At 71.9% G+C, this 112,648-nt stretch carries 106 protein-coding genes and 1 tRNA gene (2 of these 107 running past the window's edge); 50 read left to right on the top strand and 57 right to left on the bottom strand.

Features of this window, described 5'->3' with window-relative positions; all coding sequences use genetic code 11:
* The 4 genes from ACIBST_RS13720 to ACIBST_RS13705 all read left to right on the top strand — a co-directional run.
* Positions 1-1,618, top strand: the 3' portion of a protein-coding gene (locus ACIBST_RS13720) for a SpoIIE family protein phosphatase (RefSeq protein WP_397171582.1). It extends 215 nt beyond the left edge of the window; only the last 1,618 of its 1,833 coding nucleotides appear in the window; its start codon lies off the left edge, out of view; the stop codon is at positions 1,616-1,618.
* 106 nt (positions 1,619-1,724) lie between these two features.
* The gene (locus tag ACIBST_RS13715) at positions 1,725-2,828 is read left to right on the top strand and encodes a glycosyltransferase (RefSeq protein ID WP_397171580.1); all 1,104 of its coding nucleotides are present in this window, start codon (positions 1,725-1,727) and stop codon (positions 2,826-2,828) included.
* Positions 2,829-2,910: 82 nt separating this feature from the next.
* Positions 2,911-4,326 carry an AAA family ATPase gene (locus ACIBST_RS13710; protein ID WP_397171578.1) on the top strand — a complete coding sequence of 472 codons (1,416 nt, stop codon included), beginning with the start codon at positions 2,911-2,913 and terminating at the stop codon, positions 4,324-4,326.
* A 22-nt stretch (positions 4,327-4,348) separates the two neighbouring features.
* The gene (locus tag ACIBST_RS13705; RefSeq protein WP_397171576.1) at positions 4,349-5,071 is read left to right on the top strand and encodes a glycoside hydrolase family 16 protein; all 723 of its coding nucleotides are present in this window, start codon (positions 4,349-4,351) and stop codon (positions 5,069-5,071) included.
* Here the strand turns inward: ACIBST_RS13705 and ACIBST_RS13700 are convergent.
* Entirely contained in the window at positions 5,056-6,123 is a 1,068-nt protein-coding gene (locus tag ACIBST_RS13700; RefSeq protein ID WP_352358124.1) for a helix-turn-helix domain-containing protein, read from the bottom strand. The genes ACIBST_RS13705 and ACIBST_RS13700 overlap by 16 nt on opposite strands.
* A 76-nt stretch (positions 6,124-6,199) precedes the next feature.
* On the opposite strand from ACIBST_RS13700, the gene ACIBST_RS13695 reads away from it, so the two are divergent.
* Entirely contained in the window at positions 6,200-7,117 is a 918-nt protein-coding gene (locus ACIBST_RS13695) for a proline dehydrogenase family protein (protein WP_352329158.1), read from the top strand.
* Positions 7,118-8,743: an L-glutamate gamma-semialdehyde dehydrogenase gene (gene pruA / locus ACIBST_RS13690; RefSeq protein ID WP_397171574.1), complete on the top strand. Its 1,626-nt coding sequence runs from the start codon at positions 7,118-7,120 to the stop codon at positions 8,741-8,743.
* Positions 8,744-8,800: 57 nt separating this feature from the next.
* Here the strand turns inward: pruA and ACIBST_RS13685 are convergent, their stop codons facing one another.
* Positions 8,801-9,379, bottom strand: coding sequence for a PIN domain-containing protein (locus tag ACIBST_RS13685; protein ID WP_397171572.1), 579 nt, complete (start codon positions 9,377-9,379; stop codon positions 8,801-8,803).
* A gap of 21 nt (positions 9,380-9,400) precedes the next feature.
* Complete coding sequence (locus ACIBST_RS13680) at positions 9,401-9,853, bottom strand: helix-turn-helix domain-containing protein (RefSeq protein WP_397171570.1); 453 nt, start codon at positions 9,851-9,853, stop codon at positions 9,401-9,403.
* Between the two features lie 127 nt (positions 9,854-9,980).
* Between ACIBST_RS13680 and ACIBST_RS13675 the strand changes: the two genes are divergently transcribed.
* Entirely contained in the window at positions 9,981-10,943 is a 963-nt protein-coding gene (locus ACIBST_RS13675; protein WP_397171568.1) for a GlxA family transcriptional regulator, read from the top strand.
* A 4-nt stretch (positions 10,944-10,947) separates the two neighbouring features.
* Positions 10,948-11,571 carry a DJ-1/PfpI family protein gene (locus ACIBST_RS13670; RefSeq protein ID WP_397171566.1) on the top strand — a complete coding sequence of 208 codons (624 nt, stop codon included), beginning with the start codon at positions 10,948-10,950 and terminating at the stop codon, positions 11,569-11,571.
* A gap of 61 nt (positions 11,572-11,632) precedes the next feature.
* Here ACIBST_RS13670 and ACIBST_RS13665 read toward each other — a convergent pair whose 3' ends face one another.
* Positions 11,633-12,241, bottom strand: a complete 609-nt coding sequence (locus ACIBST_RS13665) for an ArsR/SmtB family transcription factor (RefSeq protein ID WP_397171564.1) — start codon at positions 12,239-12,241, stop codon at positions 11,633-11,635.
* A gap of 65 nt (positions 12,242-12,306) precedes the next feature.
* Between ACIBST_RS13665 and ACIBST_RS13660 the strand changes: the two genes are divergently transcribed.
* A complete protein-coding gene (locus ACIBST_RS13660; protein ID WP_397171563.1) occupies positions 12,307-13,569 on the top strand; it encodes an MFS transporter in 1,263 nt (420 codons plus the stop codon).
* Positions 13,570-13,625: 56 nt separating this feature from the next.
* Positions 13,626-14,432 (top strand): serine/threonine-protein kinase, encoded by an 807-nt coding sequence (locus ACIBST_RS13655; protein ID WP_352358144.1) that lies wholly within the window; start codon positions 13,626-13,628, stop codon positions 14,430-14,432.
* A gap of 30 nt (positions 14,433-14,462) precedes the next feature.
* Here ACIBST_RS13655 and ACIBST_RS13650 read toward each other — a convergent pair whose 3' ends face one another.
* Positions 14,463-15,209, bottom strand: a complete 747-nt coding sequence (locus ACIBST_RS13650; RefSeq protein WP_397171561.1) for a lysophospholipid acyltransferase family protein — start codon at positions 15,207-15,209, stop codon at positions 14,463-14,465.
* 155 nt (positions 15,210-15,364) lie between these two features.
* Between ACIBST_RS13650 and dhaK the strand changes: the two genes are divergently transcribed.
* From dhaK to dhaM, 3 genes are read left to right on the top strand one after another with little or no spacing between them, the layout of a single operon-like run.
* The gene (dhaK, locus tag ACIBST_RS13645) at positions 15,365-16,345 is read left to right on the top strand and encodes a dihydroxyacetone kinase subunit DhaK (RefSeq protein WP_397171559.1); all 981 of its coding nucleotides are present in this window, start codon (positions 15,365-15,367) and stop codon (positions 16,343-16,345) included.
* On the top strand, positions 16,345-17,049 hold the full coding sequence (gene dhaL, locus ACIBST_RS13640; protein ID WP_397171557.1) for a dihydroxyacetone kinase subunit DhaL: 705 nt from the start codon (positions 16,345-16,347) through the stop codon (positions 17,047-17,049). The genes dhaK and dhaL overlap by 1 nt, the downstream gene beginning before the upstream one ends.
* The gene (gene dhaM, locus ACIBST_RS13635; RefSeq protein ID WP_352358152.1) at positions 17,049-17,423 is read left to right on the top strand and encodes a dihydroxyacetone kinase phosphoryl donor subunit DhaM; all 375 of its coding nucleotides are present in this window, start codon (positions 17,049-17,051) and stop codon (positions 17,421-17,423) included. The genes dhaL and dhaM overlap by 1 nt, the downstream gene beginning before the upstream one ends.
* Positions 17,424-17,523: 100 nt before the next feature.
* Here dhaM and ACIBST_RS13630 read toward each other — a convergent pair whose 3' ends face one another.
* The 5 genes from ACIBST_RS13630 to ACIBST_RS13610 all read right to left on the bottom strand — a co-directional run bounded on the left by ACIBST_RS13630 (position 17,524) and on the right by ACIBST_RS13610 (position 22,031).
* On the bottom strand, positions 17,524-19,185 hold the full coding sequence (locus ACIBST_RS13630) for a thiamine pyrophosphate-binding protein (protein WP_397171555.1): 1,662 nt from the start codon (positions 19,183-19,185) through the stop codon (positions 17,524-17,526).
* Positions 19,182-19,955, bottom strand: coding sequence for a cyclase family protein (locus tag ACIBST_RS13625; protein WP_397171553.1), 774 nt, complete (start codon positions 19,953-19,955; stop codon positions 19,182-19,184). Before ACIBST_RS13625 ends, ACIBST_RS13630 begins: the two co-directional genes overlap by 4 nt.
* Before the next feature lie 66 nt (positions 19,956-20,021).
* On the bottom strand, positions 20,022-20,936 hold the full coding sequence (locus ACIBST_RS13620) for a carbohydrate kinase family protein (RefSeq protein WP_397171551.1): 915 nt from the start codon (positions 20,934-20,936) through the stop codon (positions 20,022-20,024).
* Entirely contained in the window at positions 20,933-21,556 is a 624-nt protein-coding gene (locus ACIBST_RS13615; RefSeq protein ID WP_397171550.1) for a hypothetical protein, read from the bottom strand. Before ACIBST_RS13615 ends, ACIBST_RS13620 begins: the two co-directional genes overlap by 4 nt.
* A gap of 46 nt (positions 21,557-21,602) precedes the next feature.
* Positions 21,603-22,031 (bottom strand): CBS domain-containing protein, encoded by a 429-nt coding sequence (locus tag ACIBST_RS13610; RefSeq protein WP_364331049.1) that lies wholly within the window; start codon positions 22,029-22,031, stop codon positions 21,603-21,605.
* 139 nt (positions 22,032-22,170) lie between these two features.
* Between ACIBST_RS13610 and ACIBST_RS13605 the strand changes: the two genes are divergently transcribed.
* From ACIBST_RS13605 to ACIBST_RS13590, 4 genes are all read left to right on the top strand, one after another.
* Positions 22,171-23,565 (top strand): aminopeptidase P family protein, encoded by a 1,395-nt coding sequence (locus tag ACIBST_RS13605; RefSeq protein ID WP_397171549.1) that lies wholly within the window; start codon positions 22,171-22,173, stop codon positions 23,563-23,565.
* A 19-nt stretch (positions 23,566-23,584) separates the two neighbouring features.
* Positions 23,585-23,737, top strand: coding sequence for a hypothetical protein (locus tag ACIBST_RS13600; protein ID WP_397171548.1), 153 nt, complete (start codon positions 23,585-23,587; stop codon positions 23,735-23,737).
* A gap of 164 nt (positions 23,738-23,901) precedes the next feature.
* A complete protein-coding gene (locus ACIBST_RS13595; RefSeq protein WP_397171546.1) occupies positions 23,902-24,492 on the top strand; it encodes a hypothetical protein in 591 nt (196 codons plus the stop codon).
* Positions 24,493-24,509: 17 nt separating this feature from the next.
* Positions 24,510-25,106 carry a 4'-phosphopantetheinyl transferase family protein gene (locus tag ACIBST_RS13590; RefSeq protein WP_397171544.1) on the top strand — a complete coding sequence of 199 codons (597 nt, stop codon included), beginning with the start codon at positions 24,510-24,512 and terminating at the stop codon, positions 25,104-25,106.
* Here the strand turns inward: ACIBST_RS13590 and ACIBST_RS13585 are convergent.
* Entirely contained in the window at positions 25,103-26,029 is a 927-nt protein-coding gene (locus ACIBST_RS13585; protein WP_397171542.1) for a cation diffusion facilitator family transporter, read from the bottom strand. The genes ACIBST_RS13590 and ACIBST_RS13585 overlap by 4 nt on opposite strands.
* 80 nt (positions 26,030-26,109) lie before the next feature.
* Here ACIBST_RS13585 and ACIBST_RS13580 point away from each other — a divergent pair, with 80 nt between their 5' ends.
* The 3 genes from ACIBST_RS13580 to ACIBST_RS13570 are packed head-to-tail and all read left to right on the top strand — an operon-like array spanning position 26,110 to position 28,850.
* Positions 26,110-26,568 (top strand): MarR family transcriptional regulator, encoded by a 459-nt coding sequence (locus ACIBST_RS13580; protein WP_358293728.1) that lies wholly within the window; start codon positions 26,110-26,112, stop codon positions 26,566-26,568.
* A 60-nt stretch (positions 26,569-26,628) separates the two neighbouring features.
* Positions 26,629-27,282: an LppX_LprAFG lipoprotein gene (locus tag ACIBST_RS13575; protein WP_397171540.1), complete on the top strand. Its 654-nt coding sequence runs from the start codon at positions 26,629-26,631 to the stop codon at positions 27,280-27,282.
* 5 nt (positions 27,283-27,287) lie between these two features.
* Positions 27,288-28,850, top strand: a complete 1,563-nt coding sequence (locus ACIBST_RS13570; protein ID WP_397171538.1) for an MFS transporter — start codon at positions 27,288-27,290, stop codon at positions 28,848-28,850.
* 18 nt (positions 28,851-28,868) lie between these two features.
* On the opposite strand, the gene aspS is transcribed toward ACIBST_RS13570, so the two are convergent.
* The 5 genes from aspS to ACIBST_RS13545 all read right to left on the bottom strand — a co-directional run bounded on the left by aspS (position 28,869) and on the right by ACIBST_RS13545 (position 34,515).
* Entirely contained in the window at positions 28,869-30,125 is a 1,257-nt protein-coding gene (gene aspS, locus ACIBST_RS13565) for an aspartate--tRNA(Asn) ligase (protein ID WP_397171536.1), read from the bottom strand.
* A gap of 273 nt (positions 30,126-30,398) precedes the next feature.
* Positions 30,399-31,790: a ribosome biogenesis GTPase Der gene (gene der, locus ACIBST_RS13560; protein WP_397171534.1), complete on the bottom strand. Its 1,392-nt coding sequence runs from the start codon at positions 31,788-31,790 to the stop codon at positions 30,399-30,401.
* Positions 31,791-31,826: 36 nt separating this feature from the next.
* Positions 31,827-32,483: a (d)CMP kinase gene (gene cmk / locus ACIBST_RS13555; RefSeq protein WP_397171533.1), complete on the bottom strand. Its 657-nt coding sequence runs from the start codon at positions 32,481-32,483 to the stop codon at positions 31,827-31,829.
* Positions 32,484-32,537: 54 nt separating this feature from the next.
* Entirely contained in the window at positions 32,538-33,896 is a 1,359-nt protein-coding gene (locus ACIBST_RS13550; RefSeq protein ID WP_397171532.1) for a carotenoid oxygenase family protein, read from the bottom strand.
* A gap of 13 nt (positions 33,897-33,909) precedes the next feature.
* A complete protein-coding gene (locus ACIBST_RS13545; RefSeq protein WP_397171530.1) occupies positions 33,910-34,515 on the bottom strand; it encodes a TetR/AcrR family transcriptional regulator in 606 nt (201 codons plus the stop codon).
* Between the two features lie 118 nt (positions 34,516-34,633).
* On the opposite strand from ACIBST_RS13545, the gene ACIBST_RS13540 reads away from it, so the two are divergent.
* The gene (locus ACIBST_RS13540; RefSeq protein ID WP_397171528.1) at positions 34,634-35,488 is read left to right on the top strand and encodes a glycosyltransferase family 2 protein; all 855 of its coding nucleotides are present in this window, start codon (positions 34,634-34,636) and stop codon (positions 35,486-35,488) included.
* A 38-nt stretch (positions 35,489-35,526) separates the two neighbouring features.
* Here ACIBST_RS13540 and ACIBST_RS13535 read toward each other — a convergent pair whose 3' ends face one another.
* The 9 genes from ACIBST_RS13535 to ACIBST_RS13495 all read right to left on the bottom strand — a co-directional run bounded on the left by ACIBST_RS13535 (position 35,527) and on the right by ACIBST_RS13495 (position 44,970).
* Positions 35,527-36,621 carry a prephenate dehydrogenase gene (locus ACIBST_RS13535; protein ID WP_397171526.1) on the bottom strand — a complete coding sequence of 365 codons (1,095 nt, stop codon included), beginning with the start codon at positions 36,619-36,621 and terminating at the stop codon, positions 35,527-35,529.
* Positions 36,622-36,712: 91 nt separating this feature from the next.
* Positions 36,713-37,072, bottom strand: a complete 360-nt coding sequence (gene aroH, locus ACIBST_RS13530) for a chorismate mutase (protein WP_397171525.1) — start codon at positions 37,070-37,072, stop codon at positions 36,713-36,715.
* Positions 37,073-37,142: 70 nt separating this feature from the next.
* Positions 37,143-39,041: a pseudouridine synthase gene (locus tag ACIBST_RS13525; RefSeq protein WP_397171523.1), complete on the bottom strand. Its 1,899-nt coding sequence runs from the start codon at positions 39,039-39,041 to the stop codon at positions 37,143-37,145.
* Positions 39,038-39,559 (bottom strand): SMC-Scp complex subunit ScpB, encoded by a 522-nt coding sequence (gene scpB / locus ACIBST_RS13520; protein ID WP_397171655.1) that lies wholly within the window; start codon positions 39,557-39,559, stop codon positions 39,038-39,040. Before scpB ends, ACIBST_RS13525 begins: the two co-directional genes overlap by 4 nt.
* A 340-nt stretch (positions 39,560-39,899) precedes the next feature.
* Positions 39,900-40,721 carry a segregation/condensation protein A gene (locus ACIBST_RS13515; RefSeq protein ID WP_352321918.1) on the bottom strand — a complete coding sequence of 274 codons (822 nt, stop codon included), beginning with the start codon at positions 40,719-40,721 and terminating at the stop codon, positions 39,900-39,902.
* Positions 40,718-41,653, bottom strand: coding sequence for a ParA family protein (locus ACIBST_RS13510; RefSeq protein ID WP_387645452.1), 936 nt, complete (start codon positions 41,651-41,653; stop codon positions 40,718-40,720). Before ACIBST_RS13510 ends, ACIBST_RS13515 begins: the two co-directional genes overlap by 4 nt.
* A gap of 123 nt (positions 41,654-41,776) precedes the next feature.
* Positions 41,777-42,682: a site-specific tyrosine recombinase XerD gene (locus ACIBST_RS13505; protein WP_352321922.1), complete on the bottom strand. Its 906-nt coding sequence runs from the start codon at positions 42,680-42,682 to the stop codon at positions 41,777-41,779.
* A 15-nt stretch (positions 42,683-42,697) separates the two neighbouring features.
* Positions 42,698-43,309, bottom strand: a complete 612-nt coding sequence (locus ACIBST_RS13500; RefSeq protein ID WP_397171521.1) for an NUDIX domain-containing protein — start codon at positions 43,307-43,309, stop codon at positions 42,698-42,700.
* Positions 43,306-44,970: a CTP synthase gene (locus tag ACIBST_RS13495; protein ID WP_397171519.1), complete on the bottom strand. Its 1,665-nt coding sequence runs from the start codon at positions 44,968-44,970 to the stop codon at positions 43,306-43,308. The genes ACIBST_RS13500 and ACIBST_RS13495 overlap by 4 nt, the downstream gene beginning before the upstream one ends.
* A gap of 131 nt (positions 44,971-45,101) precedes the next feature.
* Between ACIBST_RS13495 and ACIBST_RS13490 the strand changes: the two genes are divergently transcribed.
* The 3 genes from ACIBST_RS13490 (at position 45,102) to ACIBST_RS13480 (ending at position 47,777) form a co-directional block, all read left to right on the top strand.
* Complete coding sequence (locus ACIBST_RS13490; RefSeq protein WP_387666688.1) at positions 45,102-45,764, top strand: DapH/DapD/GlmU-related protein; 663 nt, start codon at positions 45,102-45,104, stop codon at positions 45,762-45,764.
* Between the two features lie 62 nt (positions 45,765-45,826).
* Positions 45,827-46,945: an NAD(P)H-dependent flavin oxidoreductase gene (locus ACIBST_RS13485; protein ID WP_397171518.1), complete on the top strand. Its 1,119-nt coding sequence runs from the start codon at positions 45,827-45,829 to the stop codon at positions 46,943-46,945.
* A gap of 52 nt (positions 46,946-46,997) precedes the next feature.
* Complete coding sequence (locus ACIBST_RS13480; protein ID WP_397171516.1) at positions 46,998-47,777, top strand: GntR family transcriptional regulator; 780 nt, start codon at positions 46,998-47,000, stop codon at positions 47,775-47,777.
* On the opposite strand, the gene ACIBST_RS13475 is transcribed toward ACIBST_RS13480, so the two are convergent.
* Positions 47,734-50,124, bottom strand: a complete 2,391-nt coding sequence (locus tag ACIBST_RS13475; protein WP_397171515.1) for an FAD-dependent oxidoreductase — start codon at positions 50,122-50,124, stop codon at positions 47,734-47,736. The two genes, ACIBST_RS13480 and ACIBST_RS13475, sit on opposite strands and share 44 nt — an antisense overlap.
* A gap of 68 nt (positions 50,125-50,192) precedes the next feature.
* Here ACIBST_RS13475 and ACIBST_RS13470 point away from each other — a divergent pair, with 68 nt between their 5' ends.
* Genes ACIBST_RS13470 through ACIBST_RS13460 form a run of 3 tightly spaced genes read left to right on the top strand, consistent with a single transcriptional unit; the run spans position 50,193 to position 52,905 of the window.
* Complete coding sequence (locus ACIBST_RS13470; protein ID WP_397171513.1) at positions 50,193-51,098, top strand: phosphotransferase; 906 nt, start codon at positions 50,193-50,195, stop codon at positions 51,096-51,098.
* Positions 51,099-51,102: 4 nt separating this feature from the next.
* Entirely contained in the window at positions 51,103-51,708 is a 606-nt protein-coding gene (locus ACIBST_RS13465) for a DUF4126 domain-containing protein (protein WP_397171511.1), read from the top strand.
* Between the two features lie 60 nt (positions 51,709-51,768).
* Positions 51,769-52,905, top strand: a complete 1,137-nt coding sequence (locus ACIBST_RS13460) for a ScyD/ScyE family protein (protein ID WP_397171509.1) — start codon at positions 51,769-51,771, stop codon at positions 52,903-52,905.
* Positions 52,906-53,006: 101 nt separating this feature from the next.
* Here the strand turns inward: ACIBST_RS13460 and ACIBST_RS13455 are convergent, their stop codons facing one another.
* Genes ACIBST_RS13455 through ACIBST_RS13445 form a run of 3 tightly spaced genes read right to left on the bottom strand, consistent with a single transcriptional unit; the run spans position 53,007 to position 55,565 of the window.
* The gene (locus ACIBST_RS13455) at positions 53,007-53,849 is read right to left on the bottom strand and encodes an alpha/beta fold hydrolase (protein WP_397171508.1); all 843 of its coding nucleotides are present in this window, start codon (positions 53,847-53,849) and stop codon (positions 53,007-53,009) included.
* An 11-nt stretch (positions 53,850-53,860) separates the two neighbouring features.
* Positions 53,861-54,778, bottom strand: a complete 918-nt coding sequence (locus tag ACIBST_RS13450; protein ID WP_397171507.1) for an alpha/beta hydrolase — start codon at positions 54,776-54,778, stop codon at positions 53,861-53,863.
* Positions 54,768-55,565 (bottom strand): glucose 1-dehydrogenase, encoded by a 798-nt coding sequence (locus ACIBST_RS13445; RefSeq protein WP_397171505.1) that lies wholly within the window; start codon positions 55,563-55,565, stop codon positions 54,768-54,770. Before ACIBST_RS13445 ends, ACIBST_RS13450 begins: the two co-directional genes overlap by 11 nt.
* Before the next feature lie 143 nt (positions 55,566-55,708).
* Between ACIBST_RS13445 and ACIBST_RS13440 the strand changes: the two genes are divergently transcribed.
* Both ACIBST_RS13440 and ACIBST_RS13435 read left to right on the top strand, forming a co-directional pair.
* A complete protein-coding gene (locus ACIBST_RS13440; RefSeq protein WP_397171504.1) occupies positions 55,709-56,332 on the top strand; it encodes a hypothetical protein in 624 nt (207 codons plus the stop codon).
* A gap of 53 nt (positions 56,333-56,385) precedes the next feature.
* Positions 56,386-56,961 carry a Uma2 family endonuclease gene (locus tag ACIBST_RS13435; RefSeq protein ID WP_397171502.1) on the top strand — a complete coding sequence of 192 codons (576 nt, stop codon included), beginning with the start codon at positions 56,386-56,388 and terminating at the stop codon, positions 56,959-56,961.
* 68 nt (positions 56,962-57,029) lie between these two features.
* Here the strand turns inward: ACIBST_RS13435 and ACIBST_RS13430 are convergent, their stop codons facing one another.
* Positions 57,030-57,593: a dihydrofolate reductase family protein gene (locus ACIBST_RS13430; RefSeq protein ID WP_397171501.1), complete on the bottom strand. Its 564-nt coding sequence runs from the start codon at positions 57,591-57,593 to the stop codon at positions 57,030-57,032.
* Positions 57,594-57,680: 87 nt separating this feature from the next.
* Positions 57,681-59,198, bottom strand: a complete 1,518-nt coding sequence (locus ACIBST_RS13425) for a hypothetical protein (protein ID WP_397171500.1) — start codon at positions 59,196-59,198, stop codon at positions 57,681-57,683.
* Positions 59,199-59,370: 172 nt separating this feature from the next.
* Here ACIBST_RS13425 and ACIBST_RS13420 point away from each other — a divergent pair, with 172 nt between their 5' ends.
* Positions 59,371-59,844, top strand: a complete 474-nt coding sequence (locus ACIBST_RS13420) for a hypothetical protein (protein ID WP_397171499.1) — start codon at positions 59,371-59,373, stop codon at positions 59,842-59,844.
* Positions 59,844-60,167, top strand: a complete 324-nt coding sequence (locus tag ACIBST_RS13415) for a winged helix-turn-helix domain-containing protein (RefSeq protein WP_397171498.1) — start codon at positions 59,844-59,846, stop codon at positions 60,165-60,167. The genes ACIBST_RS13420 and ACIBST_RS13415 overlap by 1 nt, the downstream gene beginning before the upstream one ends.
* A gap of 30 nt (positions 60,168-60,197) precedes the next feature.
* On the opposite strand, the gene ACIBST_RS13410 is transcribed toward ACIBST_RS13415, so the two are convergent.
* Positions 60,198-60,755: a hypothetical protein gene (locus ACIBST_RS13410; RefSeq protein ID WP_397171497.1), complete on the bottom strand. Its 558-nt coding sequence runs from the start codon at positions 60,753-60,755 to the stop codon at positions 60,198-60,200.
* Between the two features lie 250 nt (positions 60,756-61,005).
* Here ACIBST_RS13410 and ACIBST_RS13405 point away from each other — a divergent pair, with 250 nt between their 5' ends.
* Positions 61,006-61,878 carry a serine protein kinase RIO gene (locus tag ACIBST_RS13405; RefSeq protein WP_397171496.1) on the top strand — a complete coding sequence of 291 codons (873 nt, stop codon included), beginning with the start codon at positions 61,006-61,008 and terminating at the stop codon, positions 61,876-61,878.
* Positions 61,879-61,934: 56 nt separating this feature from the next.
* Here ACIBST_RS13405 and ACIBST_RS13400 read toward each other — a convergent pair whose 3' ends face one another.
* The 4 genes from ACIBST_RS13400 to ACIBST_RS13385 all read right to left on the bottom strand — a co-directional run bounded on the left by ACIBST_RS13400 (position 61,935) and on the right by ACIBST_RS13385 (position 66,211).
* Positions 61,935-62,873 carry a heme A synthase gene (locus ACIBST_RS13400; RefSeq protein ID WP_397171495.1) on the bottom strand — a complete coding sequence of 313 codons (939 nt, stop codon included), beginning with the start codon at positions 62,871-62,873 and terminating at the stop codon, positions 61,935-61,937.
* A gap of 188 nt (positions 62,874-63,061) precedes the next feature.
* Positions 63,062-63,685 (bottom strand): PepSY domain-containing protein, encoded by a 624-nt coding sequence (locus tag ACIBST_RS13395; RefSeq protein ID WP_397171494.1) that lies wholly within the window; start codon positions 63,683-63,685, stop codon positions 63,062-63,064.
* Between the two features lie 148 nt (positions 63,686-63,833).
* On the bottom strand, positions 63,834-65,942 hold the full coding sequence (gene uvrB, locus ACIBST_RS13390) for an excinuclease ABC subunit UvrB (protein WP_352358255.1): 2,109 nt from the start codon (positions 65,940-65,942) through the stop codon (positions 63,834-63,836).
* 35 nt (positions 65,943-65,977) lie between these two features.
* Positions 65,978-66,211 carry a helix-turn-helix transcriptional regulator gene (locus ACIBST_RS13385; protein WP_352323468.1) on the bottom strand — a complete coding sequence of 78 codons (234 nt, stop codon included), beginning with the start codon at positions 66,209-66,211 and terminating at the stop codon, positions 65,978-65,980.
* A gap of 140 nt (positions 66,212-66,351) precedes the next feature.
* Between ACIBST_RS13385 and ACIBST_RS13380 the strand changes: the two genes are divergently transcribed.
* The 3 genes from ACIBST_RS13380 to ACIBST_RS13370 are packed head-to-tail and all read left to right on the top strand — an operon-like array spanning position 66,352 to position 69,990.
* Entirely contained in the window at positions 66,352-67,968 is a 1,617-nt protein-coding gene (locus tag ACIBST_RS13380; RefSeq protein ID WP_397171493.1) for an SPFH domain-containing protein, read from the top strand.
* The gene (locus tag ACIBST_RS13375) at positions 67,965-69,206 is read left to right on the top strand and encodes an SPFH domain-containing protein (protein WP_397171492.1); all 1,242 of its coding nucleotides are present in this window, start codon (positions 67,965-67,967) and stop codon (positions 69,204-69,206) included. Before ACIBST_RS13380 ends, ACIBST_RS13375 begins: the two co-directional genes overlap by 4 nt.
* 10 nt (positions 69,207-69,216) lie before the next feature.
* The gene (locus tag ACIBST_RS13370) at positions 69,217-69,990 is read left to right on the top strand and encodes a sporulation protein (RefSeq protein ID WP_397171490.1); all 774 of its coding nucleotides are present in this window, start codon (positions 69,217-69,219) and stop codon (positions 69,988-69,990) included.
* 33 nt (positions 69,991-70,023) lie between these two features.
* Here the strand turns inward: ACIBST_RS13370 and ACIBST_RS13365 are convergent, their stop codons facing one another.
* A complete protein-coding gene (locus ACIBST_RS13365; protein WP_397171489.1) occupies positions 70,024-70,908 on the bottom strand; it encodes a PIG-L family deacetylase in 885 nt (294 codons plus the stop codon).
* Positions 70,909-71,100: 192 nt separating this feature from the next.
* Here ACIBST_RS13365 and ACIBST_RS13360 point away from each other — a divergent pair, with 192 nt between their 5' ends.
* Genes ACIBST_RS13360 through ACIBST_RS13350 form a run of 3 tightly spaced genes read left to right on the top strand, consistent with a single transcriptional unit; the run spans position 71,101 to position 73,597 of the window.
* Complete coding sequence (locus ACIBST_RS13360; protein ID WP_397171487.1) at positions 71,101-72,153, top strand: hypothetical protein; 1,053 nt, start codon at positions 71,101-71,103, stop codon at positions 72,151-72,153.
* Positions 72,154-72,162: 9 nt separating this feature from the next.
* Positions 72,163-72,783 (top strand): hypothetical protein, encoded by a 621-nt coding sequence (locus ACIBST_RS13355; RefSeq protein ID WP_358293794.1) that lies wholly within the window; start codon positions 72,163-72,165, stop codon positions 72,781-72,783.
* Between the two features lie 34 nt (positions 72,784-72,817).
* Positions 72,818-73,597: an inositol monophosphatase family protein gene (locus ACIBST_RS13350; RefSeq protein WP_397171485.1), complete on the top strand. Its 780-nt coding sequence runs from the start codon at positions 72,818-72,820 to the stop codon at positions 73,595-73,597.
* 13 nt (positions 73,598-73,610) lie between these two features.
* On the opposite strand, the gene ACIBST_RS13345 is transcribed toward ACIBST_RS13350, so the two are convergent.
* Entirely contained in the window at positions 73,611-74,765 is a 1,155-nt protein-coding gene (locus tag ACIBST_RS13345; RefSeq protein WP_397171483.1) for an SLC13 family permease, read from the bottom strand.
* A gap of 75 nt (positions 74,766-74,840) precedes the next feature.
* Here ACIBST_RS13345 and ACIBST_RS13340 point away from each other — a divergent pair, with 75 nt between their 5' ends.
* Positions 74,841-80,432, top strand: a complete 5,592-nt coding sequence (locus ACIBST_RS13340; protein WP_397171482.1) for a TIR domain-containing protein — start codon at positions 74,841-74,843, stop codon at positions 80,430-80,432.
* A gap of 14 nt (positions 80,433-80,446) precedes the next feature.
* Here the strand turns inward: ACIBST_RS13340 and coaE are convergent, their stop codons facing one another.
* Genes coaE through ACIBST_RS13325 form a run of 3 tightly spaced genes read right to left on the bottom strand, consistent with a single transcriptional unit; the run spans position 80,447 to position 81,866 of the window.
* The gene (gene coaE, locus ACIBST_RS13335; protein WP_397171480.1) at positions 80,447-81,049 is read right to left on the bottom strand and encodes a dephospho-CoA kinase; all 603 of its coding nucleotides are present in this window, start codon (positions 81,047-81,049) and stop codon (positions 80,447-80,449) included.
* Positions 81,050-81,097: 48 nt separating this feature from the next.
* Complete coding sequence (locus ACIBST_RS13330) at positions 81,098-81,268, bottom strand: hypothetical protein (protein WP_397171479.1); 171 nt, start codon at positions 81,266-81,268, stop codon at positions 81,098-81,100.
* Positions 81,269-81,293: 25 nt separating this feature from the next.
* Positions 81,294-81,866 carry a dihydrofolate reductase family protein gene (locus ACIBST_RS13325; protein ID WP_397171478.1) on the bottom strand — a complete coding sequence of 191 codons (573 nt, stop codon included), beginning with the start codon at positions 81,864-81,866 and terminating at the stop codon, positions 81,294-81,296.
* Between the two features lie 72 nt (positions 81,867-81,938).
* Here ACIBST_RS13325 and ACIBST_RS13320 point away from each other — a divergent pair, with 72 nt between their 5' ends.
* The gene (locus ACIBST_RS13320) at positions 81,939-82,511 is read left to right on the top strand and encodes a TetR/AcrR family transcriptional regulator (RefSeq protein WP_397171476.1); all 573 of its coding nucleotides are present in this window, start codon (positions 81,939-81,941) and stop codon (positions 82,509-82,511) included.
* A 312-nt stretch (positions 82,512-82,823) separates the two neighbouring features.
* On the opposite strand, the gene ACIBST_RS13315 is transcribed toward ACIBST_RS13320, so the two are convergent.
* The 5 genes from ACIBST_RS13315 to polA form a co-directional block, all read right to left on the bottom strand.
* Positions 82,824-83,279, bottom strand: a complete 456-nt coding sequence (locus ACIBST_RS13315) for a GNAT family N-acetyltransferase (RefSeq protein WP_397171474.1) — start codon at positions 83,277-83,279, stop codon at positions 82,824-82,826.
* Between the two features lie 99 nt (positions 83,280-83,378).
* A complete protein-coding gene (locus ACIBST_RS13310) occupies positions 83,379-85,661 on the bottom strand; it encodes an alpha/beta hydrolase (protein WP_397171653.1) in 2,283 nt (760 codons plus the stop codon).
* 796 nt (positions 85,662-86,457) lie between these two features.
* On the bottom strand, positions 86,458-87,939 hold the full coding sequence (rpsA, locus tag ACIBST_RS13305) for a 30S ribosomal protein S1 (protein WP_352358288.1): 1,482 nt from the start codon (positions 87,937-87,939) through the stop codon (positions 86,458-86,460).
* 189 nt (positions 87,940-88,128) lie between these two features.
* Positions 88,129-89,184 carry a polysaccharide deacetylase family protein gene (locus tag ACIBST_RS13300; RefSeq protein ID WP_397171473.1) on the bottom strand — a complete coding sequence of 352 codons (1,056 nt, stop codon included), beginning with the start codon at positions 89,182-89,184 and terminating at the stop codon, positions 88,129-88,131.
* Between the two features lie 162 nt (positions 89,185-89,346).
* Positions 89,347-92,037, bottom strand: coding sequence for a DNA polymerase I (gene polA / locus ACIBST_RS13295; protein WP_397171471.1), 2,691 nt, complete (start codon positions 92,035-92,037; stop codon positions 89,347-89,349).
* Positions 92,038-92,168: 131 nt separating this feature from the next.
* Between polA and ACIBST_RS13290 the strand changes: the two genes are divergently transcribed.
* From ACIBST_RS13290 to ACIBST_RS13265, 6 genes are all read left to right on the top strand, one after another.
* The gene (locus ACIBST_RS13290) at positions 92,169-92,519 is read left to right on the top strand and encodes a PaaI family thioesterase (RefSeq protein ID WP_387645449.1); all 351 of its coding nucleotides are present in this window, start codon (positions 92,169-92,171) and stop codon (positions 92,517-92,519) included.
* A gap of 518 nt (positions 92,520-93,037) precedes the next feature.
* Positions 93,038-94,198, top strand: a complete 1,161-nt coding sequence (locus tag ACIBST_RS13285) for a branched-chain amino acid ABC transporter permease (RefSeq protein WP_397171469.1) — start codon at positions 93,038-93,040, stop codon at positions 94,196-94,198.
* A gap of 16 nt (positions 94,199-94,214) precedes the next feature.
* Positions 94,215-95,213, top strand: coding sequence for a branched-chain amino acid ABC transporter permease (locus ACIBST_RS13280; RefSeq protein WP_352358296.1), 999 nt, complete (start codon positions 94,215-94,217; stop codon positions 95,211-95,213).
* Positions 95,203-96,141, top strand: coding sequence for an ABC transporter ATP-binding protein (locus ACIBST_RS13275; protein ID WP_397171467.1), 939 nt, complete (start codon positions 95,203-95,205; stop codon positions 96,139-96,141). Before ACIBST_RS13280 ends, ACIBST_RS13275 begins: the two co-directional genes overlap by 11 nt.
* Positions 96,138-96,935: an ABC transporter ATP-binding protein gene (locus ACIBST_RS13270; RefSeq protein WP_358293829.1), complete on the top strand. Its 798-nt coding sequence runs from the start codon at positions 96,138-96,140 to the stop codon at positions 96,933-96,935. Before ACIBST_RS13275 ends, ACIBST_RS13270 begins: the two co-directional genes overlap by 4 nt.
* 59 nt (positions 96,936-96,994) lie before the next feature.
* Positions 96,995-97,396, top strand: a complete 402-nt coding sequence (locus tag ACIBST_RS13265) for a hypothetical protein (RefSeq protein WP_397171466.1) — start codon at positions 96,995-96,997, stop codon at positions 97,394-97,396.
* A 57-nt stretch (positions 97,397-97,453) separates the two neighbouring features.
* On the opposite strand, the gene ACIBST_RS13260 is transcribed toward ACIBST_RS13265, so the two are convergent.
* Positions 97,454-98,749: an ABC transporter substrate-binding protein gene (locus ACIBST_RS13260; protein WP_397171464.1), complete on the bottom strand. Its 1,296-nt coding sequence runs from the start codon at positions 98,747-98,749 to the stop codon at positions 97,454-97,456.
* Between the two features lie 340 nt (positions 98,750-99,089).
* Here ACIBST_RS13260 and ACIBST_RS13255 point away from each other — a divergent pair, with 340 nt between their 5' ends.
* Positions 99,090-99,788 (top strand): hypothetical protein, encoded by a 699-nt coding sequence (locus tag ACIBST_RS13255; protein WP_397171463.1) that lies wholly within the window; start codon positions 99,090-99,092, stop codon positions 99,786-99,788.
* A 3-nt stretch (positions 99,789-99,791) separates the two neighbouring features.
* On the opposite strand, the gene ACIBST_RS13250 is transcribed toward ACIBST_RS13255, so the two are convergent.
* The 3 genes from ACIBST_RS13250 to ACIBST_RS13240 all read right to left on the bottom strand — a co-directional run bounded on the left by ACIBST_RS13250 (position 99,792) and on the right by ACIBST_RS13240 (position 103,381).
* Positions 99,792-101,099 (bottom strand): ABC transporter substrate-binding protein, encoded by a 1,308-nt coding sequence (locus tag ACIBST_RS13250; protein ID WP_387666576.1) that lies wholly within the window; start codon positions 101,097-101,099, stop codon positions 99,792-99,794.
* Positions 101,100-101,352: 253 nt separating this feature from the next.
* The gene (locus ACIBST_RS13245; protein WP_397171461.1) at positions 101,353-102,645 is read right to left on the bottom strand and encodes an ABC transporter substrate-binding protein; all 1,293 of its coding nucleotides are present in this window, start codon (positions 102,643-102,645) and stop codon (positions 101,353-101,355) included.
* Between the two features lie 151 nt (positions 102,646-102,796).
* Positions 102,797-103,381, bottom strand: coding sequence for a response regulator (locus ACIBST_RS13240; protein WP_352327599.1), 585 nt, complete (start codon positions 103,379-103,381; stop codon positions 102,797-102,799).
* An 89-nt stretch (positions 103,382-103,470) separates the two neighbouring features.
* Between ACIBST_RS13240 and ACIBST_RS13235 the strand changes: the two genes are divergently transcribed.
* Positions 103,471-103,543 (top strand) — tRNA-Leu (locus ACIBST_RS13235).
* A gap of 92 nt (positions 103,544-103,635) precedes the next feature.
* Here ACIBST_RS13235 and ACIBST_RS13230 read toward each other — a convergent pair.
* Positions 103,636-104,229, bottom strand: a complete 594-nt coding sequence (locus ACIBST_RS13230; RefSeq protein WP_397171460.1) for a TIGR03086 family metal-binding protein — start codon at positions 104,227-104,229, stop codon at positions 103,636-103,638.
* Between the two features lie 222 nt (positions 104,230-104,451).
* Here ACIBST_RS13230 and ACIBST_RS13225 point away from each other — a divergent pair, with 222 nt between their 5' ends.
* Both ACIBST_RS13225 and dapD read left to right on the top strand, forming a co-directional pair.
* Entirely contained in the window at positions 104,452-104,874 is a 423-nt protein-coding gene (locus tag ACIBST_RS13225) for a pyridoxamine 5'-phosphate oxidase family protein (RefSeq protein ID WP_397171458.1), read from the top strand.
* A gap of 24 nt (positions 104,875-104,898) precedes the next feature.
* Positions 104,899-105,861: a 2,3,4,5-tetrahydropyridine-2,6-dicarboxylate N-succinyltransferase gene (gene dapD / locus ACIBST_RS13220; protein ID WP_358293842.1), complete on the top strand. Its 963-nt coding sequence runs from the start codon at positions 104,899-104,901 to the stop codon at positions 105,859-105,861.
* A gap of 225 nt (positions 105,862-106,086) precedes the next feature.
* Here the strand turns inward: dapD and pyk are convergent, their stop codons facing one another.
* The 6 genes from pyk to ACIBST_RS13190 form a co-directional block, all read right to left on the bottom strand.
* Positions 106,087-107,517 carry a pyruvate kinase gene (pyk, locus tag ACIBST_RS13215; protein ID WP_352327603.1) on the bottom strand — a complete coding sequence of 477 codons (1,431 nt, stop codon included), beginning with the start codon at positions 107,515-107,517 and terminating at the stop codon, positions 106,087-106,089.
* A 35-nt stretch (positions 107,518-107,552) separates the two neighbouring features.
* On the bottom strand, positions 107,553-107,903 hold the full coding sequence (locus ACIBST_RS13210; protein WP_397171456.1) for a DUF2784 domain-containing protein: 351 nt from the start codon (positions 107,901-107,903) through the stop codon (positions 107,553-107,555).
* Positions 107,900-109,615, bottom strand: a complete 1,716-nt coding sequence (locus tag ACIBST_RS13205) for a S8 family peptidase (RefSeq protein WP_397171455.1) — start codon at positions 109,613-109,615, stop codon at positions 107,900-107,902. The genes ACIBST_RS13210 and ACIBST_RS13205 overlap by 4 nt, the downstream gene beginning before the upstream one ends.
* A 141-nt stretch (positions 109,616-109,756) precedes the next feature.
* The gene (locus ACIBST_RS13200; protein WP_397171453.1) at positions 109,757-111,202 is read right to left on the bottom strand and encodes an MDR family MFS transporter; all 1,446 of its coding nucleotides are present in this window, start codon (positions 111,200-111,202) and stop codon (positions 109,757-109,759) included.
* A gap of 90 nt (positions 111,203-111,292) precedes the next feature.
* Positions 111,293-111,874: a TetR/AcrR family transcriptional regulator gene (locus ACIBST_RS13195; protein WP_397171451.1), complete on the bottom strand. Its 582-nt coding sequence runs from the start codon at positions 111,872-111,874 to the stop codon at positions 111,293-111,295.
* Positions 111,875-111,976: 102 nt separating this feature from the next.
* Positions 111,977-112,648, bottom strand: the final stretch of a protein-coding gene (locus tag ACIBST_RS13190) for a glutamate synthase subunit beta (RefSeq protein WP_397171450.1). 807 nt of this gene lie beyond the right edge of the window; only the last 672 of its 1,479 coding nucleotides appear in the window; the start codon falls outside the window, past its right edge; the stop codon is at positions 111,977-111,979.

The raw sequence follows: 112,648 nt of genomic DNA, 5'->3' as shown, positions 1-112,648 counted from the left end.
GGAGCTGAAGCTGCTGCGCCAGGTGTTCCGGGCCTTCCCGGTCCCGGTGATCGTGCTCGACGGCGGCGGGGTGGTCCGGCGGATCAACCCGGAGACCTCGCGGGTGCTCGGCAGCCCCGACGGCTACCTGGTCGGGCGGTCGTTCCCGCTGCTGGTCGACGTCTCCAGGCGGGCGGCGTTCCGCTCGCACCTGAACTCGGTGCTGCAGACCGGGCAGCCGTCGGCGTTCGAGACGCGGCTGGCGCACCAGGGGCGGACGCACACCGTGCAGCTCGCGCTGACGCGGGTGACGATGCCGGGCGAGCCGCAGCAGATGGTGGCGGCCGTGGCGCTGCCCACCGAGGTGCAGCTCCCCGAGCCGGGGGCGCGGCGGCCCGAGCAGTCCGACGGGGCGCTGCTGCTGGCCGCGTCCAAACGGCAGGACCTGCTGGCCAGGGTCGGCGGGCTGCTGCTGGACGAGGAGGCGCTGCTGCGCCCGGTGGCGATGCCGCGGACCACGCGCCTGCTGGCGGCCGAGTGGGCCGACTGGGTGATCGCCGACCTGGTGCGCGACGGGCTGCCGCGGCGTTCGGTGGTGGTGGCGCCGAAGAACCATCCGCTGGGCGACCTGGTGCGGCTGGTGGAGTCGGCCGACCCGGCCGGCAGCCAGGTGGTGATGCAGGTGCTGGAGCGCGGCTCGGGCGTGGTGCACGAGATGGTCGACGACGAGTCGCTGCTCGGCTTCACCGCCGACGGGCCGCTGCTGACCGCGATGGGCGCCGGCTCGCTGCTGTCGGTGCCGATCGGGCAGTCCGACGGGGTGCTGACGCTGGTGCGCACGCACGACCGGCCGCCGTTCTCGCTGGCCGACCTCGGGGTGCTCCAGGACGTGGGGATGCAGCTCGGCCTGGCCGTACGCGCCCAGTCGAGCTTCCAGAGCCGTTCGCGGGCCGCCGACGCGCTGTCGGCCAGCGTGGCCCCGCGCAACCTGCCCGACGTGCCCGGCTACGAGGCGTCGGCGGTCTACCACCCGGGCGCCTCGGTGGGCGCGGAGTTCTACGACGTGTTCCCGGTCGCGGGCGGCTGGGGGTTCGCCCTGGGCGGCGCGGCGGGCAAGGGCGAGGAGGCGGCCTCGGTCAGCGCCATGGTGCGCGGCGGGCTGCGGGTGCTCAGCACCTGGGAGTCCCATCCCGACCTGGTGATGCGCAAGGTCAACGAGGCTCTGGTGGCGCAGGGCACGGGCATGTTCGTGATGGCCGTGGCGGGGTTCGTCAAGGGCCGGACGATCCAGCTCTCCTCGGCCGGTCACCACCCGGCGGCGCTGTTGCAGCCCGACGGCAACGTGCGCTTCGCGGCGGGCGGCGGCGTGCCGCTGGGCATCTCCCGCGAGGCCGAGACGGACGTGCAGGAGCTGACCGTCTCCGTCGGGGAGACGCTGGTGCTCTACTCCGAGGGCCTGATCTCCTCCAGGAACGACGCCGGCGAGCCGTACGGCGAGGAGCGGCTGGCCGACGTGCTGGGCCGTTGCGCGGGCCAGTCACCGGCCACCGTGGTCAAGGCGGTGGAGGCCGACCGGCACGCCTTCTCCGGCGGCCAGGTTTGGGACGAGATCGTGGTACTGGCCCTGAAAGGTGTCTGATCTGCGGGGGTTTGCGATCCGGCTAAACATGGGTATTGTCTTGCCGTAGAACAACGTGCCTAAGACGCAGGCACACCTTGAAGGCTTTTCCACGCTGAGGTGTGCCATGAATATTGCGATCGTCGCGTCCGCCAAGGGAAACCAGCGCCACCGTATCCTCTCCGTAGCGCGCGAGCTGGGCCGCGAACACCACGTCACCATCTACTCCCGTCGTGACGACGCCGAGGGCAAGCCCAAGACGCGGGTGGCCCCGGGGGTCACTCTGGAGCAGATCGACGTGGGCCCGGCCAAGAACCTGTCGCCCGACGACGTCGTGCCGTACCTGAACGACGTGGGCGAGCACCTGATGAAGCGGTGGAACCAGGAGCGCCCGGACGTGATCCACGCCCACTCCTGGACCGGGGGCCTCGCCGCCGTGGCGGGCGCCAAGGGGTTGGACGTGCCGGTCATGCAGACCTTCCACGCCGTGGACGCCGCGCACCAGAAGCTGGAGCGGGCGCTCGGACGCCGGGCCAAGGCGGTCATCGCCGGCTCGGGCGACGAGGAGTCGGCGTTGATCAGGCTGGGCGTGCCGCGCGGGAACATCGCGATCGTGCCGCACGGCGTGGACACCGAGCGGTTCCAGCGGCGCGGGGCGGTCGCCACCAAGGGCGCCCGCAAGCGGCTGCTGCACGTCGGCCCGCTGTCCCCCGAGCGCGGGGCGTACACGGCGGTACGGGCGTTGCAGGGGCTGACGGACGTCGAGCTGGTCATCGCCGGCGGCCCCGAGCCCGAGGACCTGGACGACGACAGGGACGCGCGCCGGCTGCGCGCCCTGGCCGAGCAGCTCGGCGTCGCCGACCGGGTGACGCTGCTGGGGCAGGTCAAGCGGGCCTCGGTGCCGAAGCTGATGCGCAGCGCGGACGCCGTGGTGTCGGTGCCGCGCGAGGCCGCGACGGGCGTCGTCGCGCTGGAGGCCATGGCCTGCGGCGTGCCGGTGATCGCCTCGGCCGTGGGCGCCCACCTCGACTCCGTGATCGACGGCGTGACCGGCCTGCTGGTCCCGCCGGACCGGCCGGCGCGCACCGCGCGGCTGGCCCGCGAGATCCTGTGCGACCCGACGCTGCGCACCGCGCTCGGGTACGCCGGCGCCGACCGGGCGCGCTCGCGCTACTCCTGGGAGCGCGTGAGCCAGGAACTGGTCCGCGTCTACGAGTCGGCCTGCGCCTGAGGCGAACGGCGAGAGGCGGGCGGCGCAAGCCGTCCGCCTCTCGCCGTTCCCAGGCGTGGCCCGCTGTGCCAGGGTGACGCCCATGGAGATCAGTGAGGCACGTTCGCTGGCACACGCGCTGCGACAGCTCCTGGACGACGCGCACACCCTGATCGACGAGTCGCGGTCCCTCCCCGAGCTGGTACGCCGGGTGACCGCGCATCTCGGCTGCGGGCTCACAGACCTGACCTGCGTCACGCGCAGCTTCAAGAACTGGGAGCACGCGAGCCTCCAGAAGGGCGTCGACGCGTACCTGGAGGCGCGGGGCGGGGCCGAGTGGTTCGGGGTGTCCGGGACCGGGCGGGAGCACCACGACACCATCGACATCATCGCCATGTCCGCCCGCGGCCCGGAGGCGGGCGGCATCGGCGCCGTCGACTACGTCACGACGGCCGTCGGCCCGGAGGAGACGATGGAGGTCGTCTCGTTCGGGCTGGTCCTGACGCACGCGCCGGGCGGCGAGCCGATCGTGCTCGGCGTGCGCGGCGCGGTCGAGCGGTTCGGCAGGGAGGACTGCAGGGTGGAGGTGATCGCGGCCTCCCGCCCGCCCGCGACCGCCGCCGGCCAGGAGGTCGAACGGCTGATGCGCGAGAACGACGTGCTGCGCGGCCAGATCCTCACCTTCGGCGCCTCCGAGCACCGGGGCAACCAGCTGGTGACGTTCCTGCCCCGGCCGTCGATCGACCCCGAGCAGGTGATCCTGCCCGACGGGGTGCTGGAGACGATCGAGCGGCACGTGGTGGGCGTCGCCAGGCACGCCGACGTGCTGCGCGCCCGCGGCCAGCACCTCAAGCGCGGCCTGCTGCTGCACGGCCCGCCCGGCACCGGCAAGACGCACACCGTCCGCTACCTGATGGGCCGCATGCCGGGGGTGACGGTCGTGGTCATGGCCGGTACGGCGCTGCGCTTCGTCCAGGAGGCCGCCGCCCTGGCCAGGCGGCTCCAGCCGGCCATCGTGGTCGTCGAGGACGTCGACCTCGTCGCGCACGACCGCCGCTTCTCCGAGGAGGGCAGCCCGCTGCTGTTCACCCTGTTCGACGCCATGGACGGCGTCGGCGCGGACGCCGACGTCACGTTCGTGCTCACCACGAACCGCGTCGAGACCCTGGAGCAGGCGCTGGCCAACCGGCCCGGCCGGGTGGACCTGGCCGTCGAGGCGCCGCGCCCCGACGCCCGCCTGCGCGCCGCGCTGCTGCGCCTGTACGGCGGCGACCTGCTGGCCGGGATCGAGCTGGAACCGCTGGTGACCAGGACGGACGGGATGACCGCCTCGTTCTTCAAGGAGCTGCTGCGCAGGGCCGTGCTGGAGGCGCTGCGCTCCGGCGGGCAGGCCGAGACCCTGAGCCGGGAGCACCTGTCGGCGGCGCTGGAGGAGATGATGCGCAGTCAGGGAGAGCTGACCCGGTCGATGCTGGGCGGCCCGGAATCCGACCGTAAGGGGCCCTTGTTACCGGAGTGAGATCTTTGCTTCGATGGTCCGCATGTCTACTCGCGGTTCGAAGCGGGCGGCGGTGGCGGCGCTGATCACGGCCCTCGCCCTCCCCCAGAGCGCACAGGCGGAGACGTCGGGGTGGGGCGAGCCCGTCCTCGTCGAGAACTTCGACGGCTCCACGGTCGACACGAGCAGGTGGATGGTCTACCACTCGCCGGACGCGGCCCGTAACCCCCGTACGGGCCGGGCCGCCACGGTCACGGACGGGATGCTGCGCCTCAAGGGCGGCCGGTACGGCGGCAAGGACCTGTCCGGCGGCGTGGCCACCCGGCTAGCCCAGCGGTACGGCAGGTGGGAGGTGCGGTTCAGGGCCGAGGCGGGCAACGGCTACACGCCGGTCGCGCTGCTGTGGCCCACCTCCCAGGGCGAGGGCGACGGTTACGCCGAGGTCGACTTCGCCGAGATCGTCGACCCGCGAAGGCAGGGCGGCGGCATCTTCGTGCACGGCGGTCGCGGCCGGGCGCAACGGCAGCTGCGGGCCGACTTCACCCGCTGGCACACCGCCGCTGTGGACTGGCTGCCCGGCCGGCTGACGTTCTGGCTGGACGGCAGGAAGGTGTGGGACTACCGCGGCCCGTACGTGCCGGACGGCGACCGCATGGGCCTGGCGCTGCAGAACGACGTGGTCTGCGAGCCGCGCTGCCGCGACTCCTCCACCCCCGCGACGGTGTCGATGTACGTGGACTGGGTGAAGGTCTACCGGCCGTCCTGAGGCAGCAGCCTGGCCGCCTTCAGCCCGAGGTGCACGGTCAGCCGGTCGTCGCCGTCGGACAGGTCCCGGTGCAGGAGGCGTTCGGCCTTGCCCAGGCGGTAGTAGAGGGTCTGGCGGTGGACGCCCAGCTCGGCGGCCGTCTTCTGGGCATGGCCGCCGAGGTCGAGGTAGACCTCCAGCGTCTGGGCCAGCTCGGCGTCGAGGGCGGCGGTCTCGGCGGCCAGCTCGCGCAGGTCGGCGCGGCCGAGCCGGGCCAGCAGGCGGTGCACGCCCAGGTCCTGCCAGCGGGCGATGGGGGCGTGCCGGGGGAAGTGCTCGGCGATGCGCAGCGCCTGGCGGGCCTCGCGCCAGCTCTGCCACGCCTCGGCCGGGTCGTTCCTGGGGGCGCCGATGCCGGCGGCGGTGCCGTACGCGCTCTGCAGGGTCTGGGCGACCTCTCCGGCCAGGTGGGCGGGGGCCAGCAGGGCGACGGGCGAGCCGGTGCGGGCCAGCACGCCGCGCGGGAGCGTCCAGAGGGCGGCCACGCGCTCGCTGGACTCGCGCACGGCGACCGCGGTGACCGGGCCGGGGACCTCGATGGAGGCCGCGGCGCGTTCCTCGGGGTCGGCCGAGAGCAGCGCGAGCAGGCCGCGGCCGAGGTCCTGGCGGCTCCTGGCCTCCTGGGCGAGCGCCGCGGCGGCCCTGGCGACCAGCGGCGCGACGCGGCGCAGCGCCTCGTCGGCGAGGCTGCCGGAGTCCAGCAGCCACAGGTAGCCGTAGGTGACCTCGCCGTGCCGCAGCGGCCAGCAGACCCGGGCCAGCACCTTGAGCTCGGCGTCGGCGGGGATCCTGACCGGGCCGCCGGCCCTGGCGATGCCGTAGCGTTCGAAGTAGTCGCGCACCTCGCCGGTGGCGCGCCGGCGCAGGATCGACTCCTGGCGGACCGTGTCGATGTCGCCGTGCTGGGCGCCGTAGGCGAGCAGGCGGAACGAGCGGTCCTCCAGCGTCGCGGACGCCCCGAGCGTGGCGGCGATCTCGTCGACGATTTCCTGAAGGTCGGACGTGTTGTGCATTTGTATGACAGCCTGCCACATCGATCGTTACGCGCGTTCATGGCCCCCTCTGACCTGGGGTTTCTAGACTTGAGGCATGTTGGGTCAACTGCTCCTTGCCGCCTCCGGGAGCGGCGTCGTGCGCCGTTCCGTGTCAGGCTTTCCGCTCACCCGCAAGGTGGTGGACCGGTTCGTCGCGGGCGAGAGCGTCCAGGAGGCCCGGAACGCCATCGAACGGCTGCGTGACGCCAACCTGGCCGTGACCGTCGACCACCTCGGCGAGGAGACGCGCGACGCGCGCGCCGCCGAGACCGTGGCGCAGGCGTACGTGACGCTGCTGGAGGCGCTGAAGCCGCTGCAGCTCGGCGCCCGGGGCGAGGTGTCGGTCAAGTTGTCGGCGGTCGGGCAGCGGCTCGACGACGGCATGGCCCTGGAGCACGCCCGCGAGATCTGCGCCGCCGCCGCGGCCAACGGCTCGACCGTGACGCTCGACATGGAGGACCACACCACCGTCGACTCGACGCTGGGCATCCTGCGCAAGCTGCGCGAGGACTACCCGTCGACCGGCGTGGCGATCCAGGCCTACCTGTTCCGCAGCGAGGACGACTGCCGCGACCTGGCCCACGAGGGATCGCGCGTCCGGCTGGTCAAGGGCGCCTACCGCGAGCCCGCCTCGGTCGCGCACCAGGACAAGCAGGCCGTGGACAAGGCGTACGTGCGATGCCTGCGCATCCTCATGGCGGGGAAGGGTTACCCCATGGTGGCCACGCACGACGACCGGCTGATCTCCATCACCGAGCTGCTCGCCGACCGCTTCGGCCGCACGCTCGGCGACCACGAGTTCCAGATGCTCTACGGGATCCGGACCGACCGGCAGGAGGCCCTGGCCGGAGCCGGTCACACGGTCCGCGTGTACGTCCCCTACGGCGACGACTGGTACGGCTACTTCATGCGCCGGCTGGCCGAGCGCCCCGCCAACGTCGCCTTCTTCCTTCGTGCCCTTGGGGGTAAGTAAATGGATGCCATCAGCAACGTCCCCGTCCCCGTGAACGAGCCCGTGCTCGGCTACGCGCCGGGCAGCGCCGAGCGTACGGCACTGGAGGACCGCATCAAGGAGCTGGCCGGCTCCCCCGTCGACCTGACCATGACCATCGACGGCGAGCAGCGGCTCGGCGGCGGCGCGCCCATCGACGTGGTGCAGCCGCACAACCATGCCTCCGTCCTGGGCCGTACCAACGACGCTACGGCTCAGGACGTGCAGGACGCCATCGACAGCGCCCTGCGGGCGGCGCCCGCCTGGCGGGCGCTGTCCTTCGACGAGCGGGCCGCGGTCTTCCTCAAGGCCGCCGACCTGCTGGCCGGTCCGTGGCGCCAGACGCTGAACGCGGCCACCGTGCTGGGCCAGTCGAAGTCGGCGCAGCAGGCGGAGATCGACTCGGCCTGCGAGCTGATCGACTTCCTGCGCTTCAACGTGGCCTACGCCCGTCAGCTCTACTCCGACCAGCCGATCTCGTCGCCGGGCGTGTGGAACCGGATGGAGTACCGGCCCCTTGAGGGGTTCGTGCTGGCGATCACGCCGTTCAACTTCACCGCCATCGCCGGAAATTTGCCGACTTCTGCCGCTTTGATGGGGAATGTCGTCGTCTGGAAGCCGTCGCCGACGCAGCAGCTCGCCGCGCACCACACGATGCGCCTGCTGGAGGCGGCCGGGCTGCCGCCGGGCGTGATCAACATGGTCACCGGCAACGGGCAGGCCGTCTCCGAGGTCGCGATGACGCACCCGGCCCTGGCCGGCGTGCACTTCACCGGCTCGACCCCCACCTTCCAGCACCTGTGGGGCACGATCGGCGCCAACATCGCCTCCTACCACGGCTACCCGCGCCTGGTGGGCGAGACCGGCGGCAAGGACTTCGTGCTGGCCCACCCCTCGGCCGACCCCGCGGTGCTCTCGACCGCGCTGGTCAGGGGCGCCTTCGAGTACCAGGGCCAGAAGTGCTCGGCGGCCTCGCGGGCGTACGTGCCGCGTTCGGTGTGGAACCGCATGCGTGACGACTTCGTGGGCGTGGCCGAGTCGCTGACCGTGGGCGACGTGGCGGCCGACCTGTCGACGTTCATGGGCGCGGTCATCGACGAGCGGGCCTTCGCCAAGCACAAGGACGCCATCGACCGGGCGCGGGCCGCCTCGAACATCGACGTGCTCACCGGCTCCTACGACTCCGGCGTCGGCTACTTCGTCAAGCCGACCATCCTGGAGTGCGCCGACCCGACGGACGAGATCTTCGTCAAGGAGTACTTCGGGCCGATCCTCGGCGTGCACGTCTACGAGGACCGCGACTTCGACACGGTGCTCGACCAGATGGAGGGCATCGCCCCGTACGCGCTGACCGGCTCGATCATCGCCCAGGACCGGTACGCCATCGCCGCGGCCTCGGAGCGGCTGCGCTTCGCGGCGGGCAACTTCTACGTCAACGACAAGCCGACGGGCGCGGTCGTGGGCCAGCAGCCGTTCGGCGGCGCGCGCGCCTCGGGCACCAACGACAAGGCCGGCTCGATCTTCAACCTGATCCGCTGGGTGAACGCCCGCACGATCAAGGAGACGTTCGTCCCGCCGACCGACCACCGCTACCCGCACATGGGCTGACGCCCCCAAGAGCCACGGCCGGCACCCCCACAGGGGTGCCGGCCGTCTCCATTTCCGTCAGAAGCCGCCCTTGACGATCGTCAGCGCATTCTCCGCACCTCTGGCGAAGCCGGGAACCCCCGCCTTGTCCAGCGCGGCGAGGACGTCACGGATGGTCATCGGTGGACGGCGTTTCCCCGCCGCCATCCGGGCGAGCACGCCCAGCACCTCACGCGGACTGCGGTTCAGCAGCGAGCGCAGGTACGCATCGGGAGTGCTGACGCTCACCCCGTGGCGGCCGAGGAACGACGCCGGGAAGTCCGTGACGTTCCAGGTGACCAGGATCCGGGCGCGACCCGCCATCGCGGCGGCCATGTGATGGCGGTCGTCGAGGTCGGGGCCCTCCATCTGATCGATCAGGTGCTTGTAGTCGTCCTCTGAGACCCGGCTGTCGGCGAAGAACTCGCGAATCACCGCCCCGATGCGCGCCGCAGAATGGGCGGAGCGGTGCTGCTCGCGCACGATGACACGTTCCCATTCCGACAGCAGGTGATCGCTCCAGACCCAGGTGCGCACGGCGTCCTCGGTCATCGCGAGCATGAGATCCATCAGCGAGAACGGGAACAGCACGTTGGTGTCGACGAAGACCCGCGCCATCAGCCAATGTCCCTCGGGAGATCAATAGGGTAGTTCCGCCTCTTCGGCGACCTCCATGATCCTGCGACGGGCTTCGGCGCGACGCTCGCGGCGATCCTGGAACTCCAGGACGTCTTCCAGGCGGACGACACGATGGCGACTGCCCGGAAGGCGTTGTGCGGGGATCTCGCCCTCGTCCAGCAGCCGCACGACGAAGGGACGCGACAGGCCGAGCAGCTCTGCGACCTCGTTGGGGCTCAACAGGACCTCGGCAGGCAGGGCCCAGACGGCGTGCCCCTTGCCGAGATCGTGCGCCGCGGCGGCCAGGAGCGTGACCAACGAGCGTGGCAGCACGAGGTCGGTGCCGTCCGGCCCGCGCAGCACCAGCGACGCGTTCCCTGCGGCAGCCGTCGCCTCCAGGTGTTCGAGCAGCTCGCGGTCACCGCTGTCGGCTTCGACGCGCGTCGCGCCGGCCAGGACGCCGCTGCGGGGCATGACCACCTCCAACTCCTGATATCTGCAATAAGTGTAACCCGCCCCCACTGAGGGGCGGGAGCGCGTGGCGTAATGTGCAAGGTTTGTGTCATTGACGCCAATGCAGGGCCGCGACCAGCATGAAGGCATGCAGCGACGGATCGTGATCGTCGTCTTCCCGGGCTTCCAGTTGCTGGACATGGCCGGGCCGGCGGACGTGTTCGCGACCGCCGACCTGATCGCCCGGGGACGCGGATACCGGGTCGAGGTGGCCGGCGTGGAGGCGGGGGCGGTGAGCGCGTCGAACGGGGTCACCGTCATGGCGGGGGCGCTCGGCGAGGTGTCGGGGCCGATCGACACGCTCATGGTGGCCGGCGGGCTGTCGGTGCCCGGTCAGCTGGAGGACCGCGCGCTGATCGGGGCGGTCGCCGGCCTGGCGGCGCGGGCCGGGCGGGTGGCCTCGGTCTGCAACGGGGCCTTCGTGCTGGCCGAGGCCGGGCTGCTCGGCCGGCGCCGGGCCACCACCCACTGGCTGGCCGCCGACGACCTGCGCCACCGCTACGCCGACGTCGAGGTGGACCCCGATCCCCTCTACATCGAGGACGGCAACGTGTGGACCTCGGCGGGCGTGCTGTCCGGCGTGGACCTCGCGCTCGCGCTGGTGGCCAGGGACCACGGCCACGAGCTGGCCCGCGACGTCGCCCGCGGGCTCGTCGTCTACCTGCACCGGCCGGGCGGGCAGAGCCAGTTCAGCGCGCCGATGCGGGCCATGACGCCGCGCAGCCTCCCCCTGCGGGAGCTGCAGGGCTACATCGACGCCAACCCGGCCGCCGACCTGAGCGTGCCCGCGCTCGCCCGGCGCGTCGGGATGAGCGAACGGCACTTCTCCCGCGTCTTCACCGAGCAGACCGGCCTGCCGCCCGGCCGGTACGTCGAACGCAGCCGCGCCGACGCCGCCAGACGCCTCCTGGAGGTCACCGGGCATCCTCTGGAGACCGTGGCCAGGGAGGCGGGCCTGGGCACGCCGGAGACCCTCTATCGCGTCTTCCGCCGCCATTGGCGGGTGTCGCCGGGCGAGCACCGCCGCAGATTCCAGTCGAAGGAGAAATGACACCATGCATGTGGCAATCCCGCTTTATCCCCGTTTCACCGCTCTGGACGCGGTCGGCCCCTACACCGTGCTGGCGTTCGCGCCCGGCGTCACGGTGACGTTCGTGGCCGGGGAGGTGGGGCCGGTGACCGACGACCAGGGCACCCTGTCGATCACCGCCACCGCCTCCTACGCCGACGTGCCGCGCCCCGACGTGGTGCTCGTGCCCGGCGGGCCCGGCACCGCGGAGGCGATGTCGGACGAGGCGCTGCTCGGCTGGCTGCGCGAGGCCCACGAGCACACGCAGTGGACGACGTCGGTGTGCAGCGGCTCGTACGTGCTGGGCGCGGCGGGGCTGCTCAAGGGCGTGCGCGCGACCACCCACTGGGCGGTGCTGGACGGCCTGACGGGCGTCGGCGCCGAGCCGGTGAGCGAGCGCGTCGTCACCGAGGGCAAGATCGTGACGGCCGCCGGGGTGTCGGCCGGGATCGACATGGCCCTGACCCTGCTGGCCAAGGCCGACGGCGTCCAGACGGCCGAGGCCGTGCAGCTCGCGATCGAGTACGACCCGTGCCCGCCGTTCGACGCGGGCTCGCCCGCCAAGGCGCCCGAGGGCACCGTCGAGCGGGCCATGAGCCTGATCTCCTGACCGTCCGGCCGCGGCGCCCCCGTCCCCTTCCCGGGACGGGGGCGCCGCGCGTTCCAGCAGGTCAGGACCGGCCGTCCGCGGGCGGGTCGCCCGTGGCGCCGAGCGGCAGGACGTCGAAGTGCACGACGACGTGGGCGCCGTCGGAAGGGGCCTCCCTGCCGTCCGACAGTCCGCGGAAGCGGTCCAGCACCTCCAGCACCTGGTCGCGCAGGTCGGCCGTCTCCTCCGGGGTGAGCCGCAGCGAGCGGCGGGCGAACACGCCGGCCTGCGTCCATTCCTCGGGAGCCCGCATCGCCCCCTCCCGCCAGCGGGTCAGCTCCGCGCCGCGCTGCCGGACCATGTCGTCCAGAAGGAACCTCAGCGCGGCGTCGACCTCCTCGGGGTTGCCCTTCGCGGGCCCGAAGCTGAAGCCGCCCGGGGTGATCCGCCAGTACTTCTCCTTGCCCCGGCCCAGCTCGGACGCGATCTCGATCATGCCGTGGCGGGCCAGCTCGCGCAGGTGGTAGCTGGTGGCCCCGGTGTTCTGCCCGAGCAGGCCGGCCAGGCCGGTGGCCGTGGCCGGGCCGTGCTCGTCGAGCAGCTCGTAGATGCGCAGCCGCAGCGGGTGCGCGAACGACTTCAGCGCCTTCGCGTCGAGGGTGCGGGCGGAGAAGCTCTTGCCTTCTGTCACTGTGCAAGCCTATCTTTGCAAAGAAATCTATGCACACTTTTCTTTACATACTATCGGGGTGAGCCGTGAACCGTCTGGGCCGGGCCTTCTGGTTCCTTTGGTCGTCCACCGCGCTGTCGAACCTGGCCGACGGTGTCCTGCGGGTCGGCGCGCCGCTGCTGGCCGTGTCCATGACCCGCTCCCCCACGCTGGTGTCGCTGGCCGGGGCCGCCGCGACCGCGCCCTGGCTGCTGCTCGCGCTGCACGCGGGGGCGGTGGCCGACCGGGCCGACCGCCGCCGGATCATGACGCTGGCCAACGCCGCGCGTACGGCGGTGCTGGCGGTGGGGGCGCTGCTGGCCGCGGCGGGGTTGCTGAACCTGTGGACGCTGCTCGCGGTGATCTTCGCGGCCGGGGTGAGCGAGGTCTTCGCCGACACCTCGGCGCAGGCCGTCCTGCCCATGACCGTCGCCAAGGACGACCTCACCAGGGCCAACGCCCGGATCGTCGGCGTCCAGACCGTCGGCAACGACTTCGTCGGCGCGCCGGTGGCCGGGCTGCTCGCCGGCCTGCTGCCCGCCGCCCTCTTCGGCGCCCCCGCCCTCCTGTACGCCGCCGCCGCCCTGCTGCTGACCGGCATGGCCGGCTCCTTCCGGGCCGCTCCGGCCGCTCCGCCGGCGTCCGGGCCGCGCCGCCCGCTGCGCGCCGACATCGCCGAGGCGCTGCGCTACCTGTGGGCCCACCGGCTGCTGCGCAGGCTGGCGATCTCGGCGGGCATGCTGAACCTGGCCAACGCCGGATACTTCGCCGTCTTCGTCCTGTGGGCCGTCGGCGACGGCTCGCGCATCGGCCTCGACCCGACCGGCTACGGCCTGATGATGACGGCGTTCGCGGCCGGCGCGGTGCTCGGCTCGCCGCTGACCGGGCCGGTCACGCGGCTGATCGGCGAGGCAGGCACGCTGGTGGGGGCGTGGCTGATCAGCAGCCTGCTGCTGCTCGTCCCCATGCTCGTGCCGTCGCCGTGGGCGCTGTACCCGGTCGCGGTGGCGTGGGGCGTGACGGGGGCGGCGGCCAACGTGCTGGTCGTCTCGGTCCGCCAGCGGCTGATCCCCGGCGAGCTGCTCGGACGGGTGAACTCCGCCTACCGGCTGGTCGGCATGGGCGGCATGCCCGTGGGCGCGGCGCTCGGCGGCCTGGCGGGCGACCTGTTCGGGCTGGCCGCCGTCCTGGCCGGGGCCGCGGGGCTGTGCCTGGTGGCGGTGGGGCTCGTGTGGCGCGCCCTGCCTGGGCGAATTTCTGCGGCGCTGACCAGCGAACCTACACTTCCCGACATATCCAGATCACGTTAGGCACACTATGCCGCGTGCGGAGATGACATGATTATCCCCGAGCTTGAGGGGATGGTATGCGGGAGATCGGCGGACGGTACCTCCTGAACGAGGAGGCCGGTCGTGGGGGTATGGGAGTCGTCTGGCGGGCGTTCGATCGGCTCCTCCACCGAGAGGTGGCGTTGAAGGAGCTGACTCTGGCCGGTGAGGCCGAGATGGTTCGCCGCCGGGTGCTGCGTGAGGCCCGGATGGCGGCCGGCCTGACGCACCCCAACATCGTCACGGTCCACGACCTGATGGAAGTGGGCGGCAAGCTCTGGATCGTGATGGAGTACCTGCACGGGCTCTCACTCCACCAACTGCTCTCGCAGGTGGGCACGTTGCCTGCGCAGTCGGTGGTGGCGATCGGCCAGCACCTGCTGGCCGCGCTGCGCACCGCGCACAAGGCCGGCGTGCTCCATCGCGACGTCAAGCCCGCGAACGTGATGCTGACCGGCGACCGGGTGGTGCTGACCGACTTCGGCATCGCCACGGCCGAGGGCGACATCCGCATGACGACCTCGCGGCGGCTGCGCGGCACCCCCGCGTTCATGGCCCCGGAGCGGCTGCACGGCGGGCCGGCCAGCAAGGAGGCCGACATGTGGTCCTTCGGCGCGACGCTCTACAGCGCCGTCGAGGGCCAGCCGCCCTACCCCGGGCAGGACGCGGCCACGGTGCTCGGCATGGCCCGCAGCGGCCCGTACCCGCCGCCGCGGCGGGCCGGGGTGATGCGCCCCCTCATCGAGGGGCTGCTCCACCACGACCCGGTGCGCCGCTACACGCCGGAGCAGACGGCGGGCCTGCTGGCCGGCATGCGCGCCAGCGCCTACCAGGCCGCCATCTGACCGGCTCCCTCCGGCGGACCGGAGGCGGCCTCAGTCCCGCTGGGCGCGGGCCTCGGCCTCGGCGGCGTCCATGGCGGCCGCCTCCTCGGGGGTGGGCGCGGTGCCGCCCAGGTGCGCGGGCTGCCACCACACGCCCGGCGGCACCTCGGGATAGGTGCGCTGCGCCCGGTCGACCAGCTCCGACAGGCGCGCGTGCAGGTCGACGGTGTGCTGGTTGACGTCCTCGCCGCGCTTGGGGTGGAACGGCTCGCCCACCAGGATGGTGATCGGCACGTGCCGCTGGGTGAGCTGCTTGGGCCGGCCCTTGGTCCACAGCCGCTGGCTGCCCCACAGGGCGACCGGGATGACCGGCACGTTGGTGGCCTGGGCCATGCGGATGGCGCCGTTCTTGATCTCCTTGACGGTGAAGGAGCGGCTGATCGTGGCCTCGGCGAAGACGCCCACCACCTCGCCGGCCTTCAGCTTGCGCAGCGCGGTGGCGTACGAGCCCGCCCCGGCCCCGCGGTCGACCGGGATGTGGTGCATGCCGCGCATCAGCGGCCCGGAGATCCGGTGGTCGAAGACGTCCTGCTTGGCCATGAAGCGCACCAGCCGCTTGGACGGCAGCGCGGCGAACCCCGCGAAGATGAAGTCGAGATAGCTGATGTGATTGCTCACCAGCACCGCTCCCCCGGTCCTGGGCACGTGCTCGGTGCCCTCCATGTGGAAGCGGTAGTCGAGCACGCGAAAGAGGGTCCGCGCGGCGGTGATCACCGGCGGGTACACAATCTCAGCCATGAGCAGAAGGTAGCCTACTCACGCCGGTCGGCAGGCCACCCGGCGTATCCGTCCCGGCCCGGAAAAGATCGGCCCGGGTCACGAGATCGTAGGACATCCCCCCTGTTCACGCGGCGGCGCTTGCCCTCCCGTGAGAACGGGCAGATGTTTTGACCATGAAGAAGCTCATCAACACCGCCGACTCCGTGGTGGAGGACGCGCTGAACGGCATGGCCGCGGCCCATCCCGCGCTGAGGGTCCAGGACCGCGTGGTCTACCGGGCCGCGGGGCCGCGCCCCGGCAAGGTGGGGCTGGTGTCGGGCGGCGGCTCCGGCCACGAGCCGCTGCACGCCGGGTTCGTCGGCCACGGCATGCTGGACGCCGCCTGCCCCGGCGAGATCTTCACCTCGCCCGTGCCCGACCAGATCATCGAGGCCACCAAAGCCGTCGACGGCGGCGCCGGGGTGCTGCACATCGTCAAGAACTACACCGGCGACGTGCTCAACTTCGAGATGGCCGCCGAGCTGGCCGAGGACAACGACGTGGCCTCCGTGCTGGTCGACGACGACGTGGCCGTCCAGAACTCGCTCTACACGGCCGGGCGGCGCGGCACGGGCGCGACGCTGTTCGTGGAGAAGATCGCGGGCGCGCTGGCCGAGGAGGGCGCGCCGCTGACCGAGGTGGCCAGGGTGGCCGCCGAGGTGAACGAGCGCAGCCGCTCGTTCGGCATCGCGCTGACCTCGTGCACGACGCCGTCGGCGGGCAAGCCGACGTTCGACCTGCCCGAGACGGACGTGGAGCTGGGCATCGGCATCCACGGCGAGCCCGGCCGCACGCGGGTGCCGATGGCCTCGGCCCGCGAGCTGGCCGCCGTCGCGATGGAGGCCCTGCACAGCGACCTGCCGCTCCGCGGCGACCTGCTGGTCATGGTCAACGGCATGGGCGGCACCCCGCTCATGGAGCTGTACGTGCTGTTCGCCGAGGTCGCGGGGTTCGTGAAGGGCAAGGACGCGCGGGTGGCCCGCTCGCTCGTCGGCAACTACGTGACGAGCCTGGACATGCAGGGCTTCTCGGTCACCGTGTGCCGGGTCGACGACACGCTCATCCGGCTCTGGGACGCGCCCGTCGAGACGCCGGCGCTGCGCTGGGGGCGTTGATGGACACCCGCTTCTTCGCGGACTGGCTCGACGAGGCGGCCCGGCTGGTCCGCCGCGACCGCGAACGGCTGACGGAGCTCGACGCGGCCATCGGCGACGCCGACCACGGCGCGAACCTCGACCGCGGCTTCACCGAGGTCGCCAAGGCGCTGGCCGCCCGCCCGCCGGGCTCGCCCGGACAGGTGCTGGCCGACGCGGGCACGGCCCTCATCCGCCGCGTCGGCGGCGCCTCCGGCCCGCTGTACGGGTCGATGTTCCGCCAGATGGGCCGGACGCTGGAGTCCCCGGTGACGCTGGCCCGCTTCGAGGCGGCGTTCGAGGAGGGCGTGGTCGCGCTGGAACGGCTCGGCAAGGCGGCCCTGGGCGACAAGACCATGGTGGACGCGCTGGTCCCGGCCTCCCGGTCGCTGGCCCTGGCCGTACGGGACGGCATCGGGGCGCTGGAGGCGTTCGAACGGGCGGCGGACGCGGCGGCCGAGGGCGCGCGCGAGACGATCCCCCTCCAGGCCCGCAAGGGCCGGGCCAGCTACCTGGGCGAACGCAGCGTGGGACACGAGGACCCGGGAGCCGCCTCGGCGGCCCTGATCATGCGCGCCCTGGCCACCGCGGCCCGCAACCGCGCGGAGGGCCAGGACCGGGCGGAGGGCCGGGACGAGGCAGCGGGCCGGGACGAGGCAGCGGGCCAGGGGCGGGCGGAGGGCTGATGGTCGGGGTGGTGCTGGTCTCGCACAGTGCCGGGCTGGCGGCCGAGACGGCGGCGCTGGCCCTGGGGATCGCCGCGGAGCCCGTGCCGGTGGCGGCGGCCGGCGGCACCGCGGACGGCGGCCTGGGCACCAGCTTCGACCTCGTCGAGCAGGCGGTGCGCAGCGTGGACCGGGGCGACGGCGTGCTGATCATCCCCGACCTCGGCAGCTCGGTGCTGACCGCCCGGCTGCTGGAGGAGGACGGGCGGGTGGTGATCGCGGACGTGCCGTTCGTGGAGGGGGCGGTGGCGGCGTGCGTGGCGGCGTGCACGGGCGGGTCGCTGGCGGAGGTGCTGGCCGCCGCCGAAGAGGCCCGCACCTACCGCAAACTCTGACCAGCCCCGGCACCCGGTTCTCGGCGCCCGGTTCTCGGCACCCGGTTCTCGGCGCCCGATGTCCGGCCCCGGCCGCTCGGCGGGACTCCGCCGTCCTCTCTCAGTGGCCCTTGAAGGCCTCCTCCAGCCACCAGGAGCCGCGTTCGCCGGTGATCTTGGCGTGCACCAGCAGCGGGCGGTCCCTGGGCCCCTTGAGCCATTCGGCCACGCCCGCCAGCCCGGCGGCGTCCGTGACGGTCACCGCCGCGAACCCGTGACCCCGGGCGATCGAGGCCAGGTCGGCGGGCGGGAAGCGGACCGTGCCGAGCGGATGCCCGTGCGGCCCGAAGTGGTGCACCTCCGCCCCGTACGCCTCGTCGTCGTAGACCACGACCACCATGGGCAGCCCCAGCCGGACGACGGTCTCCAGCTCGGCGATGCCCATGAACGCGCCGCCGTCGCCCAGGGCGGCCACGGGGAGCCGGTCCGGACGGGCCAGGGCGGCCCCGATCGCGGTCGCCAGGCCGAGCCCGACCGACTGGAACGCCTGGGTGAAGCAGAACCCGCCCGCGTCCGGCACGTCGAGGAACATCGAGGGGTATCCCATGAAGTTGCCCGAGTCGACGGACACGACGCGCTCGCTCGGGAGCAGGTCGTCCAGGGCGATGGTGAGCGTCCTGGGGTCGATGCGGCCGGCGCCGCTCTCGTCCCGGTACGGCACCGCGCGCCAGCGGCCCTCGTCCCTGATCCGCCGGGCCAGCTCGGCCGACCGGTAGCCCGGCGCGGCGCCGCCCGGCCCGGTGAGGGCCGCCGCCACGGCACGGACGTCCCCGGCCACCCCCAGATCGGCCCGGACGTGCGCGCCGACGGCCGCCGGATCCAGGTCGACCTGGGCCACCTTCGCCTCCGGCCCGATCAGCGAGCCGTGGCGGGTCGTCCACATGTTCAGGGCGCAGCCCCAGCCGACGATCAGGTCCGCGCCGCGGATCAGCTCGGCGGCCAGCGGGGTGGCGAAGCCGCCGCTCACGTCGAGGTCCCAGGGGCTGCCGCGGAACAGGCCCTTGGCGACGGCGGAGGTGGCCAGCAGGGCGCCGGTGCGGTCGGCCAGCGCCTCCAGCTCGCGGCGGGCGTGCCGGGCGCCGCGGCCCGCGACGAACACCGGCCGCCGCGCCCCGGCCAGCAACCGCCCCAGCTCGGCCGCCGTGTCACGCACCGTGTCCCCCACCGTGTCTTCCGCCGCGTCCGCCGCGGCTGACCGGCCGGGCGCGGCCGCACCGGTGAGAACAGGGGCGGGGGCGGACTGCACGTCGAGCGGCAGGTTCAGCAGGACCGTGCGGCGTTCCCGCGCGGCCACGCGGACGGCTTCGAGCGCCTGCTCCTCGGCCCGCGCGGCGTCCGTGAGGCGCATGGGGACCGCGCCCACCGCCGCTGCCAGGGCGTCCTGGTCGATGTGGAAGTTGGAGCGCGCGTCCGTCGCCTCACCGGCCAGGACGATCATCGGCGTACGGCTCTTGGCCGCCTCGGCGATCCCCGTCATCGCGTTGGTCAGCCCCGGCCCCTGATGGACCGTGACGACGCCGACCTCGCCGCTCATCCGGGCGTAGGCGTCGGCCATGGTCGCCGCCCCGCCCTCGTGCCGCGCGGCGACGAACCGCACGCCGTGCTCGACCAGCGCGTTCGTGACGTGGAAGTTGCCGCTGCCGACCACCCCGAACGCCGTCCGGACGCCGCGGGCGGCCAGCGTCCGGCCGACCGCCGCGGCCGCCGTCTCCGGGACGGTCAACGTTCCACCAGGGCCAGGACGCGGACGGGGCTGCCGGAGCCGCCCACGATGGGCAGCGGCGGCGCGACCACGGCGGCCCCGGTCACCGGCAGGCGGTCGAGGTTGCGGAGCTGGGTCAGGCCGTACTTGCCCGCGCCGAGCAGGAAGGAGTGACAGGGGAAGGGCGGGTCGAAGGAGTGGGCGGCCCCTGCGTCGGTGCCGACGGTCTCCACGCCCAGCCCGAGGATCGGGGTCTCGGCCGCCAGCCATGACGCGCACTCGACCGAGATGCCCGGCGAGTGCGGCCCGGTCTCGTCGGCGTTGAGGAAGGCGGCCTGGTCGGCGGAGCGGGCGTCCCAGCCGGTGCGGTAGAGCAGCCAGCCGCCGTCGGGCAGCGGGCCGTTGGCGCGTTCCCATTCCTTGACGTGGTCGATCTGCAGGAGGAAGTCGGGGTCCTTGGCCGCCTCGGCGGCGAAGTCGAGCACGACCGCGGGCGCGATCAGGCTGCGTACGGGCACCTGGGAGACGTCCTGGCCGTCGCGGGCGGTGACCCAGTGGATCGGGGCGTCGAAGTGGGTGCCGGAGTGCTCGCCGGTGTGGATGTCGTTCCAGTACCAGGCGGGGCCGCGGTCGTCGTAACGGCTGATCTCCTCCAGCCGGAACGGGATGGTGTTGCCGAACGGCTCGGGCAACTGGAGGATCGGCGTCTCGGAGGACAGGGGCGCGGTGAGGTCGACCACCTCGATCGCACCGCCGCGCACGCTGTCCAGGAAGCTCTGCAACACCGACATGTCATCCTCCTCGTTGGGCTGAGCGCATCCTCCTCCAGCGGAACTCACCCGCGCAACGACCCCCGGTCATCGCAGGTCGTCCCAGGTCGGCTGGGCGGCGGTGCCGCCGGCCGCGCGGGTGGACAACGATCCGCAGGCCACGGCCACGTCGAGGCATTCGCGCGGGCCCATCCCGCGCAGCCTGGCGGCGAGGTAGCCCGCGTCGAAGCCGTCGCCCGCGCCGACGGTGTCCACGGGTTCGACGGGCCTGGCCGGGGCCCGCGTCACCAGGCCGGACTCCCAGGCCAGCGCGCCGTCCGCGCCGTCCTTGACGACGACGGCCGGCCCGAGGGCGCCCAGCCGCGCCGCGACGTCCTCCAGCGGCCCGTCGCGGACGCCGGACAGGCGGGCCGCGATCGCCCTGGCCTCGGCGGCGTTGGGCAGGAACACGTCGGTTTCGGCGAGCACGTCCGCGAGGCCGTCCCAGCGGCCGGCCGGGTCGTCGTTGGTGTCCAGCGAGGTCGTGGCGCCCGCCGCGCGCAGCTCGGCCAGCAGCGCGGGCAGCCCGGCCGCCAGTCCCGGCTGCAGGAAGTACGACGACACGTGCACGTGCCGGGCCAGGCCGCGCGGCACGTCCGCGGCGGTCAGGTACGGCAGGCAGCCGGGCGAGGTGAGGATGGCCCGGTCCGTCCCGTCGGCGAGCACGACGGTCATGGCCGTGGGCCGGGGGTCGGTCACGCAGTGGGAGACGTCCACGCCGCGCTCGGCCAGCGCGCCGAGCACGAAACGCCCCGCCGCGTCGTCGCCCACCCGGCCGGCGAAGGCGGTGCGCAGGCCGAGCCTGGCGGCCCCGCACGCGGTGATCGCGCCGGACCCGCCGAGGACCAGGTCGCCGCCCGCGACGAGCTGTTCGCGCTGGCCGTACGCCGGCTCGCGCGGCGCGCCCGACAGCACGACGTCGGGGTTGGCGTCGCCGACGACCAGGAGGTCGACGGCCGTCATGCCTTGGTCCACTGTGCGCATCCGGCGGTCTGGAACGCCTTGTCGCCCGGCTCGATGGTGACGCTCGCCGGGCCGGTCGGCGCGCCCGCGGTGATCACCGAGCCGAGGTCGGGGGACGTGCTGTTCAGCCGGGCCCAGAAGCAGTTCGTGGAGCCCGCGACGGGACCGGTCGTGCGGTAGGTGCCGGGCTGCATGTCCACCCCCACGACGAACGTCCGCATCCCGGCCATCGGCCCGGTCTGCGCCGGTCCGGGCTGCGTAGGGCCGTTCTGGGTGGGACCGTTCTGGGTGGGACCGTTCTGGGTGGGACCGGTTTGGGGTGGACCGGTCTGCGCCGGGCCGGTTTGAGCGGGACCGCTCTGGAGGGGGTCCGTCTGGAGGGGGTCGGTCTGCGGGGCGTCCGTCCGGGCGGGCTGGGTGGCGGGGACGGAGGCCGAGGGCGGGCCGGTGCCCTCGACCGTCACCGTGACCCTGGGGGCCGGCGAGGCCGACGAGCCCTCCGCGCCGTACCCGACGAAGACGCCCAGGATGAAGGCCACCACGGCGGCCAGCCCGGACACGAGCAGGATGATCGGCGGACTGCTCGTCGCCCGAGGGGGCTCAGGGGGGCCGTACGTCACGGACCCAAGGGTGCCATCTCCATCGACGCCCCTGTCAACGCCCCTGTCAGCGGTGGAGGTAGTCGACGAGCGACGCCTTCTCCGTCTCCAGCTCCTCGATCGCGCTCTTGACCACGTCGCCGATGCTGACGATGCCCACCAGGCGGCCGTTCTCGACCACGGGCATGTGGCGGAACCGGTGGGTGGTCATCGTGCGGCGCAGCTCGTCGACGTTGTCGCCGGGCCCGGCCGTGCGGACCTCGGTCGTCATGATCGAGGAGACCGGCGCGTCGAGGATCTCGGGGCCCCGGTCGTGCAGCCGCCGCACCACGTCGCGCTCGGAGACGATCCCCTGGATCGTCGTGCCGTCGGTGGAGACGACGACCGCGCCGATGTTGTGGTCGGCGAGCTTGCCGAGCAGTTCCCGCACCGTCGCCGCCGGCGCCACCGTGGTAACAGCGCTTCCCTTGTTACGCAGGATCGTCCCGATGAGCATGTGCACCACCTCTGCTCCCAATGTCCCCGGCCGAGGGCCGGCTTATGCCCGGTCCTCACAGGCAAACAACCGAGTGGGGACCCCGTCAAGCGGTCACGTAGGCTGGCTTGCCGCATCTCCGACGACGTGGAAGGCACCGATGACCGAGCAGCTCAACACCGGAAGCCACGACCTGCCCATCACCCCGGAGCTGGCCGCGTTCATGCGCACCGGCTGGGCCGACACCCGGCGCACCGGCGTGACCGCGCTGCCGATCGCTCCCTGGGCGGCCCGGCGCAGGGCGGCGCTGGCCGCGCGCTTCCCCGGTGAGCGGCTGGTCGTCCCGTCGGGCACGCTCAAGGTGCGCAGCAACGACAGCGACTACCGGTTCCGTCCGCACAGCGCCTACTCCTACCTGACGGGCGCGGGCGAGCCCGGCGACGTGCTGGTCATCGAGCCGTCCGGGCAGGCCGTGCTGTACGTGCGCCCGCGCTCGCCGCGCGAGGAGGGCGAGGAGTTCTACCGCGACCGCCGCTACGGCGAGTTCTGGGTGGGCCGCAGGCCCGACCTGGCCGAGGCGTCGGAGCTGTACCAGATCGAGTGCGCGCACATCCGCGACCTGCGCTCCGAGGGCCCGGCCCGCGTGCTGCGCGGCGTCGACGCCTCCGTCGACGCGCTGGTGCCGGCCGGCGGCCGCGACGCCGAGCTGGAGGTGTTCCTGTCGGAGATGCGGCTGGTCAAGGACGAGTGGGAGGTCGGCGAGCTGCAGTCGGCCGTGGACGCCACCGTGCGCGGCTTCGAGGACGTCGTGCGCGCCCTGCCCGCGGCCCTCGGCCACCCGCGCGGCGAGCGTTACCTGGAGGGCGTCTTCGGGCTGCGCTCGCGCCTGGAGGGCAACGCGGTCGGCTACGACAGCATCGTGGCCTCCGGCGCCCACGCCTGCGTGCTCCACTGGATCCGCAACGACGGCGCGCTGGCCGAGGGCGACCTGCTCCTGCTGGACGCCGGCGTCGAGACCGACACCCTCTACACCGCCGACGTGACCCGGACGTTCCCGCTGTCGGGCCGGTTCACCGGGGCGCAGCGGCAGGCGTACGAGCTGGTGCTGGCCGCCCAGGACGCCGGCATCGCGGCGCTGAAGCCCGGCGCGAGCTTCCGCGACTTCCACCTGGCGGCCATGCGCGTCATCTGCGAGGGCCTGCACGACTGGGGCCTGCTGAAGGACTCCCCCGACGCCCTCATGGAGTCGGGCCTGTACCGGCGCTACACGCTGTGCAGCAGCGGCCACATGCTCGGCCTCGACGTGCACGACTGCGCCAGGTCACGGGCGGAGGTCTACCTCGACGGCGTGCTGGAGGAGGGCAACGTCCTGACCGTCGAGCCGGGCCTGTACTTCCAGCCCGACGACCTGACGCTGCCCGCCGAGCTGCGCGGCATGGGCATCCGCATCGAGGACGACCTGGTGGTCACCGCCGAGGGCGCCACCCTGATGTCCAAGGCCCTCCCCCGCCACCCCGACGAGATCGAGTCCTGGATGAACGTCGTCCGCTCGTGACGCCCCGGCCACAGGTCTCATGGCCGCGTCCAGCAGGGCGCGGGACGGCGGCGGGCCGGACACCGGCGGCCCGCTGATTGTCGCGATCATCCTCGCCGTCGTGGTGAGTGGTGGCATCGTGGGCTGGGTCGCGGCGGGCCGGGCAGCCCGCCGCCGTGAGGAGTCACCATGACCACCGGCCACCACCTCACCGCCCCCGCCACCCCGGAACCCACCCCGGACGCCGAGGCCCCCACCGCGGCTTCCGAGGCCGCGGGCCCCGGAGAGGCGGAAGGTGGCCCAGAGGCGGAGGGCAGTAGGCCCATGGTGATAGGCAGTGGGCCAATGGCGAGGGCGGTGGCGGGTCGGCGGTTCGCGCGGGCGCGGGTGTTCGGTGCGCTGGCGGCGGTGCTGGTGGCGGCCGTCGCGGCCGTGGCGGTGCTGCAGTGGATCGGCGCGTCCCGGGCCCGGGACGCGCTGGCCCGCCTGGAGAGCGAACGCGCCCTGCGCCTACAGGTCTCCGACGCCGCGAGCGCCTTCGGCCAGGCCCTGCTCAGCTACGACTACAAGGACCTCCAGAGCACCCGCTCGACCCTGTCCGCCCAGGCCACGGGCGACTTCCAGGCCACCTACGACGCGGCGTTCGGCGGCGCGATGTCCCAGGCGATCGTCCAGCTCAAGGCCGTCTCGCGGGCCAAGGTCCGCGAGGTCTACCTGACCGACGCCGACGCCGACGCCGACGCCGACGCGGCCACCGCGCACGCCATCGTCGTCGTGGACCAGCAGGTGAACACCGCGCAGGCGATTCGCACGGTGCACGATTCGCACCTTAAGATCACGCTTGTGAAGCAGAAGGGCGCCTGGAAGGTCCAGGACGTGACCGTGCTCGGCGCGGCCTCGGAGGACCGGTACAAGCCCGACGACCCCGCGGCGAACAAGAAGGACTGACGATCGTCCCCCTGGCGATGGGCGGCCGCCCCGAAGAGGTGCGCGCCCCCGAGACGTGGCTGACCGAGGCCGAGCGCGAGCGCGCCGACCGGTTCGTCTTCCCCGCCGACCGCGCCTGTTTCGTCGCGGCCCACCTGCTCGTACGCCTGTGCGCCGCCGCCGTGCTCGACATGCCGCCGGACGGGCTGACCCTGCTGCAGCACTGCGAGGTGCACGGCCCCGGCCACGGCAGGCCGTACCTGCGCGAGGCCCCCGGCCTGGGCGTGAGCTTCAGCCACACCCGCGGCTACGTGTGCGCCGCGGCCGGCCCCGGCCGGGTGGGCGTGGACGCCGAGCACGTGCCGCCGGGCCCGCTGAACGAGGGCCTGGCCGACCACGCGCTCACCCCCGCCGAACGCGCCCTGGTGACCGGCAACGACGACCTGATCCGCCACTGGACCCGCAAGGAGGCCCTGGTAAAACGCGGCGAGCTCACCCTCGACGAGCTGCGCACGACCGGCGTCGACCCGCTGCCGGCCGGTCACCTGCTGGAGTGGCGGGCCGATCCGGACATCAGGGTCGCCGTCATCACCGACACGCCGGCCCAGCGGATTCCCGTCCCGCCGGCAGGCTAGCGGCGGCGGGTGGGGGTGGGGTCGAGGAAGACCAGGGTGACGCCGGAGAAGCGGTCGCGCAGCCGCCGGTCGATCTCGTCGCAGGCGATCTCCACGCCCGCCGCGCTCGCCTCGTCCCGGAAGTCGATCTTGGCGGCGATCATGATGGAGCCCGGCCCGATCATCATCGTCAGCAGCTCGACCACGTCGTCCACCTCGGGCTGGGCCAGCAGCACCGCGCGGATGCCGACCTCGACCTGCCGGGGGGCGGCCTGGCCGATCAGCAGCGACAGGTTCGACTGGATCAGGATGAGCGCGACCACCAGCAGGAGCAGGCCGATGGCGACCGAGGCCGCGCCGTCCCACAGGGCCGAGCCGGACCACTGCGAGCCGAGCAGCCCGAGCGCCGCGATCACCAGGCCCACCAGCGCGGCGGCGTCCTCGAACAGCACGGCCTTGAGCGCGGTGTCGGACGTGATCCGCACCAGCCGCGCCGGATGCACCTTGTACCGGCCGGCCTCGGCGCGCAACTGCGAGTACGCCTTCGTGAACGAGATGCCCTCGATCACGAACGAGACGGCCAGCACGACGTAGGACGGCGTGAGGTTGCCCAGCTTCTCGCCGTGGCTGATCTCGTGCAGCCCGTGGGTGACGGAGAAGCCCGCCCCGCCGACCAGCGTCGCGACCGCCGCCATCATCGCCCAGAAGAACCCCGCCTTGCCGTAGCCGAACGGGTGGCGCGCGTCGGGCGGCTTGCCCGCCCGGCGTACGGAGACCAGCAGCAGCAGCTCGGTCATCGTGTCGGCGGCCGAGTGGGCCGCCTCGGACAACATCGCGGCCGAGCCGCCGATCAGCCCCGCGACGAGCTTGGCCAGGGCGATGGTCAGGTTCGCGGCGCCCGCGACCAGCACGGTCGCCAGGCTCTCCCCCGACTTCTCCTCCATCAGATCACTGTACGGCGGCCCTGCGCGGCGGCCCCCCGCAGGTAGCCGCGTCGTCGCGGGCGTGCGATAGATTGGGGATCATGAGCGCGCCCCGCTGGCTTTCCCCCGCCGAACAGCGTGCCTGGCGTACGCATCTCGCGCTGCACAAGCTGCTCATGCACCGCCTCGACCGCGAGCTGCAGGAGCACCAGCTCTCGCTGAACGACTACGAGATCCTGGTCAACCTCTCCGAGAGCCCCGAGCGGCGCATGCGGATGAGCGACCTGGCCGACGCCACGATCCAGTCGCGCAGCAGGCTGTCGCACCAGATCTCCCGCATGGAGGCCAAGGGGCTGGTCACCAGGGAAGACTGCCGCGACGACCGGCGCGGCACGTTCGCCGTCCTGACCGACGAGGGCTGGGCGACGATCCAGCGGGTGGCGCCCGACCACGTCGCGAGCGTGCGCGAGCATTTCGTCGACCGGCTCACCGACGACCAGCTCGAGGCGCTGGAGCAGGCGTTCGGGCCCATCGTCGAGCACCTGAAGAAGCTGCGCTGAGGCCCAACCGATATCGGCGACGGCTCACCGGCGTTCCCGGGCGGTCGCTACGATCCGCTCATGCTCCGAAAGCTGCTGATCGTTGTCGTGCTCGCGCTGATGCCGGCCTGCTCCGCGGGTGGCGGCGGGGGTGACGAGCTCCCCGCCGGGCCGGAGGTGATGAAGAAGTCCGCCGAGGCCATGAAGGCCGTCAGGTCGGCCGGTTTCTCGATCGCCACGGAGGGCAAGCCCAACGTGCCGCTCAAGAAGGCCGACGGCAGGCTCACCTCGGCGGGCGACGCCGACGGCACGATCACGCTGGAGGTGCTGGGCACCCTGCAGGAGATCACCTTCGCGCTGATCGGCGACACCGTGCACTTCAAGGGGCCGACCGGCGGCTTCCAGACGATGACCAGGCAGCAGCTCGCCCAGTTCTACGACCCGTCGGTGATCCTCGATCCGGCCAAGGGCATCGCGCAGCTGCTCTCCTCGGCGACCGACCCCAGGGTGGAGGCGGTCGAGGACGGCTCGTACCGGGTGGCCACGACGTTCTCCGGGCAGGTCGTCGGGCAGATCGTGCCGGGCGTCACGCAGGGCGTCAACGGCAAGGTCTGGGTCGACAAGGCCACGAGCAGGCTCACCAAGGCGAGCCTGCCGCTGCAGAACGGCACGGTGACGGTGACGTTCAGCGACTACGACGCGCCGGTCACGATCACGCCGCCCCCGTCCGGATGAGCCCGGTGAGCCGGAACGTCCCGGCCGAGCGGGCCCGCCGGGTCGCGCTCGGCGCGGGCGGCGCGGTGGTGCTGCTGGCCGCGCTCGACGCCTACGTGGTCGTGACGGTCCTGATGGACATCGCCCACGACGTCGGCGTGCCGCAGAACCACCTGGAGCGGGTCACGCCGGTCGTCACCGGGTTCCTGCTCGGCTATGTCGCCGCGATGCCGCTGCTCGGCCAGCTCTCCGACCGTTACGGCCGGCGGCCGCTGATCCACGCCTGCCTGGCGGCGTTCGCGCTCGGCTCGGTGCTGACCGCGCTGGCCTCCGGTGAGGCGATGGTGGTGTCGGGCCGTACGGTGCAGGGCGTGGCGGGCGGGGCGCTGCTGCCGATCACGATGGCGCTGATCGGCGACCTGTGGGAGGCGCGCGACCGGCCGCTCGCGCTGGGCGCGGTGGGCGCGGCGCAGGAGCTGGGCAGCGCCCTCGGCCCCCTGTACGGCGGCGTGCTGGCGCTGGTCCCGCCGGTCGCCGTGGCGGGCGTGGAGCTGGGCGGCTGGCACGCCATCTTCTGGGTCAACGTGCCCCTCGCCGCCCTGGCCGCGGTAGCCGTGCAGCGTACGGTCCCGGCCCGGCCGCCCGCCGGCACGGCCCGCGTCGACGTCGTCGGCGGCGCCCTGCTGGCGCTGGCGCTGGCCCTCCTGGTCGTCGGCCTGTACAACCCCGACCCGGCCACGACCGTGCTGCCGCCGTGGGGTCCGCCGGTGATCGCGGCCGGTGCGGTGGCCGGCGGCGTCTTCGTCTGGTGGGAGATCCGCTCCCCCGTCCGGCTGCTCGACCTGTCGGCCGCCCGCAAGTCGCCGCTGCTGGCGACGCTGGGCGTGAGCTTCCTGGCGGGCGCGGCGCTGCTGGTGACGATGGTGTTCGTGCAGTTCGCCGCCCAGACGCTGCTGGACAAGGACGCCCTGGGCGCGGCGCTGGTCCTGGCCCGCTTCCTCGGCGCGCTGGCCGTGGGCGCGCTGCTCGGCGGCGTGCTGGCCCGGCGGGCCGGCGAGCGCGCGGTGGCGGTGCCCGGCCTGCTGATCGCCGCGGCCGGGTACTGGCTGATGAGCCGCTGGCCGCTCGACCTGGCCGGCGCGGGCCTGGCCGTGGACGCCGACCTGGTCGTGGCGGGGCTCGGCCTCGGCCTGGTGATCGCGCCGGTCTCGTCGGCGGTCCTGCGGGTGAGCCCGGCCGTCCAGCACGGCGTCGCCTCGGCGGCGGTCGTGGTGGCCAGGATGATGGGCATGCTCGTCGGCGTGGCGGGCGTGTCGGCGTGGGGGTTCCACCGGTTCCAGTCGCTGACCGCCCATCTCGACACGCCGCTGCCGTTCGGCGTGGACGCGCAGACCTACCAGCGGCGGCTGGCCGACTACCTGGCCCGGATCGACGCCGCCCTGCACATCGAGTACACCGAGATGTTCCTGCTCACGGCGTTCGTCTGCCTGCTGGGGGCGGCGGTGGCGCTGCTCATGCCGCGCCGCGCCCTGCCGGGGGCGGCGCCCGCCCTCGCGGACGCCGCCCCCGACCCCGGACTTCGACCGTGACTCAGCCGGCGCCGCCGGTCAGGGCGACAGGCGGTGCAGGTCGCGGGGGAAGGCGGTGGTCTGGCGGATGTTGGCGGCGCCGGTCAGCCGGGCCGTCCAGCGTTCCAGGCCGAGCGCGAACCCGCCGTGCGGCGGCATCCCGTACCGGAACGCCTGGAGGTAGCCCTCGTACGGCTCGACGTCGCCGTCCAGGGCCCGGACGTAGTCGTCGTACCGGTGCAGGCGCTGGCCGCCGGTCACCAGCTCCAAACCCCTGAACAGCAGGTCGAAGCCGTTGGAGTAGCCCGGTCTGGCCGGGTCGGGATGGGTGTAGAACGGCCGCTTGGACATCGGGTAGCCGGTGACGAACAGGAACTCCGACCCGTGCTCGCGCAGCGCCCACTCCGACAGGCATCGTTCCTGGGCCGGTGACAGGTCGGGCTCGTCCTCGCCGGTCAGCCGCTGGGCCTCGGTGAAGTGCACGGCCGGGATCTCGGCGGGCACGTCCGGCAGCGCGGCCCCGGCCACCTCGACGGCGGACGCGGCCCGGCGGCGCACCGACTCCACCATGCCCGCGACGACCTCCCGCAGCACGGCCATCACGTCCCGGTGGTCGGCCACGAAGCCCAGCTCGGCGTCGAGGCTGGTGTACTGCGCCAGGTGGCGGACGGTGTCGTGCGGCTCGGCGCGGAAGACCGGCCCGACCTCGTAGACCCGCTCGAACACCCCGACCATCGTCTGCTTGTAGAACTGCGGCGACTGCGCGAGGTAGGCGCGGCGGCCGAAGTAGTCGATGCCGAAGACGTTCGCGCCGGACTCGGTGGCCGAGGCCACGATCTTGGGCGTGTGGATCTCGGTGAACCCGAGGCCGTCCAGCGTCTCGCGGAACCCGGCCACGCTCGCCGCCGAGATCTCCAGCGGCGCCCGCAGCAGCGGATGCCGCAGCGCGACGGGCGCGTGGTCGAGGACCGTCGGCAGCGTCGCGCCCACGACCGGCCGGTAGAGGTCGAACGGCGGCGCCTGGGCGGGCTCGGCCAGGACCTCGATCTCCGGCCCGGTCAGCTCGAACCCGCCCGGCGCCTGCCCGGACGGGGTCACGGTGCCGGTGACCCGGACGACGCTCTCCTCCGGCGGCAGCTCCCGGGCCGCGCCGACCACCTGGGCCAGCCCGGCGCGGTCGCGGACGACCAGGAAGGAGACGGATTTCAGGTGCCGGCGGCGATGGACCCAGCCGGCGATCGTCACTCGTCGGCCGGCGTGCTCAGCGAGCGACGCCGACAGGACACGAGAGATCATTACAGCTCCTCTGCAGGAAATGCATGACCCCTTGGGAGTGCGGGGGAGAAGGGAGCTCCCGGTGCCACCGCACTTTCGCCGCCCGCGAGGGGCGGCCTCCACGACCCGATGACGGGGGTCAGGCCGGCGGGGCATTTCCTCCCCGCACTCGGGAGTGTCTTCACCAGCGGACACGGGACCGCCTTCACAGCTGCCGGCGGCTCTCTGGGCCCGTGCGGCCCGCTGGCTACTCGTCTCCGTCCACGTGTTGCCGTAGATGATACGGCAACCCCGTTACTTGTCCTTCTTGGGGCGCTTCTCCCGGATCTTCATCGTGACGTCGATCGGCGAGCCGGCGAACCCGAACTCCTCGCGGATGCGCCGCTCGATGAAGCGCCGGTAGGTGTCCTCCAGCCAGCCGGAGGTGAACAGCACGAACTTGGGCGGCTCGACGGACGCCTGCGTGGCGAACAGGATCTTCGGCTGCTTGCCACCCCGGACGGGCGGCGGCGTCGCGTGCACCAGCTCGGTGAGGAACGCGTTGAGCCGCGCCGTCGGCACCCGGGTGGACCAGGAGTCGAGCGCCTTCTCCAGCGCCGGCACCAGCCGGTCCATGTGGCGGCCGGTCTTGGCGGAGATGTTGACCCGCAGCGCCCACGGCGTGCGCACGAGCTGCCGGTCGATCTCCTTCTCCAGGTAGTAGCGGCGGTCTTCGTCGACCAGGTCCCACTTGTTGAAGGCCACCACCATGGCCCGGCCCGACTCGATCACCAGGCCGATGATCCGCAGGTCCTGCTCGGTGAGCGGCTCGCTGGCGTCGATCAGCACGATCGCCACCTCCGAGCGCTCCAGGGCGGCGCGGGTGCGCATGGCCGCGTAGAAGTCGGCGCCCTGCAGCTCGCGGTCGCGCCGCCGGATGCCGGCGGTGTCGACGAAGCGCCAGGTGCGCCCGCCCAGCTCGACCAGCTCGTCGACCGGGTCGCGGGTGGTGCCCGCCATCGGGTCGACCAGCACCCGCTCCTCGCCCGCCAGCTTGTTGAGCAGCGAGGACTTGCCCACGTTGGGCTTGCCGAGCAGCGCCACGCGGGCCGGGCCGCGCTCGCCGCCGAAGGTCAGCTGCGGCGTCTCGGGCAGCGCGTCGAGCACGACGTCGAGCAGGTCGCCGCTGGAGCGGCCGTGCAGCGCCGAGACCGGGTAGGGCTCGCCCAGCCCGAGCGCCCACAGCGCGGCGGCCTCCAGCTCCAGCTGCTGGTTGTCGACCTTGTTGGCGGCCAGGAGCACCGGCTTGCCCGACTGGCGCAGCACCGCGCCCACGATCTCGTCGGCGTCGGTGGCGCCCACGGTGGCGTCGACCACGAACACGATCACGTCGGCCAGCTCGACGGCGACCTGGGCCTGCTCGGCGATGCGCAGGTTCATGCCGGTGGCGTCGGGGTCCCAGCCGCCGGTGTCGACGACGGTGAAGCGGCGGCCGCGCCAGTTGGCGTCGTAGGTGACGCGGTCGCGGGTGACGCCCGGCACGTCCTCCACGACCGCCTCGCGGCGGCCGATGATGCGGTTGACCAGCGTGGACTTGCCCACGTTGGGGCGGCCCACGATGGCCACGACCGGCAGCGGCGTGGTGTCGCCGTGCTCGGTGACTTCCAGCTCGTCGAGGTCAGCCTCGACCCAATCCCCCGTTGACATGCTTGTTCATCCTTAGGTGAGTACCGCACCTGGAGGTCAGGTGCGCTCCTTGACCAGCCTCAGCACCTCCGCGATGACCTCTTCGAGGTTGAGCGCGGTGGTGTCGAGCTCGACGGCGCCATCCGCCATCGAGAGTGGGTCCGTCTTACGTGTCGAGTCCAGGGTGTCACGCCGCTCCATGGCGGCCTGCTGCGCCTCCACCGTGGAGCCGGCCAGCTCGGCGCTCCTGCGGCGGGCACGGGCCTCGGCGCTGGCCGTCAGGTAGACCTTGACGGGCGCGTCGGGGCAGACGACCTTGCCGATGTCGCGGCCCTCGACCACGATGTCACCGGCGGCGGCGATCTCCCGCTGCAGCGCGACCAGCCGCCTGCGCACCTCGGGGACGGCGGCCACGGCGGAGACCGCCCCGGTCACCTCGGCCTCCCGGATGGGCCCGCCCACGTCGACGCCGTCGACCAGGATCGAGGGGCCCTCGGGGTCGGTGCCGGAGACGATGGACGGCTCGCCGCAACGGGCCGCGACGGCCTCGGGATCGGCCAGGTCGACGCCCTGCCGGAGCATCCACCACGTCATCGCCCGGTACATGGCCCCGGTGTCGAGGTAACGCAGGCCCAGCGCACGGGCGACCCCGCGCGACACGCTCGACTTGCCCGACCCCGAAGGACCGTCCATGGCGACGACCAGACCGGACACGGCCTCTCCCTCTTCACGTGTGTTTCCCCAACCTGAAGAGGCTACCGCCTCCGGTCAGTCCGCGATCCAGCTCCCGTGGAAGCCGAGCGGGACCCTGGCGGGCAGGTGCACGATCGCGACCGGCTCGCCGGTGAAGTCCTGGGCCGACAGGATCACCAGGTCGGCCGCTCCCCTGGCCGGGTCGTTGACGTAAGTGAGCAGGTAACCGTCGTCCTCGGCGGCGCCGGAGGGCACGAAGACCGGCTCGCCCACGTACGCGCCGCGCCCGAACCGCCGCGCCTCCTGCGTGCCGCGTTCCAGGTCGTGCTTGATGAGCGTGTTGTCGAACGCCTCGTCCGGCAGGTCCTCCAGCTCGGTGGCCGGGTAGATCACGTCGTGCAGGTCGGCGGCGGCCGAGGTGTAGCCGTACCGGTACGGGCTGCCGGTGCGGCGCTCGTCGATGCGGGGGAACTCCTGGGGGCGGTCGTCCAGGCGGGTGGTGGTGACCCGGCCCGTGCCGGGGTCGATGCGCCAGCGGTCGAGCGTGGGCGCGCCGCCCAGGTCGAGCCGGGCGTCCACGAACCGCTTGGGGTAGCGGACGACGTCAACCACGACCTGGTCGCCGTCGTCGTAGGCGTTGAGGGTGTGGAAGACCCAGCAGGGGTCGATCTCCACCCAGCGCACGTCGCCGGTCTCGCGGGAGAGCAGGCCGAGCCGGGCGGGCCGGGCGTCGTCCCAGGCGTACGGGAGCGGCGCGCCGCGCTCGGCGTGGGCCATGCTGAGCGTGACCGGCAGGTCGTAGATCACCACGTGCCGGCGGGTCAGCGCGAAGTCGTGCAGCATCGGGCGGTCGGCGACCCGGATGTCCCTGACCTGGGCCACCACGCCTTTGGGGTCGATCACGATGTGCTGGTGGTGGTCCCAGCCGGCGAAGTAGGCCACCGCGTGCAGCTCGCCGGTGACCGGGTCGAGGTGGGTGTGGGCGGCGTACCCGCCGGGCAGGCCGCCGACGAAGTCGCACGCGCCGACCGTGTCGAGCTCGTAGCTCAGCTCGTACGGCAGCCCGCCCGCCTCGACGGTCGCGAACGTGCGCCCGGCGATGCCGATGACGTGCGTGTTGGCCGCGAAGTCCATGCCCGCGTGCACCGGGCCCGGCGCCGGCGGCTCGCCCAGCCGGCGGGCCACCTCGGCGTTGCGCACCCACCGGTTGCGGTACCACTCGGCCCGCCCGCCGCGCAGCCGCACGCCGTGGACCATGCCCTGCCCCATGAACAGGTGGCCGGCGGCCGGGTCGTCGAGGCCGAGCGGGTTGGGGCCGTTGCGCAGGTAGCGGCCGTCGAGCTCGGCGGGGATGCGGCCGGTGACCTCCAGGTCGAAGGCCGTGATCTCCTCCGTCGCGGGTGCGAAGCCGTTGCGGAAGGGGGTGCTGGTCATCGTGCGCTTCCTCTCAGGTCAGGAACGGCGTGAGCACGGAGGTGTAGAGCAGCCGGTAGCGCCGCTCCGCCTCGGCGCTGTCGAAGAAGCCGGAGATCTCCAGGCTCACCGCGCCGTGGATCGCCATCCACAGCACGTCGGCTATCTCGCCGGCGGCGGCCCCGCGCAGCCGTCCGGCCTCCAGGCAGGCGGCCACGGCCTCGACCAGGATGTCGAAGGTCCGCCGGCCGGCCGCGACCGCGTCGGGGGCGGGCTGGAAGCCGTGCATCGCGTTCTGGAACATGACCCGGTAGTAGTCGGGCTCGTCCAGCGCGTACTCGCGGTAGGCCGCCAGGCCCGCGTGCAGCGCCGGGAGCGGGTCGTCCTGGGCGGGGACGGCCAGCAGGCGGGCCTCCAGCCGGGCGAAGCCCTCCAGCCACAGCGCCTCGCTGAGGCCGTCCTTGCCGCCGAAGAGGGTGTAGATCACCTTCGTGGAGCAGCCGACCTCGCCGGAGATGCGCCGGACGGTGAGCGCCGCCGGGCCCTCGGCGACGAGCAGGTGTTTGGCGGCGTCGAGGATGGCCGTCCTGACCACGCTCTGGCCTTCCTGCTGGGCTTGCCGGTACGCGGTGACCGCCATCTGAGTAACACCGTTTCTTCTCGGTAACGCTGTTACCGACCTTTGTACGCCTCCTCCGTCCCGCCGTCAATGCCGCCGGCGAGGAGTAACGGCGTCCGCCCAGGTAAGGGGGTCCGGCGTGACGGAGACGAACCGAGCGCGGGTCACGGTCGTGGTGGCCACCAGGGACCGGGTCAGAACGCTGGCCCGGACGATCCCCCGCCACCCGAGGCCGGTGATCCTCGTCGACAACGGCTCCTCGGACGGGACCGCCGGGTTCGTCCGCAAGCACTTCCCCGACGTCCAGGTGGTCGAGGCGGGGACCAACCTGGGCGCGCCGGGCCGCAACGTCGGCGTGCGCCTGGCCGAGACCCCCTACGTCGCCTTCGCCGACGACGACTCCTGGTGGGCGCCCGGCGCCCTGGAGCTGGCCGCCGACGTGCTGGACGCCCACCCCCGCCTGGCCGTGCTGGGCGCGCGCGTGCTGGTCGGGCCGCAGGAGCGGCTGGACGCGGTGTCGGAGGCGATGCGCGACTCCCCGCTCGGCGTCGAGGACGACCTGCCGGGGCCGAGCGTGCTGGGCTTCCTGGCCTGCGGGGCCGTCGTGCGCAGGGAGGCGTTCCTGGAGGCGGGCGGCTTCGACGACGTGATCTTCTTCTTCGGCGAGGAGGAACGGCTGGCCGTGGACCTGGCCGCGCGCGGCTGGGGGCTGGCCTACGTGGACGACGTCGTCGCCCACCACCACCCCTCCCCCGCCCGCGACCCGCGCGGCAGGCAGGCGCTGGCGGCGCGCAACGCCGTGCTGACCGCCGTGCTGCGCCGTCCATGGCCGGTGGTGGCGCGCCGGTCCCTGGAGGCGCTGCTGGGCGGTCCGGCGGGCCGGGAGGGGCTGCGCACCGCAGTGCGGCGGCTGCCCAGGGCCCTGGCCGCCCGGCGCGGCCTGCCGGTCGCCGTGGAACGCGCCCGCCGCAGACTGGAGCGGGCGGCCGGCTGACGCCGCGGGCGGGGCCCGGCGCGTTCAGTGCTCCGTGGTCAGGGGACCTGCCAGCCGCGTTCGCGCAGGGCGTCGGCGAGCGGGGAGGCCGCGTCGGGCTGGACCCACAGCTCGGCGATGCCCAGGGGCAGCCCGGGCGCGTGCTCCAGCCGCACGTCCTCGACGTTGACGCCGACCTCGTCGCACACCTGGAACAGCCGCGCGAGCTGGCCGGGACGGTCACCGATGACCACCTGGACGACCACGTACGCGGGAGCGGGGCCGCCGTGCTTGCCCGGGATGCGCCCGTGCCCGGCGACGCCGCGCTTGAGGAGCTGGGTGAGGTCGCCGCTCGCGGTGCCGTCGCCCTCGGCCAGGGAGCGGAGCGCGGTCGCGGCCTCGGCCAGGTCGCGGGAGACCGCCTCCAGCACCTCGGCGACCGGGGTCGCGTTGCCCGACAGAATGCCGAGCCAGAGCCCGGGGTCGCCGCCCGCGATCCTGGTCACGTCGCGCACCCCCTGCCCGGCCAGGCCGAGCGCGACCTCGGTGGCGTCGGCCAGGCGGGCCGCCACGGCCGAGGCGGCGACGTGGGGGGCGTGCGAGACGACGGCGACCGCGCGGTCGTGCTCCTCCGCGCCCACCTCGACGGGGTTCGCGCCGCACAGCTCGACCAGCTTGAGCACCGCCGCCCTGGCGTCGTCGGCGGCCTCGCCGGTCGGGCACAGCGCCCACGGCCGGCCGAGGAACAGGTCGGCCCTGGCCGCGCCAGGACCGGACTTCTCCCGCCCGGCCAGCGGGTGGGAGGCGACGTAGGTCGTCAGGTCGCAGCCGAGCCGCGCGGCCATGCGGATGGGCTCGGCCTTGACGCTGGCGACGTCGGTGTAGAACCGGGCCGCGCCGCTGCTCTGCAGCTTCAGCAGCTCGTCGGCCACGTGCGCCGGGGGCACCGCGATGACCGCCAGGTCGACCTGCCCGGCGGGCAGGCGCTCCGGCTCCCACTCCTCGCCCGCGCCCAGTTCCCTGGCCAGCCGTACGGCGGCCGCGTCGCGGTCGGCGAGCAGCACGCGCACGTCGTGCTTGCGCAGCGCCAGGGCCGCCGAGGTGCCGATGAGACCGGTGCCGACGACGAGCACGGTACGGAGTTCCGAGGCCATATCGATGTCCTGATTTATCGGGCTAGTGAGAGTGTTGCCTGCCGTGTCCGCCAGGCACGTGCCGCACGACGATCCGGCTCACGCCGGTCGCCTACTGGGCGATGTCCTGCCGCAGCGCCACCGCGCCCCGCAGATACACATGCTGCATCTCTGCCCGCGGACGGTCGGTCTCCACATGCGCCATCAGGCGCACCACGCGCGGCAGCGCCCCCGGCACGTCGATCTCGGTGCAGCAGATCAGCGGCACGTCGTGGAAACCCAGCTTGCGCGCCGCCAGGGCGGGGAACTCGGAGGTCAGGTCGGGGGTGGCGGTGAACAGCACGCTGATCACGTCGTCGGTGGTCAGGCTGTTGCGCTCCATGATCGCCTGGACCAGCTCGGTCGTCCCCTGGATGATCGAGTCGCGGTCGTCGGCATCCACCTGGATCGCCCCGCGGATCGCCCGCACCATGCGCCCTGTTCCCCTTCCATAGCGGGAGAGCCCGTGCGAGATGCGCACGGGCTCCTGCGTTCCGGCCAGATTACAGCTTCACGGCCGCGTAAAGGTCGCCGACCTCCTTCAGGCTCAGCGCGCGGACCGTGCCGGCCTTGGTGCGGCCCAGCTTCACCGGACCGAACTCGATCCGGGCCAGGTCGATCACCCGGTGACCGGCCTCCTCCAGCATGCGCCGCACGACGTGGTTGCGGCCCTCGTGCAGCACCACCTCGACCAGCGCCTGCTGGCCGTGCTCCTGGACGATGGCGAAGCTGTCGGCCTTGGCGATGCCGTCCTCCAGCTCGATGCCCTGCTTGAGCCTGCGGCCCAGGTCGCGCGGGATGGGCCCCGGCACCTTGGCCCAGTACTTCTTCTGCACGCCGTAGCTCGGGTGCGTCAGCCGGTTGGCCAGCTCGCCGTCGTTGGTGAGCAGCAGCAGGCCCTCGGTCTCGGTGTCGAGCCGGCCGACGTGGAACAGGCGGGGGGCCAGCTCCTCGACGTAGTCGGCCAGGCACGGGCGCCCCTGCGGGTCGTCCATGGTGGACACGACGCCGATCGGCTTGTTGAGGGCGTAGTAGACCAGGTCGGGGGCGGTCGGGATGCGCTTGCCGTCGACGTGGATCACCTGGGTGGCGGGATCGACCTTGGCGCCGAACCGGCGCACGACCTGGCCGTTGACCGTGACGCGGCCGTCGCCGATCATCTCCTCGCAGGCGCGCCTGCTGGCCACGCCCGCCTGGGCGAGCACCTTCTGCAGGCGGACGCCGTTGGGCACCTCGGTGGTGTCGCGCTCGTCGGTGTAGTCGTCGTCGTAGAAGGCACGGTCGCGCAGCGGCTGCCGGGCGGCCTTGACGCGCCTGGCCTGGGGGCTCTCGGAGCCGGCCGCACGCCGTCCGCCGCCGAGCGTCTGGACGTCGTCGCGCCTCGGGGTGCGCGGCTGCTGGCCGCGAGGGGTGTCCTCGCGCCTGCCGAAACGGGCGCGGGTGTTGCCGGCGGAGGCGGACCTGGGGGCGTCGTCCCTGCGTCCGCCGCGGTCGGCACGGAAGCCGCCGCGCTCCTGACGCTCGCCGTCGCCGCCGCGTCCGGCGCCACGGGAGCCGGCGTAACCGCCACGCTCCCCGCGCCGCTCGCCCGCGTAACCGCCGCGACCCGCGGAGGACCCGCCACGGCCGCCGGAGAACCCGCCGCGGTCGTTGGAGTACCCGCCGCGGTCGCCACCGGCGTAACCGCCGCGCTCACCGCGCCGGTCGCCGCCGTAGCCGCCGCGCCGGTCGTCGCCGAACCTGCCCCGGTCACCGGACCGGGAAGCCCCGCCGAAGCCCTCACCACGCGGACGCTCGAAGCCGCCCTCACGACGCGGACGCTCGAAGCCGCCCTCACGACGGGGACGCTCGAAGCCGCCCTCACGACGGGGACGGTCGAAACGGTCGCCGCCGCGCGCACCGCGGTCACCGCGGTCGTCACGCGGACGGTCGTCACGGAAACGGTCGCCGCGGTCGCCACCGGCGGGCCGGTCGGCGCGCTGGTAGCGGTCGTCACGCGCCGGACGGTCGGTGCGGTCGCCGAGCGAGTAGCCGTCGCGGTCACCGCCGGAACGCCCGAAACGGTCACCACCGGAAGCGGGACGACCCGAACGGTCGCCGCCGAAACCGGAGCGCTCGCCGCCGGGGCGACCCGAGCGGTCGCCGCCGAAGCCGGAGCGGTCGCCGCCGCGGGAGCCGGAGTCCTGGCGGGGGCGGTCGTCGCGGTCGCCGAAGCGGGCGCGGGCGCCGCCGCGGTCGGCGCGAAGGGAGTCGCGGCGGGGGTCGTCCCCGCCGAAGCCGCCGCCGAAGCCGTCGCGGCGGTTGTCGTCGGAGCGGAAGGCGGGACGCCCGCCGCGGCCGGAGCCGCCGGTACGTCCACGACCGCGTCCATCACCGGACGGGGTGCTGCGCCTGTTGATCACTTTGTTGTCTCCTCGAGGTTCTCCACGTCGTCGGGGAGGAAGGGGGCGAGCTCGGGAAGCTCGCTCAAATCCCGCAGTCCCAGACGTTCCAGGAAGTATGAGCTTGTCCGGTAGAGCACTGCCTGGCTCTCCGGGTCGGTGCCGGCCTCCTCGACCAGCCCCCTGGCGACGAGCGTCCGCATGACGCCGTCGCTGTTGACGCCGCGTACGGCGGCGACACGGGCGCGGCTCACCGGTTGCCGGTAGGCCACGACCGCGAGGGTCTCCAGCGCGGCCTGGGTCAGCCGCGTCTGCTGGCCGTCGCGGACGAACCGCTCGACCAGCGCCGCGCAGTCGGCCCGCGTGTAGAAACGCCAGCCACCCGCGACTTCCCGCAGATCAAAACCCCGCCCGGCGGCCGTATATTCCGCCGCCAGGCTTCTGAGCGCCGCCGCGACCTCGTGGGTGGGACGCTCCAGCACCTGGGCCAGCGTGATCTCGGCCACGGGCTCGTCGACGATCATCAGGATGGCCTCCAGGGCCGCCTCAAGAGCGGGCCCCTCCCCCCGAGGCTCCTCCTCCGGGGCGTCCTGCCGGTCCTCCTCCTGGTCGGCAGCGGTGTCCGAGGGCCGCTCGGAAGGCGACTCAGGGAAGGACGACTCAGGCGACGGCGTCTCGGGCGACGGCCTCTCGGGCGACGGCCTCTCGGACGACGGCGAGGGCTCGGGCGGCGCGACCGGCAGGTCGGGGCCGGCGGGCAGGGCGGACGCCTCCTCCGGAGAGGCCGGCTGAACCATGGAGCCCGGGAGCGTCATCCAGGCGGGCAGCGGCGACCCCGAGTCGGGGGCCTTGCGGGGGCCGGGCAGGGGGTTGGGGTTGTCAGTCATTCGATGGTTTCTCCGCGGATTCCTCGTAGTCGTCCCCCACCGCGACGTCGCCGTCGTCGGCGCCCGTCCAGGTCACGTGGAGCTCTCCCAGCGCCTCGACCTGCTCGAACGTCACCGCGGACTCCCGGAACAGCTCCAGCACGGCCAGGAAGCGGGCGATGACCTCGAAGGTGCCCTCGCAGTCGGCCGTCAGCGCGCGGAAGGTGGCCCTGCGCAGCCTGCGCAGGTGCATGACCAGGATGGCCGCCTGCTCCTTGACGCTGGCCAGCGGCTGGTAGATGTGGCCGACGCTGACGGTGGGCGGCAGTTTCGGGGTGAACGCCTTGGCCGCGATGCGGGCGAGCTGCTCGGGCCCGATGCCGAGGATGAGCTCGGGCAGCAGGTTGGCGAACTGCGGCTCCAGCGACACCGTGCGGGGGAAACGCAGCGACTCCTCGGCCATCCGCCCCGCGAAGACCTTCGCGACCTCCTTGTACGCCTTGTACTGCAGCAGCCGGGCGAACAGCAGGTCTCTGGCCTCCAGGAGCGCGAGGTCCTCTTCGTCCTCCACCTCGCCGGACGGCAGCAGCCGGGCCGCCTTCAGGTCGAGCAGCGTGGCCGCGACCAGCAGGAAGTGGCTGGTCTGGTCGAGGTCCCACTCCGGGCCCCTGGACCGGATGTAGGCGATGAACTCGTCGGTGACCTTGGAGAGCGAGACCTCGGTGATGTCGAGCTTGTGCTTGGCGATCAGGCCGAGAAGCAGGTCGAAGGGGCCTTCGAAGACGTCCAGGTGTACCTGGAAGCCTTGGGGGGCCTCGGTCTGCTCTGCGGTCACCTGGCCATTGTCGCAGGAGCCGGCCAGCGCGAGAGCACCTCGCGGGCCAGTTCGCGGTAGGCGTTGGCGCCGAGGGACGACGGGTCGAAGGTGGTGATCGGCTCGCCGGCGACGGTGGCGTCGGGGAAGCGGACCGTACGGTTGATCACCGTGTGGAACACCTTGTCGCCGAACGCCTCCACCACGCGGGCCAGCACCTCGCGGCCGTGCAGGGTACGGGCGTCGTACATGGTGGCGAGCAGGCCCTCGATCTCGAGGTCTTCGTTGAGCCGCTCCTGGACCTTGGAGATGGTGTCCATGAGCAGCGCGACGCCGCGCAGGGCGAAGAACTCGCACTCCAGCGGCACCATGACGCCGTGGGCGCAGGTCAGCGCGTTGATGGTGAGCAGGCCGAGCGACGGCTGGCAGTCGATGAGGCAGACGTCGTAGTGCGGCAGCAGCGGCTTGATCACCCGGCCGAGCACCTGCTCGCGGGCGACCTCGGTGACGAGCTGCACTTCGGCGGCCGACAGGTCGATGTTGCTGGGCAGCAGGTCGAGGCCCTCGACGCCGGTCTCCAGCAGGACGTCCTCGGCGGTGACGCCGCGGTCCATCAGCAGGTTGTAGACGGTCAGGTCGAGCTGGAGCGGGTTGATGCCCAGGCCGACCGAGAGCGCGCCCTGCGGGTCGAAGTCGACCAGCAGCACCTTCAGCCCGCACTCGACCAGCGCCGCGCCCAGGTTGATGGTGGTCGTCGTCTTGCCGACGCCGCCCTTCTGGTTGACCATCGCGACCACTCGCGCCGGCCCGTGCACCTGCGGCGGGACCGGTTCAGGGAACACCGGCCGCGGGCGCTGGGTGGGGCCCAGGTTGACGCCGTTGGAAGGCGCGTTGGTCTTGGTGTCACCCCAGGGGTTGTCGGGGGTCCCCGGGGTCGAACCCTTGGTCGTCACAGTCACCAGCTCGAACCTCCCTGACGATCCCGAACCGGACCGTCCGGACGGACACTATGGCGTCACCACTAAACGCGGCAAGGCGGCACGCCGGGGCACCGCGCACGCGCAAAAGACTATAGATCACTGCCGGGCGCGCGGGTGCGCCGCGGCGTAGACCTCGCGGAGTTTGTCGACCGTCACCAGGGTGTAGACCTGCGTGGTCGTGACGGAGGCGTGGCCGAGCAGCTCCTGGACCACCCGGACGTCCGCGCCGCCGTCGAGCAGATGGGTGGCGAAGGAGTGGCGCAGGACGTGCGGGCTGATGCCGGCCAGGCCGGCGCGTTCGGCCGCGGCCTGGAGCACCTCCCAGGCCCCCTGCCTGGTCAGCCGGCCGCCGCGGGCGTTGAGGAAGACCGCGGGGGTGCCGCGCCCGTGGGCCAGCAGGCCGGGCCTGGCGCGGACGAGGTAGGCGTCGAGCGCCGAGCGGGCGTAGCGGCCTAGCGGGACGACGCGGGTGCGGCCGCCCTTGCCGCGCAGCCTCACCTGGTCGGGTTCGAGGTCGTCGACGGCCAGGCCGACGGCTTCCGAGATGCGGGCGCCGGTGCCGTACAGGACCTCCAGCAGGGCGCGGTTGCGCAGGGTGAGCGGGGCGCCGTCGGGGCCGGAGGCGGCGATGAGGCGTTCGACCTCGTCGACGGCGATCGCCTTGGGCAGTCTGCGGAGCTGGCGCGGCGGGCGTACCTCGTGGGCGGGGTCGTGGGCCGTGACGCCTTCGCGCAGGGCGAACCGGTGGAGCCCGCGTACGGCCGAGACGGCCCGCGCGGCCGAGCTGGCCACGAGGGCGGGATGCTCCCGGTCGCCCTCGCGCAACGCGGCGAGGAAGGCCTGGACGTCGGCCTCCCCCACCTCGTCGAGCTTCAGCCGCCCGCGCGCCTGCAGATGTTCGAAGTATCGCCGCAGGTCACGGCGGTAGGACGCGAGCGTGTTGGCAGCCAGGCCCCGCTCCACCGCCAAATGGGCGAGGTAGCTGGAGAGCACTGCCTCCACGACATGGTCCTTCCGTCACGCCTCCGGGGCGTCGGCGGGGCGCAACAGGGCGAATCCCTCAACCGAAGCCGCATATGCGGCGAGGATACCGGCCACGGCCGGGGAATTGTGGATCATTCCCATGAGCGCCTTCTCGACCGCGTCGGACAGCGGCACCCATTCGACCGGCATGCCGATCTCCTCGTGCCGATGGACGAAGGTGTTCTCCTCGTCGGGGATCCTGCTCAGGCCGCGGGCGAGGAAGACCCTGATCCGCTCGTCTGTCATGCCGGGAGACGAGCGCAGGTCGACCAGGGTGTGCCAGGTGTCGGCGCGGTAGCCGGACTCCTCGGCGAGCTCGCGGGCCGCGGTGTCGGCGAGCGGTTCGCCCGCCACGTCGCGGATGCCGGCCGGCAGCTCCCACATGAGCTGCCGGGTGGGGTGGCGGTACTGCCTGATCATCAGGACGCGGTCGCGGTCGTCGAGCGCGAGCACGGCGACCGAGCCGGGGTGGACGACGTAGTCGCGGTCGGCGACCTCGTCCTGGGGCATCCGGACCGTGTCGGTGACGACCTTGATCACGTAACCCTGGAAGTGCTCCTTGGACGCGACGACGTCCCACGCCTCGGGCGTATCCTCGATCCTCACTTGCCGACCTTGGTGGTCACACGGCTGTCGGCGTAGGCCAGGGCGGCGCCGATGAGGCCCTTGAACATCGGGTTGGCCCGGGTGGGACGGGAGCGGAACTCCGGGTGCGCCTGCGTGCCGATGAAGAACGGGTGCACGTCGACGGGCAGCTCGGTGTACTCCACCAGGCGGCCGTCGGGCGACAGGCCGGAGAAGACCAGGCCGACGTTCTCCAGGCGCTCGCGGTAGGCGTTGTTGACCTCGTACCTGTGGCGGTGGCGCTCGTCGGCCTTGGCCTTGCCGCCGTAGAGCTGCCTGGCCAGGGTGCCCTCGCCGAGCTTGGCGGTGTAGCTGCCGAGCCGCATGGTGCCGCCCATGTCGCGCTCGCCGGCGACGACGTCCTCCTGGTCGGCCATGGTGGAGATGACCGCGTGCTTGGTGTCGGGGTCGAACTCGGCGGAGTTGGCGTCCTCGATGCCGGCCATGTTGCGGGCGGCCTCGATGACCATGCCCTGCATGCCGAGGCAGATGCCGAGCAGCGGGATCCGGCCCTCGCGGGCGTGCCGGATGGCGCCGATCTTGCCCTCGATGCCGCGCACACCGAACCCGCCGGGGATCAGCACGCCGTCGACGCCGTCGAGCTCGCGCTCGGCGCCCTCGGGGGTCTCGCAGTCGTCGCTCTTGACCCAGCGGATGTTGACCCGCGCGTCGTTGGCGAAACCGCCGGCGCGCAGCGCCTCGGTGACCGACAGGTACGCGTCGGGCAGGTCGATGTACTTGCCGACCAGCGCGATCGTGACCTCCTTGGCCGGGCGGTGCACGCGGCGCAGGAGCTGCTCCCACTCCTTCCAGTCGACGTCGCGGAAGGGCAGGCCGAGGCGGCGCACGACGTAGGCGTCGAGGCCCTCGGCGTGCAGCACCTTGGGGATGTCGTAGATGGAGGCGGCGTCGACGGCGGAGACGACGGCGTCCTCGTCGACGTCGCACATGAGGCTGATCTTGCGCTTGATCGCCGTCTGGACCGGACGGTCGGAGCGCAGCACGATCGCGTCGGGCTGGATGCCGATGCTGCGCAGCGCGGCCACGCTGTGCTGGGTCGGCTTGGTCTTCAGCTCGCCGGACGGGCCGATGTAGGGCAGCAGCGACACGTGCAGGAAGAAGACGTTGTCGCGGCCGACCTCGTGCCTGATCTGGCGGACGGCCTCCAGGAACGGCAGCGACTCGATGTCGCCGACCGTGCCGCCGACCTCGGTGATGACGACGTCGACGTCGGGGCCGGCCATGCCCCGGATGCGGTCCTTGATCTCGTTGGTGATGTGCGGGATGACCTGGACGGTGTCGCCCAGGTACTCGCCGCGCCGCTCCTTGGCGATGACGTTGGAGTAGACCTGGCCGGTGGTGACGTTGGCCGAGCCGTGCAAATCGGTGTCGAGGAACCGCTCGTAGTGGCCGACGTCGAGGTCGGTCTCGGAGCCGTCGTCGGTGACGAAGACCTCGCCGTGCTGGAACGGGTTCATCGTGCCGGGGTCGACGTTGAGGTAGGGGTCGAGCTTCTGCATGGTGACCCGGAGACCGCGCCCCTTGAGCAGACGGCCGAGGCTGGAGGCCGTGAGCCCCTTGCCCAGACTGGAGGCGACACCGCCGGTGACGAACAGATGCTTGGTTTGCGATGCGCTGCGCAAAGGGGCTCCCGTGGCTCGAGTGGTGGCCGAAGTGTCCACGGGCTCTCAGGATATCAAACAACGCCCCTCACATGCCCGAACGGCATGACCTAGCGGTAACTTTGGGCCCTATGTCACTAGTACGCCGGGCCATGGGCGCACTGATTCACCGTGCGTACGCGGCGATCCGCCACGCCGGGGCGATCTCTCCGGACTCCACGGCGGGTTACCGATTCCGCCGGATCGGCGAGGGAGTCAGCATCGCCTTCCCCCCGGGGGCGATCTTCGGCGAGCGGTGGATCGAGATCGGCGAGCACACGCTGATCGGCGAGCGCGTGTCGATCTCCTGCGGCATGTGGCCGGGCGTCGAGCTCGGCCCCGACTCGATCCTGCGGATCGGCGGCTCGTGCTCGATCGGCAGGGGCTCGCACATCGTGGCCCACCAGTCGATCGACATCGGCGACCACGTCTTCACCGGCCCGTACGTCTACATCACCGACCAGAACCACGTCTACGACGACCCCGAGACGCCGATCGGGCGGCAGTGGCCGCGCAACAGCCCGGTCTCGATCGGCGCCGGCTCCTGGCTCGGCACGGGCGCGATCATCCTGCCGGGCACGGTCCTCGGGCGGCAGTGCGTGGTGGCGGGGGGCGCGGTGGTGCGCGGCGAGTTCCCCGACCACAGCGTGGTCGCCGGGGTGCCCGCCAAGCGCGTCCGCGGGTACACGCCGGAGCTGGGCTGGCACGCGCCCGGCGCCGCCGAGGCCGCCGCCGCGATCGCCCTGGCGCTCGACGGGCAGGCCGGGCCGTCCTGAAGCCGGGGACCGGCCGGGAACGGGGATGGACCGAACAAGCTTCTGGAGGTTAGCGTCGGCGCATGCGGACCGCCATCTGTGAGCGCCTGGGCGTCGAGTTCCCGTTGTTCGCCTTCAGCCACTGCCGCGACGTGGTGGCCGCGGTCACGAACGCGGGCGGGTTCGGGGTGCTGGGAGCCGTCGCGTACTCGCCGGAGCGGCTGGAGGCCGAGCTGACGTGGATCGACGGGCGGGTGGGCGGCCGGCCGTACGGGGTGGACGTGCTCGTCCCCGGCCGGATCGACGCCTCCGCGCTCGACCTGCGGGCCCACCTGCTGGACTTCGTCCCCGACCGCCACCGCGACTTCGTCGCCCACCTGCTGTCGAAGTACGGCGTGCACGCCCCGCCGCAACCCCTGAGCGCGGTGGCCGACGAGTTCGGCAGGCGGGTGACGGCACCGGGCGCGACCGCGCTGGTCGACGTGGCGCTCAAGCACCCGATCGGGCTCATCGCCAGCGCGCTCGGACCGCCGCCGCCGGAGATGGTGGCGGGCGCCAGGAAGGCGGGCGTGCCGGTGGCCGCGCTGGTCGGAACCGTCGAGCACGCCCGCAGGCAGGTGGCGGCCGGGGCGGACATCGTCGTGGCCCAGGGCGCCGAGGCGGGCGGCCACACCGGCGAGATCTCCACGATGGTGCTCGTGCCGCAGGTCGTGGACGCGGTCGCGCCGGTCCCCGTGCTGGCCGCGGGCGGCATCGCCTCGGGCCGCCAGATGGCCGCGGCCATGGCGCTCGGGGCCGAGGGCGTCTGGTGCGGCTCGGTGTGGCTGACCACCGAGGAGGCGGAGACCTCGCCCGCGCTCCGGCGCAAGCTGCTGGCCGCCTCGTCGCTGGACACCGTGCGGTCCCGGTCGCGTACGGGCAAGCCGGCGCGGCAGCTCAGGTCGGCCTGGACCGAGGAGTGGGACTCCGGGCCGGAGAGCCCCGGGCCGCTGGGCATGCCCCTGCAACTGCTGCTGGCCGAGGGGGCGATGGCCCGCATCGGCGCGGCGGCCGACCGCGGCGACCCCGGGGCCGTGGAGCTCGTCACCTACTACGTGGGCCAGGCGGTGGGCCAGCTCGACCGCGTGCGGCCTGCCCGTGACGTGGTGTACGACATGATCAGCGAGTTCACCGACGCCGTGACCCGCCTCACGTCGTCCTGAAGGCCGTCCCGTGCGGAGTGGTTCCTCCCGTATGGCCCGGTAGCATGCGCGTGTGGTCGGGACACCGCCTGAGCTGGAGCGTGGCACCGGGGTTCCCGCGCACACGCAGATCGAGCAGTGGCTGCTGGCGGCGATCTCCTCCGGCGAGATGGCCCCGGGCGACCGGCTGCCCGGCGAGCGGGAGCTGGCCGCCCGCCTCGGCGTGAGCCGGATGACCCTGCGCCAGGCCCTTTCCACCCTCGAACGCGACGGCGTGCTGATCAGGCTCCCCGGCAGGTCGGGCGGCGCGTTCGTGGCCGAGCCGCGCATCGAGTGCGACCTGACGGGGCTGGCCGGGTTCACCGAGCAGATGCGCCGCGCCCACCTGCGGGCCGAGGCGCGGATCCTGACGGCCGCCACCGTGCCCGCGCCGGCGGCCGTGGCCGCCGCGCTCGGCGTCGGGCCGGGCGAGCCGGTGCACGAGGTGGCCCGGGTGCGGTCGGCCGGCCGTTCGCCGGTGGCGCTCGAACGCTCCTTCTTCCCCGCGCTGCCCGGCCTCCTCGGCGAGGACCTCGGCGGCTCGCTGTACGCGCTGCTGGCCGGCCGCTACGGGCTGGAGCCGCGGACCGCGGTCGAGCATCTGGACCCGGTGATCGCCGGTCCGGAGGAGGCGGCCGAACTGGGCATCGCGGCGGGCGCGCCGCTCATGCTGATCGAGCGCACGGCCTACGCCGCCGGCGGCGTCCCCGTCGAGTACGCCCGCGACCTGTTCCGCCCCGACCGGGTGCGCCTGTCGGTGCGCAGCGGCGTCACCGCACCCGCGACCCCGCCGGGTCGTACAGCGGCTCCCTGACCACGACGCCCGGCACCCACTCCCCCTCGATCTCGACCTCCATCGCGGCGCCGGGCTCGGCCCCCGGCCCGGCGGGCAGGTACGCGTAGGCGATCGACCGCTCGACCGTGTACCCGTACCCGCCGGAGGTGACCCGGGCCACGACCTGGCCGTCCACCCGTACGGGCTCGTTGCCCAGGGCGACCGCCCGCGGGTCGGCCAGGGTGAGGCAGCGCAGGCGGCGGGCCGGGCCGGGGTCGAGGGCGTCGCGGCCGAGGAAGTCCTTGCCGGGCTTGACGCAGAACCCGAGCCCGGCCTCGTACGGCGTCGTCTCCGGCCCGATGTCGGCGCCCCACACCCGGTACCCCTTCTCCAGCCGCAGGCTGTCGATGGCCCGGTAGCCGCCCGCGACCAGCCCGTACGGCTCGCCCGCCCGCCACAGCGTCTCCCACAGCGCGAGCCCGTACTCGCTGGAGCAGTACAGCTCCCAGCCGTGCTCGCCCACGAACGTCACCCGCAGCGCCAGCGCGGGCACGTCGCCCACGGTCAGCTCCCGGGCCGACATGAACGGCAGGTCCGGCGGCTCCGGGGTCAGCCCGGACAGGATGTCGCGCGCATGGGGGCCCCACAGGGCGAAGCAGGCGTACTGGCCGGTGACGTCGGCGATCCTGGCCGTCGAGCTGGTGAGCGCGGCCTGCCGGCGCAGCCAGGCGAGGTCGCGCGAGCCCGACGCGGTGCCGGTGACGATCAGGAACTCCTGCTCGCCGCGCCGGGTGACGGTGAAGTCGCACTCGATGCCGCCGCGCCGGTTCAGCGCCTGCGTGTAGGTGACGGCGCCCACCTGGCGGGCCACGCGGTTGTCGCACACCCATTCCAGCAGGGCGGCGGCGTCCGGGCCGGTGACCTCGATCTTGGCGAAGGAGCTCTCGTCGAACAGCCCGGCCGTGGTGCGGGTGGCGCGGTGCTCGGCCCCGACGGCGGGCGACCACAGGCGTCCGGCCCAGCCGCGGGGGCGTTCGTCCGCGCCGCCGGGGGCGGCGGAGTAGTGGTTGACCCGCTCCCAGCCGGCCTTCTCGCCGAAGACGGCCCCGTGGGCGGCGTGCCAGGAGTAGACGGGCGAGACCCGCAGCGGGCGCCCGGCCGCGCGCTCGTGGCCCGGGTAGCGGATGTCGTAGTACGTCTCGTAGTTCTCGACCGAGCGTTTGACCGTGTACGACGGCGACCGGTACTGGCCGCCGAAGCGGCGCACGTCCATGTGGTGGACGTCCATGCCGGGCTCGCCGTCGACGATCCAGTCGGCCATCACCCTGCCGATGCCGCCCGCGCCGGCGATGCCGTGGGCGCAGAACCCGGCCGCCACGAAGAACCCGCCCACCTCGGTCTCCCCCAGGCAGAACTCGTTGTCCGGGGTGAACGCCTCGGGCCCGTTGATCAGCTTGCGGAGGCCGACGTCGGCCATCGCGGGCACCCGGATCCGGGAATTGGCGGAGATCTCCTCCAGGCGCGGCCAGTCCTCGGGCAGCAGCCTGCCGTTGAAGTCGGCCGGCACCGCGTCGTAGGAGGTCGCGGACGCCGTCCAGGGGGCGCAGGTGCGCTCGTAGCCGCCCATGACCAGGCCGCGCACCTCCTGCCGGTAGTAGACGAGCAGGTCGGGGTCGCGCAGCGTGGGCAGGACGGGGTGGTCGTGAAAGGCGTCGGTGACGACGTACTGGTGGGACATCGGCACGATCGGGATCCGCACCCCGGCCATGCGGCCGATCTCGGCGGCGAACATGCCGCCGCAGTTGACCACGATCTCGCAGGCGATGTCCCCCTGGTCGGTGCGGACGCCGGTGACGCGCCCGCGCTCGACGTCGATGCCCAGCACCCGCGTACGGGTGCGCAGGCGGGCGCCGCCCTCGCGGGCGCGGGCGGCCAGGGCGTAGCACAGCATCGAGGGATCGACCTGGCCGTCGGTCGGCAGGTACGCCGCCCCCACCACCCCCGACGGGTCCATCAGCGGGAACAGCTCCACCGCCTCTGCGACCGAGATCTCCTCCAGCGGCAGCCCGAACGTCCTGGCCCAGCCGATCTGGCGGCGGATCTCGGCCATCCGCTCGGGGGTGGAGGCCAGCTTGAGCCCGCCGCACTCGGTCCAGCCGGCGTCGAGGGTGCGGTAGAGCTCGACGGAGTACTGGTTCATCCGGGTCAGGGTGGGGTCGGAGCGGAGCTGGCCGACCAGGCCCGCGGAGTGGAAGGTGGAGCCGCTGGTGAGCTCGTCCCGCTCCAGCAGGACGACGTCGCGTTCGCCGCGCCGGGTGAGGTGGTAGGCGACGGACGCGCCGCCCACCCCGCCGCCGATGATCACGATGCGGGCCGAGTCGCTCATGGTCGCGAGGCTAACCCGCGTACCCTAAAAGGTCTAGACCGTTTAGGACGGCGGAGCTAGCATCGATCATGGCGATCGCCCGGGTCCTCGACCGCATCCCGCTGCTGTCCGGCCTGCCGCGCTCCGTCGAGGAGCTGCCCGGCGGGATGACCAACCGCAACTACAAGGTCACCACCCCGGCCGGGGTCTACGTCGTGCGCGTGGCCGCCAGCGACGGCTCCCTGCTGGGCATCGACAAGGACGCCGAGCACGCCGACTCGGTCGCCGCCGCGCGGGCCGGGGTGGGGGCGCCCGTGCACGGCTACCTGCCGGAGGCGGGCGTGCTGGTGATCGGCTTCCTGCCGGGCCGGACGTTCACCGAGGCCGACCTGTGGGAGCCGGCGAACCTGACGCGGGTGGCGGAGGTGTGCCGGCGGCTGCACGCGGGGCCGCGCTTCGTCCGCGATTTCGACATGTTCGAGGTGCAGCGGGGGTATTTGCGGATCGTCCAGGAGCGAGGTTTCCGACTTCCTGCGAAATATCTGGATTTCATGCCCGCCGCCGCAGAAATCAGGAAATGTCTGGCGGTACGCGCCGAGCCCACCGTCCCGTGCCACAACGATCTTCTCCCCGGCAACATCGTCGAGTGCGGCGACCGCCTGCACCTCATCGACTACGAGTACGCCGGCAACAACGACCCCTGCTTCGAGCTCGGCAACCTCTGGAGCGAGGCCGACCTGCCGCCCGGCCACCTGGAGGAGCTCGTCACCGCCTACTACGGCCGCCGCCTGCGCCACAGGATCGCCCGCGCCCGGCTGCTGGGCCTGATGTCCAAGTACGGCTGGACCCTGTGGGCCTCGATCCAGGACGGCGCCAACGACACGATCGACTTCGACTTCTGGTCCTGGGGCATGGAGAAGTACGAGCGTGCGGCCGCCGAGTTCACCCGGCCGGGCCTGGCCCGCGTGATGGAGGCCGCGGCGGGGGCAGACTAGGGGGATGTTCGCCGCGCTGACCGGCCTCGGCCTCTCCACCGCCGCCGGCCTTAACGCCTACATCCCTCTCCTGGTCGTGGGCGTGCTGGCCAACCTCACCGACAGGGTGAAGCTGCCCGACGGCTACTCCTGGCTGTCCAACTGGGGCGTGCTGGCGATCATCGCGGTGCTGCTGCTCGCCGAGATGGTCCTCGACAAGGTGCCGGCCGTCGACACCGTCAACGACGCCATCCAGACCGTGGTGCGCCCGGCGGCGGGCGGCGTGGTCTTCTCCGCCACCAACGCCGCCGCCGAGCTCGACCACTCCACCTGGATGACCGAGAACCCGTGGGCCGGCTGGCTGCTGGGCATCGTGATGGCGCTGGCCGTCCACATACTGAAGGCGACGGCCCGGCCGGTGATCAACGCGGGCACGGCGGGGGTGGGCGCGCCCGTGGTGAGCACCGCCGAGGACGCCGGCTCGCTCGGCATGAGCCTGATCGCGGTGTTCCTGCCGGTGCTGGTGATCGTCGCGTTGCTGCTGCTCGTCCTGCTCGCGTGGTGGACGTTCCGGCGGGTACGCCGGCTGCGCGCCCGGCGCAGGATCAGGAGGAATCCACCCGCAGGCTGAGTGCGCCTCACCCTGCGGGCTGATCCGCCGCCCCGTCCCGCGCTTCTACGGTGTTCCCTCATGAAGCGAGTCATCATCACGGGGGGAGTCGCTGCTCTCGGCCTGGCCGCGTCGGTCGCGCCCGTCCCGGCGTCAGCGTCCGCGCCGGCGAGCGTCACGGTCGTCGCCGCCAAGCTCGACGGGCCGCGCGGCCTGACCTTCGGCCCCGACGGCGCCCTGTACGTCGCCGAGTCCGGTTCCGGCGGCACGATCAAGTGCGCGACCGTGCCCGCCGAGCCGGGCGGCGAGGCGAGCAAGGTGTGCCTCGGCCTCACCGGGAAGATCTCCAAGCTGGCCGACGGCCGGCTGACCACCGTGGTCAAGGGCCTGCCCTCGGCCGGCTCCGACGGCCTCGGCACCGGCCCGCACGACGTCGCCTTCGCCGCGGACGGCTCCATGCTGGTGCCCGTCGGCCTGGGCGGCAACGGCAAGCTGCGGGCCGACCTCGGCCCCAAGGCCCGCACCCTCGGCACGCTGCTGAAGATCAAGGACGGGAAGTCGTCCGTCATGGGCGACCTGCTGGCGTTCGAGGTCAAGCACAACCCTGACAAGAAGGACAAGGGCAGCGCGATCGACTCGTACCCGTTCGCGGTCGTGCCGACCCCGCAGGGCGGCGCGCTCGTCACCGACGTGGGCGGCAACGACGTGCTCCAGGTCAGCGCGTCGGGCAAGGTGACGCTGCGGGCGGTGTTCCACGCGCGCAAGGTCGCGGCCCCGGCCATGCTCAAGCTCCCCAAGGGCAGCAAGGTGCCGATGCAGTCGGTGCCGATGGGCATCGCGGCCGCCCCCGACGGCTCCTACTACGTCGCCGAGCACGCCGGGTTCCCGCAGCCCGAGGGCGTGGCCCGGGTGTTCAGGCTGGCCGGGAAGAAGGCCGAGACCGCCGTCAAGGGCTTCACCACCGCGGTCGACGTCGCCTTCGACGCCTCGGGCCGGCTGCTCGTCCTCGGCTCGGTCGGCCCGGTGCCCGCCGACCATCAGCCCCGTACGTCGCTCTACCGGATCGAGGCCGACGGCACGCGCACCGAGCTGCTCAAGCCGGGCACGCTGACCGTGCCGCTGGGCATGGCGGTCGCCGGCGACGGTTCGGTCTACGTGTCCAACAAGGGCTTCACCCCCGGCAAGGGCGAGATCGTCCGGGTGGAGCCGCCCGCATAGACGTGTGAGCGCCATGGCCCCCAACCCCCTGTGCGCGCTCACACGAAGGGCCCGGCAGCAGCGTCCGCGCTGCCGGGCCCTTCACCATGCCCTGCGGCCGCTCAACGCCCTCTGAGCCAGCCCTCCAGCACGCGGACGAACTCCGCCGGGCGCTCCTCGTGCAGCCGGTGGCCCGAGCCCTCCCAGCACACGACCTTCGAGTCCGGATGCTTGAGCAGCCCCGACTCCCAGGCCGCGCGTCCGGGGTCGGCCCAGATCGACAACACCGGGCAGCGCCGGCGGGCCAGGTACTCGTCGCTGGCCGGCCGCACGCCGATGGCCCCCGGGGCGGTGAACATGGCCTCGAACGCCTCGGCCAGCACGTGCGGGGGCATGCCGTACAGGCGGCGTTTGTGCCAGCGCCGGATCACGGCGGGGGTCGCGGAGGTGGTGCACCACCGGTCGATCTCCTCGGCTGCGGCGTGCGGGTGCTCGCCGCGCAGGGCCGCGATCATGCCGGGAAAGCCCGCGGCGAGGTCCTGGCTCATGCCGTAGCCGGGGTCGAGGGTGACCAGCGCCCGTACGCGGCCGGGATGCTCGACCGCGAGGATCGAGACGACCTGGCCGCCCATGGAGTGGCCGACCGCGATCACCTCGGGCACGTCCAGGCGGTCGAGCAGCGTGTTCAGGTCCTCGGCCATCGCCTGGGGGGTGTTGCCGGTCTCCGGGACCGAGGAGTAGCCGTGGCCGCGCAGGTCCACGGCGATGACGCGGTGGCGGGCGGCCAGGGCGTCGATGTGCCAGGACCATTGGTGGGAGTCGGCGCCCCAGCCGTGCACGAGCAGCAACGGCGGGCCGCCCTGGCCGGCGCCCTCGCCGGGGCCCTGGCCGGTTCCGGTGCCCTCGCCGGGGCCGTCGTCGGTGTAGAAGAGGCTGATGGTTGCCGAAATTTCGGCGCGTGGCATGAAATATCCCCTTATTTGAGGGCGCGGATGGCGGCGCACACCCGGTCCGTGGCGTCGGCGGCGGCGGGCAGGATCGGGCCCGTGCCGAAGAAGCCGTGGAACAGGCCCTCGTACCGGACGCACTCCGCCTCGACCCCGGAGTGGCGCAGGTGGCGGGCGTACGCCTCGCCCTCGTCGCGCAGCGGGTCGTGCCCGGCCGTGATCACCAGGGCCGGCGGCAGGCCGCTCACGTCCGCGCCCAGAGGCGAGCTGTACGGCTCCCCGCGCCGCTCCCGGTCGGGTTGGTAGCAGTCCCAGAACCACCGCATGTGCGCCGTCGTCAGGAAGTATCCCTCGCCGTTCTGGTCGTACGAGGGCCAGTGGCGGACGGCGTCCGTCGCCGGATAGACCAGCACCTGCAGCACGATCGGCGGCCCGCCCTCGTCGCGCGCCCGCAGACAGGTGACGGTGGCGAGGTTGCCGCCCGCGCTGTCGCCCGCCACCACCAGCGCCCCCGGGTCGGCGCCGAGCGCGGCCGCGTGCTCGTGGGCCCACCGGGTGACGGCGAAGGCGTCCTCGACGGCGGCCGGATAGGGGTGCTCGGGCGCGAGCCGGTAGTCGGCGGCGACCACCACCGCCCCGGACCCGGCGCAGATCTGGCGGCAGACGCCGTCATGGCTGTCCAGCGACCCCAGCGTGAACCCGCCGCCGTGGAAGTACACGACCAGCGGCCGCCCCGCAGCGCCCTCGGCGACCTCGTCCGGCCAGTAGACGCGCACGGGGACGCCCGCCGCGTCGCGGTCCTCCACCCGGCCCACGGGCATCGGCTCCGGGCTCGGGACCGAGGCCAGCACCCGCCGCGCCGCCACCGGGTCCCAGGGCCCCTCCCCCTTGGGGAAGAACTCGCTCATCAGGTCGATGACCGCGCGGGTCGGCTCGTCAACGGCCATCTCCGGCCTCCTCCTCCGCGGCGGGAGCGGCCTGGCGCGGGACGGAGCCGAGCAGAGCCGTCTCCCCCGCCGTCCAGCCGCCGTCGATCGCCAGCTCCGCGCCCGTGACGTACGAGGCCGCGTCGGACAGCAGGAACGCGATGGCCTCGGCGACCTCCTCGGGCTCACCCCATCGCCCGGCGGCGGCCAGCGGGAACGTGCCCTCGCCGGAGACCGCGCCCAGCGAGGCCGTCATCGGGGTGACGATCATCCCGGGATGCACCGAGTTCACCCTGATGCGGTCCCGCCCGAACTCGAGCGCCGCGATCTTGGTCAGCCCGCGTACGCCCCACTTCGACGCGCCGTACCCGCCCGTGCCGGGCAGCGCGGTCAGCCCCGCGACCGACGAGAGGTTCACCACGGCCCCGCCGCCGGACGCCCGCATGGCCCCGGCCACGGCCTTCAGCCCGAGGAACACGCCGACCAGGTTCACCTGGAGCACGCGCTCGAACTCCGCCAGGGACTGCTGCTCGATGGTCCGCACGGTGACGATCCCGGCGTTGTTCACCAGCCCGTCGAGCCGTCCGTGCGCCTCGACGGTCGCGGCCACGACGGCCGCCCACTGCTCCGCGTCCGTCACGTCGTGCGGGACGAACGTGCCTCCGACGTCCTTGGCGGTGGCCGTCCCCTCCTCGGTGAGCACGTCGGTGAGCACGACCCGCGCCCCGGCCGCCGCGCATCGGCGCGCCGTGGCCGCGCCCATGCCCCGGGCGCCGCCCGTGATGATCACTACCTTGCCGTCGAGCACGCGCACCCCTCATCCGAGACGACCGAACATGTGCACTGAAACACGCGCCCACGTCCCCGATCAAGGGCTTGCTCGGCCCGCTCGCCGGAACCCGGGATCCCCGTCACGCGTTGAACCCCCCGGGTGTCGAACTATCCTTCTAGGTGACAACCCCACGGGAGGTGGCGGAGATCAGCGAGTTCCTTGTCATCGTGCTGGCCATCCTGGCGTTTCTCCTGCTGCTGACCGGCGTGGGCGTCTATCTGCTGGTCAAAGTCGGCAAGAAGGCGGCCAGGAAGGCCCGGCAGGCCACCACCCGGCTGACCACGCACGTCAACGCCATGGGCACCGGCGACGCGGCCGAGGTCGAACGCCTCCGCCTCGACCTGCGCCGCGAGGTGACCCTCACCCGCCAGGCCGTCGAACAGGCCCAGCAGCGCGGCTGGGGCCTCGGCGACCTGCCCCGGCTGCTGGCCGACCTGTCGGCCCAGGCCGACGTGCACGACGGGCAGCTCGCCACGTACGCCCAGCAGCGCCGCGTCTCGCCGTACGTCGACCACGCGGCCCTCGACCGGCTGCGCGAGCACCAGGCCAAGCTGACCGCCATGTGCGCCCGCATCCGCGCCGACCTCCTGGGCGACCAGATGCACCACGCGTCGTCCGGCATCGACGAGCTGTACTCGCGCACGGAGCTGGAGATCGAGGCCCGCCGCCGCCCCCCGGACCCGCTGGACCAGATCGACGAGCTCTACCGCCGCTCGATGGACCAGCGCAAGGACCACTCCTGACGGTCACCGTCTGTGACACAATAAGCTCGCCGAGTACATCTTAGGAGGCGCGCATGAGCACAGCCCTTCCTGAGTGGTTCTATCCCGGCCCACCCGGCGGCTGGACCGCCGACATGCTCGATCACCTCCCCCCCGGCGCGCCCCGGCACGTCGAGCTGATCGATGGGTCGCTCATCATGATGTCTCCACAGACAGCCTTCCACCTGTACACGATCAGGTTGCTGGAGAACGCCCTGAAACCTCCCGCACGTCTCGCGGTGGTCCGCGAGATGACCATCACTCTGGGCCTCCGGCAGCGGCCGGAACCGGATATTCTGGTGGTGGAGAAGTCAGCGATCGGACCGAAGACGACTTCCTTCCGCCCAGAGGACGTCCACCTCGTCGCCGAGGTGGTCTCAGAGGAGTCCGAGGAGCGGGATCGCAGCACCAAACCGATCAAATACTCGGATGCCGGCATCCGGCACTTCTGGCGGGTGGAGCAGGAAGACGGCCTGCCGGTCGTGTACACCTTCGAGCTGGAACCGGCAGTCAGGGCCTATGTCCCCACCGGCATCCACCGCAAGCAGCTGCGAACGTACGTCGGGTTTGACGTAGACATCGACCTCGGCCTGGAGTGGCCACCTGGCTAGCTCCGGCCGCTGACACGGTGGTCGAGGGGCGCCCAGGCGGGTCCCCTCGACGGCGCCGGCCGGGCGGGTCAGCGGTGTCGGCGGTACTGGAGTTCCATGATCCCGCCGTCGGAGGCGGAGCTGGAGACCAGGTCGAGGCGGTAGGACTTGGGGAAGCCGTCGAACAGCCGGGTGCCCTCGCCCGCGACGTAGGGGAACACGCTCAGCCGGAACTCGTCGATCAGGTCGAGCCGCATGAGCGACCGCCAGAGGCCGACGCCGCCCCAGACCAGGATGTGGCCGTCGCCGTCCAGGCGGAGCTTGTCGATCTCCTCCGCCGTGTCGCCGCCGGCGACGGTGGTGTTGGCCCAGTCGGCCGTCTTCATGGTCCGGGAGAAGACGACCTTGCGCCCGGCGGTCAGGATGTCGGCGAACGGGTGGTCGGTGGCGGTCGTCATGCCCTTGGCGATGCCCTCGTAGGCGCCGCGGCCCATGACGTGCGCGTGGGCGCTCCGCAGGAAGTCGAGGTAGGCCGGGGAGTCGGGCCGGTTGTTCTCGGGCAGTTCGAAGCAGAACTTCCAGAAGTCGGTGCCCTCGTCGGCGAGCAGGCCGTCGAGGGAGTAGTTGAACACCGTCGCAATCAGCTTCCGCATGAGCGTGTCTCCGTGGTCTCGGGTCGTCCGGTGACACGTAGGACATCGGAGCCGCCCGGAACTCATCGGTGCCCGGCCGGACGCCGCTCAGTACTTGTCGACGCAGATGGTCAGCGCGGGGACGGGCCACGTCCACGAATGTCTGGTCACGCCGTCGCAGGCGGTGGCGTCCTTGTCGGCGTTCCCCCGCAGGACGCGCCGTACGGTGAACGTCTTCGGCGCTCGGCACTTGCGGGCGAAGTCCACGAACTCGTCGTTCTTCGACCACTTGTAGCAGTAGTTACGCCCGAACTGGTACGCCAGGCAGTACAGCACGTCGTTGTGGACGAGGTAGCGGTGATTGGTCTCGCCGTCGCAGAGCCCGGAGGGAGTGGTGATGGCGGCCACCCGATAGGGCGCGCCCTGCTTGCAACTGTCGGTCACCGGCGCGTCCGGCAGGCCGGACAGGCAGTCACCGACCTTGAAGTCGGCCACCGGCTCACTGGGCTCCACGGTCGGGGTCCAGGTCGGGGCCACAGTCGGGGCCACAGTCGGGGCCACGGCCGAGGTCGGCGGCGCCTGGGTGGGGACGTCGGTGGGCGCGGGGAACGGCGGCGACGTCTCGGCGGGCTCGGCCGTGACCGTCGAGGAACCGGTCAGGGCCTCTCGCACGTTGTTCTTGATCACGTTCTTCCCGATCACCGCGAGCAGAACCAGCACGACGGCTCCCACCGCCGCCCCGATGCCGACCATTCTCGACCGTCCGGAACCCGAAGCCGCCTCCGCCTGCCGGACAGGCGGCGAGACCGGCTCCGGCTGCGCGGCCTCGCGTAATCGCGTGGCCCACTGCGCGGGCATGGGACGGCTGAACGCGGGCTGGCCGAGCGCGGTCGTGGCGAACTCCGCCAGGCCGGGATGGACGGCGGCCAGCGCGGCGACGTCGGTGGCGGACGGGTCACGGGCGAAGGCGCGGATGGCCAGCAGGGCGAACTGGTAGGCGTCAGCCTGCGGCGTCCCCGGCTGCTCCCCGGCGGGGATCCGCCGGTCGGGCGGTGTCTCCACGGGCGGCAGCGCCCGCGCTCCGCCCAGCCCCATCGCGTCGCAGCCGATGAGAAAACACCCCGGCCGGGGCTCTGTCGTGAACAGCACGTTCTCGGGGGCCAGGTCGCCGGCGACGATGCCCATCGCGTGCAGGCGGGCGAGCGTGTCGGCGAGATCGGCCAGGATCAGCAGGCGGTCGCGGTCGGTGACGTCCTCCTGGCCGAACAGGCGGTCGAGGGTCGCGAGCCGGCGGACGCCGCCGGACGGGCCCGGCCTCTCGCGGAAGAACCGCTGCGGCACGGTCCGCATCAGGAAACCGACGACGGCGCCGTTCTCCTCCACCAGCTCGGCAGGCCAGGCCGCCCGCTCCGCCAGCCAGGCGGCGTCGGACGGGGAGAGACGGCCGGTCAACTGGGTCATCGCGGTGAGGACGGCGACGTCGAGCCCGGGGCGGACGTCGTAGTCGATCTCCTTGTACGCGACGCCGGGCCGGCCGTTGATCCTGCCGCTGAGCTCCTCGTGGACCATCCCCTGGCCCTCACGCCCGAGCGGCCGCCCCAGGGCGAGCTTTGCGCGGCCGATCACGGTTTGTCACCCCTGGCCTTGACCATGCAGCGACCCTAGTTCCGCCGACGTCAGAGATCAAAGGGACAGGTCTCACCTCCGGCGCCGACCACTCGGCCGCTGACGACTTTCCCAAGAGGAAAACAGATGCTACTTTCCTTACAGGAAAGCAGTCGACCCTCGGGGAAGGCCCATGAACCAGCACGACGCCCAGACTTCGCTCGACGACATCCACCGCCTCCAGGCCAGGACCCGGCAGCAGATCGTCCGCCAGAGCTTCGCGCTGCCCCGCGTGGCCGTCTCCGCGCTCGCCCTCTTCGTCATGCTCGCCGCCATCGACCTGCCGAGCCCGTGGTACTACCTCGGCGCGGCGCTCGGGGTGGTCGTGTACGGGGGCGTGGGGATCGTCTGCGAGCACCGGGCCGCGGTCCGGCGGAAGGCCACCGGCCGGGAGGCCCTGTTCCACGGCGTGCTGCTGGCCTGCGTCATGGTGGCCTTCGCTGTCGGCCGGATCGCCGCCTCCGCGCTGTTCGGCCTGCCGCCGCACGGGGCGGCGTCGCAGGCGGTCGCGGGCGCGGTCGTGGCGGCCGTGGTGTACGTCGCGGCGACGCCCCTGAACCGCCGGGTCATGAGGTCGATCGTGCGGCAGGACGGCGGGGTCGCCTGATGGATCCGCTCTTCGACGAGTTCCTGCACGTCCCGGCGCGACTGTCGGTCGTGGCGCTGCTGGCGCCGGCCGATTGGGTGGACTTCGGCTTCCTCAGGGACTCGGTCGGCACCAGCGACTCGGCGCTGTCCAAGCAGGTCTCCGCGCTGGCCGCCGCCGGGTACGTGGTCGTCCGCAAGGACCAGGACAAGCGGGCGCGGCGGACGTACGTGCAGCTCACCCCGCAGGGGCGGTCGGCCTTCCAGCGGCACGCGGCGGCCCTGGAGCGGATCGTCGCCCTCGCCCGCGACTCCGCCGACCGCCCCGCCGCCGACCAGAAGTGACGAGACCCACAGGGACCGGCCGCGTCACACTCAGCTGTTCCAGTCCGCGTAGATCGCCGCGGCCAGCTCCTGTTCCGTGACGCCCTTGCGGATCAGGGCCTTGGTGGCCTGGGCCTGGGCCGTCGTGGGCAGGCGGCCGGCGATCAGCACGGGCAGCGAGAGCCGGCGCACCAGCACCTCCGTGGCCGCGATCCCGTACGGGCGGCGCGCCACGGCGACGTTGACCCGCAGCGCGTGCTCGTTGCCAGGCGGCACGCCGGGACGGTCGATCTCGACGGCCGAGTAGCGGAAGCCGTTCGCGAGGTCGCAGGAGGCGCATCCGGCCGGGCCCCGGCTCAGCCGGCCGCCGCACTCGGGGCACGTCAGGCGGTCGTAGGCGGCGTCCACGACGCGCCACGGGTGCTTGTCGGGCTCGTCGACCACCATGCGGGCGATGAGCTGCTCGTCCGGCGGGGCCACGGTGCCGAACTCCGCCAGCAGGAAGGCCCGCCAGCCCTCCTCGACCAGTTCGTCCACCAGCCCGGCGCAGCGGTCACAATCGGGCGCGCCGGCGGGTTCCAGATGTCCGCACACCTCACATCGCCGCATGGCCGAGACCGTACAAGCCGGGCGAGTGGCGGCGCCTCCGATTATCGGGTCGCCGTTTATTCGATTGCGAGTGCCGTGCCGGACCCGGCATACTCGTCCGCGTTGCTCGCAGCGAGACGAAGGGAGGCTGAGACCGTGACGACCGTTGCCCGCGTGCCGTTTTCCGCGCCCTCAGACCTTCCCACCAGGCGTCCGCTGACCTGATCCGTGCGGCGAGCCGGTGGGGCCTCGTAACTGGAGACATCTCACCGTGCCCAAGCACTCGCAACACCGCCGCCGTGGCAAGTTCGCGCTCGACGCCGACGACCTCGAATGGCTCGAAAGCGCCCCCGAGACCGATGACGGGCCGCCCGAGGGCGACCGCTGGTCCACCTGGGACCAGAGCACGCCCACCGAGAAGGGGCCGAAGCCGTACCCCGGCTGGCTGGTCACCGAGCTGGCCGCCGTCGACACCGAGCTCGGCCTGCTCAAGACCGGCAAAGAGGCCGACGTCCACCTGATCTCGCGGGGCGTGCCCGGCACCGACCGGGTCTGCCTGCTGGCGGCCAAACGCTACCGCTCCTCCGAGCACCGCCTGTTCCACCGGGACTCCGGGTACCTGGAGGGCCGCAGGGCCCGCGAGAGCCGGATGAACCGGGCCATGGCCAACCGCACGGCGTTCGGCAAGCAGGTGATCGCCGCGCAGTGGGCGGTGGCCGAGTTCACGGCGCTCTGCCGGCTCTGGGAGCTGGGGGTGCCGGTGCCGTACCCGGTGCAGATCGTGGGGACGGAGATCCTGGAGGAGTTCGTCGGCACCCCCGACGGGTACGCGGCCCCGCGCCTGGCCCAGGTCTCCGACGGCCTCGACGACCTGTGGGAGCAGCTCGTGGCGGCCATGGTGACGCTGGCCGCGGAGGGGCTGGCGCACGGGGACCTGTCGCCGTACAACCTGCTGGTGCACCAGGGGCGGCTGGTGATCATCGACCTGCCGCAGATCGTCGACGTGATCGCCCACCCCGCGGGCCCGTCGTACCTGGAACGGGACGCCCGCAACGTGGCCACCTGGTTCGCCGCCAAGGGCGTGGCCGCCGCGGACCCCGACGCGCTCGCCGACCTGCTCCGCAAGGAGTCGGGCCGGATGTGACCGGAGGAACCCGCGCGGTCCGGGCGCCGGCGCCCGGACCCGTCCGCGCGGATCGGCTACGTACGGGCGAGCAGGGGCCGTTCCTCCTCTGCCGCCGCCGGGAGCCGGGTGTCGAGCAGGACGCGCACCGCCCCCACCCACACCATCGCCGAGCCGAGCAGGTGGGCGAGGACGACGAGCTCGGGCAGGTCGGTCACGGTCTGCGTCAGGCCGACGAGCCCCTGGGCGAGCAGCACGGCGAGGAACAGCGTGGTGCGCCGGTGGGCCGCCGAGCCCGGCTCGCGCCGGGTCCTGAGCCACAGGGCGACGGCGAGGCCGAGGCTGAGCGCGGCGGCGGCCCCGTGCAGCCAGACCATCGCCGTCCAGCTGAACGGCATGCGCGGCACGTCGGAGGAGTCACCCGCGTGCGGCCCGGTGCCGGTGACGATCGTGCCCGCCGCGACCAGCAGCGCCACGGACGCCACCAGCGCCGCCGGAAGCCGGCCCGACGGCGCGGACAGCGGCCGCGCGGGCCGGTCGAGCAGGCGGGCCTTGTGCCAGACGACCGTGGTGGCGGTCAGGAACAGCACGGCGGCCAGGAAGTGCGCGGCGACGAGGTACGGGCTCAGCCGCGCCCACACGGTGAGGCCGCCGACGACGGCGTTCAGCACGACGATCCAGAACTGCGCCCACCCCCACCGGGTCAGCTCGGGCACCGGACGGCGCTGCAGCCGGGCGACGACGATGAGCCAGCCGACGGCGACGCACACGACCCCGGACAACACCCGGTTGGTGAACTCGATCGCACCGTGGACGCCGAGCTCGGGCGTGGCCGCGAAACCGGCCTCCGAGCAGCGCGGCCACCCGTCACAGCCCAGCCCGGACCCGGTCAGGCGGACGACTCCGCCGGTCACGATGATCATCAGGCTGGTGGCCAGCGCCGCGCCCGCGGCCCTTCGCAGGGCGGCTCGTTCGAAGGCGACCCGGGCGGCGAGCCACTGGAAAGGAGTGGTCATGGGGGAAGAGGTCTCTCTGCTGCTCGGCGAACCGCCGTGGGTGGCGGCCGAAAACGCGATCAGGACTTTACTCTACAACCTGTAGAGCACCTGCCCTGGCTCCCCCGTCCCCGGCAGGCGTCCAGCGCTCCCAGACCCCGGGACGGCCACCTCCGCCGATGGCCGGAGGTGGCCTGCTCCCCCGTGGGTCAGCTGGTTTCGTTCTTCTTGGTGACCTCACCGGTGGCGGCGTCGACCATCACCTCGTGCTTGGTCCCGTCCGGGGTCATCACGTCCGACTGCCAGACGGTCTTGCCGTTCTCGGTGTCGAGCTTCAGCTTGGCGACGTGTCCCTCCGGTACGGCCGCGGCGACCTTGTCGGCGGCCTGGGCGTAGTCGAGCTTGGCCTCGGTGATGCGGGTGTGCATCTCGGCCTTCTCCTGCTCGTCCATCTGCTCGGTCGTCGGGCCCTTGACGACCTTGCCGGCCTGGACGTCGACCTGGTGTTCCGTGCCGTCGGAGCCGACGACCTTGACCTCCCAGAGCATGCCGTTCTCCTCGCTCTCGACGGAGACGACCTTTGATCCGGGAACCGCGGCCATCGCGACCTTGGCGGCGTCCTTGAGCTCTCCGGCTCCTGGCTTCATGGACGTGGCGCCCGGTGAGGGGGACATGGTCCCCGTCTCGGGCGGGCTTTCCATCGTCGGAGTCGGGCTTCCCATGGTGGGGCCCGGCGTCGGTTCGACGGCGAACTGGCCGACTTCCCGTACGGCGCCGCAGCCGGCGGCGAGCAGTGCCGCACCGACCAGTGCCCCGATGATCGACTTGTTCATACCTGGACCGCTGCCCCAGGAACCCGGCTTCATTCCCGCAGGTCAGAACCCCGGGCCAGGCCCGGGGCCGGCGAGACGCGCCACCCGGGCACCCACCACCGACCCACCGGCCCCTACCGGACAGCCACTCCGCGCCTGTCGCAGGCCGCTACTTGACGCCTGCTTCGCGCATGTCGCGCAGCTCGCGCTTGAGCTCCTTGATCTCGTCGCGCAGCCGCGCGGCCACCTCGAACTGAAGGTCGGCGGCCGACTGGTGCATCTGCTCGGTCAGCGACTCGATCAGCGACTCCATCTGCGCCCGCGGCATCTCGCCCGCGATGGCCTTGGCGTGCTGGCCCGCCTGGCGGGCGGCGAAGCCGGGCACCGGGGCCTTGCCGCGCGACTGCTGGCGGCCGCCGCCGAGCAGCTTGTCGGTGTCGGCGTCCTCCCGCTGGAGGGAGTCGAGGATGTCGGCGATCTTCTTGCGCAGCGGCTGCGGGTCGATGCCGTTGGCCTCGTTGTAGGCCATCTGCTTGGCCCGGCGCCGGTTGGTCTCGTCGATGGCCCGCTCCATCGACGGCGTGATCTTGTCGGCGTACATGTGGACCTGGCCGGAGACGTTACGGGCGGCGCGGCCGATGGTCTGGATCAGGGAGGTCTCCGAGCGCAGGAAGCCCTCCTTGTCGGCGTCGAGGATGGCCACCAGCGACACCTCGGGCAGGTCGAGGCCCTCGCGCAGCAGGTTGATGCCGACCAGCACGTCGAACTCGCCGATGCGCAGCTCGCGCAGCAGCTCGATGCGGCGCAGCGTGTCGACCTCGCTGTGCAGGTAGCGCACCCGGATGCCGAGCTCAAGGAGATAGTCGGTCAAGTCTTCGGACATCTTCTTGGTCAGCGTGGTGACCAGGACGCGCTCGTCGCGCTCGGCGCGCTCGCGGATCTCGTGGACCAGGTCGTCGATCTGCCCCTTGGTGGGCTTGACGACGATCTCGGGGTCGACCAGGCCGGTGGGCCGGATGACCTGCTCGACGACGTCGCCCTTGACCCGCCCCAGCTCGTACGGCCCGGGCGTGGCCGACAGGTAGACCGACTGCCCGATGCGCTCCAGGAACTCCTCCCACTTGAGCGGCCGGTTGTCCAGCGCGGACGGCAGCCGGAAGCCGTGGTCGACCAGCGTGCGCTTGCGCGAGGCGTCGCCCTCGTACATCGCGCCGATCTGCGGCACGGTCTGGTGGGACTCGTCGAGGACCAGCAGGAAGTCTTCGGGGAAGTAGTCGAGCAGCGTGTTGGGCGCGGTGCCGGCGGCGCGGCCGTCGAGGTGGCGGGAGTAGTTCTCGATGCCGGAGCAGGTGCCGATCTGGCGCATCATCTCGATGTCGTAGGTGGTGCGCATGCGCAGCCGCTGGGCCTCCAGCAGCTTGCCCTGCCGCTCCAGCTCCGACAGGCGCGCGGCCAGCTCGGCCTCGATGCCGGCCACGGCCGCCGCCATGCGCTCCTCGCCGGCGATGTAGTGGGAGGCGGGGAAGATGTAGAGCTCTTCGTCCTCGGTGATGACCTCGCCGGTCAGCGGGTGCATGGTGGCGAGCTTCTCGATCTCGTCGCCGAACATCTCGATGCGCACGGCCAGCTCTTCGTACTTCGGGATGATCTCGATCGTGTCGCCGCGCACCCGGAACGTGCCCCGGGTGAAGGCCAGGTCGTTGCGCGTGTACTGCATGTCGACCAGGCGGCGCAGGAGCTGGTCGCGGTCGACCTCCATGCCGACGCGGAGCCTGGCCATGCGGTCGACGTACTCCTGCGGGGTGCCCAGGCCGTAGATGCACGAGACGGAGGCGACCACGATGGTGTCGCGGCGGGTGAGCAGCGAGTTGGTGGCCGAGTGGCGCAGCCGCTCGACCTCGTCGTTGATCGAGGAGTCCTTCTCGATGTACGTGTCGCTCTGCGGCACGTACGCCTCGGGCTGGTAGTAGTCGTAGTAGGAGACGAAATACTCGACCGCGTTGTTGGGCAGCATCTCGCGCAGCTCGTTGGCGAACTGGGCGGCGAGCGTCTTGTTGGGCTGCATGACCAGCGCGGGCCGCTGCAGCCGCTCGATCAGCCAGGCGATCGTGGCCGTCTTGCCGGTGCCGGTGGCGCCGAGCAGGACGCTGTCCTTCTCCCCGGCCCGGACGCGGCGCTCCAGCTCGGCGATGGCCGTCGGCTGGTCGCCGGATGGAGTCATCTCGGTGACGACCTCGAAAGGCGCCACCTTCCGCTGCAAATCTGTGACCGGACGCATGCTGCCACTGTAGGCGGCGTCACCGACAGAAACCGTCAGGCCGTGGGCTGCCCGATCCGGGGGAACGGCGTGGTGGAGAACACCACCTCGACCGGCACCCCGAAGTATCCGGCCATGCGCAACGCCAGGTGAAGACTCGGGCTGTATTCGCCCCGCTCCAGGTATCCCACGGTCTGGTAGTGCACCCCCAGCGCCTGCGCGAGCTGCCTGCGGCTCACCCCCCGCTCGGCGCGCAGCAGCGCGATGCGGTTGTGGACGGTCTCACTCATCAACCCTCCATGTAGCAGACCTGCTCCATCCATAACACACCTGCTATGGGACGTAACAGTCATATGACGACACATTGCAAGCGAACAGCAAGTCATACCCGATACGGTCGGATTCGCCTGTAGCGGAAAAGGAAGGTTCGATGTCACGACCCCGAGAGGCACTGATCCAGGCAGGTCAGGGCATAGCCCAAGCGGTCGCTCAAGGAGGTGACGTACGGCAGGCGATGAGCCAGGCGATCGGACAGGTCGCCGACCAGGCCGGCCAGCTCACCGGCCAGGCCCCCGGCTTCGCGCTCAACCCGCACGACTTCGCCGCCGCCCGCGACGGCGGCGCCTCCGTCGGCACGCTGATCGAGGCCAGGTCCGCCTCGCTGAACGAGGCCGGCGAGATCGTCAACCGCAGCTTCGCCGAGAACGGCCTGCACGTCATCTCGCCGGTGGTGATCCCCAAGGGCAGCACGGCCAAGGTGGTCATCCCGCTGACGGTCCTGGTGGTCCTCGGCCTGATCGGCGCGCTCGGCGGCATCGTGCCGGGGTCGGACATCTTCTTCGGCCCGCACTACTGGGTGGTGCTGGTGCTGGCCGCCGCGTTCCTGTGGTGGCGCAGGAGCGTGGTGATGGTCCCCGAGGGCTGCAAGGCGCTGATCACCAAGTTCGGCAAGCTGGTGCACATCGCCGACCCGGGCCGGGTGACGCTGTTCAACCCGTGGAAGCGGGTCAGCTACATCGTCAACACCACGCGCGAGTACCCGTTCAACGCGCCCATCAGGGAGGCGCCGACGCAGCAGGGCGTCAAGGCCAGCGTCGACCTGTTCCTGCAGTTCAGGATCGAGAACCCGGCCGAGTTCATCTTCGTGCTGGGCTCGGTCAGCGGCTTCCAGTCCAAGCTGCAGAACGCCATCAGCGAGGTCACCCGCTCGCTGATCTACGCCCAGCGGGCCGAGGACATCTACGACCTGGTGGGCGAGAGCACCCTCGGCATGCTGGAGAACCTGAACCAGCAGTTCCTGCCCGCCGTACGGCTCACCGACGTGAACATCACCCACGCCGAGCCGTCCAGCCAGGAGTACCGCATGGACCTGGCCGCCCCCGAGATGGTCAGGGTGGCCAAGGAGGCCTACACCTACGAGTACGAGCTCCAGCTCCGCAAGGAGCAGAACGAGGGCGACCTGGTCAAGGAGCTGGCCGGCCTCCAGGAGACGCTGAGCGCCATCCAGGCCGAGATCGCCGGCTACCAGGCCCGCATGGACACCGCGCTCGAACGCGCCAGCCACCAGGCCACCGCGCAGGCCAGGCAGCGCCTGGTCGAGGCCGAGTCCACGGCCAACGCCAACGCCGCGCTGCTGGAGGCCCAGGCCCTGGACATCCGGGCGCTGTCGGCCGCCGAGGCCCCCGAGATCCTCGACTACCGCTTCCAGCAGGACCTGCTGACCAAGCTGGAGTCGGTGGCCACCCGGCTGCCGCAGGTGGTGCAGGTGGGCGAGCAGACCGACATCGACTTCCTGGCGCTGGCCCAGCAGCTCGTGGGCGGCAAGGGCGCGACGCTGTTCTCCGCCGAGGACATGGCCGCCATCCGCGGCCGGCTCGACGAGATCGCCGCCCGCGTCAGCAGCCGCGAGGACGAGATCGCGGCCCTGCTGAAGAAGGCCGCCGCCGACGTGAGCGAGCCGCAGGCCACGCCCGAGCCCGACAACGACCTGGAACGCACGGTCGAGCGCCTGCTGCCCGGCCACCTGAGCGAGGGTGAGGTCCGATGACCCGCGAGTTCTCCAAGATCAAGGAGTCGCTGGCCTCCTGGTCCGACATCCGCCAGCTCCTGCGCGGCGGCGAGCAGGGCCAGCTCGTGCCGGTGGTGATCCCCAAGGACCGGCGCGGCTTCGCCTGGATGGCGCTCGTCCTGCTGGCCCTGTACTTCGCCGGGATGGCCGCGCTCACCGACCTCACCCTGCCCGCCGCGCTGGCCGCGCTGTTCTTCCTGGTCGTGGCGCTGGTCACGATGTGGCGCAAGGCGATCATCGAGATCGAGGAGGGCACCACCGGCGTGCGCAGCCGCTGGGGCGCGATCACCGGCACGCTGCCGCCGGGCCGCCACTACCTGTGGCTGCCGTGGGACCGGGTGGACGCGGTCGTGGACACCTCCACCGAGATCCCATACTCGGCGCCGATCGTGGCCTGCCCGACGGCCGAGAACGTGCCGCTGAAGTCGATCGAGTTCTTCCTGAAGTTCCGCATCGTGGACCCGGTGGCGTTCGTCCGGACGATCGGCGCGGGCAACTTCGACCTCGTGCTCTCCAGCGCCGTGCAGGACGCGATCCGGCAGCGCAGCCGGCGGGTCAACACCGAGCGCGCCTACGACCTGCGCGGCTCCGACGTCGGCGACATGCAGGAGGCGCTCAACCGCCAGCTCGGCCGGTACGGCGTGCGCGTCACCGGCGCCAACATCCCCGACGTCCAGCTCCCCGACCAGTACCAGCAGCACCTGGCCACCCGGGAGAAGGTCGCCAAGGAGCTGTCGGCCTACGAGCGCGAGTGGGAGCTGACCCGCAAGCGCCGCATCGACACGCTGCTCATGGAGATCGAGCGATCGAAGAAGACCCGCGACGCCCGCGTGGTCGAGGTCAAGGCCGCCCACAACAACGCGCGCAAGAACGTGGCGCGCATGCTGGAGGAGCAGGAGACCGAGGCCCAGCGCGTGACGTGGGAGATCGAGGCGCGCGGCAGGGCCGACCTGACCGCCGCCGAGAACGAGGCCAAGGCCCTGCGCAGGCTGGCCGAGTCCTACCGCGACAACCGGGCCGTGCTGCAGTACGAGCTGGCCCGCCGGCGCCTGGACGTGGGCGCCAAGCTCGCCGAGAACGCCCCCCAGCCGCTGGTCGTACGGACCCAGCAGGGCCAGGCCGACTCGGCGTTGTCCACCCTCGTCCTGGCCCAGCTGCTCCCCCGCATCTCGGGCACGGGACACACCGCCGTCAACGGCCAGACCCCCACCGCATAGGAGAGACCCCATGGTGTTCCGCAAGTTGATGGCCGCCTTCGGCGCGGGCGTCGAGGTCGACACGGTGCTCACCGACACGACCGTGCGTCCCGGCTCGCCGCTGCGCGGCGTCGTGCACTTCCGGGGCGGCGGCTCCGACTACAAGGTCGAGGGCATCTACCTCGACCTGACCGCCGTGGTGGAGGTCGAGAGCGGCGACAACGAGTACAAGACGACCTACAGCTTCCTGCGCCAGCAGGTGGCCGGGACGTTCCAGCTCGCCTCGGGCGCCCAGCACCAGCAGCCGTTCGAGATCATGGTGCCGTGGGAGACGCCGATCAGCGCGATCGGCGGCCACCCGCTGCACGGCATGCGGCTCGGCGTCCAGACGGAGCTGGCGCTGGCGGGCGCGATCGACAAGGGCGACCTCGACCCGCTGTTCGTCAGCCCGCTGCCGGCCCAGGAGCACGTCATCGCCGCCCTCGACCGGCTGGGCTTCGGCTTCAAGAAGGCCGACCTGGAGCGCGGCACGCTGTACGGCTCGACGATGCCGTTCTTCCAGGAGATCGAGTACTACGCGGGCGGCCAGTGGCGGCGGCACTTCAACGAGCTGGAGCTGACGTTCATCGCCGGGCCGCGGCAGATGGACGTCATCCTGGAGGCCGACCAGCGCGACGGCTTCCTGACCTCCGGCCACGACACCTACAACCGCTTCACCGTGCGCTACGACGACCACCCCGGCGCGGCCGACCAGGCGTTGCAGCACGGCCTGGAGCAGATGGCCCGCCGCCGCGGCTGGTTCTAGCCGGGCGCTCCCCGAGCCGGGCGGCGTCCCGGCTCAGGGGACCCGGTACATGCGCTCGGTCCAGGCCCGGTAGCGCCAGGTGTGCCCGACGCGGTAGTCGTGACCCAGGTAGACGCCGAAGACCTGGCGCTTGAGCTCGCGCAGCGACCCGGCCACGTTGGGCGCCCAGCCGGTCATCGGGTAGCCGCGGTAGGAGACCGCCCGCAGCCCCAGCCCGCTCGCCGCGGCCAGCGCGAAGCGGGCCGAGGCGACGTGGTCGGGGTGGTCGCACAACCCCCGGCCGGTGGGCGGCTCGGGGTCGAGCGTGCGCAGCACCGTCGGCTGGAAGCGGGCGTAGAGCGCGCGCAGCACGCCGACCACGTCCCTCCTGCCGACGCAGCGCGGCTCGGGGCCGGCGCCGAACCGGCGCACGCAGGAGCGGTCCTGCCACAGCCTGGTCAGCGCGTCGCGGCCGCCGTCGGCGCGCGGGTCGCCGCCGTCGGGCAGCCCGACGAAGGCGAGCCTGACCGCCGGCCGGTCGGCCAGCTCCTCCAGCCGGACGGGGAAGCCGCCCGCCGTGATCGTCCTGACCCGCCAGACGTCGGGCGCGCCGGCCAGGAAGGCGTACGCGGCCCGCAGGCCCTGCGCGCGGTCGCGGGCGTAGGCGACGGGGTCGCGGTCGTCGTCCCAGCCGGCCTGGCCCTCGCCCGCGGTCAGGTAGACGGTCACCGTCGGACGGTGCCACTGGACGGCGCCGTACAGGTCGGGGCTCATGAACAGCAGGTCGTCGTCCGGATGGGCCACGACCTGCAGGAACCGCTCCGACGACGACGGCCGGTGCACCTCCGCCCACGCCGCCGCCGGCGGGGCCGGGCACGCCAGCACGGCCACCAGCACCAGCGCCAGCGCGGCCGCCGAGAACATCCTGATCCCCTTCATCCCCACCCCCGTGCGATTCCAGTATCGAACCTGGTCAGGTCCCGGTCCTGAGCTGCCAGGGGGAGATGTCATGTCATTCCCGGGTAGGAGATACCTCCTTCCCGTGCGCTGGAAGTCGCATGCCGACGGTCGTTACGATGACCTAGGGGATTGACTGATCGTCGGACGGGCGGGCGAACGATGGCACGGTTCATGGCGGCGCTGAAGCGGGTCGCCCCATGGGCGGCCCAGAACGCCGACGGCGCCATCGCCTTGTTACTGGCCGTGGTGATCGGCGTGCTCGGCATCATGCCCGACACGGTGGTGCCGACCGATGTGCAGACCCAGCTCGTCAACGCCGCGACGCTGGTGATCATGGCACTGGTGGCCACCGCCCTGCTGCGCGACCGCGCCCGTCAGGCCCCGGTCGAGGAGACCATCACCTCCGGCGCGCTGGCCCAGCTCCCCGTCCGGCTGTCGCGGCTGGAGGAGATCGAGACGCTCGTCCACGGCACCCGCAAGGCCCTCGACGCGCTGCAACTGGTCAGGGTGCTGGGCAGCAAGCAGGAGATCGCCCAGATGCACGCCGAGGCGCGCAAGGACACCACCCGGTGGAGCTTCAAGGGCGGCACCGGCACCTACCTGCGCGCGGTCACCCTGCCCGAGTGCGTGGCCGCCGCGCGCCGGGAGAAACGCCACCTCGTGGTGCGGGTGGAGGTGATCGACCCGTCCAACGTCGAGGTGTGCGAGACGTACGCCCACTACCGGCGCTCCCTGTCGGACTCCCCCGACGCGACCGGCGAGACGTGGACGACCGACCGGGTCAGGAAGGAGTCGTACGCGACGATCCTGGCCGCCTTCTGGTACCGCCAGCGTTACGGCCTGCTCGACATCGAGGTCGGCCTGTCGTCGTCGATGACGACGTTCCGCTGGGACCTGTCGGCCACCCGGCTGATCATGACGGTGGAGGACCCCAACCGCGCCATGACCGCGCTGGCCGGCACGTTCTACTACGAGAACTGCGACACCGAGCTGCGGCTCAGCTTCGAGCAGGCGCGGCGGGTGCCGATGGACATGTACAAGAAGGCGCCGCTCGGCGACGAGCCCACGATCGAGGAGGTCCAGGACCTGTTCGGTCGCATCGGGGTGCCTCTTCCCAAGGCCTACGACGGCCGCGACGTCGTGGACATCGCGCGCAAGGCCCTGCGCGCCGTCGATCCCTACGGCGAGGCTCGTCCTGCGGCCCTCCGACGAGACGGAACGTGAGTGCGGCTCATGAGCTATCGGTCGGTCTTCCAGCGGGTCCGCGACGGACAGGCCAGGTCGTGGGCGCTCGGCGTGCTGCGGGAGACCGCGCGCCCGAGGGCCGTACGCCATCCGCTCGGCTTCGTCTGCCTGCCGCTGGAGCGAGAGGGCGGCGAGGGGGTATGCCTCCACCTGTGGTCCGACTCGCTCCAGCACGCCGAGAGCACCACCTCGCAGATCCACTGCCACAGCTGGGACCTGGTCAGCCACGTGCTCTACGGCCAGGTGCGCAACGTGCACGCGGTGGTCACCGACGCGGGGCCCGACGCCACGCACCGGGTGTTCGAGGTGGTCAGCGGCGCCGACGGCGACCGCATCTCGCCCACCCGCCGCACCGTGCGGCACGCCACCGGGCTGGTGGAGCTGTTCGGCCCCGGCGACACCTACACCCTGCCGGCCGACCGCTTCCACAGCAGCGTGGTGCCGGAGGGCGGCGAGGCGGCCACGATCGCGCTCGGGCGCGGCCGGCCCGGCAGCCGCGACCTGTCGCTCGGCCCGCTCGGGGCGGGCGGCCACCACGTTCCCCGGGAACCGCTGAACGCCGAGGAGACGGCGCTGGCCGTCCGGCTGATCACCGCCCACCTGACCTGAGGGGTGCCCGATGGACCTGGATCACGCTCGCTCTGTGGCCGTCGAGGCCGCCCAGGCCGCCGGGGCGCTGCTCGCGGCGGGCACGCGTGGGGCCGTCGGCATCCGGGCCAAGGGCGACGCCGGCGACGTCGTCACCGATCTCGACCTGGCCTCGGAGAAGCTGCTGGTCGAGCGCATCCTGACGGCCTTCCCCTCGCACGCGATCGTGGCCGAGGAGTCGGGGCTGATCGGCGCGGCGGGCGGCGAGTGGACGTGGCTGGTCGACCCGCTCGACGGCACCAACAACGTGGCCATCGGGCTGCCCACGTACGTGGTGGGGGTGGCGTTGTGCCGGGCCGGGCGGCCGGTGCTGGGCGTGGTGCACGACCCGGTGACGGCCCAGACGTGGTCGGCGATCCGGGGCCGTGGGGCCGTGGCGTCCACGGGGGCGCGGCTGGCGCCGCCGTACACGGCCAGCCCGCACGGCCTGCTGCTGGCCTGGACCCAGGGGTACGGCGTGAGCAGGGGCGACGCCACCGTGCTGGCGTTGAAGACGGCGCTGGAGGTGGGCGCGCGGCGGGTGCTGCAACTGTGGGCGCCGCTGCTGTCGTGGGCGATGCTGGCCCGCGGCGACATCGACGGCATCGTCGGCTACCGCGCCGAGGCGGTCGACCTGCCGGCCGGCGCGCTGCTGGCCCAGGAGGCCGGGATCGAGATCAGGGCGCTCGACGGCGGCCCGTTCGAGGAGAGCATCGACGGCACGGCCGAGGACCGCAGCTTCGTGGCCGCCCACCCCCGCGCGCTGCCCGGACTGATGGCGCTGCTGCCCGGGTAGATCGCCCCGGCGCTCAGCCGAACGTGACCAGGGCCCAGACCGTGGCCAGCAGCCCGGCGACGGCCAGGCCCGCGCCGGTCAGCAGGAAGCGGCGCAGCGGCACCGCGACGCCGTGGCGGCGGCACGACTCGAACCACAGCAGCGTGGCCAGCGACGCCCACGGGGTGATCACCGTGCCCACGTTCGTGCCCACGAGCAGGGCCAGCAGGTGATCCTGGTCGGCGGCCGGGATCACCGCCTCGACGGCCTTGTAGGCGGGCAGGTTGTTGATCGCGTTGGACAGGCCCGCGCCCACCGCGGCCGTCCGGTACGGGTCGCCCTCCGTGCCGATCATCCACGTCATCAGCGCGTCGAGCCCGTGGGCGCTGAGCGTGGGCACCACCAGGAACAGCCCGGTCACGAAGACGACGAGCTGCCAGGGGATCAGGCTCCAGGTCAGCCGGGCCCGGTCGCGCACCAGGAAGGCCGCCACCACCAGCACGGCCGCGGCGGTGGCGGCGACGGCGACGTGCGCCTTGAGCAGCAGCAGGACGATGAACAGCAGGCAGCCGGCCGAGGCCGCGCCGAACAGCACGCGGTCGGCCACCGGCGCCAGCACCGGCGGCGTGTAGCGCAGGTCGCGGCGCTCGCCCCGGCGCCAGAAGAACACCCACAGGAACACCATCGTCACCGCGATCGAGGCGAGCTGCGGGGCCCACATGCGGGCGGCGAAGCCCTGGGCGTCGAGGCCGAGCTTGTCCATGGCGAGCAGGTTGGTCAGGTTGGAGACGGGCAGCAGCAGGCTCGCGGTGTTGGCCAGCCAGATGGTGGTCATCGCCAGCGGCAGGGCGGCGATGCGGGCCCGGGGCGCCAGGGCGAGCATGACGGGGGTCAGCAGGACGGCGGTGGTGTCGAGGTTAAGAAAAATCGTGACAAATGACGCGAAAGCCGTACAAAGAAAGAAAAGCGCGGTGTAGTTGCCGCGGCCGAGCACCGCCATCCGAGCCGCGATGGCGTCGAAGACCTGCGCTTCCTTGGTCAGCTCGGCCAGCACGATGATGGCGACCAGGAAGACCAGCAACGGCCCGATGTCAGCGAGGCTCTCCGCGGCGTCGCGCCACGGCAGCAGACCGGTCGCCACGAAGATCAGACCGAGAGCAAGCAGCCCGATCCGGATCAGATCGAGCACAGCCAGACGCCGCCACACTCGACGATGATCGCACACTGACTCCAAATCACCGATTCCTCGGTGGATACTGAGCAGATGGCACGTGACGGCAGGCCGACCGAGATCTTCGTCAGCTACTCCCCGGCCGACACCGCCTGGGCGACCTGGATCGCCTGGGAGCTGGAGGCGGCCGGCTACCGGACCATGATCCAAGCCTGGGACTTCGTGCCCGGCACCAACTTCATCGACTTCATGGACCGCGGGGTCAGCGAGGCGCAGCTCGTCGTGGCCGTGCTCTCGCGCAACTACCTCACCTCGCGCTACGGTCGCATGGAATGGCAGGCGGCCATGCGCGCCGACCCCGACAACCCCTCCAACAAGCTCGTCACGATCCGGCTGGAGGACGTGCAGCTGGAGGGCCTGCTGTCCACCATCACCTGGGTCGACCTGCTCGGCGTCACCGACTCGGGGCAGGCCAGGGCGCTGCTGCTGGGCCGGGTCGGCGAGGCGCTGGCCGGGCGGGCCAAGCCCGAGTCCGCCCCCGCCTTCCCCTCCGGCCACGTCCCGCCCCCGGCCACCCCGACGCTGCCCCCGACGACCGACCTGGCCAGGGCCCGCCGCACCCCGGTGACGGCCCCCAAGTTCCCGCCCTCGGGCGGCGACGACCGCGGGCGCGAGTCGGTCAACGTGCTGCACATCGGCGGGCCGAGGTTCGGGCGGGCGCTGCCCGATCCCGGCGAGCCGTTCACGCCGGAGGACATGCAGGCCCGCATCTGGGCCGACCTGACGGCCATGTACGACCGGGGCATGCCGCGTCCCGACCTCATGGTGGTCAGCGGCGACCTGACCGAGTCCGGCAGCCTGGGGCAGTTCGCGCAGGCCACGCAGTTCGTCACCGACCTGCGGCTGCTGATCGGGCTGGAGCCCCACCGGCTGGTGCTGCTGCCCGGCCCGCGCGACGTCACCAAGGCCGCGGCCAGCGCGTACTTCATGACCTGCGAGGCCGACGACGTGAGCCCGCAGCCCCCCTACTGGCCCAAGTGGCGGCATTTCGCCGGGCTGTTCCGCGAGGTGTACCAGGGGCTCGACGACCGGGTGTTCGACGGGGGCCAGCCCTGGACGTTGTTCGAGGTGCCCGACCTGCGGGTGGTCGTGGCGGGGCTCAACTCGACGATGGCGATGAGCCATCTGGAGCGCGACGCGTACGCGCTGCTGGGCGAGGCGCAGGCCGCGTGGTTCGCCGAGCGGCTGCGCCCCTACGAGGAGAGCGCCTGGCTGCGGCTGGGCGCGATCGGCCATCCGCCCGCCACGTTGCGGGACGCGCCCACGTTCGACCGGCTGCTCACCCACCGGCTCAACCTGCTCTTCCACGGCTCCGGCGCGGGCGTCCCGGCCGCCGAGCCGCGGCCGGGCTTCGCCGCGGTCGTGGCCCCGCGCTCCGGCCGCCACCAGGTGGTCGAGATCTCCCCCGACGGCATGCGCACCTGGACGCCCGACACCGGCAAGCCCGCTCGCGCCCGGCACGGCTGGCGGGCGGTTCGGGCCACGTTCACCGGCGAGACCCCCGGCACCCCGCCGCCCGTCCCCCAGCCCGAGGAGCGCGAGCCGAGCCCCGTCGAGCTGCTGCTCGACCGCATCACCGAGGTCTGCGAGGCCCGGCACGAGCGGGCCAAGATCCGGCGTTTCCCCGACCACCTGGTGGTCACCCACCCCGAGGACGGGTTCGTCCGGCAGCTCATGATCGGCGCGCACGTCGGCGAGCTGACCGAGGCCGCCGCGACCGGGTTCGCCCGCCGCGCCCACGCCGCCGACCTGGCCGCCGAGCTGATCTACCAGGGCCCGCCGGCCTCCCGCGCGCTCCGCGACGACCTCATGCGCAAGGGCGTGCGGGTGCGCAGCTTCCTGGAGTTCCAGGGCCTGCTCGACCTGTCGGGATACGTCGCCGAGCAGACCGCCAGGCTCACCGGCGACCGCCGTTACCCGCCCGGCCTCTACGTCCCCCAGCGCTACCGCGAGCTCGACCGGCCGGGCAGCCAGATCAGGGAGGGACTCACCGACGAGCTGATGCGGCTGCTGGCCGCCGACCACGGCCGGTTCCTGCTGCTGCTCGGCGACTTCGGCCACGGCAAGACGTTCGCGCTGCGCGAGCTGGCCAGGCGCATCCCGGCCGAGCTGCCGCACCTGACGCCGATCTTCATCGAGCTGCGCGCCCTCGACAAGGCCCACTCGGTCGACGCCCTGGTGGCCGCGCACCTGGCCGGGCACGGCGAGGAGTTCATCGACCTCAAGGCGTTCCGCTACCTGCTCCGGCAGGGGCGCATCGTGCTGCTGTTCGACGGGTTCGACGAGCTGGTCACCCGGCTGACCTACGACCGGGCGGCCGACCACCTGGCCACCCTGCTCGCCGCGGCCGAGGACAAGGCCAAGATCGTGGTGGCCAGCCGTACGCAGCACTTCAAGTCGCACAGCCAGGTGCTGACCTCGCTCGGCGAGATGGTGGGCGTGCTGCCGCAGCGGCGGGTGCTCAGCGTGGAGGACTTCACGCACGACCAGATCCGCTCCTACCTGGACAACCGGTTCGACGACGGCGACGAGGCCGGCGCCCGCATGTCGCTCATGGGCGAGATCAAAGACCTGCTGGCCCTGGCCCAGAACCCGCGCATGCTCAGCTTCATCGCCGACCTCGACGCCGACCGCCTGCGCACGGTCGCCGGCGCCCAGCACACCCTCAGCCCGGCCCTGCTGTACGAGGAGATCCTCAGCACCTGGCTGGCCTTCGAGGAGCGGCGGGCCCGCGTCCCCGGCTCGCCCGGCGCGTTGTCGATCGGCGAGCTGTGGCGGGTGGTCACCGCGCTGGCGCTGCGCCTGTGGGACAGCGGCGAGACGCTGCTCGGCGTCGACGAGCTGACCGAGATCGGCGAGACGCTGAGCGACCTGGCCTCGGGCCAGCTCTCCCCCGCGCACGCCGCGCACGCCATGGGCTCGGGCAGCCTGCTGGTGCGCACCGAGGAGGGCATGTTCGGGTTCATCCACGCCTCGGTGATGGAATGGCTCATCGCCCGCCACATCGCCGCGAACCTCGACAATCCTCTCCCGCTGGCCCGCAGGCCGCTGTCGGCGCTGACCGTCGAGTTCCTGTGCGACCTGGCCGACGTACGGGCGTTGCGCGCCTGGGTGGCCGACCCGCCCGCCGACGACGTGGCCAGGGCGAACGCGGTCAAGATCGCGGCCAGGCTGCGCACCCCGGCCAAGGCCGACCTGCGCGGCGCGAACCTCAAGGGCGAGGACCTGTCGGCGCGCGACCTGCAGGAGGTCGACCTGACCGGGGCCGACCTGTCGGAGGCCACCCTCGCCGGCACGAACCTGTCCAGGGCCGTCCTGCGCGACGCCAGCCTGGCCGGCGCCCGGCTCGACGGCGCCAGGCTGACCGGCGCCGACCTGACCGGCGCCGACCTGTCGGGCGCGCGGCTGGCGCAGGTCGACCTGAGCGACGTCACGGTGGAGGGCGCCCGCTGGCACCGGGCGTCCCTGATCAACGTCACCGGCACGCTGCCGCGCCTGCCGGGCGCGGCGGTGGTGCCGGGGCAGCCGGTGGAGGTGGAGTTCGCGCCCGCCGGCATCGGCGTACCGTACGGCTACCACTTCCAGACGTCGCGCCTGCCCGAGCCCATCGCCTACAGCCCCGACGGCTCGACCATCGCCATCGGCAACGAGGACGGCGGCGTGCTGCTGTGCGTCGGCGGCTCCCCGGTCCGCACCCTCCAGGGCCACCGCGGCCGCGTCTACGCCGTCACCTTCGCCGGCGACCTGCTGGCCACCGGCGCGAGCGACGGAACGGTCCTGCTCTGGGACGCCCTCACCGGCCGGCGCCTGCACACCCTGACCGGCCATCCCGACGGCGTGTGGCCGGTACGCCTCAGCGCCTCGGGCGAGCTGGTGGCGGCCGGCGGCGGCGACGGCGTGGTCCGGGTGTGGGAGACCGCGACCGGCCGGCTGGTCCACGAGCTCCCGGGCCACCGCGCCCCCGTCTACACCGCCTCCTTCGGCCGCTCGCAGCTCGTGACGGGCGACTCGGCGGGCGTCGTCCGGGTCTGGGACCTGACCGCCGGGCAGACGGCCGTCACCCTCGACGGCCACCGCGGCAGCGTCTACCGGGCCGTGCACAGCCCCGACGGCACCCTGCTGGCCACCGGCGACCAGGCGGGCACGATCCGGCTCTGGGACACCGCCACCTGGTCCCCCCGGCACGAGCTGACCGGGCACACCGGCAGCGTCTACTGCCTGACGTTCTCCCCCGACGGCTCGATGCTGGCCAGCGGCGACACGTCCGGCAGCGTGCGCCTGTGGGAGCCGTCCGGCGAGCCGCTCGGCGTGCACACCACCCACGCGGCGGCCGTCTACCAGGTGACCTTCAGCCCCGACGGCCGCACGGTGGCCAGCGGCGACTCCGGCGGCACGGTCCGGCTCCAGCCCATGGGCGGCGGCAAGCGCGTCGAGCTGACCGGCCACCGCAGCTCGGTCTGGCCGTTCGCGTTCCATCCCGACGGCCAGCAGCTGGCCACCAGCAGCAACGACGGCACCGTCCGCCTGTGGGACCCGCTCACCGGGCAGTGCCAGCGGCTGCTGCGCGGCCACGGCCGGCGCATCTCGTCGGTGCGCTTCAGCGCCGACGGCTCGATGCTGGCCACCAGCGGCAACGACGGCGTCGTCCGGGTCTGGGAGCCGCACACCGGGCGGCGGCTGCGGGAGTTCACCGGCACCGCCGACCGGCTGATCTCCGCGCTGTTCTCGCCCGCCGGCCCGGTGCTGGCCACCTCCAGCAACGACGGCGGCGTGCACTTCTGGAACGCCACCACCGGCGACTACGAGCGCGAGCTGCACGCCGAGACCGACCACGTGTGGGCCGAGGCGTTCAGCCCCGACGGCAACATGCTGGCCACGGCCAACGACGACGACAGCGTCAAGATCTGGTACCGGCCGACCGGCCGCATGGCCGTCGACCTGGTCGACCACCGGGGACGGGTGCGCTCGATCGCCTTCAGCCCCCTCGGCGACTACGTGGCCACCGGCTGCGACGACAAGCTCGTCCGCCTGTGGCACGTCTCCTCCGGCGGCCGGGTGGCGACGCTGGAGGGCCACACCGACCGGGTGTACTCCGTGGCCTTCTCCCCCGACGGCCGCTACCTGGCCAGCGCCGGCAACGACGGCCGGGCGATGGTGTGGGAGCTGCGGCCCGGCCAGCCCTGGCAGCCGCGCCTGGCGCACACGCTCACCCAGCACGACGGCCGGCTGTGGAGCCTGGCCTTCGACGCCACGGGCCGCCACCTGGCCACCGGCGGCGACGACATGACCGTACGGGTGTGGGAGACCGCGACCGGGCAGCTCCTGCACACCCTCTCCGGGCACGCGCGCCGGGTGTGGTCGGTGGCCTACAGCCCCACGTCCGACCTGCTGGCCAGCGCCGGCGACGACGGCGTGGTGATCCTGTGGGAGGGCGGCAAGCGGCGGGCGACCCTGCTGGGGCTGCCCGAGGGCTGGGCCGCCCTGGCGCCGGACGGGCGGTACAAGGTGCACGGCGATCCGGGCGGCCAGTTCTGGCACGTCATCGGGATGTCGCGGTTCGAGCTGGGGGAGCTGGATCCGTACCTGCCGGAGGTGAGTCAGGTGCCGCTCGACTCGCCCTTCTGACCGCAGGCGGTCGGCTAGCCGCGGGCGGCGCGGCGGACGAGCTCGTGCCAGACCTCCTCGACCCGGGCCTCCAGGTCGTCGAGCGAGCCCTCGTTGGGGATCACCAGGTCGGCGGCGGCCAGGCGGTCCTCCCGGCTCGCCTGGGCGGCGATGCGGGCCTTGGCGTCGGCCTCCGGCATGCCGCGATGGTCGGCCAGGCGCCGGATGCGCACCTCGTCGGCCGCGTCGACCACGATCACCAGGTCGTACATGGGCGCCAGCTTGTTCTCCACGAGCAGCGGCACGTCGTAGACCACGATCGCGTCGTCGGCGGCCTGGCCCTGCAGCTCGGCCACCCGCTCCCCCACCAGCGGATGCACGATGGCGTTGAGCGCGGCCAGCCGGTCGGGGTCGGCGAAGACCACCGAGCCCAGCCGCTCCCGGTTCAGCGAGCCGTCGGGGCGCAGCACCCCTTCCCCGAACGCGGCCACCACCCGGGACAGCCCCACCGTGCCGGGCTCGACCACCTCTCGCGCGATCTTGTCGGCGTCGATGACGACGGCGCCCCTGGCCGACAGCCGCTTGGACACCTCGCTCTTGCCGGAGCCGATGCCGCCGGTGAGCCCAATCTTCAGCACCGGAAAAGACTACCCATCCCGGCGTACCCGGTCATCCCGGCGGCTCGCTCAGTAGCCGCCGCGGCGTGGCGCGGCGGTCGGGCGGCGGGAGAGATAGGCCGGGCCCGTGAGCCGGCCCGCGGGCTTGAGGTCGCGCGGCTGCTGGTCGTGCCGCTCCGGAGAGCGGGCCGGCCGGCCGGACCTGGCCTGGGTGATCGTGGCGGGAAGTTTGATTCGCATACGTTTTCCTCCTCGGGGGTGTGTGTCAGGCCCGGGTGAGCCAGGTGACCTGGGCGCCGTTGTCGAAGGACTCGCGCCTGGTGGGGGTGAACAGGGTGGGGCTGAAGCGGCCGGAGAACATGGAGATGCCCGCCCCCGCCACCACGGGGTAGCGCTTGAGGATGATCTCGTCGATCTCCGGGAGCAGCGAGCCGGCGAGCCTGCCGCCGCCGCAGAGGTAGATGTCCATGCCGGTGTCCTCGGCCTTCAGCCGCCGGACGAGCTCGATCGGGTCGCCCTTCTCCACGTGCACCGTGGGGTCGTCGATCGTCAGCGTGCTGGAGACGACGTACTGGCGCAGGTGGGAGTACGGGCTGGTGGTGGGCACCTCCAGGGCCGGCTCGAAGGTGCCGCGGCCCATCACCAGGGTGTCGAACACCTTGTTGGGCACGCCCTCAAGGCCGACGAGCCGGCGGATGTGGGTGGGCAGCGTCTCGGGATAGCGGGTGTTGATCCACTCGGCCATCTCGGCGGACACGGGGTAGAAGTCGAACTCGGCGCCGGGCCCGGCGATGTAGCCGTCGAGGGACACGCCGATGTAGTAGACGAGCTTTCGCATTCGCAGCAACTCCCGCTGTAGTACTATGAGTGGAGTGGTTTGAACGTAGTACTACGTCTGGAGTGGTGTCAAGTGCGGAAGAACCCCGAGCGGAGGCAGGCGCTGATCGACGCGGCCATCGAGGTGCTGGCCAGGGAGGGAGCGCGCGGGCTGACGTTCCGGGCCGTCGACGCCGAGGCGGCCGTGCCTCCCGGCACGGCCTCCAACTACTTCGCCAGCCGCGACGACCTGTTCACCCAGGCAGGCGGACGCATCTACGAACGCCTGCTGCCCGACGCGGCCACGCTCGCCCGCGGCCAGGAAGGCGTCCAGGACGAGACCCGCTACGCCGAGCTCATGCACGAGCTGGTGGACCGGATCACCGCCTTCAACTCCGGCTACCTGGCCCTGCTCGAACTGCGGCTGGAGTCCACCCGGCGTCCTGAGCTGCGCGCCGTGCTCACCAAGCGCATCCGCGAGGACATCGACGCCAACATCGGCTACCACGCGACGTCGGGCCTGCCCGGCGACTCGACCTCGGTGGTTTTGCTCTACCTCGCCCTGAACTGGCTCATCGTCGAACGGCTGACCCTGCCGGACATCTTCAGCGAGCAGGAGGTCCACCAGCTCGTGGACGCCGCCGTACGAAGGTCACTGAACGGCTGACCCTGCCCGGGGCGATCGGTCCCGGCCCGGGCAGGGTCACCGGGCGGGGAGCTTGCTGAGGGCGGCGTCGGGCGAGGCGAGGCCGAACCGGCCCGAATGGAAGACCTGCGCGCCCGTGGCCAAGACGCCGCCGGACTCGCCGCGCAGACAGCGGGCATGCCCGCACCGCCGTTCTGAGCCGGAGCGCCCGCGACGCCGTTCTGGGCCGAAGCGCCCATGCCATCGTTCTTCGCCGGGGCGCCTCGCCCTTGTCGGTTGCGAGGGCAGGGTAGGGACTGCGCCGTCGCGGGGAAGGCCGCGCCGGGGAAACGATCAGGCCGGGCTGCGGCGCAAGTGGATCAAGGTGAGGTGGTCGTCCATCCGCTCGCGCCGGGTCTCGCGGTAGCCGAGCCGCCGGTACAGCCGCAGGTTCCCCTCCGACAGATGCCCTGTGAACAGGTCGAACGCCCCCGCCTCCGGAATCTGCTCGTGCAGCGCCGCGAGCAGCGCCGTACCGAGCCCCTGGCCCTGGCGGTCGGGCGCGACCACGAGCCGCCCGACCAGGCAGGTGGTGCCGGCCACCTGCCCACGCACTGCGCCGACGATCCGGCCGGCGTCCACGGCCTTGAGGACGACGCCCGTCTCGACGGCCTTGCGCACCTGCTCCAGAGACTCCACGAGCGGGGGGATGTAGGGGTCGCCGTAGAGCTGGGCCTCGCTCACGTACGCCGCCCGCTGCAGGGTGAGGATCTCGCCCGCGTCCGCCGCCACCGCCCGTTCGATCTTCACGCCAGCACCCTATCTGCTGCCTTCCCACCGCCACCGCCGACTTCCAGGCCCTCCGGCATCCTGGTTCCCGGCCCCGGTCCTTCCTCCCGCGCCTGCCTGCTAGGGGGCGTTGCCCGCCGTGAGCTCGCCCGGGCAGAACGTGCCCGGCTTCGGCAGCACGCCGTTGACCAGGTAGTCGTGCACCTTCGTACGCAGGCAGGCGGCGCGCAGCCTGCTCACGCCCTGTGCCAGGTACGCGCCCTGCCCGTCCCCGTGCCACAGCACCCTGGCCCCGGGGATCTGCGCCGCCACGCGGGCGGCCCCGGAGGACGGGGTCTCGTTGTCCAGCCGTCCCACGCCGACCAGCACCGGGGGCACCTTGAGCCCGGCCGCCAACGGGTGCGGCGCCCAGCCCGGCGAGCGCGCCACCCCCAGGCACCTGCCGACCTCCGCCCGCCCGCTCAGCCACCCCACCCGCGGGGCCTCCTTCCGCAGTAGCGCCTCCACCTGGAGGAACAGTCGATAACCAGGCACCGCCAACCCGAAGTCATGACACCACCTGACCCCCTCAGCACTCTCCGTCCCCACCTCCGACGCCACTCCCCCTACCGCACCGGGAACCGCCTCCCGAGGCTGCGACACCGCCCCCACCGTCCCTGACGCCGCCCCCGCACCGGACACGACGCCTCCATCCGCCACTCCAGGGGTCACCGCTCCGGAGGCCACTCCAGGGGCCGCCACTCCAGGAGCCACCGCTCCGGGGGCCGCCGTGTCAGAAACCGCCGCTCCAGGAACTACCGCCCCGCCCCGAGGGGTCGCCCCCACCATCCTCTGAGGCGTCGCCCCCGGCCTCCCCGGCAGCGCCTCAGAGGGCCCGGTCGCGGCCGTTCCGAGAGGCGTCTGCCCTGTACCAAGGGGTGTTCCCGCCATCCCCGAAGGGGCCGCCTGTCCCGCACCGGGAGCTGCCCCCGCCGTACCAGGAGGCACCAGTCCCGCGCCGGGGACTGCCCCCATCGGGCCGGGAGGCACCTGGCCAGCGCCCAGGCGGGCTCCCGCCGTACCCCCGGGGGCCGGCTGTCCTGCGCCAGGGGTGGCCGCTGTTGGGCCGGGAGGGGTGGGCTGTGGGGGCTGGGCCGGGAGGAGGGCGGCCAGGCTCGTGGCGTCGCCCGTACGGGCGCTGGAGAGGGCGTGGGCGAGCGCCGGCCATCGTGCGGGCGTGAGGCCAGCCCATACGGCGGCGGCGATCTCGTGCCCGCTCACCGTACGCCCGCCGCCACCCAGCCGCAGCGGCGCGCGCCTGACCAGGCCGTCGAACACCCGGACGGCGTCCGCGCGGCCGAGCGGGCAGCCGGGACGGTTCCGGCACCAGTCGCGGAAGTGCCCGAGCTGCCGCTCCTGGGCGCGGGCATGGGCGAGCAACCGCCGTTCGAGCCCGGTCTCGGTGTGGTCGGGCAGCCCCTCCAGGTACATCCGCCCGGCCCGGCCGGGGAACAGCTCCAGGTACGCCTGCCCGTACACGCTCCCGTAGCCGTTGCCGAGGTAGCGCAGGCGCGACTCCCCCAGCGCGGCACGTACGGCATCGAGGTCGTGGGCGACCTGCCAGGACGTCAGCCCGGCGTAGGCGGGCCCGAGCGCGGCGCGGCAGGCCCGGTCGTAGACGGCGTTGTCCCGGGCGAACGCGCGCCAGGCCGTCCGCCCCTCGGACACCTGCAGCCGGGCCGGGTCCGGCCGGGGTCGGGGGCACGCCCCCGCGTGCCCCCCATCCCCGGCCCCGCGCGCCTCGACCAGCACGACGTCGAACCATCTGGCCAGTTCGCCCACGGTGTCCGGCCGCGCTGCGACCTCTCGTACGACCGACTCGGCCCCCGTGTTGACCACAAGAGCGCCGAGCCGCCGCAGCGGGTCCTGGGCGGGCACCATGGCGAGCCGGACGGTCACGCGGCCCTCGCGCGGCCTGGCCCAGTCGGCGGGGACGGGCAACGTGGCGCACCGCAGCCCGCCACCGCACTCGGACCAGGCGAGCGTCTCCCGCCCTGGCACCGGCCGCACCCGCCCGGCGACGCCCTGCTTCCCACCCGCCGCCCCCGGCTCGGCCGCCCCCAGCTCCCGCCCTGCCGCCCCCGCCGCGCCGGCTGCCCCGGCTGCTCCGGCTGACCCGAGCTCCGATGCTGCCGACCCGGCCGTCCCGAGCTCGGACGCCGTCGATCCGGCCGACCCCAGCTCCGCCCCGGACGATCCGGCCGTGTCCTGCCGCGGCTGCTCAGGCCAGGCGGTCTCGGGTCGCGGCTCCGCGAGCTCGGTCGCGTCGCGTTCCGGCCACGGGGTCGGCGAGGCCATCAGGCGCATCTCCTGCCCGACTCCCCCGCCTGCCGCCAGGACCAGGACGGTGACCGCCGCCACCATCGGGATCACGCGCCGAACCATACGCACCGCATCGCCCCCGAACGCTCGTACCTCCCGCCGCATGCCAGTTTCCCAGCGGCCGTCTTCGCAGGTAGAGAAGTCGTAAAAGGTCGATGGGTAAAATCTCGCGCCCGCTCGGCGATTCTCCGTGCCACCGACTCCCCGACCCCTTAGAGAACCCCGCTCGGGCCAGAGGACGGAAAAGACAGATCGGGCGTATCACCCTCTCAGGGGCCATGCGGCAGTCGCCACACCCGCAGACCACTCTCAAGCGGGTTCAGCCGGCGAGGACCTGGCGGCGCCGGCCGAGTGAAACGCAGCTGACGGCCACCCCGATGACCGCACGCTCATACGCCACTGTGCCGGCGCAGGGCGGCGGTGACGGCTTGGGTGGTGGGGGGAGGGAGGCGGCGGGCCCGCCGGGGTAGGGATGGCGACGAATGCGGGCGGGCCTCGCGGTGGGCCGCGCGTCAGCCCTGTGCGACACCGTCCACCGCTCGATCTCCGGCGCGGCCCCTCCGAGCCCGCCGCAAGGAGCCCCGACGGCCTCACTGAGTGCGGCTGCGTCTCAGCAGCGGGCTGCTGCCGAGGGGAGCGGCCAGGGCGCGCCGCCTACGCGGGCCTGAGGCGTACCGGGCAAGGTGGTTCGACAAGGCCGCGAGTTGGGCGGCAGGCTCCGGAACGCCGAGGCGCAGGGCATCACGGAAGCCCCTTGGGACCCCACGCCCGTCCCGGAGAAGAGGGCATGAAAAAGCCCCGCACGGGTAACCCGTGCGGGGCTTTTCAAGGCTGAGCCTTAGCTCTGGCCGCCCGCGAGCTTCTCGCGGAGGGCTGCGAGCGCCTCGTCAGAGGCGAGCGCGCCGCTGGCCGGAGCCGACGACGAGCTGCCCGACGGAGGAGCGGTCTCGCCGCTGTAGGACGAGGGAGCGGCCTCGCCGGCCTCCGCCTCGGCCTTGCGGGCCTCCTCGATCTGCTTGCGGTGAGCCTCGAAGCGCGTCTGGGCCTCGGCGTACTGCCGCTCCCACTCCTCACGCTGCTTGTCGAAGCCCTCGAGCCACTCCCCGGTCTCCGGGTCGAAGCCCTCGGGGTAGATGTAGTTGCCCTGGTCGTCGTACGTGGCCGCCATGCCGTAGAGGGTCGGGTCGAACTCGACCTCGGTGCCGACACCCTCGTTGGCCTGCTTCAGCGAGAGGCTGATGCGACGACGGTCGAGGTCGATGTCGATGATCTTCACGAAGATCTCGTCGCCGACCTGGACGACCTGCTCCGGGATCTCCACGTGGCGCTCGGCCAGCTCGGAGATGTGGACCAGGCCCTCGATGCCCTCCTCGACCCGGACGAACGCACCGAACGGCACCAGCTTGGTGACGCGGCCCGGCACGACCTGGCCGATCTGGTGGGTACGGGCGAACTGCTGCCACGGGTCTTCCTGCGTGGCCTTGAGCGACAGGGAGACGCGCTCGCGCTCCATGTCGACGTCGAGGACCTCGACCGTGACCTCCTGGCCCACCTCGACGACCTCGGACGGGTGGTCGATGTGCTTCCAGGACAGCTCGGACACGTGGACCAGACCGTCGACCCCGCCGAGGTCGACGAAGGCGCCGAAGTTGACGATCGAGGAGACGACGCCCTTGCGGACCTGGCCCTTCTGCAGGGTGTTGAGGAACGTCTGGCGAACCTCGGACTGCGTCTGCTCCAGCCAGGCGCGGCGGGAGAGAACCACGTTGTTGCGGTTCTTGTCGAGTTCGATGATCTTCGCCTCGAGCTCGCGGCCGACGTACGGCTGCAGGTCGCGGACCCGTCGCATCTCGACCAGGGAGGCGGGGAGGAAGCCGCGCAGGCCGATGTCGAGGATGAGACCACCCTTGACGACCTCGATGACGGTACCGGTGACGATGCCGTCCTCGTCCTTGATCTTCTCGATCGTGCCCCAGGCGCGCTCGTACTGCGCGCGCTTCTTGGACAGGATCAGGCGGCCCTCTTTGTCCTCCTTCTGGAGAACAAGGGCCTCGACGTGCTCCCCGACCTCCACGACGTCAGCAGGGTCGACATCGTGCTTGATCGAAAGCTCGCGCGAGGGGATGACACCCTCGGTCTTGTAGCCGATGTCGAGAAGGACCTCGTCTCGATCGACCTTGACGACGGTGCCCTCGACGATGTCGCCGTCGTTGAAGTATTTGATGGTCTCGTCGATCGCGGCGAGGAAGGCTTCCTCGGACCCGATGTCGTTGACCGCTACCTGCGGGGTGCTCGAGGTGGCCTCAGTGCTGGACGTCATGTGTGGAATTGCTCCGAACGCGGACAGATGTCGATGTGGCGTGCGCGGCAGGCCCTCTTCCGCATCAAGCCGAGGAATTACGACATCGACGTGACCGAGCGCGAGCCCGCTCCGTCTGAGGCGCGCGCGAGCCCACAGCGCAGCGATCAGCATATGAGACCTTGGCCGCGGGGTCAATCCGGAGGCACATCAGTACGCGATGATCTGGGACTCCCGCTTGGGGTTGATATTACCCCGTAGTTTGCGCGGGACGGAGATCCGCGTGGGGTCGCCGTCCGACACGTAGCGCTCGCCAGGGTGCTTGTTCAGCCACTCCAGCCAGTACTGCGAGCACCACTTGCGGCACTCTCCCCGCTTGCCGTTGCTCTGGATCCGCTGGATCGCCCCACGGTCGAAGTTTTTCGCGAAGGGCGAAAGGGACGGCTGGGCCCCGGCGAGGAACACGCCCGCGAAATCATAGCGGGTCCCGTCCCAGGAGCCGGTACGGGCGAGCTTCTTGGGTCGCGGCACCGACCCGTACGGCAGGGCCAAGGTCTTGTCCGGCGGCGCCCCCAGCTTCTTGAGCAGGCGCTCCAGCCGGACGATCTGCTCGCGCACCTTCTTCTTGCCCAGCCGCCGCAGGTCCGGATGGGACCAGGTGTGGTTGGCGACCTCGAAGCCGTGATCGACCAGCCACCGCACCGCCGCCGCCTGCCGCTCCTGGTCGCGCAGCCCGAACGGCTCACGGGTGATCCAGAACGTCGCGGCCGGCCGGAACGAGGGGTAACGATTGGCCACGTCGAGGATCACGCCGACGGCGGTGTCGGGCTTGGGGTTGCCCGAGTCGTCGAGCGCGAAGTGGCTCGGATGACCGTCGTCGAACGTCAGCACGACCGGGAACCGCCCGGCCGGCACCCGGATGTCGCCGGTGGCGAACTCCCTGGCCGTGATGGGCACGTAGCCCTGCCTGGCCAGCTTCTCCAGCTCCTGCCTGAGCTGGCCGGGGGTGCGGTCGATGGAGGCCACGCGCTTGCGCAGGATCCGGTGGTACATGATGACCGGCACCAGGCCCGCCTCGTTGGCGCGCACCTGCCGGGCGAAGTCGGGGGTGGCGACCACGCCGGGAGGCTGGGAGGCGTCCTGCGGCTGCCCCTGCGGGGGCGAGACGGGGGCGATCACGCCGACCCGGGCCGACGCCTGGGTAGTAGGAGTGTCACCGTCGGGTAAGAGGCTCAGCCCCACGACGGCCACGCTCACCACGGCCACGTTCGCGATTGCGATGATCCGCGTATAGGACGCTGGTACCCGCACAAATCTCCCGGCATCTCGGCCAAAACTGTCTTCAGCGTAGACGAGATGCCCCGGAGACGGCGGGGCCTCGCCGTTCGCGATATGTCGAACTGCCCCGCCGTGTCGGGATAAACATCGTCAGTGGCCGGCGTCCTGCCACGTACGCCCGACGCCCACCGAGACCTCCAGCGGGACGCGCAGGTGGTAGGCGGCGTTCATCTGGTCGCACACGAGCTGCCGCAGCGTCTCCAGCTCGCCCGGCGCGACCTCGAACACCAGCTCGTCGTGGACCTGCAGCAACATCCGCGAGGCCAGCCCCTCCTCGGCGATGGCCTGGTGGACGTGGAGCATGGCGACCTTGATGATGTCGGCCGCCGAGCCCTGGATGGGGGCGTTGAGCGCCATGCGCTCGGCCATCTCCCTGCGCTGGCGGTTGTCGCTGGTCAGGTCGGGCAGGTAGCGGCGGCGGCCCATGATCGTCTCGGTGTAGCCGTCGGTGCGCGCCTGGGCCACGATGGCCTGCAGGAAGTCGCGCACGCCGCCGAACTCGGTGAAGTACTCCTCCTTCAGCGCCCGCGCCTCCGAGACCGGGATGTTGAGCTGCCCGGACAGGCCGAAGTCGGACAGGCCGTAGGCCAGGCCGTAGTTCATCGCCTTGATGCGCGCCCGCAGCTCGCTGTCGATCTGCTCGGGCGGCAGGTCGAACACCCGCGCCGCGGTGGCCTGGTGGAAGTCGTGGCCGGACTCGAAGGCCTCGATCAGCGACTCGTCGCCGGACAGGTGGGCCATGATGCGCAGCTCGATCTGGCTGTAGTCGGCCGTCAGCAGCCGCTCGTAGCCCTCGCCGACCACGAAGCCCTGCCGGATGCGGCGGCCCTCGGCGGTGCGGATCGGGATGTTCTGCAGGTTGGGCTTCTCCGACGACAGGCGGCCGGTGGCGGCGATGATCTGGTTGAACGTGGTGTGGATGCGCCCGTCGTCGCCGACCTCCTTGATCAGGCCCTCGACCGTGGTGCGCAGCTTCTGCTGGTCGCGGTGGCGCAGCATGATCGTCGGCAGCTCGTGCTCGGTCTGGGTGGCGAGCCAGGCGAGCTGGTCGGCGTCGGTGCTGTAGCCGGTCTTGATCTTCTTGGTCTTCGGCAGGTTGAGCCGGGTGAACAGGATCTCCTGGAGCTGCTTGGGCGAGCCCAGGTTGAACTGCTCGCCGACGGAGCGGTGGGCCTCCTCCACGGCGTGCTTGACCGCGGCGCCGAACTCGGCCTCCAGGCCCGCGAAGTACTCGCTGTCGACGGCGATGCCGGCCCGCTCCATCCCGGCCAGCACCGACAGCAGCGGCAGCTCGACGTCGGCCAGGAGCTGGGTGCCGCCGCGGCCGGCCAGGAAGCCCTCCAGGGAGTCGGCCAGCTCGCGCACGGCGTGGGCGCGCAGCGCGAGGTCTTTGGCCGGCGCGTCCTCGTCGTCGCCGAACAGGGCGGCCTGGCCGCCGGACTCCTCCTCGGCCCGCAGGTCGCGGTGGAGGTAGCGCCTGGCCAGGTCCTCAAGCGCGAACGTGCGCTGGCCCGGCATGGCGAGGTAGGCGGCCAGCGCGGTGTCGCAGCTCAGGCCGCGCAGCTCCATGCCCTGGGCCCACAGGGCCAGGATCGGGCCCTTGGCGTCGTGGACGGCCTTAAGCCTGCTCTCGTCGCCCAGCCAGGCCCGCAGCGCCGCCTCGTCGGCCTCGGTGAGCTTGACGGGGTCGATGTGGGCGGCGGTGCCGTCGGGCGAGGCGACGGCGATGCCGTCGATGCGGCCCGAGCCGCTGCCGTAGGAGCCCTTGAAGGCCAGCCCGGCGCGGCCCTGCGGGAGCGCCGCCAGCCAGCCGGCCACCCGGTCGGGGCCGAGGATGACGGTCTCGACCTCGAAGCCCTGCTCGGGCTCCGCCTCGCCGGTGCCGAGCACCTTGAAGACGCGCTCGCGCAGCTCGCCGCGGATCTGCAGGGTGTCGAACAGCTTGTTGATCTCCTCGCGCTCCCACGCCCCCTGGGTGAGGTCGCCGAGCGCGACGTCGAGCGGCACGTCGCGCAGCAGCTCGGTCAGGCGGCGGTTCATCAGCACCTGGGCGACGTGCTCGCGCAGCTTGTCGCCGACCTTGCCCTTGACCTCGTCGACGCGGTCGACCAGCGCGGTGAGGGAGCCGAACTCGCGCACCCACTTGGCCGCGGTCTTCTCGCCGACGCTGGGGATGGACAGCAGGTTGTCGCTGGGGTCGCCGCGCAGGGCGGCGAAGTCGGGGTACTGGGCCGGGGTCAGGCCGTACTTCTCCTCGACCGCCTCGGGGGTGAACCGGGTCATGTCGCTGATGCCGCGGCGGGTCATCAGCACGGTGACGTGCTCGTCGACGAGCTGCAGGGCGTCGCGGTCGCCGGTGACGATCAGGACGTTCATGCCCTCGGCGGCCGCGCGAGTGGCCAGGGTGGCGATGAGGTCGTCGGCCTCGAAGCCCGCCTTGGACAGATGCGGGATGCGCAGCGTGTCGAGCAGCTCGTAGATGAGCTGCATCTGGCCGCGGAAGTCTTCGGGGGTCTCGCTCCGGTTGGCCTTGTAGTCGGAGTACTCCTCGTGGCGGAACGTCGGCTCCGACCGGTCGAAGGCCACCGCCACGTGCGTCGGCTGCTCGTCGCGCAGGATGTTCGTCAGCATCGAGGTGAACCCGTAGACCGCCTCGGTGTGCTGACCGTCGGTGGTCATGAGGTTGGCGTCTTTGAGCGCGTAGAAGGCGCGGTAGGCCAGGGAATGCCCGTCAAGCAGCAACAGGCACGGGCGGCTGGGGGTCACTTCACTCTTCGGCACGTACGCAGCCTAGTCTGCGTCAACGACAGAAAACCCGAGCTCGGAAGAGTGGAGACATCCCCTTGACGCAGACCGATCCTCTCGACTTCTCCGCCTACGGCGCGGTGCACGAGGGCACGCTGGCCCACCGCATGGGCATCGAGTTCGTCGAGGCCGGGCCCGAGCGCGTCGTCGGCAGGATGCCGGTCGAGGGCAACACCCAGCCCTACGGCCTGCTGCACGGCGGCGCGTCGGCGGTGCTGGCCGAGACGCTGGGCTCGGTGGCCGCGGCGATCCACGCCGGCCCCGGCCGCATCGCCGTCGGCATCGAGATCAACGCCACCCACCACCGCTCGGCGACCTCCGGGTACGTGACGGGGGTCGCGACGAGGTTGCACGGCGGACGCACTTTGGCGACGTACGACATCGAGATCACCGACGAGGAGGGACGGCGGGTGTGCACCTCCCGCTTGACGTGCATGCTGCGCGACCAGCGCCCCTGACGTCACTTTGACCGAACCTTTGCGCAGCGGCCCCATCGATCGCTACGGTTGTCCGAACAGAGCCCGCGGGGAGGCCCGGTAGATAACGTGTACGGCCGGGGAAGCCCTACATGGCCCCAAAGGCCGCTCCGCGGGCTCGTTCACGTTTTCTCCCCATCGTTACCGTTTCGTTTTCGGCCCGGCCAGGCGTCTTCCCTCATTTAGCCCCTGACCTGCCGCGTTGTTTGCTCACATGTGTGGCACACGCATGTCACTAATTGGTGACGAACCATGCTGAAACGGGCGTCTGCGGAATAAGCTCCCGCCATTGCATCCCAGTTGTGCCTGCGATGCGCGCGTGTCGAGATGGAGGGGTACAACCCCGCCTTGACCTATTTGAGGGAGCACCATTGCGCAGAGCCGTGATCGCGTTCACGGCCTTCCTGGGTGGACTCATCTTCCTGCTGGCCAGTCCCGCGCAGGCGGGGCCGGCCGGATGCCAGGGCTTGAAGGGGACGCTCAAACTCCAAGGCCAGCCAGTGAACGGCGTCAAAATCGCCGTGACCACCGAGGGCGGACAACCCGTCAAGGAGGTCACAACAAACGCACAGGGCACGTGGGAAGTTCCTACCGACAAGGGCAAGTTCAAGGTCACCCTTGACCCGAACTCCCTTCCGAAGAACGCCGAGGTGCGCGGTGGCAGCAACGTCCGCACCCCGACCGTCTTCGAGGGCAACTGCTCGACCGTGCTGTTCGCGTTGCAGGCCAAGGGCGTCGCCGGCCAGCCCCAGGGAGACGAGGAGAGCGGGGCGGCCACCTTCTGGGACACCGCGGCGCAGCTCGCCTTCGAAGGGCTCAACCTCGGCCTGATCATCGCCCTGGCCGCGCTCGGCCTGTCGCTGATCTACGGCACGACCGGCCTGACCAACTTCGCCCACGGCGAGCTGGTCACGCTCGGCGCGGTGCTGGCCTACATGTTCAACGTGGGCTTCGGGCTCCATCTCATCCCCGCCGCGGTGCTCGCGGTGGCGCTGGGCGGCGCGTTCGGCTACGCCCAGGACCGCCTGTTCTGGGGCCAGCTGCGCAGGCGGGGCACCGGCATCGTCGCCATGATGATCGTCTCCATCGGCGTCGCGCTGGTCATGCGCTACGTCATGCTGATCTTCTTCGGCGGCCAGAACGAGGCCTACGCCCAGTACACGGCCCAGCCGGGCGTCCAGTTCGGGCCGATCTCCGCGGCGCCCAAGAACTTCGTGGCGATGGGCATCGAGCTGGCCGTGCTGCTCCTGGTCGGCTTCGCGCTGCTGCGCACCCGTACCGGCAAGGCGGCCAGGGCCGTGTCGGACAACCCCGCGCTCGCGGCCTCGTCCGGCATCAACGTCGACCGGGTCATCCGGATCATCTGGACCCTGGGCGGCGCCATCGCGGCGCTGGCCGGCATCATGCTCGGGCTCTCCCAGAACCTGAAGTACACGATGGGCCAGGACATCCTGCTGCTCATCTTCGCCGGCGTCACGCTCGGCGGGCTCGGCACCGCCTTCGGCGCGCTGGTCGGCTCGCTGGTGGTCGGCCTGTTCATCCAGGTCTCGACCCTGTGGGTGCCGCCGGAGCTCAAGAGCGTCGGCGCGCTGGTCGTGCTCATCATCGTGCTCCTCGTCCGGCCCCAGGGCATCCTGGGCCGCCGCGAGCGAATCGGCTGATCGGGGGAGGATCAGAATGGACTGGATCACGATCATCAGCACGACGCTGAAGTCCGCGGTCGGCGTCGAGACCGTGCTGTACGCGCTCGCCGCGATCGGCATCAACATCCAATTCGGCTACACCGGCCTGCTCAACTTCGGCCAGGCGGCGTTCATGGGCGTGGCCGGCTACGGCCTGGCCGTCACCGTCACCGTCATGGGCCTGCCGTTCTGGGTCGGCATCATCGTCGGCCTGCTCGCCGCGGTGCTCCTGGCGATCCTGCTCGGCATCCCGACCCTCCAGCTGCGCGCCGACTACCTGGCCATCGTGACGATCGCGGCGGCCGAGATCGTCCGGCTGGTGTTCCGCTCGGTGGCGTTCAAGAGCGTCTTCGGCGGCTCGGACGGCCAGCGCGGCTTCTCCGACGGCTTCTACGCGCTCAACCCCTACCCCGAGGGCCAGTACGGCTTCAACCTCGGCTCGGTCCCCCTGTTCTTCAACCACCGGGTGCTGTGGGTGCTGACCGTCGGCTGGGTGCTCATCGCCCTGTGCTGCGGGCTGGTCTACCTGCTGATGAAGAGCCCGTGGGGCCGCGTGCTCAAGGCCATCCGCGAGGACGAGGACGCCGTGCGCAGCCTCGGCAAGAACGTCTTCTCCTACAAGATGCAGTCGCTCATCCTGGGCGGCGTCGTGGGCTGCCTGGGCGGCTTCATCTACGGCCTGGCCTACGCCTCGGTCCAGCCGGACATCTTCGGCACCGAGACCACGTTCTACGCGTACACGATGGTCATCCTGGGCGGCGCCGCCCGCGTGCTCGGGCCCGTCGTGGGCGCGTCGATCTTCTGGGTGCTGCTCGTCCTGATCTACGGCGTGCTGTCCGAGGCCGTCGGCGCCGGGATCATCACCTTCATGGACACGAACCAGGTGGGCGCCGTCCGCTGGATCCTGGTCGGCCTGGGTCTCGTCCTGTTGCTCATCTTCCGGCCACAGGGCATCTTCGGCGACAAGAGGGAGATAGCAATCAATGCACGCTGAAACCACGGCCACCGAGCGCAAGGCCGCGGCGCTGGCCGCCTTCAAGGACCTGGCCCGCGACCCGGGCGTGCCGAAGCCGGACCCGATCCTCACCGTCGACAACGTCGTGCGCCGCTTCGGCGGCCTGACCGCGGTCGAGGTCGCCCACGTCGAGATCCAGCGGGGTTCCATCACCGCGCTGATCGGCCCCAACGGCGCCGGCAAGACGACGTTCTTCAACCAGCTCACCGGCTTCGACACCGCCGACTCCGGCTCGTGGACGTTCAACGGGCGCAGCATGAGCGGGGTGCCGGCCCACAAGGTCGCCCGCGCCGGCATGGTGCGCACCTTCCAGCTCACCAAGGCGCTGTCCCGCCTGACCGTCATGGAGAACATGCGCCTGGGCGCCCAGCGGCAGAAGGGCGAGACGTTCTGGCGGGCGCTCATCCCGTCGATGTGGCGCGGCCAGGAGGACGAGATCACCGCCCGCGCCGAGGAGCTCCTCGAACGCTTCAAGCTGGGCGCCAAGCGGGACGACTTCGCCGGCTCGCTGTCCGGCGGCCAGCGCAAGCTGCTGGAGATGGCCCGCGCCCTCATGGTCCAGCCGGAGCTGGTCATGCTGGACGAGCCCATGGCGGGCGTGAACCCGGCCCTGACCCAGTCGCTGCTCGGCCACGTCAAGGACCTGCGCGAGCAGGGCATGACGGTGCTGTTCGTCGAGCACGACATGGACATGGTCCGCGACATCAGCGACTGGGTGATCGTCATGGCGCAGGGCGCCGTGATCGCCGAGGGCCCGCCCGACACGATCATGTCGGACGAGCGCGTGATCGACGCCTACCTCGGCGCCCACCACGACGCCCCGCTCTCGGACACCGAACTGGAGTCGCAGCTCCACGAGGCCGAGGCGGCTCTGGAGGCCGAGATCGAAGAGGAGACGCAGAAGTGAGCGACGCCCCCGAGGCCGCCCCCGAGTCGCAGGCGGCCGTCACCGACCGCGCCGCGCACCTGGAAGGCGCCGAAGACGCCGTGCTGCGGTGCGACGAGCTGATCGCCGGCTACCTGCCGGGCGTCAACATCCTCAACGGCTCCGACCTCTACGTCAAAGAGGGCGAGCTGATCGGCATCATCGGCCCCAACGGCGCCGGCAAGTCGACGCTGCTGAAGGCCATGTTCGGGCTGGTCAACATCCGCAGCGGCACGGTGCTGCTCAAGGGTGAGAACATCACGAACATGAAGGCGCACTCGCTGGTCTCCCGCGGCGTCGGCTACGTCCCGCAGACCAACAACGTCTTCCCCAGCCTGACCATCGAGGAGAACCTGGAGATGGGCGCCTTCCAGGTGCCCGGCAAGTTCAAGGAGCGCTTCGAGTTCGTCGCCGAGCTGTTCCCGGCCCTCAAGGAGCGGCGCAAGCAGCGCGCGGGCTCCCTGTCCGGCGGTGAGCGGCAGATGGTGGCCATGGCCAGGGCGCTCATGACTGAGCCGTCGGTGCTGCTGCTGGACGAGCCGTCGGCGGGCCTGTCGCCCAAGCTCCAGGACCTGGTCTTCATCCAGGCCCAGCAGATCAACAAGGCGGGCGTGACGGTGATCATGGTGGAGCAGAACGCCCGCCGCTGCCTGCAGATCTGCCACCGCGGCTACGTGCTCGACCAGGGCCGCAACGCCTACACCGGCACCGGCAGGCAGCTCGCCAACGACCCCAAGGTCATCGAGCTGTACCTGGGCACGCTGGCCAAGGCGTAACCGAATCGAACGGAGAAGGGGCTCCCCCGGGGTCCCTTCTCCGTTTTTTAATGAACGCTGTGAAACGAATGCTGACAGTGGCGCTCGTCCTGCCCGTCCTGCTCGTCGGCTGCCAGGAGGACGCCTCCTCGGCGCAGCGGTACAGCACCGGCGGCGACCCGACCGACAGCCCGTGCGCGCGCGTGGTCTCGGCCATCGGCTACGCCGACCTGATGCTGCGGCCGAAGGGCCAGGAGGAGCAGCAGTACTTCGAGGACGCCGTCATCGGCCGGCTGGCCGAGCTGCGCGGCATCACGCTCCAGTTCGGCGACCGACTGCCGGCCTCGCTGCACGCCGCCGTCCAGAGCGTCGAGACGGCCACCGCGGGCCTGTCCAGGAACGACGTGCCGCACGCGCGGCAGGTCGCGCTGCTGCGGCAGTACCGGGCCGCCGCCGACCAGATCGTGGCCGGCTGCGCATGACGGAAGGGCCCGGTCCGCGCGGACCGGGCCCTTCTCAGAGGTGCTGCGGGAGGCCGGTCAGCCGGCGATGTTGCCGGTGCGGTACTCCAGCGCCTTGGTGGCGTACTTGTTGTCCTTGCCGTACTGGTAGATGCCGATGGTGGCCACGGCGGGGTCACCGGCGTCGTTGAACTCGACCGGGCCGCTCACGCCGTCGTAGTCGATGTCCTTGCCGGCCTTGAGCAGGTCGTCGCAGCTCTTGAAGTCCTTGCACTTCTCGCCGCCCTTGCTGACCTCGGCCAGCTTGGCGGCGATGTCGGTGCCCGCGTCGCTCTTGGCGGCCTCGGCGGCCAGGGCGAGCAGGTTCATCGCGTCGTAGGACTCGGGGGCGTAGCTGTAGTCCTCCAGCTTGGGGTTGATGCCGAGGAGCTTCTTCTGGAACTCCTCCGGAGCGGCCGCGCCCGGGATGGTGCCCTTGACGCCCTCAAGCGTGCCCTTGGGCATCTTGACGTAGTTGGTGTTGGAGGTGTTGCCGTCGACCATGTACCACTTGTGCTTGTCGGCCGGCAGGCCCTGCTTGACCAGCTCCTGGATGACCTTGGCGGTCTCCTCGAACCCGATCATGACGATGCCCTTGGGGTTCTTGGCCTTGATCTTCGCCACGTCGGCGGAGAAGTCGGCGGCCTTGGGGTCGTAGTCCACGCGCTCGACGACCTCGCCGCCGCCGTCGGTGACCGTCTTCTGCACCTGGTCGGCCAGGCCGGTGCCGTAGGAGTCCTGCATCGCCAGGATGCCGACGGTGTCGTTGCCGTCGGACACCACCAGGTCGCCGAGCACGCGGCCCTGCAGCTTGTCCGGCGGCGAGGTGCGGAAGTACAGGCCCTTGTCCTCGATCGTGGTGAACTTGTCGGAGGTGTTGGCGGGCGAGAAGTGGATGACGCCCGCGCCCGTGATCTTGTCGATCACCGACTCCGACACCGAGGACGACGCCGCGCCGATGATGGCGTCGGCCTTCTGGGCCAGCAGCTTGTCCACCGACTGCGAGGCGATGTTCGTGGTGGTGTCGCCCGAGTCGGTGTCGTACTTGGTGACGGGCTTGCCCAGCACGCCCCCGGCCTCGTTGATCTCCTTGATGGCCAGGTCGACGCCGGCGAACTCGGGCGGGCCGAGGAAGGCGAGCGAACCGGTCTGGGGCAGCAGCGTACCGATCGTGAGGGTGCCGTCGCCCTTGGCCGCGGGAGCCGACGAGGATGGCGCGGCCGGCTGCGAGGACTGCGTGGCGGTGTTGCTGCCGCCACCGCCGCAGGCCGTCAGGGCCAAGCTGGTGGCGGCCACGACAGCCAGCGCCCGCCCCACGGGAGCAATGCGGATCATGAAGTGTCTCCTTCATTTCCAGGCCGGGATCGTCAGCACCGCCGAGCGCTCCCGATCGAATGACGGAAACGTACAAAATCGCCGTGTACTCGAACCAGATGGCGGGGTGAACTGTCGGCACTTGGATGCGGAGTCGTAATCAGTCCTCAACTTACGGACCTGCGCTAGCAGGCTTAATGTGCGACGGGTGAAGCGTTTTACGCCTGTCCTAGTCACGGCGGTCCTTCTTGCCGGGTGCGCCTCGTCGCCGCCGCCCCCGCCGCCTTCCTCGGATCCTCCCGCCGGCGTATCGGTCACGCTGGAGCAATGGCGTTCCGACGAGCCCGTGCACGCTCTGGAGGTGGCCGTCCGTAATACCAGCGGCATACCCGTGTATTTCGCCGACGTCCAGCTCGTGACGCCGTCGTTCAAAACACTGCCGCCGGAAAAGACGGACGCCACGATCAGGCGGACCGAGCGCACCGACCTGCGCATCACCTACGGCGCGGCCAACTGCCTGCCCGCGGGCCTGCCCCAGCTCCAGCCCGCCACCGTGGTGGCCAACATCCGCGCCGGCGCCGAGCAGCCGCGCCGGGTGGTCTTCAAGGTGCCGCACCCCAGCCCGCTGCTGACCCGCCTGCTTCGGGACGAATGCTCGGAATTCCTCATCAAGGAGGCCGCCGGCATCGAGTTCGGGCCCGACTGGAAGCAGGTGGGCAAGGAGATGCGGGGCAAGCTGGTGGTCACCCGGCGCGGCGCAGGCAAGGTGACGCTGACCGAGCTCGACGGCACCACGCACTACATCATCACGCCGGAGGCCGGCGGGCGGCCCGTTACCGTGCTGGAGAGCGGGCAGCAGCGGACGGAGGTGCCGGTGACGCTCACCCCCGGCCGCTGCGACCCGCACGCCTTCGCCGAGGCCAAGAAGGCGTTCCTGTTCCCGGTGCGGGCCACCGTGGACGGCGGGCCCGAGCGGGTGGTGATCGTGGTGCCGCCCAAGCCGCTGCAGGACCGGTTGATCCAGTACTCGTTGCGAGTGTGCGGCCTGGGCGGCGGGTGAGGGTCAGCCCTCGATGTTGCCCGTGCGGTACTCCAGGGCCTTGGGCGCGTACTTGTTGTCCTCGCCGTACTGGTAGACGCCGATGGTGGCCACGGCGGGGTCACCGGCGTCGTTGAACTCGATCGGGCCGCTGATGCCGTCGTAGTCGATGTCCTTGCCGGCCTTCAGCAGGTCGGCGCACTCCTTGAAGGTCTTGCACTTCTCGCCGCCCTTGCTGACCTCGGGCAGCTTGGCGGCGATGGACTTGCCGCTGTCGTCCTTGGCGGCCTCGGCCGCAAGGGCGATGAGGATCGCGGCGTCGTAGGACTCGGCGGCGTAGGTGTAGTCCTCCAGCTTGGGGTCGATCTCCAGGAGCTTCTTGCGGAAGTCCTCCGGAGCCTCGGCGCCGGGGATCGTGCCCTTGACGCCCTTGAGCGTGCCCTTGGGCATCTTGAGGTAGTTGGTGTTCGACATGTTGCCGTCCACCATGTACCACTTGACCTTGTCGACCGTCAGGCCCTGCTTGACCAGCTCCTGGATGACCTTGGCGCCCTCCTCGAAGCCGATCAGCACGATCGCCTTCGGGTTCTTGGCCTTGATCTTGGCGACGTCCGCGGAGAACTCGGCCGCCTTGGGGTCGTAGTCCACGCGCTCCACGACGCTGGCGCCGGCCGCCTCGGCGGTCTTGGTCACCTGGTCGGCCAGGCCGGAGCCGTAGGAGTCCTGCATGGCCAGGATGCCGATGGTGTCGTTGCCGTCGGCGGCGATCAGGTCGCCCAGCACGCGGCCCTGGAGCTTGTCCGGGGGCGCGGTACGGAAGTACAGGCCCTGGTCACTGATGGTGGTGAACTTGTCAGAGGTGTTGGCGGGCGAGAACTGCACCACGCCGGCACCGGTGACCTTGTCGATGATCGACTCCGACACCGACGAGGAGGCGGCGCCGATGATGGCGTCGGCCTTCTGCGCGATCAGCTTGTCCGCCGACTGCGAGGCCACGTTCGTGGTGGTGTCACCCGAGTCCGTGTGGATCTTGGTGACCGGCTTGCCGAGCACGCCGCCCGCGTCGTTGATCTCCTTGACGGCCTGGTCGACGCCGGCGAACTCGGGCGGGCCGAGGAACGCCAGCGAGCCGGTCTGGGGCAGCACGGTGCCGATCGTGAGCGTGCCGTCGCCCTTGGCCGCCTCCGTCTGGGTGGCCGGGGCCGACGAGGACGGCGCCGCGGACGTGGTCTGCTGCGCGGCCGTGTCGCCACCGCCGCCACAGGCCGTCAGGGCCAGGCTCGCCGCTGCCGCGACGGCCAGGAAGCGCCCTGCTGGAGCAATGCGGATCATAAAAGAGACTCCCCTTATTCCCAGCGGGGGAACGATCTCCCTCGCTGCGTTTTCCGAGCTCAGCATGCCTCTTTGACGGGGAGATGTGGGGATTTCGGGTACTTTTATGCTAATTTGTAATGTCGCAATCACCCTCTGTAATTGCATGTTTCATCAGCGTTACGGTCATGACTCCATATGAACCACCCCAGCCCGAAATTTCGGGACTGGGGTGGTTGTATGGCGGGTTGTCCGGCTTGCCGGGGGCACTGCCCTAGCCGGCGATGTTGCCCTTGCGATATTCGAGCGCCTTGGCCGCGTCGTACTTGTTGTCCTTGTCGTACTGGTAGACGCCGATCGTCGCGATCGACGGGTCACCGGCGTCGTTGAAGTCCACCGGGCCGCTCACGCCGTCGTAGTCGATGTCCTTGCCCGCCTTGAGCAGGTCGGCGCACGCCTTGAAGTCCTGGCACTTCTCGCCGCCCTTGCTGACCTCGATCAGCTTGGGGGCCAGCGCGGTGCCCGAGTCGTCCTTGGCCGCCTCGGCCGCCAGCGCGATCAGGGTCGTCGCGTCGTACGACTCCGCCGCGTAGGTGTAGTTCGTCAGCTTCGGGTTCACCGTCAGCAGCCGCTTCTGGAACGCCTCCGGGGCCGCGGCGCCGGGGATCGTGCCCTTGACGCCCTTGAGTGTGCCCTTGGGCATCTTGAGGTAGTTGGAATTCGACATGTTGCCGTCCACCATGTACCACTTGACCTTGTCGGCCGTCAGGCCCTGCTTGACCAGCTCCTGAACGACCTTCGCCGTCTCCTCGAAGCCGATCAGCACGATCGCCTTCGGGTTCTTGGCCTTGACCTTGGCCACGTCCGCGGAGAACTCGGCCGCCTTGGGGTCGTAGTCGACCCGCTCGACCACGCTCGCGCCGGCCTCCTCGGCCGTCTTGGTCACCTGGTCGGCCAGGCCCGAGCCGTAGGAGTCCTGCATGGCCAGGATGGCGACCGTGTCGTTGCCGTCGGCGGCCACCAGGTCGCCCAGCACGCGGCCCTGCAGCTTGTCCGGCGGCGCCGTGCGGAAGTACAGGCCCTGGTCGTTGATCGTGGTGAACTTGTCGGAGGTGTTGGCCGGCGAGAACTGCACCACGCCCGCCCGCGTGATCTTGTCCACGATCGACTCCGACACCGACGAGGACGCCGCGCCGATGATCGCGTCGGCCTTCTGGCCGAGCAGCTTGTCCACCGACTGCGAGGCGATGTTGGTCGTGGTGTCGCCCGAGTCGGTGTCGATCTTCGCCACCGGCTTGCCGAGCACTCCCCCGGCGTCGTTGATCTCCTTGAGCGCCAGGTCGACCCCGGCGAACTCGGGTGGTCCCAGATAGGCGAGATTGCCCGTCTGGGGCAGCACGGTGCCGATCGTCAGCGTGCCGTCCCCCTTGGCCGCGGCGGCCGTGGAGGGTTGCACGGACGCGGCGCCGGTGGCGCCCGTCCCGGCGGTCGTGCCGCCGGTCGAACACGCCGCCAGTGCCAGGCTCGCCGCTGTGGCGACGGCCAGCGCGCGGGAAATGCGGATCATCGAAAGCGTCTCCGTTCGAGATGAGCGGACCTTCCGTCCGCCCATCAGCATGCGCCGGGACGCCTGCGCAGAAAGAAGCCGAAGCCGGTTGGATGCCCAGTCGTGACCGGGCCACAACCCGCGGGGCTAAATCACCTGATATAGGCGCTTTTCATGCCCGCTCGGCCGCGTCGTCTATAACGATCTGAGCAACCTCCCGCATGCTCAGCCGCCGGTCCATCGACGCCTTCTGGATCCACCGGAACGCCTGCGGCTCGGTCCAGCCGTGCTGGGCCATCAACTGGCCCTTGGCCCGCTCGACCAGCTTGCGGGTCTCCAGCCGCTCGGAGAGGCTGGACACCTCCGCGCTGAGCGCCACCATCTCCTCGTGCCTGCTGACCGCCATCTCGATCGCCGGCACCAGGTCGGCCTTGGTGAACGGCTTGACCAGGTAGGCCATCGCCCCCGCGTCGCGGGCCCGCTCCACCAGGTCACGCTGGGAGAAGGCGGTGAGGATCAGGCACGGCGCGATCCGGTCGGCCACGATGCGCTCGGCCGCCGAGATGCCGTCGAGCACGGGCATCTTCACGTCGAGGATGACGAGGTCGGGCCGCAGGTCGGCGGCGAGCTGGATCGCCTGCTCCCCGTCACCGGCCTCGCCCACGACGACGTAACCGTCCTCCTGGAGCATCTCCTTGAGGTCGAGGCGGATCAGGGCCTCGTCTTCCGCGATCACTACTCGCCGCTGCGTACTCACGAGCAGAAGAGTACAGACGTCCGGTAGATTAGATCCACGCCGGTGCGGCCTCGGGCATTACGCTGCGAGATCACCAACCGGACGAAGTCGCCCCGGTAGACCAACGGCAGAGTCGATGGCCTCAAAATCCATACAGTGTGGGTTCGAATCCCACCCGGGGCACCGGCCTGACCGCCCGGCTCCCTCATAGGCCGGGCGGTTTTTCGTTCCCCATGACTGCCGCCTCGACGGGCAGGCCCGAAATGCCGACCGGTTCAGGGCGTCCAGGAGGGCGCGCGGCCGAGCAGGCCGACCACGCGATCGAGCGCCGTGGCGGCTCCCCCGGGCTCGACGCCGGACAGGAACGCCTTCCCCGAACCGCGCGATTCCGGCGTGTCGGGCACCTGCGCGGCCAGCGGGAGAGCGGCCGCGGCGAGGTCGTCGTCGATGCCGGGCGGCACGCCGAGCGCCCTGGCGAAGTCCCAGGCGTGCACCACGCAGTCGATGAAGTGGAAGCCGATCGCCATGGCCGCCGGGAACGGGCCGCCGTCGCGGATCTCGGGCAGGAAGAAGGCCCGGTCGAGCACGCCGTCCGCGGCGAAGGCGGCGACGACGGCCTGCGCGGAGGCGGCGTACTCGGCCGCGTGGTCCTCGCCCAGAGGGCGCGGCTGCCAGCTCGCCAGTTCCGACCGCGCGCCCGAGGCGGCCAGGGCGAAGCCGTGGTTCTGCACGATCTGGTGCTCCAGCAGGTCGCGGACGGCCCATCCGGCGCAGGGCGTCGGCCGGTCGAGGTCGGCGGGCTTGATCGTGTTCACCAGGTCGACGGTGGCCAGCACCGACCCCCGGTTGAGCTCGATGATGTCTGCCAAGGCGATGTCCCGTCATCGTCGAAGAACCCACCCGGCCGGCGCGTGCGGCCCGCGGGTGGCCAACCTGTCGATGATGGCGGCACCCTCGGCGGCGGTGCGAGTGGTTTTCACCCGTGAAGGCACCGGCGTGATCAAGGAGCCGAGGCGCGGGATTTCGCGGGCGGTTCGCCGGGAACAGTCCTTTGTGACGAGTTGCGACGGACGAGACGGGGGTGGCGGGGGATGCCGTTGAGCGTGACCGAACGGGAGACGTTCCTGGCCGAGCCGCACATCGCGAGCCTGGCGGTGGAGACGGGCGCGGGGCGGTCGCCGCTGGCCGTGCCCGTCTGGTACGACTACAGCCCCGGCGGCGAGATCAGGTTCCTGACCGACAGCGAGTCGCGCAAGGCGCGGCTGGTGGCGAAGGCGGGCCGGTTCACGATGCTGGTCCAGCGGGTCAGCCCGACCTACCGGTACGTGTCGGTCGAGGGCCCGGTGGTGCGCTCCGACCCCACGACGATCGAGGAGCTGACCCGCATCGCCGCCCGCTACCTGCCGCAGGAGGCGGTGTCGGGCTACGTGTACGGCTCGGACCTGCACGTCCTGGTGACGTTCCGGATGCGGCCCGAGCGGTGGCTGTCGGCGGACCTGGGCTCCTTGGGCTGAGCGGGCGCCCGGTATTTTTGGCTCGTGACTGCTATCGATCCCACCTCGACCGGCGCGTTCGGCGTCGGCCTCGCCACCATCGCCGACGACGGCACCGTTCTCGACACCTGGTTCCCGGCTCCCGAGCTGGGCGAGCCGCCCGCGACGGGCACCGAGCGGATCTCCGCCGAGGAGGCCGGCGAGCTGGCCGCGCTGACCGGCCGCGACGCGGCGCGGGGCGTCGAGGTGGTGGCGGTGCGCACGGGCGTCGCCAAGCTCTCCGAGCCGCCGGTCGACGCCCACGACGTCTACCTGCGGCTGCACCTGCTCTCCCACCGGCTCGTCCGGCCGCACGGCGTGAACCTGGACGGCCAGTTCGGCCTGCTGGCCAACGTGGTGTGGACCAACTTCGGGCCGTGCCCGGTGCCCGGCTTCGAGCGCACGCGGCTGCGGCTGCGGGCCAAGGGCGTGGTGACGGTGTACGGGGTGGACAAGTTCCCGCGGATGGTCGACTACGTGCTGCCGGAGGGCGTGCGCATCGCCGACGCCGACCGGGTGCGGCTGGGCGCCCACCTGGCGTCGGGCACGGTCGTCATGCACGAGGGCTTCGTGAACTTCAACGCCGGCACGGTGGGCACCTCGATGGTCGAGGGGCGCATCTCGGCGGGCGTGGTGGTCGGCGACGGCTCCGACGTCGGCGGCGGCGCCTCGATCATGGGCACGCTGTCGGGCGGCGGCAAGCAGGTCATCTCGATCGGCGAGCGCTGCCTGCTGGGCGCCAACGCCGGCATCGGCATCTCGCTGGGCGACGACTGCGTGGTGGAGGCGGGCCTCTACGTGACCGCGGGCACCCGGGTGACGCTGCCCGACGGCACGGTGGTCAAGGCGGCGGAGCTGTCGGGCTCCAACGGGATCCTGCTGCGCCGCAACTCGCAGTCGGGCGCGGTGGAGGCCCTGCCCCGCACGGGCTCCGGCATCACCCTGAACGCCGCCCTGCACGCCCACTGACCCATCACGGCCCTCTCCGCCGGCCATGTGCCACGGAGGGGGCCCACAGGGCGCTGCGTCACGGCGGCGCGCCGGTGAAGGGTCAGCGGGCGTTTCCTGGAGGGCCCCCGGCCGGAGTGCGGCGGGTGGCCGGCCGGGCGAAGCCGTAAGGAAGGAAAAGCCGCGGGACGCACCGGCGGAGGCTCGCCCGGACGGGCGAGCCCGCGCGGGGCGTGGGCGGGGCGGTCAGTTCGCGTGCGAGACCGCGGAGCCGATGGTGTGCACCCGCAGCGCGTTGGTGCTGCCCGGCGTGCCGGGAGGCGAGCCGGCCACGATGACCACCTTGTCGCCCTTCTCCAGCCGCCCGAGCGACAGCAGCGACGCCTCCACCTGCCGCACCATGTCGTCGGTGTGGTGCACGAACGGCACGTGGAACGTCTCCACGCCCCACGTCAGCGACAGCTGCCCGCGCACGTGCGGGGCCGAGGTGAAGGCCAGCAGCGGGATCGGCGAGCGGTAGCGGGCCAGCCGTCGGGCCGTCTCGCCGGACATGGTGAACGCGATCAGCGCCTTGGCGCCGACGATCGCGCCGACCTCGGCCGCGGCCCTGGCGATGGCCCCGCCGGTGGTCTCCGGCAGGCGCTCCAGGCTGTGGGTGGCGTGCAGGGACGACTTCTCGGCGGCGCAGGCGATGCGGTCCATCGTCGCGACCGACTCGATCGGGTAGCTGCCGACCGACGTCTCGCCCGACAGCATGACGGCGTCGGCGCCGTCCATGACGGCGTAGGCGACGTCGCTGGCCTCGGCGCGGGTGGGGCGCGGGGCGCTCATCATGGAGTCGAGCATCTGCGTGGCGACGATGACCGGGCGGGCCTTCTCGCGGCACAGCCCGATGATGCGCCGCTGGACGATCGGCACCTGCTCCAGGGGCAGTTCCACGCCGAGGTCGCCGCGGGCGACCATGATGCCGTCGAAGGCCTCGACGATCTCCGGCAGGCGGTCGACGGCCTGCGGCTTCTCGATCTTGGCCAGCAGCGGCAGGCGGACGGCCTCCTGCTCCATGATGTTGCGCACGACGTCGGCGTCGGAGGGACGGCGGACGAAGGACAGCGCGATCATGTCGAAGCCGGTGCGCAGCGCCCAGCGCAGGTCGGCCTCGTCCTTGTCGGTGAGGGCGGGCGCGCTGACGTTGACGCCCGGCAGGTTGAGGCCCTTGTTGTTGGAGATCATGCCGCCGATGACGACGCGGGTGATGACGCGGTCGCCGTCGACGCGGGTGGCCTCCAGGACCAGGCGGCCGTCGTCGACGAGGATCTTGTCACCGGGACGCACGTCGCCGGGCAGGCCCTTGTAGGTGGTCGAGACCTGCTCGCGGTCTCCGGGCACGTCTTCGGTGGTGATGGTGAAGACGTCGCCGAAGCCGAGGCGCACCGGCCCTTCCTCGAAGGTGCCGACGCGGATCTTGGGGCCCTGCAGGTCGGCGAGCACGCCTACGCCGCGGCCGAGGTCGGCCGCCACCTCCCGGACCCGGTCGTAGACCTCTCTGTGCATGTCATGGTTGCCATGGCTGAGGTTGAACCGTGCCACGTCCATGCCCGCGGAGATCAGCTCGTGGAGGCGTTCTTTGGACGAAGTGGCTGGGCCTAGGGTGCAGACGATTTTCGCGCGACGAGTCACGAGTCCTACCTTAATTGGTACAGACCACTTGGCAGTCACTGACGACGGAGAACGTACCCGACGTAGGAGAACAACACGAGAACGGCGAGTCCCAGCCGTACCAAGTTCGCGTACTGTTCAGGGTAGACGACGCCTTCGATGTAGTGGTCCACGAAGCCGCTCGGCGGCAGGCCCGGCAGCCCTCCCCTGCGCCGCGCCCAGTCCTCGGCGACGGTCAGCGGGCAGTCCACGTGGGTGACGAGCGTCACCACGGCCCAGCCGACGGCCGCGAGGTGGAGGTAGATCGTCCGCCGCCACCGCCAGGCCAGGAACCCGCCCAGGACCACGTAGGCGAGGAAGGCGAAGTGCGTCACCATCACCGCGTCCGCGAGCAGGCGGTACATCATGGCTCTATGGTGGCCGCCTTCCAGGCGTTCACGACGCCGTGCCCGTAGAAGCCGTTCCTGGCCTGGTCGCCCTCGCACTGGTGGGTCTCGTTCTCGCCGTACACCTTGTAGACGTAGGCGCGCGGGGTCGGGCAGGCCACGGGCGTCGCGGTCCGGTAGAGCAGGTCCTCCACGGCGGCCGGGTCCATGGACAGGCCCCCGGGGCCGGGCTTGCCGAACCGGCTGATCAGGATGGCGGCGACGCCGGTGGCGTGCGGGGCGGCCATGGAGGTGCCGTCGAGGTACTGGTAGTAGGAGCAGACGCCCTTGTGGCAGTCGCGCACGACGTCGGCGCCCTTGGGCTTGCCGGAGGCGTCGATCCGGCCGCCCGCCTTGAGCACGTGCTCGGGGGCGGCGGCCAGGATCGACCGGCTGGCCTCGGCGCCCTTGCCGTCCAGCGCGTCGCCGCCGGGGGCGGCCAGGTCGGTCTGCTCCAGGCCGTAGTCGCTGTAGACAGCCTTGCGTCCGGACGGCCCGACGGCGGAGATCGAGATCACGCCCTTGGACTCGGCCGGCACGTTGATGCACGAGTTGTCTATCTTGCGGGTCTTCTCGTCGCCGCGCGGGTAGCCGGGGCTCTGCTTGTCGGCCGTGGGGTGTCCGAGGTCGGTGGAGCCGTTGCCGAGTGCGGAGATGAGCGTGACGCCCTTGCCACGGGCGTAGTCGAGGGCGCGCTGCATGCCGACGACGACGGCCCGCTGTTCGAGCTGCTCCTTCTTGGTGTCGGCCGGGTTGGCGGCGCAGTTGAACAGCCAGGGGTCGACGTAGTAGCTCATGTTGACGACGTCCACGCCGATGTCGGCGGCGTAGGTGAGGGCGTCGAGGCTGGGCTTGAGGAAGAAGAAGCCGGAGTCCTGGCCGGCCCTGATGCTGACGATCCGCACGTCCGGGGCGACGCCGGCGATGCCGATGCCGTTGATCGGGGAGGCGATGGTGCTGGCGACGTGGGTGCCGTGGCCGTCGTCGTCCTCGTCCACGGGGTCCTTGCAGGAGGGGACCTCGCAGGGGCCGTCCAGGGTCTCGCCGCGCTCGTCCTTGGGCTTGTCGGTGACGAAGTTGCGGCTCAGTTCGCGGTCGAAGTTGGGCGCGATGTCGGGGTGCTTGCCGTCGACGCCGGTGTCGATGACGCCGACCAGCACCTTCTTGTTGCCGGGGGCCTTGGCGTTGGCCCGGTCGGCGCCGATCATCTTCATGTCCCACTGCAGGTGGGCCAGGGGCTCCTGGGCCAGGCCCTTCCCGGCCATGGATCCGGCGTCGGGGAAGCCCCTGCCGCCGGCGCGGGCGGCGAGGGAGGAGGTGGCGCCGATGACGCGGCGGTCGGGCGAGACGCCGACGACGGCCGGGTCGGCGCCGACGCTCTCGGCGAAACCGTCGCCGCCGCCCTGGGTGAGCACGTAGCCGAGCTTGCCGTCCTCCTCGACGACCGTGCCGCCGGCGCGCTTGACGGCCGCCAGGGCCTGGCCCTGCTTGCCGTCGGCGTAGAAGACCAGGTTCTGGTTCTGGCCGGCGGGGGAGGTCGCGCCGGGCTGCGCGGACTGGGTGGCCTGCGTGGAGCTGGTGGGGCCGTCCTGCGCGGGCTCCTCGGGGGTGGCCCGGTCGCCGGCGGCGGCCGAGCACGCGGTCAGCGCGGCGGCGACGGCCAGCGCCGTCAGTCCAGTGGCGACTCGCCGCATTGCTCCCCCATCCACCGACTGTCGCAGAATCTGCATCTTCCCGACAGTCAACGGCTGATGCAACTTAGGTGTGAAATTTCGGCTGATGGGGGGGTGACGCGGGCTCTGGGGGTTTTTGTCGGGAGCCCGCGTCGTACGGGGTCAGGAGTCGCGGTGCAGGCGCACGTTCGGCAGGCAGACCAGCAGCACGACGCCGGCCAGCATGACCGGCGTGACCCAGGCGAAGACCCCGGTGACCGCCTCGGCGAAGGCCGGCCGTACGGACTCGGGCACCGCACCCGCGGCCCCCGCGGCCAGGGCCGCCTGCCCCAGCCTGCCGGTGAAGACGCCCCCGAGCACGGCCACCCCCACGGCGCCGCCCACGTTCCTGGCGAAGGACACCACCGACGTGGCCGCGCCCCGGTCGGCGGCGGGCGCGCTGACCTGGACGGCCAGCATCAGGTTCTGCAGCACCATGCCGAGCCCGACCCCGAACAGCACCATGTACAGCCCGGACGTGACCGCCCCGGTCGCGAGCCCCATGGTCGAGAACAGGAACGCGGCCACCGTCGCCAGCGCCGCCCCGATCACCACGACCCACTTGTACGTCCCCAGCGCGGTCACCACCCGCCCCGCGACGGCCGAGGCGGCGATCATGCCCGCCATCAGGGGAAGCAGCAGCAGCCCCGAGTTCGACGCGCTGGCCCCGGCGGCCAGTTGCAGGTAGAGCGGGAGGAAGGTGGCCGCCCCCACCATCCCGGTGGCCATCAGCACGATGGTCGCCGTGGCGATCGTGAGCGTGCGGTCGCGGAACAGCCCGAGCGGCAGCACCGGCTCCTTCGCCCTCCGCTCCACCAGCACGAACAGCCCCGCCAGCACGACCGCCCCGACGCCCAGCCCGACGACGACCGGCGAGGTCCACGCGTACGTCGTCCCGCCCCACGAGGCGAACAGCGTCAGGCAGGTCAGCTCCCCGGAGATCAGCGCGGCTCCCGCCCAGTCGATCCGGTGCGGCGAGGTGCGCCGCGGCAGCCGCAGCACCGCGAACGCGACCGCCAGCGCGACGGCCCCGAGCGGCAGGTTGATGTAGAAGATCCAGCGCCAGGAGACGTGCTCGGTGAGGTAGCCGCCGATGATCGGCCCGAGGACGGCGGCCACGCCGATCACCGCCCCGAACAGGCCCTGGAACTTGGCGCGCTCGCGCGGGGTGGCGATGTCGGCCGAGATCGCCAGGGTCAGCACCATCAGGCCGCCGGCGCCGATGCCCTGGAAGGCGCGGAAGGCGATGAGCTGGGCCATCGTCTGGGCGAGCCCGCACAGGGCCGAGCCGGCGAGGAACAGGGCGATGGCCGACAGGTACAGGTTGCGGCGGCCGTACATGTCGCTGAGCTTGCCGTAGAGGGGCGCGACGATGCCCGAGGTCAGGGAGAAGGCCGTGACCAGCCACGACACGTTCTCCAGGCCGTTCAGCTCGCCCACGATGGTGGGGGTGGCCGTGGCCACCACCGTCTGGTCGACGGCGGCCAGGAACAGGCACAGCAGGAGCGAGCCCATGCTGAGCAGGAGGCCGCGCCGAGGTGCGGCCTCCTGGGCGATTGTCGATACCATTCAGTTGTCTCCTTGCTTCTTTCGCGAGGGCAGGAGGAATCCGCGGCGGTCGGGGGTGCCACCCCGATCGCCGCTTACTTTCCGGATGTGTCAGAGTCCGCGTTCGAGCAGCGTGAACGCCTCGTCGAGCAGTTCTTCGACCGGCTGGTCCGTGGCCGCCGACTCCTGGATGGCCGAGATCATCGCGCCGAACGTCGTGATGAGCAGCATCCGGGCGTGCATGCCGCCGGTCACCCCGGGCCTGGCCCGCACGGCGCCGAGGACCGTCTCCATGATCTGGGTCTGGTCGGCGGCGCGCGCCCTGGCGGCCAGTTCGGGATAACGGTTGTTGAGCTCCATGAACGGCTGCATGGTGTCCCAGATCGGGCGCACGCGCACGGCGAGCTCCCGGGCCACCGTCTTGAGCGACCGGAAGGCGGGCTCGTCGGCCGGGCGGTCGGCGAGCATGGCGGCGATGTCGTCGGGCCGCCAGATCGGCTCCATGACGAGCGCCTCCTCCTTGGAGGCGAAGTAGTTGAAGAACGTGCGGGGCGAGATGTCGGCCGCCGCGCTGACGGCCTCGACGGTCACGGCGTCGAGGCCCTCGTCGAGCGCCAGCCGCACCGCGGCCAGCCGGATGGCCTGCCGCTTCTCGGCCCGGCGGCGCTCACGGCGCTGTTCCGGACTCTCCATGCGTTGCACTCTACGCAGCTTTTGCACACTCTGCAAGACTTGCAGAGTGTGCAAAAGACGAAGGGCCCCGGAGCCGGCCGGCTCCGTGGCCCTTCGCGCAGGTCAGACCAGCGGACGCGCCGTCGGCAGGATCGGGTACGGCAGCGCCGTCTCCCCGCTCAGGTACCGGTCGACGCCCGAGGCGGCCGAACGGCCCTCGGCGATGGCCCACACGATGAGCGACTGCCCGCGGCCCATGTCACCGGCCACGAACACGCCGTCCACCTTCGACATGTACGTCTTGTCCCGGGCGACCTTGCCGCGGGCGTCGTAGAAGCCCTCGCCCGCGACCTCGGCCAGGTCCTCCAGCAGGGAGCCCTTCTCCGGCCCGACGAAGCCCATGGACAGCGTGATCAGCTCGGCCGGGATCTCCCGCTCGGTGCCGGGGATCGGCTTGAAGCCGTTCTGCGGCCCCTCGACCTCGACCAGGCGCAGCGCCCTGACGTTGCCCTCGTCGTCGCCGACGAACTCGGTGGTGGAGACCGCGTAGACGCGCTCCCCGCCGCCGTCGGCCAGCTCCTCGTGCGCGCTCTCCATCTTGAACAGGATGGGGAACGTCGGCCACGGCTGGCTGCCGGGCCGGGACGCCGGCGGCTGCGGCATGATCTCCAGCTGGGTCACCGAGGCGGCGCCCTGCCGGATCGCGGTGCCGATGCAGTCGGCCCCGGTGTCGCCGCCGCCGATCACCACGACGTGCTTGCCCTCGGCCGAGACCGGCGCGACCGCGTAGTCGCC

Source organism: Nonomuraea sp. NPDC049684, from assembly GCF_044465345.1.
Taxonomy (GTDB): Bacteria; Actinomycetota; Actinomycetes; order Streptosporangiales; family Streptosporangiaceae; genus Nonomuraea.
The sequence above is the reverse complement of the archived record's forward strand: the minus strand, read 5'-3'. Positions and strand labels throughout refer to the sequence as shown.

Coding starts and splice junctions, on each gene's coding strand:
- ACIBST_RS13715 (WP_397171580.1), top strand. CDS start 1,725: ATGAATATTGCGATCGTCGCGTCCGCCAAGGGAAACCAGCGCCACCGT.
- ACIBST_RS13710 (WP_397171578.1), top strand. CDS start 2,911: ATGGAGATCAGTGAGGCACGTTCGCTGGCACACGCGCTGCGACAGCTC.
- ACIBST_RS13705 (WP_397171576.1), top strand. CDS start 4,349: ATGTCTACTCGCGGTTCGAAGCGGGCGGCGGTGGCGGCGCTGATCACG.
- ACIBST_RS13700 (WP_352358124.1), bottom strand. CDS start 6,123: ATGCACAACACGTCCGACCTTCAGGAAATCGTCGACGAGATCGCCGCC.
- ACIBST_RS13695 (WP_352329158.1), top strand. CDS start 6,200: ATGTTGGGTCAACTGCTCCTTGCCGCCTCCGGGAGCGGCGTCGTGCGC.
- pruA (WP_397171574.1), top strand. CDS start 7,118: ATGGATGCCATCAGCAACGTCCCCGTCCCCGTGAACGAGCCCGTGCTC.
- ACIBST_RS13685 (WP_397171572.1), bottom strand. CDS start 9,379: ATGGCGCGGGTCTTCGTCGACACCAACGTGCTGTTCCCGTTCTCGCTG.
- ACIBST_RS13680 (WP_397171570.1), bottom strand. CDS start 9,853: ATGCCCCGCAGCGGCGTCCTGGCCGGCGCGACGCGCGTCGAAGCCGAC.
- ACIBST_RS13675 (WP_397171568.1), top strand. CDS start 9,981: ATGCAGCGACGGATCGTGATCGTCGTCTTCCCGGGCTTCCAGTTGCTG.
- ACIBST_RS13670 (WP_397171566.1), top strand. CDS start 10,948: ATGCATGTGGCAATCCCGCTTTATCCCCGTTTCACCGCTCTGGACGCG.
- ACIBST_RS13655 (WP_352358144.1), top strand. CDS start 13,626: ATGCGGGAGATCGGCGGACGGTACCTCCTGAACGAGGAGGCCGGTCGT.
- ACIBST_RS13650 (WP_397171561.1), bottom strand. CDS start 15,209: ATGGCTGAGATTGTGTACCCGCCGGTGATCACCGCCGCGCGGACCCTC.
- dhaK (WP_397171559.1), top strand. CDS start 15,365: ATGAAGAAGCTCATCAACACCGCCGACTCCGTGGTGGAGGACGCGCTG.
- dhaL (WP_397171557.1), top strand. CDS start 16,345: ATGGACACCCGCTTCTTCGCGGACTGGCTCGACGAGGCGGCCCGGCTG.
- dhaM (WP_352358152.1), top strand. CDS start 17,049: ATGGTCGGGGTGGTGCTGGTCTCGCACAGTGCCGGGCTGGCGGCCGAG.
- ACIBST_RS13625 (WP_397171553.1), bottom strand. CDS start 19,955: ATGTCGGTGTTGCAGAGCTTCCTGGACAGCGTGCGCGGCGGTGCGATC.
- ACIBST_RS13620 (WP_397171551.1), bottom strand. CDS start 20,936: ATGACGGCCGTCGACCTCCTGGTCGTCGGCGACGCCAACCCCGACGTC.
- ACIBST_RS13610 (WP_364331049.1), bottom strand. CDS start 22,031: ATGCTCATCGGGACGATCCTGCGTAACAAGGGAAGCGCTGTTACCACG.
- ACIBST_RS13605 (WP_397171549.1), top strand. CDS start 22,171: ATGACCGAGCAGCTCAACACCGGAAGCCACGACCTGCCCATCACCCCG.
- ACIBST_RS13600 (WP_397171548.1), top strand. CDS start 23,585: ATGGCCGCGTCCAGCAGGGCGCGGGACGGCGGCGGGCCGGACACCGGC.
- ACIBST_RS13590 (WP_397171544.1), top strand. CDS start 24,510: ATGGGCGGCCGCCCCGAAGAGGTGCGCGCCCCCGAGACGTGGCTGACC.
- ACIBST_RS13585 (WP_397171542.1), bottom strand. CDS start 26,029: ATGGAGGAGAAGTCGGGGGAGAGCCTGGCGACCGTGCTGGTCGCGGGC.
- ACIBST_RS13580 (WP_358293728.1), top strand. CDS start 26,110: ATGAGCGCGCCCCGCTGGCTTTCCCCCGCCGAACAGCGTGCCTGGCGT.
- ACIBST_RS13575 (WP_397171540.1), top strand. CDS start 26,629: ATGCTCCGAAAGCTGCTGATCGTTGTCGTGCTCGCGCTGATGCCGGCC.
- aspS (WP_397171536.1), bottom strand. CDS start 30,125: ATGATCTCTCGTGTCCTGTCGGCGTCGCTCGCTGAGCACGCCGGCCGA.
- der (WP_397171534.1), bottom strand. CDS start 31,790: ATGTCAACGGGGGATTGGGTCGAGGCTGACCTCGACGAGCTGGAAGTC.
- ACIBST_RS13550 (WP_397171532.1), bottom strand. CDS start 33,896: ATGACCAGCACCCCCTTCCGCAACGGCTTCGCACCCGCGACGGAGGAG.
- ACIBST_RS13545 (WP_397171530.1), bottom strand. CDS start 34,515: ATGGCGGTCACCGCGTACCGGCAAGCCCAGCAGGAAGGCCAGAGCGTG.
- ACIBST_RS13535 (WP_397171526.1), bottom strand. CDS start 36,621: ATGGCCTCGGAACTCCGTACCGTGCTCGTCGTCGGCACCGGTCTCATC.
- aroH (WP_397171525.1), bottom strand. CDS start 37,072: ATGGTGCGGGCGATCCGCGGGGCGATCCAGGTGGATGCCGACGACCGC.
- ACIBST_RS13490 (WP_387666688.1), top strand. CDS start 45,102: ATGGGCGCACTGATTCACCGTGCGTACGCGGCGATCCGCCACGCCGGG.
- ACIBST_RS13485 (WP_397171518.1), top strand. CDS start 45,827: ATGCGGACCGCCATCTGTGAGCGCCTGGGCGTCGAGTTCCCGTTGTTC.
- ACIBST_RS13475 (WP_397171515.1), bottom strand. CDS start 50,124: ATGAGCGACTCGGCCCGCATCGTGATCATCGGCGGCGGGGTGGGCGGC.
- ACIBST_RS13470 (WP_397171513.1), top strand. CDS start 50,193: ATGGCGATCGCCCGGGTCCTCGACCGCATCCCGCTGCTGTCCGGCCTG.
- ACIBST_RS13465 (WP_397171511.1), top strand. CDS start 51,103: ATGTTCGCCGCGCTGACCGGCCTCGGCCTCTCCACCGCCGCCGGCCTT.
- ACIBST_RS13460 (WP_397171509.1), top strand. CDS start 51,769: ATGAAGCGAGTCATCATCACGGGGGGAGTCGCTGCTCTCGGCCTGGCC.
- ACIBST_RS13455 (WP_397171508.1), bottom strand. CDS start 53,849: ATGCCACGCGCCGAAATTTCGGCAACCATCAGCCTCTTCTACACCGAC.
- ACIBST_RS13450 (WP_397171507.1), bottom strand. CDS start 54,778: ATGGCCGTTGACGAGCCGACCCGCGCGGTCATCGACCTGATGAGCGAG.
- ACIBST_RS13435 (WP_397171502.1), top strand. CDS start 56,386: ATGAGCACAGCCCTTCCTGAGTGGTTCTATCCCGGCCCACCCGGCGGC.
- ACIBST_RS13430 (WP_397171501.1), bottom strand. CDS start 57,593: ATGCGGAAGCTGATTGCGACGGTGTTCAACTACTCCCTCGACGGCCTG.
- ACIBST_RS13420 (WP_397171499.1), top strand. CDS start 59,371: ATGAACCAGCACGACGCCCAGACTTCGCTCGACGACATCCACCGCCTC.
- ACIBST_RS13415 (WP_397171498.1), top strand. CDS start 59,844: ATGGATCCGCTCTTCGACGAGTTCCTGCACGTCCCGGCGCGACTGTCG.
- ACIBST_RS13410 (WP_397171497.1), bottom strand. CDS start 60,755: ATGCGGCGATGTGAGGTGTGCGGACATCTGGAACCCGCCGGCGCGCCC.
- ACIBST_RS13400 (WP_397171495.1), bottom strand. CDS start 62,873: ATGACCACTCCTTTCCAGTGGCTCGCCGCCCGGGTCGCCTTCGAACGA.
- ACIBST_RS13395 (WP_397171494.1), bottom strand. CDS start 63,685: ATGAACAAGTCGATCATCGGGGCACTGGTCGGTGCGGCACTGCTCGCC.
- uvrB (WP_352358255.1), bottom strand. CDS start 65,942: ATGCGTCCGGTCACAGATTTGCAGCGGAAGGTGGCGCCTTTCGAGGTC.
- ACIBST_RS13385 (WP_352323468.1), bottom strand. CDS start 66,211: ATGAGTGAGACCGTCCACAACCGCATCGCGCTGCTGCGCGCCGAGCGG.
- ACIBST_RS13380 (WP_397171493.1), top strand. CDS start 66,352: ATGTCACGACCCCGAGAGGCACTGATCCAGGCAGGTCAGGGCATAGCC.
- ACIBST_RS13375 (WP_397171492.1), top strand. CDS start 67,965: ATGACCCGCGAGTTCTCCAAGATCAAGGAGTCGCTGGCCTCCTGGTCC.
- ACIBST_RS13370 (WP_397171490.1), top strand. CDS start 69,217: ATGGTGTTCCGCAAGTTGATGGCCGCCTTCGGCGCGGGCGTCGAGGTC.
- ACIBST_RS13365 (WP_397171489.1), bottom strand. CDS start 70,908: ATGAAGGGGATCAGGATGTTCTCGGCGGCCGCGCTGGCGCTGGTGCTG.
- ACIBST_RS13360 (WP_397171487.1), top strand. CDS start 71,101: ATGGCGGCGCTGAAGCGGGTCGCCCCATGGGCGGCCCAGAACGCCGAC.
- ACIBST_RS13355 (WP_358293794.1), top strand. CDS start 72,163: ATGAGCTATCGGTCGGTCTTCCAGCGGGTCCGCGACGGACAGGCCAGG.
- ACIBST_RS13340 (WP_397171482.1), top strand. CDS start 74,841: ATGGCACGTGACGGCAGGCCGACCGAGATCTTCGTCAGCTACTCCCCG.
- ACIBST_RS13330 (WP_397171479.1), bottom strand. CDS start 81,268: ATGCGAATCAAACTTCCCGCCACGATCACCCAGGCCAGGTCCGGCCGG.
- ACIBST_RS13325 (WP_397171478.1), bottom strand. CDS start 81,866: ATGCGAAAGCTCGTCTACTACATCGGCGTGTCCCTCGACGGCTACATC.
- ACIBST_RS13310 (WP_397171653.1), bottom strand. CDS start 85,661: ATGGTGGCGGCGGTCACCGTCCTGGTCCTGGCGGCAGGCGGGGGAGTC.
- rpsA (WP_352358288.1), bottom strand. CDS start 87,939: ATGACGTCCAGCACTGAGGCCACCTCGAGCACCCCGCAGGTAGCGGTC.
- ACIBST_RS13290 (WP_387645449.1), top strand. CDS start 92,169: ATGGGCATCGAGTTCGTCGAGGCCGGGCCCGAGCGCGTCGTCGGCAGG.
- ACIBST_RS13280 (WP_352358296.1), top strand. CDS start 94,215: ATGGACTGGATCACGATCATCAGCACGACGCTGAAGTCCGCGGTCGGC.
- ACIBST_RS13275 (WP_397171467.1), top strand. CDS start 95,203: ATGCACGCTGAAACCACGGCCACCGAGCGCAAGGCCGCGGCGCTGGCC.
- ACIBST_RS13260 (WP_397171464.1), bottom strand. CDS start 98,749: ATGATCCGCATTGCTCCCGTGGGGCGGGCGCTGGCTGTCGTGGCCGCC.
- ACIBST_RS13250 (WP_387666576.1), bottom strand. CDS start 101,099: ATGATCCGCATTGCTCCAGCAGGGCGCTTCCTGGCCGTCGCGGCAGCG.
- ACIBST_RS13245 (WP_397171461.1), bottom strand. CDS start 102,645: ATGATCCGCATTTCCCGCGCGCTGGCCGTCGCCACAGCGGCGAGCCTG.
- ACIBST_RS13225 (WP_397171458.1), top strand. CDS start 104,452: ATGCCGTTGAGCGTGACCGAACGGGAGACGTTCCTGGCCGAGCCGCAC.
- ACIBST_RS13210 (WP_397171456.1), bottom strand. CDS start 107,903: ATGATGTACCGCCTGCTCGCGGACGCGGTGATGGTGACGCACTTCGCC.
- ACIBST_RS13205 (WP_397171455.1), bottom strand. CDS start 109,615: ATGCGGCGAGTCGCCACTGGACTGACGGCGCTGGCCGTCGCCGCCGCG.
- ACIBST_RS13200 (WP_397171453.1), bottom strand. CDS start 111,202: ATGGTATCGACAATCGCCCAGGAGGCCGCACCTCGGCGCGGCCTCCTG.
- ACIBST_RS13195 (WP_397171451.1), bottom strand. CDS start 111,874: ATGGAGAGTCCGGAACAGCGCCGTGAGCGCCGCCGGGCCGAGAAGCGG.